We start from the raw sequence: 115,343 nt of genomic DNA, 5'->3' as shown, positions 1-115,343 counted from the left end.
CCGCGTGCAGCCACACGCCCGCATCGCTCGCGGCCTTCGCCATCGCCTCGTACGTCGGCCCTTCGAGCGGCTCGGCCTCGCGCCCGAACTCCTCGTAGGCGAAGGCGCCCGTGGTCCACAGCTCCGGCAGGACGACGAGATCGGCTCCGGCCTGTTTCCGGACCAGCTCCGTCACGCGTCGGCGGCGCGCTTCGACCGATTCGTCCTCGTTCACGGCAATCTGGATCACAGAGGCGCGCACACTACCACCGTCCTGGCATTCGAGCCGTTCACACGGGCCTACGATCGTCACACGAAAGCACTGCCGGGGTGCCTCACAGCAGCGTAACTTAGCTCGCAAGACGCCCGCCGACAGCCGCCACCTCCCACTGGCAACGCCGCCACCACCTGCCCGTGACCGAACCGCCGAGGGGTCCCGTTCCGTGAGTCTGCATCCCACCCTCCAGCCCTACGCCGACGCCTGGACCCACTCCATCGAAGCGATATCCGAGCTGCTGCAGCCGCTCCCGGAGGCCGAGTGGAACCGGCGGACGCCGTGCCCCGGGTGGTCGGTACGGGACGTGGTCTCCCACGTCATCGGTCTGGACTGCGAGATGCTCGGCGACCCCCGGCCCATCCACAGCCTCCCGCGCGACCTCTTCCACGTCACCAACGAGCACCAGCGCTACATGGAGATGCAGGTCGACGTCCGCCGCCACCACACGGCGCCGGAGATGACCTCCGAGCTGGAGTACGTGATCATCCGCCGCAACCGGCAGCTGCGCAACGAGTCGCGTGACCCGGGCACGAAGGTACGGGGGCCGCACGGCAGCGAGCTCACCCTGGAGGAGTCGATGCGGCGGCACGCGTTCGACGTGTGGGCGCACGAGCAGGACCTGCGCACGGCGCTCGGCCGCCCCGGCAACCTCGACTCCCCCGGTGCGCTGGTCGCCCGCGACGTGCTGCTCGGGGAGCTCCCGCGCGTGGTGGCCGAGGACGCGCAGGCACCGCGCAGCTCGGCGATCGTCTTCGACGTGCACGGACCCGTCGAGTTCCTGCGCACGATCCGTGTCGACATCCAGGGCCGCGGCACCCTGGAGACGGCCCCGGCCCTCGGCCCCGCCGCCACCCTCACCCTCGACTGGGAGACGTACGTCCGGCTGGCCTGCGGCCGCGTGACCCCGGAGTCGGTCTCCGACCGCCTGAAGACGGAGGGCGACCCGGAGCTGACGGCGGCGATCCTGAACAACTTCGCGGTGACGCGGTAGGCGCTGCGGACCCGCCCGGCCCCCGCACCGAACCCCCGGGGGGGGCGGAAAACCCCATGCCGCCGCCCCGCCGCGGCCCCTACCGTCCTGGACATGACCACCCCACCCCACCGCACCCGCCTCACCTTCCACGGCCCGCTGTCCGAGACCCGGGCGGACGCCCTCGTACGACGTCTCACCCGCCACCGGCCCTCCACCGTCCTGGACATCGGCTGCGGCTCGGGCGAGCTCATGCTGCGCGTCCTGGCCGCCGCGCCGGGGGCGACCGGCACCGGCGTCGACCTCGACGCCGGCGACCTGGCGCGCGGGCGGAAGGCCGCCGAAGAGCGGGGCCTGGCGTCCCGGGTCCGTTTTGTGGAGGAGTCCGCCACCGGGACCACCCGCGGTCCCGCCGGCCTCGTCCTGTGCGTGGGGTCGAGCCAGGCCCTCGGCGACCGGCTCCCCGAGGCGCTGGCCGAGCTGCGCCGACTCGTCACCGACCACGGCCGCGTCCTGCTCGGCGAGGGCTTCTGGGAACGCACGCCCACCCCCGACGAGCTGTCCCGCATGTGGCCGGACGCCGCCGCGACGGACCACCCCGACCTCGCCACGCTCATCGGGATGGCCGTCGACGCGGGGTTCCGGCCCGAGTGGACGGAGACCGCGAGCCTCGACGAATGGGAGGCGTTCGAGTCGGGGTATCTCGCGGACACCGAGGTGTGGCTCGCCGCGCACCCCCGTCACCCCCTCGCGGAGGAGACACGGCAGCGCGTCGACCGGCACCGCGCCCGGTGGCTCACCTACCGCGGCGTGCTCGGCCTCGCGTACCTCACCCTCGTACCCACCGCCTGACGGAGCGTCACGCCGGTACGTGCACCGTCTCCACCCGGCTCGCCACCAGCCGCTCCCGCTCCCGCCGCTGCGCCCGCCCGCGCAGCCGCAGGATCTGGGAGACGCCGACCGCCTGCAGCACGAACACCGCCGAGAAGGCCAGGGACCAGTCGTCGCCGGTGGCGTCCAGCAGGACGCCGATCGCGAGCAGCGTGGTCATGGAGGCCACGAAGCCGCCCATGTTGGTGATGCCGGAGGCGGTGCCCTGCCGTTCTGGTGGGTTGGCCGGGCGGGCGAAGTCGAAGCCGATCATCGATGCCGGTCCGCATGCCCCGAGCACCGTGCACAGCACGATGAGCAGCCACATCGGGGCGTGCGGGCCGGGGTGGGCGAGGGTGGCCGCCCACAGGGCCGCCGTCGTGCCGACCGTGCCGAGTGCGAGCGGCAGCCGGGCCCCGTGGTGCCGGGCGACGATCTGGCCGTAGACCAGGCCCACCACCATGTTCGACAGGACGACGAGGGTCAGCAGTTCACCGGCGACCGCCCGGGACAGCCCCTGCGCCTCGACGAGGAACGGCAGGCCCCACAGCAGCAGGAACACCATCGCCGGGAACTGGGTGGTGAAGTGCACCCAGAGGCCGAGCCGGGTCCCGGGCTCCCGCCAGGCGGCGGCGATCTGCCGCCGCACGTAGGCCGCGCCCTGGTGCGGGAGCGGCTCCGGTTCCTGGCCCTCCGGGTGGTCCTTGAGGAACAGCAGCACCAGGACGAGCACCACGGCCCCGGCGGCCGCGCTGCCCGCGAACGCCGCCGTCCAGCCGATGCCGTGCAGCAGCCGGGCCAGCACGAGCGTGGAGACGAGGTTGCCGGCCATGCCGACCAGTCCCGCGAACTGGGCGACCAGCGGCCCGCGCCGGGACGGGAACCAGCGGCTGCCCAGGCGCAGCACGCTGATGAACGTCAGCGCGTCACCGCAGCCGAGCAGCGCCCGGGAGGCGAGCGCCGTGCCGTAGGACGGGGAGAAGGCGAAGCCCAGCTGTCCGGCGGTGAACAGCACCGCGCCGAGCGCCAGCACCTTCTTGGTGCCGAGCCGGTCGACCAGCAGGCCGACGGGGATCTGCATGCCCGCGTAGACCAGCAGCTGGAGGATGGAGAAGGTGGACAGGGCCGAGGCGTTCACGTGGAAGCGGTCGGCGGCGTCGAGACCGGCCACGCCCAGGGACGTGCGGAAGATGACCGCGACGAAGTAGACCGAGACGCCGGTGCCCCACACGGCCAGCGCCCTGCGCCCGCCTGGGGGTGCCCCCTCTGGGGGAGGCTCACCGGGTATCGCGGTGGCGCTCATCGGACCTCCCCCCGGGCCAGGTGCGCGAACCAGCCGATGTGCCGCCGGACTAGACCGACGGCCGTCTCCGCGTCGTCGGAACGCAGCGCGTCGAGGATCTCCTCGTGCTCGGCGAGGGTCTTGGCGAGGCGGTCGGGGTGGGAGTGCATGATGGCGACGCCCATCCGGAGCTGACGGTCGCGCAGCTGGTCGTAGAGGCGGGAGAGGATCTCGTTGCCGCCGCTGCGGACGATCTCGGCGTGGAAGCAGCGGTCGGTGACGGCGGCGCCTGCGAAGTCCCCGGCGGCGGCCTGCTGCTTCTGCCGGGCCAGCAGCTCCTCCAGACGCTCCACGAGCCCGGCGGGGGCGGGTACGGCCTTGCGCGCCGCGTGCTCCTCGACGAGCAGCCGTGTCTCGATGACGTCGGCGATCTCCTGCGCGGAGACGGGCAGGACGAGGGCGCCCTTCTTCGGGTAGAGCCGGATGAGCCCTTCGGCCTCGAGCCGGAGCAGCGCCTCGCGGACCGGCGTGCGCGACACCCCGACGGCTTCGGCGAGTTCGCCCTCGGTGAGCAGGGAGCCGCCCTCGTAGCGGCGCTCCAGGACGCCCTGTTTGACGTGGCTGTAGACGCGGTCGGCGGCGGGCGGTTGCTTCACGGCCAGGGTCATGCGGACAGCATAGATACAACACGTACGCATGAAGGGATACGTCCAGTATGCGGACTTGAATGTCACACATCTGTGGCAAAGGGGGGGTCCGGCTCGGCAACAGCACAACCTAGTGTGCTAGTTACGAGTCAGATACGTGCGGCCCCCTTCCCCTCGTCCTCAACTCGGCCGCACCGTTGGGGCATTTCGACGTATTTGGGGTACTTGACTTGATAACCGGCATTAAGGGCACTCGTCTCCGCAGAGCCGCGGCCGTCGCCGTCACCTCCGGCGCCATGCTCGCGACCGGTGCCCTCACCGTCGCGCCGGCGCAGGCCGCCTCGGCGCCCTCCATCGCCGCCAAGGGCGGCTATGTGATGAACAACGCGACCGGCACGTCGCTCTACACCAAGGCGGCCGACACGCGCCGCTCGACCGGCTCGACCACCAAGATCATGACCGCTCTGGTGGTGCTGAAGCAGTCGAACCTGAACATGGACAGCAAGGTCACGATCCAGAAGGCGTACAGCGAATACATCGTCGACAACAACTACGCGTCCAACGCGAAGCTGATCGTCGGCGACAAGGTCACCGTCCGCCAGCTTCTGTACGGGCTGATGCTCCCGTCCGGGTGCGACGCCGCGTACGCGCTCGCCGACAAGTTCGGCTCGGGCTCGACGCGCTCGGCGCGCGTGAAGTCGTTCATCGGCAAGATGAACACCACCGCCAAGAACCTGGGTCTGAAGAACACCCACTTCGACTCGTTCGACGGCATCGGCCACGGCGCCAACTACTCCACGCCGCGCGACCTGACCAAGCTCGCCAGCTCGGCGATGAAGAACTCCACGTTCCGCACGATCGTCAAGACCAAGAAGTACACGGCCAAGACGACCACCAAGTCCGGCGGTACGCGGACGATGGCACCGTGGGAGAACACCAACCCGCTGCTCAGCAGCTACTCCGGCGCGATCGGTGTGAAGACCGGTTCGGGCCCGGAGGCGAAGTACTGCCTGGTCTTCGCCGCCACCCGCAACGGCAAGACGGTCATCGGCACGGTCCTCGCCTCGACCGGCCCTGACGCGCGCAAGGCGGACGCGACGAAGCTGCTCAACTACGGCTTCAGCAGGTAAGGCGCCACCGGCAGCACGGCCAAGGGGCTCCACCGCACACCGCGGCGGAGCCCCTTCGTCATACACCCGCCTTCGTCAGACGGCGGTCATGCCGCGTCATACGGAGGTCACGCCGCGGTGCGCTGTCGGCGCTCCAGCGCCCGTGCCGCCTTGCGCCGGACACCAGACAGCACGTTCACCGGGACGCCCGCACCGGCTCCGGGCTCCAGCTGCCAGCCCCGGATCCGCGCCGCGACCCGGACCAGCCGCTGGTCGTCCGGACGTACGTCGATGCTGAACAGCGACTCGTCGGGCGTACGGTCGTCGCCGCCCCAGCGGACCACGCCGTCGAGCTCGGCGAGGATGTCACGGATCACGGTCTCCTGCTGCGGGAAGAAGCCGCCCCGGGCGCCGCGCGGATAGAACCCGGGCCGGATCCGCACGGCAGTCCCGGACGCCAGATTGGACTCGGGCCGGCTCCTGGCCAGGCCGGCCGGCTCGCGCCATCCGGTGACGTCGCCCCGCCGCAGCGGATCCACCTCGTAGTGGAACCGGCGCACCAGGTGGACGAGGACCGCCTCCACGTCGCCCATGCGCACGGCGACGCCGGTGAGCGGGGTGCCGGGGACGGGGCGCGTGTAGACGGTGCCGCCGTCGTCGGCGGCGTTCTCCATCTCCCAGCCGTTGTGGGAGCGCGAGCCGGCCAGCACGCGCCGGGTCCGGTCCTGCGCGCTGCGCAGGGCGTCCCGCACACGGGCCGGGAGAGGGTGGTCCGCGTCGGCGTACGCGCGGGGCAGGAAACGGGACAGGGGCAGGGCGGCGACGCCCACGGCACCGCCGACCGCGGCGATGCGGCCGAGCAGGGCCCGGCGGGACAGGCTCCTGCGATGGGTGACGCCGGGCGCCGACGGTCTGCGGGGAACGCGGGGGAGGCTGAGCTTCAACGGAGTCTCTTCCTGAAGTTGGTCGCGCGCACGCGCTCAGGCGTTGCGGAAGATGCTGTTGTACTTCTCGAAGATCTGGTACACGGCCAGGCTCTGGTGTGTCTGGGAGTCCACGTCGGGGTCCCAGGCCCGGTACCGGCGCAGGAGTTCGGTGATCTCGAACTCGACGAGGTCGAGCCGCATGGATCGCGGGGTGGTGACGCGGTCGCCGGGAGGCAGCTGTCCGCCGGGCCTGCCGCGGGTGCCCCACAGGTGGATCAGCGCCGCGGTGCGCACGCTGAACGCGTCGTCCTTGTTCAGCCGCTGCCACACGGCCCACAGGTCGGCGTCCTTCGCCGGGTCACGGTGGTCGCCGGTGGCGAAGCCCCAGCCGATGCAGTGGTTCCAGGCCTGGATGGCGTCGGCCGCGCTGATCTCGCCGACGCCGGTGTGCGAGTCCTTGACCGTGCCGGAGCCGGTGAGGTGGTGGTCGGCGACCTGCTGGTCGGCGGCCTGGTCGGCGAGGTCGTAGTCGCGCAGGGCCCAGTAGACGGCTGTCTGGATCAGCGCCTTGCGCATCGAGTACGTCGTCGACAGCTCGGTGATCAGCCCGTCCTGCTCCTGGATCGCCGCCACGGCCTGCGCGTTGGTGTAGAGCCGCGCGTCGCCGCCGATGCCGCCGGTGTCCGGGCGGCCGATCGAACGCATGTAGCGGGAGAGGTCGGCCCGCAGCGCCGGCACCTGACGCGCGTCGAAGGCCACGTCCGGGACGGCGGGCCGCGGCCGGTCGAACGCGCCCTGCCCGGTGTCCCGCCCCGAGGCGATGTCGGCGTCGATCTCGACCTGCCCGTCCCCCGAGCCGAGGGTGCGCACCACGAACTGGTCGTAGGCCCAGTCCTCGGGAAGCGGGTGCCCGGCGTTGCCTTCGAAGCCCGAGGACATGTCGGCGACGAAACTCGCGGTCGAGTAGCCGGCCGCGCCGACCCGCGCGCACACGGCGCGGGAGCCGTAGATGCCGATCTCGTACGGGTGGCCGGAGTCCGCCATCGCCTCGTTGACGCCCTTGAAGTGGGGCAGGACGTTCGCGGTGATCTCGGCGTCGACCGCGTCGAAGTCGACGGCGAAGAAGATCCGGGTCCCGCGCCGGAAACCGTGGTCGCGGGCGGCGTTGACCGCCGCGTACCCGGCGGTCCGACCGGCGACGTAGTCGAAGTCGGAGGCATCGCTGTTGACGGTCTGGTAGATCGGGAAGCAGCGCAGGCCCTGCTGGGCGAAGGTGTCCAGCTCGCCCGGCTGGATGGCCTTCTCCGGCAGCGAGGTCGCACTCGGGTTGGTGAGGTAGCGGCCGACGTACGCGATCCCGGCCGCCTTGAGCGCCGCCGCCCGGGCGGGGGTGATCCGGGTGGCGGTGTCGCAGGCCTTGGCGGGACGGGACTGGTCCCCGAAGGAGGCCAGCAGGGAGGCGAAGGTGGCGAAGTCGCCCTCGCCCGTGGCCGGGAGCGCCGCGAAGGTCTGGAAGGCGCGGACGGCAGCGGCGAGGGCGGAGTCGAAGGTGTCGGTGAGGGCGGCGGGGCGTCGGCCCAGGACCATCCCCGCGGAGAACAGCTGGACGAAGACGCCCGTGTCCCCATGGGTCACGGGATGCGCCTTCAGACCCGACTGGGTGCCGGGCCCGAAGTTGCCGTTGGCGGTGCCGTCCGCCATGCCCAGCTCGTACTGCACGCCGAAGAGCAGCGCCTTGGCGGTGTCCCGGGTCACGATCCCGTCGCAGGCGATGACGAAGAAGTCCTGCCGGTTCACGTAGCGGCCGTTGAGCCACTGCTGGACGGCCCGGACCTGTCCGGTGCCCGGGGCGCCCGGGACGTAGGCGTCCATCGTCAGCAGCGCCTTGAAGACCTTGGGCGTCAAGACGGGGCCGGGGTACGCCTGTTCCACGCCCATGTCGGACTTGAGCCGGGTGACGGCGTCCTGCACCCGGGTGCCGTACGTGCCGTCGAGGTCGCCGCCGTCGTAGCCCTTGCAGTACAGGCCGGACTGGATGATGCGGCAGAAGTCGGGCGAGGGGACGGTGTCCGCGTCGAGCTTCGGGTACGTGGCGGTCAGGGTGTTGAGCGTGGTGGGGCCGAAGTTGTCGGAGAACGCCGTGATGCCCAGCTCGTACTGCAGGGCGCGGGTCAGGGCGTACAGGGTGGGCCAGTCGGCCACGCCGGTCTCCTGCACGGTCGTGCCGGTACGGCTGCCGTAGATGGAGTTCACGAATCTCTGGGCTTTGAGCACCATCGCGTCGCGCATGGGGGGTTCACTCGCTTTCGAGGGAGTGACCGCGCCCGTCGCAGCCCGGAACCGGACTCCCCCGGGACGCCGGGCGAGTGGTCGATCTCGTGGAGAGCTTGATCGTATGTCCGGATAAACCGCTTACTGTGCGGTACTTGGGTGGGTTCCAGGGGATTGTTGTGCTCATCCGCGAACCGCCGGTTCATCTTCCGTGCGGATGCCGGCGGCCCCCCGCCCGCAAGGGGACAGGGGGCCGCCGCAGTCGGCTCACGCCCAGGTGATCAGGCGCTTCGGCTGCTCAAGGATCGCCGCCACGTCGGCCAGGACCTTCGAGCCGAGCTCGCCGTCGACCAGGCGGTGGTCGAAGGACAGGGCCAGGGTGGTGACCTGACGGGGCTTCACCTTGCCCTTGTGGACCCACGGCTGCGGCTTGATCGCACCGACGGCGAGGATCGCGGACTCGCCCGGGTTGAGGATCGGCGTGCCCGTGTCGACGCCGAAGACGCCGACGTTGGTGATCGTGACCGTGCCGCCCTGCATGGCCGCCGGGGACGTCTTGCCGTCCCTTGCCGTCGCCACCAGCTCGCCCAGCGACTGCGCCAGCTGCGGCAGCGTCTGGGCGTGGGCGTCCTTGATGTTCGGCACGATCAGGCCGCGTGGGGTCGCGGCCGCGATGCCCAGGTTCACGTAGTGCTTGACCACGATCTCCTGGGCGGCCTCGTCCCAGGACGCGTTGACGTCCGGGTTGCGCCGGATCGCGACCAGCAGCGCCTTGGCGATCAGCAGCAGCGGGTTCACGCGCAGACCCGCGAACTCCTTGTCGGCCTTCAGCTCCTCGACCAGCTTCATCGTGCGCGTCACGTCGACCGTCACGAACTCCGTGACGTGCGGCGCGGTGAACGCCGAGCCGACCATCGCCGCCGCCGTCGCCTTGCGGACGCCCTTGACCGGGATACGGGTCTCCCGCGTGGTGTCGTACGACGCCGGGGCCTGGGCCACGGCGGGTGCGGGGGCGGGGGCGACCTGCGGCTCGGTGGCCGCCGGCGCAGCGGCGGCGACCGCCGCGTGCACGTCCTCGCGGGTGATGATGCCGTCCGGGCCGGTCGGGACGACCTTCGTCAGGTCGACGCCCAGGTCCTTGGCGAGCTTGCGGACGGGCGGCTTGGCCAGCGGGCGCTCCCCGCCGGCCGGGGCGGCCGGAGCCGCCGGGGCGGGTTCGGCCGGAGCGGGCGCGGCCGGGGCCGTCGGCGCGTGGCCGTTCAGCTCCGTCTGGACGGCCGTAGAGGCCTGCTGGACCGTGACCTCAGGGCCCTTGCGGGGGCGGCGGCGGGTGGACGAGGTCGCCACCCCGTACCCCACCAGGACCGGCTGGCGGCCCGAGCCCGCGGCCTTCGGCTCCTCGGCGGGTGCGGCCGCCTCGGGCCGCACGGCGGCGGGCTGCTCGGCGGCGGGCGCGGCGCTGCCGCCGCCCACGTCCACCGCGATGATCGCCGTGCCGACGTCCACCGTGGTGCCCTCCGGGAAGTGCAGGTCCCGGACCACTCCGTCGTACGGGATGGGCAGCTCGACGGCCGCCTTCGCCGTCTCGACCTCGCAGACCACCTGGCCGTCGGTGACCTCGTCGCCGGGCTGGACGTACCACTTGAGGATCTCGGCCTCGGTGAGTCCCTCGCCCACGTCGGGCATCTTGAACTCGCGCACGGACGCTTCCGTCATCGTCGTCACGACCCTCTCCTCAGTACGCCAGCGAGCGGTCGACGGCGTCCAGTACCCGGTCCAGGTTCGGCAGGTACTCCTCCTCCAGGCGGGCCGACGGGTACGGCGCGTGGTAGCCGCCGACCCGGAGCACCGGGGCCTCGAGGTGGTAGAAGCAGCGCTCGGTGATCCGCGCGGCGATCTCCGCGCCCGACCCGAAGAACACCGGCGCCTCGTGGACGACGACCAGGCGGCGGGTCTTCTCCACCGACGCCTGGATCGAGTCGAAGTCGAGGGGCGAGACCGAGCGCAGGTCCAGGACCTCCAGGTTCTTGCCCTCCTCGGCGGCCGCGTCCGCGACCTCCTGGCAGAGCTTCACCATCGGCCCGTAGGCGGCCAGGGTGAGGTCCGTGCCCTCGCGGACCACCTGGGCCTTGTGCAGCGGGCCCGGGATCGCCTCCGTGGCGACCTCGCCCTTGTCCCAGTAGCGGCGCTTGGGCTCGAAGAAGATCACCGGGTCGTCGCTCTGGATGGCCTGCTGCATCATCCAGTACGCGTCCGACGCGTTCGACGGGCTGACGATCTTCAGGCCGGCCACGTGCGCGAAGAGCGCCTCGGGGGACTCGGAGTGGTGTTCCACCGCGCCGATGCCGCCGCCGTACGGGATGCGCACGACGACCGGGAGCTTGACCTTGCCCAGGGAACGGGCGTGCATCTTCGCGAGCTGCGTGACGATCTGGTCGTACGCGGGGAAGACGAAGCCGTCGAACTGGATCTCCACCACCGGGCGGTATCCGCGCAGGGCCAGGCCGATCGCCGTGCCGACGATGCCCGACTCGGCGAGCGGGGTGTCGATGACGCGGCTCTCGCCGAAGTCCTTCTGCAGGCCGTCCGTCACCCGGAAGACGCCGCCGAGCTTGCCGACGTCCTCGCCCATGATCAGGACCTTGGGGTCGGACTCCAGGGCGCGGCGCAGCGACTCGTTGATCGCCTTGGCCAGTGCCATCTTGTCGGCCATCTCAGTTACCCCCCTCGTCGGCGAACGACGCCTGGTACGCGGCGAACTGGGCACGCTCCTCGTCCACGAGCGCGTGTCCGTCCGCGTAGGCGTTCTCGAAGATCGCGAAGTGGTCCGGGTCCGGCATGGCACGGACCGCCTCGCGCACTCGTTTGCCCAACGCCTCGGACTCGGCCTCCAGTTCCTGGAAGAATCCCTCGTCCGCGTGGTTTGACGCCTCCAGGTAGCGGCGCAGGCGCAGGATCGGGTCCTTGGCCTCCCAGGCCTGGCGCTCCTCGTCGCCCCGGTAGCGGGTCGGGTCGTCGGAGGTGGTGTGGGCGCCCATGCGGTAGGTGAACGCCTCGACGAGGGTGGGGCCCTCGCCGTTGCGGGCCCGCTCCAGGGCCCAGCGGGTGACCGCGAGGACCCCGAGCACGTCGTTGCCGTCGACCCGGACGCCCGGGAAGCCGAAGCCTTGGGCGCGCTGGTAGATCGGGACGCGGGACTGCTTCTCGGTGGGCTCGGAGATGGCCCACTGGTTGTTCTGGCAGAAGAACACGACCGGGGCGTTGTACACCGCGGAGAAGGTGAAGGACTCGGCCACGTCGCCCTGGCTGGAGGCGCCGTCGCCGAAGTAGGCGATCACCGCGCTGTCGGCACCGTCCTTGGCGACGCCCATCGCGTAGCCGGTGGCGTGCAGCGTCTGGGAGCCGATGACGATCGTGTACAGCTGGAAGTTGTTGCTGTTGGGGTCCCAGCCGCCGTTGTTCACACCGCGGAACATCCCGAGCAGGTTGGCCGGGTCGACGCCGCGGCACCAGGCCACGCCGTGCTCGCGGTAGGTCGGGAAGACGTAGTCGTCCTCCCGGGTGGCCCTGCCGGACCCGATCTGGGCGGCCTCCTGGCCGAGCAGGGACGCCCACAGGCCCAGCTCGCCCTGGCGCTGCAGGGAGGTGGCCTCGGCGTCGAAGCGGCGGGTGAGCACCATGTCGCGGTAGAGGCCGCGGAGCTCTTCCGGAGTGATACCGGCGACGTACTTGTCGTACTCGGCGTTCTTGACGCGCTTGCCCTCGGGCGTCAGCAGCTGCACGAGCTGGGGCTCGGTGCCCTTGGCGTCCTTCTTGGCAGGCGTGCGGGTGGTGCGCTTGGTGCCGGTGGTGCCGGCCTTGCTTCCGGCGCTGCGTCGCGGTGTGCGCGCGGCAGTGCTCTCCACGGTCACGTGTGCTCCTCCGTCGGTCCGGCCCCCGGGGTTGCCGGTAGGCCAGTGCGGCTCACCTGTTCTCGACCCACGGGGCACGGGGTGGGTGCCGCTCGGCCGGGTACAGGCGTTGCAGGTGCCCCGGCGAGCGCCCTGCAGAAAGCACGTTACCCAGTGCGCCACATTTCTGTGAAACCCCACCTGACCTGCGATTTTGCTTGGATTTCCAAGTAAATCGGAAAGGCGTGGAAGGGGCCCTGGTCACAGCCTTGCAGGAGGCCGGAGCAACCGCACGTTAACCCGGTGACCCAGGTCACGGGAAGAGTCCTCTTTTCGGCGTACCCGAAACGCCACGCGCGCGTGGGTCCCGTTCCCGGGTCCCACGCGCGCGTGGATCATGCCGTTGAGCAGCGGGATCAGCCTTCGCCGCCGCCCGCGCCGCCCACGATGCCCTCCGTGGTGCCGCCGCCCCCGTCGGCACCGCCGGTGTCGTCGGTCGGGGTACCCGGATCCGTGGGCTGCTCGTCCGTCGGCTCGCCGGTCGGATCCGCGCTGGTCGGCTGGCCCGTCGGCTCGCCGGTGGGCGAGGCGGGAGCACTCTGCGTCGGCGTGGGGGACGGCCTGTAGGTCGGCGTCCAGTTGCCGTTGCCCGAGCCGGTGCCGGTTCCGGTGTCCGTTTCGGTGTCGGTCGGCTGGCCGGTGTCGTCGTCGCTCGGCGTCTCGCTGGGCGTCTTCTTCTCTTTGGTCTGCGTGGCGGTCGGCTTCTGCTCCTTGCTCGGGCCGTCCTTGTCACCGCCGGTGTTCTGCAGCGCCAGGGCGACGCCCGCGGCGATGGCGATCACCGCGAGCACGGCGAGGATCCAGAGCTTGCCGCGGCCGCTGCCCTTGTTGCCGTGGCCCTCGAAGCCGCCGTCGTCCCCGCCGCCGTAGCCGCCGGGCAGGATCGGCGAGGGGATCTGCGCGGTGCCGGAGACGTCCCCGGGGTGCCCCATCACGGCCGTCGCACCGGCGAAGCCGCCCGAGGGGGTGTTCCGGCCGTCGTGCACGCCGACGGGGCCGGTGTTCCAGGTGCCGGTGTGGCCGCCCTGGTCGTAGAGCATCTGGAGCGCGTACTGGACCAGCCCGCGCATCTCCTCCGCCGTCTGGAAGCGGTCGTCGGGCTCCTTGGCGAGGGAGCGCATGACCATGCCGTCCAGCTCCGGCGGGCAGGCGTCGGAGACCTCGGACGGTGGGGTCGGGATGTCCTGCACGTGCTGGTAGACCACGGACAGCGGCGTCTCGCCGGTGAAGGGCGGGCGCAGCGCGAGGAGTTCGTAGAGCAGGCAGCCCGTCGCGTACAGGTCGGAGCGGTGGTCGACCGCCTTGCCGAGCGCCTGCTCGGGGGAGAGGTACTGCGGGGTGCCCATGACCATGCCGGTCTGCGTCATGGTCGTGGACGCGCCGTGCAGGGCGCGGGCGATGCCGAAGTCCATCACCTTCACGGCGCCGTTGTGCGTGATGATGACGTTGGCGGGCTTGATGTCGCGGTGCACGATGCCGTGCTGGTGCGAGTAGGCGAGCGCCTCCAGGACGCCCGAGACGATGATCAGCGCCTGCTCGGGGCCGGGCGCCTCCGCGTTCAGCAGCAGGTCGCGGATGGTGCGGCCCTCGACGATCTCCATGACGATGTACGGCACGGACTGGCCGCCGACGAAGTCCTCGCCGGAGTCGTACACGGCGACGATCGCGTGATGGTTGAGGCCGGCCACCGACTGGGCCTCGCGGGTGAAGCGCGCCTTGGAAACCGGGTCCTCGGCGAGGTCGGAGCGGAGCAGCTTGACCGCGACGGTGCGTCCGAGGCGGACGTCCTCGGCTGCGAACACCTCGGCCATGCCGCCCCGGCCGAGTCTGCGGGTCAGCCGGTACCGGCCGTCCCCGACCAGTCCGCCGTTCCCCCAGGACTCCGGCGCCTCCGACATGCCGCCGCCAGTGCCCTCGGGGTCGGACGGGCCCTGAGCGCGCTGCTGCTGTGCCATCAGTCCTCGCCGTCGTTTCTGCCCGCGGTGCGCGCGGTGTTGTTACGGTCTCCGTCGGCCACGCTACAGCCTCCGCGCAAGCCTCCGGCCCGGGAAGGGGCGCCGGAACCGGCACGAGACGGACCGGCCATGAAACCTTCACTCCTTACCGTCGTGCAAATTCCGTGTCCCGGCCGTACGCCCCCGGTAACGCTTCCGCGACGCTTCTTTCGCGTACGGTCACGGAACGGGCACCGAGCTTGACGTGTCGGTGCCCTGGGGCAGACTTGGCCGGGAATGGCGGTTTGGATCAACGACGGATCGACGGCTGATCTGCGGCGGATCAGCGAAGTCGGCGGCGCCTCAAGGGCTACGGGGGAAACGGGACATGAGCCAGGACGGCGCACAGGGCCAGTACGCGGGGCGGGCGCTCGCCGGCGGCCGCTATCAGCTGCGTGATCTCCTCGGCCAGGGCGGCATGGCCTCGGTGCACCTCGCGTACGACAGCGTGCTCGACCGGCAGGTCGCGATCAAGACACTTCACACGGATCTCGGACGGGAACAGGCCTTCCGCGAGCGCTTCCGCCGCGAGGCCCAGTCCGTGGCCAAGCTCACGCACACCAACATCGTGTCGGTCTTCGACACCGGCGAGGACACCCTCGACGGCATGACGACGCCGTACATCGTCATGGAGTACGTCGAGGGCCGCCCGCTCGGCTCGGTGCTCGACGAGGACGTGCGGCAGCAGGGCGCGATGCCCGCCGACAAGGCGCTGAAGATCACCGCCGACGTGCTGGCCGCGTTGGAGATCAGCCACGAGATGGGCCTGGTCCACCGCGACATCAAGCCCGGCAACGTGATGATGACCAAGCGCGCCGTGGTCAAGGTGATGGACTTCGGCATCGCACGCGCCATGCAGTCCGGCGTGACGTCGATGACGCAGACCGGCATGGTCGTCGGCACCCCGCAGTACCTCTCGCCGGAACAGGCCCTCGGCCGCGGTGTGGACGCCCGCTCCGACCTGTACTCGGTGGGCATCATGCTGTTCCAGCTGGTCACCGGGCGGCTGCCGTTCGAAGCGGACTCGCCGCTGGCCATCGCGTACGCACACGTCCAGGAGGAGCCGCCGGTTCCGTCCTCGGTCAACCGCTCCCTGCCCCCGGCCGTGGACGCGCTGATCGCCCGCGCGCTCAAGAAGAACCCGAACGAGCGCTTCCCCAGCGCCGAGGCCATGCGCGACGAGTGCCTGCGGGTGGCCGCGTCCTTCCAGGCCGCGCCGCCGAGCATCGTCCCGGGCACCCAGGCCCCCAGCGGCGCGGGCGTCGGCTCGGCCGTGTTCCCGCCGGTCGACCAGGCGACCCCGGCGCCCTCGGGCCAGGTGCAGACGCCGTACCAGCCGACCCCGCCCCCGAACCCGTACGGCACGCCCGCCCCGACGGGGCCGTCCCCGGCGTACGGCTACCCGCAGCAGGGCGGCTACCAGACGCCGTCCCCGGCGGGGTACTCCCCGCAGCCCGGCCCGTCGACCCCGCCGCCGTACAACCTGTCGCCCTCGACCGCGGCCGGCTCCTCCGGCGGCGGCCGGAACAACAAGCCGGTGATCATCGGTTCGGTCATCGTGTCCGTCGTCGCGGTCGGCGGCCTCGTCACGGCACTGCTGCTGAACGGCGGCAGCGAGGACGACAAGGGCGGCGGCACCGGCGCGAGCGCCTCGGCGTCGGCGGAGAAGAAGCCCGGCTACCGCGGCCCGGACACCTCGAAGACGATCGACACCGAGGAGTGCACGGAGCCGCGGGAGTCCTACAACGACCCCGACAAGATCCAGATCCCGGACTTCAAGTTCAAGAACATCAAGTCGGTCAAGGCCTGTCTGCAGGCGGCCGGCTGGGAAGTGAACGAGAAGAAGGTCGACGAGAACACCTACGGCGACGGCACGGTCATGAACCAGTTCCCGTCCGCCGACACCGACGTCGACCCCAAGGAGATGCCCGAGATCGAACTCAGCGTCTCCACGGGCAACCCGCCCTCCTGAGGTCCCCCGACACACGGAAGGGCCCGGCGGTTCGCCGGGCCCTTCGTTCTTTCCGTACGACTACAGGTAGGGGCCTCCGGACCGGCCGCCCGGGTGCTGCTCGTCGAGGCCGTCGCCGACTCCCGGCGGAAGGGCGCGGCGCATCTGCTCCAGCTGGGCACGCGCCGCCATCTGCTGGGCGAACAGCGTCGTCTGGATCCCGTGGAAGAGCCCCTCCAGCCACCCGACGAGCTGGGCCTGCGCGATCCGCAGCTCCGAGTCGCTGGGAGTCGTCTCGTCCGTGAAGGGCAGGGAGAGCCGCTCCAGCTCCTCGACCAGCTCGGGCGCCAGACCGTCCTCCAGCTCCTTCACCGAGCTGGCGTGGATGTCCTTGAGCCGGACCCGGCTGGCCTCGTCGAGGGGAGCCGCGCGTACTTCCTCCAGCAGCTGCTTGATCATGCTGCCGATCCGCATGACCTTCGCGGGCTGCTCCACCTGTTCCGTGACCGGGGTCTCGCGGGAGTCATCGTCTGCGCTGCCGCCACCGAGCGCCATGCCGTCCTGGCCCACGACCAGGATCTGCGGGTTCTCCGACGACCGTTCGTTCCTCGGCATCTCCATGTCGCCATTCTGTCGCACGCCTGCACCTCACCTCCGTGGTGCCCCCACAGGAGGCTGATCCACCGCGCTGGAGGAGACGAGTCGGTCACGCTTCGGGTTGCTCCGGCACAGGGCTTGCAGCGATTCCGTCCGTCGGCCGAACCCGGAGTGCCGGGAGCGCCGGGCGGTGTGAGGCTGACTGTCACGATATGACCGCACTTGCCGTTTCTGCCCTGCCGGGCACGGCGGGAGGGGGTCACCCCCGTGACTCCATGGCTACGCGCGCTGCGGGCGACGGGACTCGTCCTCGCCCTGGGGGCCGGCGCGGCCGTCTCACCCTTCGGATCCGCCCCGTCCCACGGGGCTGTCCGCCCGTACGACGAGGAGACGGGCCCGGCGGAGCCGGAGGAGGCGGGGTCCGGGGGCCCCGCCACCCCGTCGTCCGGGCCCGCCTCATCGCCCCCCTCCGCCCCGCCGGCTCCCTCGTCCCGGCCGGCGGCATCGCCCCGGACGGCTTCGTCGTCCCGGTCCGCCCCGCCACCCCGGGCGGCGTCACCGTCCCGGTCCGCCCCCTCACCCTTGGCCGCTCCGTCGGCGCGGGCGGCGTCGCGGGCAGCGTCCGTGGCGCCCTCCGCCGCCGGTGAGCCCTCACGGGCGGGGAGCAGGGCAGGAGAGGGCCGGGTGCGGCCGGGACGGCCGGAGGAGCCGGCGGAGGAGCCGGGTCTCTCCGACGCCACGGCCCTCCCCGAGGAGCCACCTCAGACCGACCCGGCTGCCCCGTCGGAACAGCCCGTACGGGAGGCCGCGACCACGGAGCGCCCCGTCGGCCAGGTCCTGCGCATCCTGCCCCTGGGCAGCGGCCTGGTCCTGATCGGCCTGGGACTGGCCCTGGCGTTCGTGGCGCTGCGGCTGCGGCGGGTGTGACGGGCTTACCGGTGTCAGGCGCCCTGCCCGGCGATCAGCAGCACCTTTCCGACATGGCCGCTCTCCTCCACCACCCGGTGCGCGGCGGCCGCGTCCCGCATCGGGATCTCACGGTCGACGACCGGACGCAGGTGGCCGCCCGCGAGCAGGGGCCAGACGTGTTCGCGTACGGCCGCGACGATGGCGGCCTTCTCCTCCCGGGGCCGGGCGCGCAGGGACGTGGCGCTGATGGCGGCGCGCTTGGCCAGCAGGGCGCCGATGTTCAGCTCACCCTTCACGCCGCCCTGCATGCCGATGATGGCGAGCCGGCCGTTGACGGCGAGGGCCTTGACGTTGCGCTCCAGGTACTTGGCGCCCATGTTGTCGAGGATGACGTCGGCACCGGCGCCGTCCGTCGCCTTCCTGACCTCCTCGACGAAGTCCTGCTCGCGGTAGTTGACCAGGATGTCGGCGCCCAGCTCGGCGCACCGCCGCAGCTTCTCCTCCGTACCGGCCGTCACGGCCACCCGCGCGCCGACGGCCTTGGCCAGCTGGATGGCCATCGTGCCGATGCCGCTGGAACCGCCGTGCACGAGGAGCGTCTCACCGGGCCGCAGATGGGCGACCATGAAGACGTTCGACCAGACGGTGCAGGCCACCTCGGGCAGGGCCGCGGCCTGCGTCAGGCCGACGCCCTCGGGCACGGGCAGCAGCTGCCCGGCCGGGACGGCCACCTTCTCGGCGTAGCCGCCGCCGGAGAGCAGCGCGCAGACCTCGTCGCCGACCTTCCAGCCGGAGACGCCGGTGCCGATCGCGGCCACCCGCCCGGAGCACTCCAGGCCGGGGTAGGGGGACGCGCCGGGCGGCGGGTCGTAGAAGCCCTGCCGCTGCAGGATGTCGGCCCGGTTGACGGCGCCGGCCGCCACCTCGACCAGGACCTCGCCCTCACCGGGCACGGGGTCCGGGACCTCGTCCCAGACCAGCGCCTCGGGCCCACCGGGTTCGGGAATCGTGATCGCATGCATGCAAGGGACCGTACCCCCAGGTCCCCGGACCGAGTCCGCCCCGTCCCGAGGTCGTCCCCGCCTCCGCCCCTGGACCGGTTCCGGCGAAAACCCATGTGCGTCACCGATGAGTTTGCGCGACGGTAAAGGTCTCACCATGCGTAGCCCAAGCACGCGGAAGGACCCGAAGCATGAGCACGCAGATGTCCGGCCTGGCGATCGAGACCGCGGGCCTGGTCAAAACGTTCGGCGAGACCAGGGCCGTCGACGGTGTCGACCTGTCCGTGCCCGCGGGCACGGTCTACGGCGTCCTCGGCCCGAACGGCGCCGGCAAGACCACGACCGTGAAGATGCTCGCCACACTCCTGCGGCCGGACGGCGGCGAAGCCCATGTCTTCGGTCACGACATCGTCCGCGAGGCGGACGAGGTGCGCGGCCGGGTCAGCCTCACCGGCCAGTACGCGTCGGTGGACGAGGACCTCACCGGCACCGAGAACCTGGTCCTGCTGGGCCGGCTGCTCGGCCACCACAAGAAGGCCGCCCGCGAGCGCGCCGCCCAGCTCCTGGAGGCCTTCGGGCTCACGGACGCGGCCGCGAAGCAGGTCAAGCACTACTCGGGCGGCATGCGGCGCCGCATCGACATCGCCGCGTCCATCCTCAACACCCCCGACCTGCTGTTCCTCGACGAGCCGACCACCGGCCTCGACCCGCGCAGCCGCAACCAGGTCTGGGACATCGTGCGTGCCGTCGTCGCCCAGGGCACCACCGTGCTGCTGACCACGCAGTACCTGGACGAGGCCGACCAGCTGGCGTCCCGGATCGCCGTCATCGACCGGGGCAAGGTGATCGCCGAGGGCACCAAGGGCGAGCTGAAGTCGTCCGTCGGCGCCGGGTCCGTCCATCTGCGCCTGCGGGATCCCGACCAGCGCGATCTCGCGGCCGACCTGCTGCGCCGCGCCCTCGACGCTCAGGTGCAGCCCGAGCCCGACCCGGTGGCCCTGACCGCCCGCCTCGGTACGGCGGCGGGTGACGACTCCGCGGCCGAGCAGTCCGCCCGCGCGCTGAGCGAGCTGGCCCGCGCCGGGATCACCGTCGACAACTTCTCGCTGGGCCAGCCCAGCCTGGACGAGGTGTTCCTCGCCCTCACCGGGCACGACACGCACGACTCCGCCCAGCACTCCGACGAACCGAAGGACGAGGTGGCGGCATGAGCACCGCGACGACCACCGAGAGCAAAGAGCTCGCCCCGGTCAGCGCCGAGTCCCTCGCCGCGCTGCTCGTCTCCAAGGAGCGGCCGCCGCGCCCCAGCGCGTGGTCGGCCTCGATGACCTTCGGCTGGCGGGCGATCCTCAAGATCAAGCACGTGCCGGAGCAGCTCTTCGACGTCACGGCGTTCCCGATCATGATGGTGCTGATGTACACGTACCTGTTCGGCGGGGCGCTGGCCGGCTCGCCGAAGGAGTACATCCAGTTCCTGCTGCCGGGCATCCTCGTGATGTCGGTCGTGATGATCACGATGTACACGGGTGTGTCCGTGAACACCGACATCGAGAAGGGCGTCTTCGACCGGTTCCGCAGCCTGCCGATCTGGCGGCCCTCGACGATGGTCGGCTATCTGCTCGGTGACGCCCTGCGGTACACGATCGCCTCGGTGGTGATGCTCACCGTCGGCATGATCCTCGGCTACCGGCCGGACGGCGGGGTCGCCGGTGTGCTCGCCGGCATCGCCCTGCTGGTGGCCTTCTCGTTCGCCTTCTCCTGGATCTGGACGATGTTCGGGCTGATGCTGCGCACCGAGAAGTCGGTGATGGGCGTCAGCATGATGGTGATCTTCCCGCTCACCTTCCTGTCCAACGTGTTCGTGGACCCGAAGACCATGCCGGGCTGGCTGCAGGCGTTCGTGAACAACAGCCCCATCACGCATCTGGCGTCGGCGGTGCGCGGCCTGATGGGCGGCGACTGGCCGGCCGACGAGGTCGCCTGGTCACTGGGCTGGGCGGCCCTGTTCGTGCTGGTCTTCGGGCCGGTCACGATGCGGCTGTACAACCGCAAGTAGCGGATGTCGAGGCATCGCCGGCCGTCCCGCACCGGGTGGTGCGCGACGGCCGGCGTGTTCTTGCCCTGCCCTCAGTTGTTCCGGGGCATCGGGGGCATGGGGCGGATGTCCGGCGCGACCTGGGTGGCCGGGGTCTTGCGCACGATCGTGATGAGACGGTCGGTCAGCTCCAGCCGCCCGACGGACGGATCGTCGTAGCCGAGGACCCGGTGACCGCGTATGACGCTCACCACCAGGTCGGCTACCTCCCGCGGTGTCTTGCCCACCTCGGCCTTCACCACCGGCCGTTCGACGATGTCGAGCCCGCTGCCCTGCTGGATGAGGTCCTCCATCACCATGCCCGCCGAGGGGCTCAGCACGGACAGGCCCAGCAGCCGGCCGGCGGCACTGGCGCTGGTCACGACCGCGTCGGCGCCCGACTGCTTGAGCAGCGGGGCGTTCTCCTCCTCCCGCACCGTGGCCACGATCTTCGCCCCGCGGTTGAGCTGGCGGGCCGTCAGCGCCACCAGGACGGCGGTGTCGTCGCGCTGGGTCGCGATGATGATCTGGCGCGCCTTGTGCACCTCGGCCTGCTTCAGCACCTCGCTGCGGGTGGCGTCCCCGACGATGCCCGCGTAGCCCTCGGCGGTCGCGGCGTCGATCACCTTGGAACTGGGGTCGACCACGACGACCTGCTCCTTCTTCAGGCCCGTCGCGCAGACGGTCCGGATCGCCGACCTGCCCTTCGTGCCGAAGCCGATGACGACGGTGTGATCGCGCAACGTGGACCTCCAGCGGGTCAGCCGCCACTCCTCCCGGGTGCGTTCGGTGAGGGCTTCGAGGGTGGTGCCGACCAGGATGATCAGGAACAGCACCCGCAGGGGCGTGATGACGAGGATGTTGGTGAGCCGAGCGCTTTCGCTCGCCGGGGTGATGTCACCGTAGCCGGTGGTGGAGAGGGTGACGGTCGCGTAGTAGAACGCGTCGAGGAGGCTGATGCCGCCGCCCGCGTTGTCGTTGTAGCCGTCGCGGTCGGCGTAGACGATCAGCGCGGTCAGGACGAGGACGAACAGCGCCATGGAAAGCCGCTTGGCGACCTGGCGGATCGGGTGCTCCACCACTTTCCTCGGGAGTTTCACCCGATAGGTCACCAGATGCTCGTCGGCCTGGCGGGCGATCGCGTCCTGGCCCGGAAGTTTCACGTGAAACACACCCCGATTCCTCCGGACGCCCAGGGCAGGTCGAGCAGTTCCGCCTCCTGTCCCGGGCGGGCACCGCCCGGCGTGACCACGGCCAGCGCGTCGGCCGCCGCGATACCGCGCAGCATGGCGGGGCCGTTGTAGTGCAGCGGCACGGCCTCGTCGCCGCGCAGGACGACCGGGACGAGCCGGGTGTCGTGCGGGTGCCCGTGCACGGCGTCCCGGAGCGGCATCGTGTACGGCTCGGGGGCCGGGCGCGCCGCGAGGGTCCGCAGCAGGGGCTCGGCGAGCGTCAGCAAGGCTGAGACGGCGGCGAGCGGGTTGCCCGGGAGGCCCACGAGGTGCTGCGTCTGCGTGATGCGGGCCAGCAGCATGGGGTGGCCCGGGCGCACCTTCACACCGTCCACGAGGAGTTCGGCGCCGATCCGGCGCAGCGTGGGGTGGACGTGGTCGACGGGGCCCGCCGCGGTGCCGCCGGTGGTGAGGATGACGTCCGCGCCGGACGCGGTGACGGCCTCGTGCAGGGCGTCGGCGTCGTCACGGATGCGCCGGACGGCGGTGACCTCGGCGCCTAGCGCCCGCAGCCAGGGCGGCAGCATCGGGCCGAGCGCGTCCCGGATCAGGCCGTCGTGCGGCAGGCCCTGGGTGAGCAGCTCGTCACCGAGGACCAGGACTTCGGCGCGGGCCCGGGGGACCGCGGTGACGCTGTCGTACCCGGCCGCCGCCGCGAGCCCGAGGACGGCCGGGGTGACGAGCGTGCCGACGGCAAGGAGCTGGTCGCCGGTACGGCACTCCTGGCCGCGCGGGCGGATGTCCTGGCCGGGGACGACGTCCCTGGTCGCGTACAGGCGGCCCTTGTCGTCGGTGCGGCCGTGCTCGCTGCGCAGGACCGCGGTGGTCTCCGGGGGGATGCGGGCGCCGGTGGCGATGGGGACGGCCTCGCCGTCGGTGAGGGAGCCGGGCCCTGCGTGCCCGGCGAGGACGCCCTCGTCCCGTACGTGCCAGGGGGCGGGGCCGCACACCGCCCAGCCGTCCATCGCGGAGGTGTCGAAGGAGGGCAGGTCGGTGAGGGCGTCCAGCGGGGCGGCGAGGGTCAGGCCGAGGGCGGTGTCGAGGGACGCGGAGACGGGGGCGCGGCGGGCGGCCCGGGCGGCGGCGCGGCCGGCGCGTTCGGCCATGGCCCGGGCCTCGGGCCAGGGCGTGGCGCGGTGACGGGCCTCGGGCCGGGTGGAGGCGTCCGGCTGCCGGGAGGTGTGAGCGCCGTCCGTTTCGCCGCGCGCCGCCGGGTCGGGCAGGTGAGGGTTGTCGCTGTTCCTCACGAGGGCGAGCACCTCCTCCACGTCGAGGTCCTCGGCGTCCTCACCGGCACGGGCGCCGTGCGGGGTCATCCGGCGTCCGGGCGGGTGTCGGGCGTGGCGTCGGGGGCCACGTCGCCCTGGGGCCCGTCGGCGGAGGGCGCGGCCTCGGAGGTGCTCTCCTGCGCCCAGCGCTCGGCGAGAGCCGCGGCTTTGCGGGCTGCCTCGGCGACCGCCTCGGGGTCTCCGCCCGCCTGCGCGGCCGCGTAGCCGACGAGGAAGGTGGTCAGCGGCGCCGCGGGCCGGGCCACCCCGTGGGCGGCGTCGCGGGCGAGGTCGAGCAGGCCGCGGGTGTCGACGTCGAGGTCGATCCCCAGTTCGTCCTTGACGGCGGAAATCCATTCATCCAACACGTGCCCATGCTCCCTGATACGTGCCCTGGCGGTGGCGATGTCGTCCCAGGTGTCGCAGTCGAAGGACGCGACGGGGTCCAGGACGCGGGTGAGGTCCAGCTCGGCGGTGAGGCGCCGCAGGGGGAGACCGGCGAGGGTGCCGTGCCGGTCGGTGAGGAGCGCGAGCTCCTCGCGCAGCCGCGACGCGCGGTAGGCGGCGACGAGCGGCTGGTCACGGCCTGTGGGGTCGGTCAGCAGCGCACCGTCGGAGCCGCTCTCCCGCAGTGCGGTCAGCAGACGGCCCACGGTCGGTTCTCGAAGGAACGGCAGGTCGGCGGAGAGCACGGCGACGTGCTCGGCCGTGGTGTGGCGGATCCCGGCGTCGAGTGCGGCGAGCGGGCCGCCGCCGGGCGGGTCCTCGCGGGCCCAGGTCACGGGCCGTGCGGTCGGCCGGGGCGCGGCGACGACGACGGTGGTGCGGGCGGTGGCACAGGCCGCGAGGACCCGGTCGAGCAGGGGCCGTCCGCCCACCCGCACACCGGGTTTGTCCGTGCCGCCCAGGCGCCGGGCGGCACCACCGGCGAGCACGACGGCGTCGTGTCCGGCGGGCTCCGTCCCCGGTGCGGGGACGGTTCCGGCGCCGGGTTCACCGGGGGGCTCGTAGGCGGTCATCCCCCGAGTATGCGTGCCCCCGCGATCACACGGAACGCGGGGGAAGAGACGCGATCACGCACGCCGGCTCGGACGAGGAAGAGGAATCACAGCGTCCGCAGCAGCACCGCCGGCTGTTCCACGCAGTCCGCGACGTAGCGCAGGAAACCGCCCGCCACGCCGCCGTCGCACACCCGGTGGTCGAAGGTGAGCGAGAGCTGGACGACCTGCCGCACCGCCAGCTCGCCCTCGTGCACCCACGGCTTGGGGACGATGCGGCCGACGCCGAGCATGGCGGCCTCGGGGTGGTTGATGATCGGGGTGGAGCCGTCGACGCCGAAGACGCCGTAGTTGTTCAGTGTGAAGGTCCCGCCGGTGAGTTCACCCGGCGTCAGCGTCCCCGTCCGGCCCGCCTCGGTCAGCCGGGCGAACTCGGCGGTCAGCGACTCGGCGTCACGCGCGTGCGCGTCCCGTACGACCGGGACGACCAGCCCCCGGTCGGTCTGCGCCGCGAACCCCAGGTGCACGTGGTCGAACCGGACGACCTCCCTGGCCTGCGCGTCGACCGTGGAGTTGAGCTCGGGGAAGCGGGCGAGGGCGGCGGTGCAGATCCGGGCCAGCAGGGCCAGGAGGGAGATCTTCGGCCCGCCGGCCGCGTTCATCGCCGCGCGCGCCCGCATGAGCTCCGTGGCGTCCGCGTCCACCCAGCAGGTGGCATCGGGGATCTCGCGGCGGCTGCGCGCCAGCTTGTCGGCGACGGCGCCCCGGATGCCCTTGAGGGGGGTGCGGATCTCACCGGTGAGCGGCGTGCGCGTGGCGCCGGGTGCCGCTGTCGCCGACGAGGCCACGGCGGGCTGGGGCACGGCTGCCTGCGGCACCGGCGGGTGCGGCTGCGCCGACGGTGCCGTCACGCCCTGCCCGGCTGCCCGCAGGGCGTACTCCACGTCCGCCCGCAGGATCAGCCCGTCGGGGCCGGACCCGGCCAGTTGCCGCAGGTCCAGGCCGTTCTGCCGGGCCAGTCGGCGCACCAGGGGTGAGATCACGGGGACCGGGCCGTCGCCCGGCCCGGCACTGCCGGCCTGCCCGTTCACGGCCGTCCCGGGGCCACCGGCGTGCGACCGCGCACCCCCCGGGGACACGGCGGCGTCCGCCCGCCCGTTCAGCGGCCCGGCGGCACCGTCCCGGCCGGCCCGCCCGGCTGTCGCGGACGCGCCGGACCGCGGCCGCTCCTGCCGTACCCTGCGGCGCCGCGCGGGCGCCTCGGAGGTGCCGTAGCCGACCAGGACGTTGCCCGACCCCCCGGAGCCGGTGTCGTCGGCGCCGGAGGCGGGCCGCTCCCCCACCGCCACGGTGATCAGCGGCGCCCCGACGGGCAGCTCCGTGCCCTCCTCACCGAAACGGGCCGTGACGACACCGCCGTAGGGGCAGGGCACCTCGACCATCGCCTTGGCCGTCTCGACCTCGACGACCGGCTGGTCGATCGCGACGACGTCGCCGACCTCGACCAGCCAGCGCACGATCTCCGCCTCGGTGAGCCCCTCACCGAGGTCGGGCAGCTTGAACTCGAGCACCTGTGCCATCAGCTCTCGGCCTCCCACTGCAGACGCCCCACGGCGTCCAGGATCCGGTCCACACCGGGCAGGTGGTGCCGCTCCAGCATCGGCGGCGGGTACGGGACGTCGAACCCGGCCACACGCAGCACCGGCGCCTCCAGGTGGTGGAAGCAGCGCTCCGTGACCCGGGCCGCGATCTCCCCGCCCGGGCCGCCGAAGGAACCCGACTCGTGGACGACGACCGCGCGGCCCGTGCGCCGCACCGAGGCGCTCACCGTCTCGTCGTCGAACGGCACCAGGGAGCGCAGGTCGACGACTTCGAGGTCCCAGCCCTCGGCCCGGGCCGCCTCGGCGGCCTCCATGCAGACCGGTACGGACGGCCCGTAGGTGATGAGCGTGGCGCTGCGCCCCGGGCGCCGCACCACGGCGCGGCCGATCGGCTCGACCGGTGCCGGCTCCTCGGGGTTCCAGGAGTCCTTCGACCAGTACAGCCGCTTCGGCTCCAGGAAGACGACCGGGTCGTCGGAGGCGATGGAGGCGCGCAGCAGTCCGTAGGCGTCGGCGACCGTCGCGGGCGTGACGACATGGAGCCCCGGAGTCGCCATGTAGTACGCCTCGGAGGAGTCGCTGTGGTGCTCGACGCCGCCGATGCCGCCGCCGTAGGGGACGCGGATGGTGATCGGCAGGGGCATCGCGCCGCGGGTGCGGTTGCGCATCCGGGCCACGTGCGAGATGAGCTGCTCGAACGCCGGGTAGGCGAACGCGTCGAACTGCATCTCCACGACCGGCCGGAGCCCGTACATGGCCATGCCGACCGCGGTGCCGAGGATGCCGGCCTCGGCGAGAGGGGTGTCGGTGCAGCGGTCCTCGCCGAACTCCTTCGCGAGTCCGTCGGTGACGCGGAAGACGCCGCCGAGGGTGCCGACGTCCTCGCCCATGACGTGCACGGCGGGGTCGGCGGCCATGGCGTCGCGCAGCGCGCGAGTGAGGGCCTGCGCCATGGTGGCCGGTTTGACGGCGACGGTGGTCATCGGTGCGCGCCCCCCTCGGACTCGGCCTCGGCCTCCAGCTCGGCCCGCAGCTGGTCCCGCTGTTCCAGCAGCTGGGACGTGGGCTCGGCGTAGACGTGATCGAACAGGTCCATCGGGTCGAGGACCGCGTCCTGGTTCATCTGCTCGCGCAGCGCCGCCGCCATGGTCTCGGCGTCCTGCCGGGCGGCCTCGATGCCGGCCTCGTCGAGCAGACCGCGCCCGGTCAGCTCGCGCTCCAGCAGCCGGATCGGGTCGTGCTCGCGCCAGGTCTCGACCTCGGCGTCGCCGCGGTAGCGGGTCGCGTCGTCGGCGTTGGTGTGGGCGTCGACGCGGTAGGTGATCGCCTCGACGAGGGTGGGTCCGCCGCCCGCGCGGGCGTGGCGTACGGCGTCGGAGAGCACCTCGTGCACGGCCGCGGCGTCGTTGCCGTCGACCAGACGGCCGGGCATGCCGTAGCCGACGGCCTTGTGCGCCAGCGACGGGGCCGCGGTCTGCTTGGCGAGCGGGACGGAGATCGCGAAGCCGTTGTTCTGCACGAAGAAGACGACCGGGGCCTGCCAGACGGCGGCGAAGTTCAGCGCCTCGTGGAAGTCGCCCTCACTGGTGCCGCCGTCGCCGACCATGGCCAGCGCGACCACGTCGTCGCCCTTGAGGCGGGCGGCGTGCGCGAGCCCGACGGCGTGCGGCAGCTGGGTGGCGAGCGGGGTGCACAGGGGGGCGACCCGGTGCTCGTGCGGGTCGTAGCCGGTGTGCCAGTCGCCGCGCAGCAGGGTGAGTGCCTCGACGGGGTCCACGCCCCGGGCCACCACGGCGAGCGTGTCGCGGTAGCTCGGGAAGAGCCAGTCGCGCTCCTGGAGGACCATGGCGGCGGCGACCTCACACGCCTCCTGGCCGGTGGTGGAGGGGTACACCGCGAGACGGCCCTGCTTGGTGAGGGCGGTGGCCTGTGCGTTGTAGCGACGGCCCTTCACCAGCTGCGCGTACAGCGTCCTCAGCAGCTCGGGGTCGGCCTTCGCGGCCGCCTCGGTGCCGAGGACGCGGTACGGCTCGGCGTCGGGCAGCAACGGCGCGGGATCCGTCCGGGGCTGCCAGGCGGGCGGCGGGGTCGGCTGGTACGCGCCCCGCTGCTCCATGACCGTCATGACGGCACCTCCTCGTGGGAGCGGCTCGAAGAGGCGCGTCGGCTGTGACCCGCCTCACCTACCGATTGTTCGGTCGACGGCACATTTTGGCTATGGGTGACCCCAGGCTGTGGACAAACGGTTCTCCACAGCCTGAGATGGACGCAGTACGTCCATCTGAGGGAGGTCGGCGCGGGTGGCAGCTGAACAAATGGCCGAAGGACAGGACGACAGCGGCGTGCTGCCGCCGCCACGGCCCCTGGACGCCATAGATCAGGACATCCTGCGCATGCTCCAGGCGGACGGCCGCGCCTCGATACGGTCGGTCGCCGAGCGGGTCCACGTGTCCCGGGCGAACGCCTACGCCCGCATCAACCGGCTCGTCGAGGACGGTGTCATCCGTGGCTTCGGCGCCCGCGTCGACCACCAGCGGGCAGGTCAGGGCACGTCCGCCTACATCACGCTGAAGATCGTCCAGAACTCCTGGCGCACGGTGCGCGAGGAGCTCAGACAACTTCCCGGCGCCTCCCACATCGCCCTGGTGGGCGGCGACTTCGACGTACTGCTGCTGGTCCACGTCTCCGACAACCGGTCCCTGCGCGAGCTGGTGCTGACCCGGCTCCAGGCGATCCCGCAGGTGCTCAGCACCCGCACCCTGCTGGTGTTCGAGGAGCAGGACCTGGAGCCGCAGGGCTGAGACGGCCCGGGCCGCGACCGTCAGCTCGCGGCCACCGCGACGCCGAGCAGCACCGCGAACGCCACCGGGAGCAGAGCGCAGCCGAGCCCGGTGCCGGCGGCCGCGATCCGCAGTCCGCGCAGTGACCGGCGGTGCGGCAGCACCCAGGCGAGCGCCAGAAGGCCGGCCGCCCAGAACAGCACGCCCGAGAACGCGCCGGGGCCGTCCTGGGCGGCGAACCAGCGGTACTCCAGCACGAGGAGCGGCAGGCCGGGCAGGGTGGCCGCGAGCGGTGCCCGCCACCAGGTCCGGTGGGCGGCGCGGGCGGGCGGTGCGTCAGGTCCGGGCATGCGCCCCACCCCATCACCGCAGGGCGGCCGCCACATCGTCAGGCGTACTCAGCCCACCGCGCGGGGGTACTCACGCGCAGGGCGCGGTCACCCGGCCTTGCGCAGGCCACGCGGGTACTCAGCCCGCCCCGCGCGCGGGACTCACGCGGGGAGGCGCAGATCTGCGAGGCCACGCGGCCCCTCGCGCGGTCAGACGCCGTCACGCGCCCTTGCGCAGGCCCGAGAAGGCCAGCTGCACCACCGCGTCGGCCACCTCGCGCTCGCTCATGCCGCGCCCGTCCGGCCGGTACCACTCGACGATCGAGTTGATCATGCCGAAGACCAGCCGGGTCACCAGCCGGACCTCTATGTCGGCCCGTACGTCCCCGTCCGCGGCGGCCGCCTTGAGCAGGTCGGCGACCCGGTGGTCGAAGTCGCGGCGCCGCTCCAGGGCCCACCGCTCGGTGTCGGTGTTGCCGCGCACCCGCAGCAGCAGGGTCACGTAGGGCAGCTCGGTGATCAGCACCTCGACCATGCGCCGGACGACGTACTCCAGCCGGTCCGAGGCGCGTCCCTCGCGCGCGTGCTCCTCGTCGAGGATCCCGAAGAGCCCGCCCAGGGCCCGGTCCACGGCCCGGCGCAGCAGCTCCTCCTTGCCGGTCACGTGGTGGTAGATCGACGACTTGGAGATGCCGGCCGCCTTGGAGAGGTGCTCCATGGAGGTGCCGTCGTAGCCACGCTCGTTGAACACCTGGACGGCGACGGACAGCAGGGTGTCCGGGGTGTAGGTGTCGCGCTTGGCGGTGGTCATGAGGCGGTGCCCTCCCGCTTGTCGGAGGCGTGGGCGTGTCGGTACAGCGCCAGGGAGGGCGCGTAGCGCCCCGAGGGGTCGCGCAGGTGCAGGTCGTCCAGCAGGGCGTAGGCCCAGGAGCGGCCGAGCCGGCGGCTCCACTCGAAGGGGCCGAGGGGGTAGTTGACGCCGAGGCGCATCGCGGTGTCGATGTCCTCCTCGGTGGCGACGCCCTTGGCGACCGCGTCGTGCGCCAGGTCGATGATCCGCGCCACCGTACGGGCGACGATCATGCCCGGCACGTCGCCGATGACGCTGACCTGCTTGCCGAGCGCCTGGAAGAGGCCGATGGCCTCGGCGAGGGTCTGCGGGGAGGTGTCCTGGGAGGCGGACAGGGCGATCCGGCCGGCCTCGCGGTAGTCGAGGGCGAGGTCGAAGTAGACGACGTCACGGAACTCCACCGAGGTCTGCCCGTCGGCGAGGGCGAGCTGCCCGCCGCTCGGCAGCACCAAGCGGCTGCCGCTGTCCTCGTCCTCCTCGCGGACCGGGATGCCGGCCTCGCGGATCAGCGCGAGCAGCTCCGCGGCCGGACCGAGGTCCCCCTCGGCGACGACGTACGCGGGCGGCTGCCGCTTCTCGGCGGTGTCGGGTTCGGGGCGTTCGGCGCCCTCTCCGTGGTCGTACCAGCCGTGGCCGGTCTTGCGGCCGAGCCGGCCGGACTCGACCAGGCGTCGCTGGGCGAGGGACGGCGTGAAGCGCACGTCCTGGAAGAAGGACTCCCACACCGACCGCGTGACCGACTCGTTGACGTCCTGGCCGATCAGGTCGGTCAGCTCGAAGGCACCCATCCGGAAGCCCCCCGACTCGCGCAGCACGGCGTCGATGGTGGCGGGGTCGGCGCCCTGCGACTCGTACACCGCGAAGGCCTCGGCGTAGAAGGGCCGGGCGATGCGGTTGACGATGAAGCCGGGGGTGTCCGCGCAGGCCACGGGCGTCTTGCCCCAGGCGCGGGCGGTTTCATAGGCGCGGGTGGCGTAGGTGACGTCGGTGGCGAAGCCGGAGACGACCTCGACCAGCGGCAGCAGCGGCGCGGGGTTGAAGAAGTGCAGTCCGACGAACCGGCCGGGAACGCGCAGGGCGCCGCCGATCGCGGTGACCGACAGCGACGAGGTGTTGGTGGCGAGCAGGCAGTCGTCGTCGACGATGCCCTCCAGCGCGCGGAACAGGTCCTGTTTGACGTCCAGCCGCTCCAGGACGGCCTCGACGACCAGGGCGCAGTCGGCGAGCTCGGGGAGATCCTCGGCGGGCAGCAGCCGGGCCCGGGCGGCGTCCCGGTCTGCGCCGGTGAGCCGCTCCTTCTCGACGAGCCGGTCCAGACGGGCACCGATGGCGTCGGCCGCCTCCCGGGCCCGTCCCGGGACGGTGTCGTACAGCCGTACCGGATGGCCCGCGACCAGCGCGACCTGGGCGATTCCCTGGCCCATGGTGCCGGTGCCGACGACGGCCACGGGGCTGCTGAGGTCGAGTGCTGTCATGTGCGCGATCCTCCCGCACGGGGTTTTCCACAGATGCGGCGGACCCCCTTGAACCGACCGATCGTTCGGTTACTCTAGCTCTGTCCGAGTGTTCCTGCCCAGGTTTCTGCCCAGGTCATGAACTCGACGAGGAGTTCTTGAGACGAGGAGTTGGTCACCCATGACCGCCGCACTCTCGGCGCACGAGCTGATCGCCCGGCACCGGTCCACCCTCGACCAGGCGCTGGAAGCGATCCGCACACGCGCCTACTGGTCCCCGCACCCCGAGCACCCCAAGGCCTACGGGGAGAACGGCAGCCTGGACATGGCGGCGGGCAAGGCCGCCTTCGACGCCCTGCTCGGCTCCCGCCTCGACCTCGGCCAGCCCGGCACGGACGACTGGGTGGGCGGCGAGACCTCCCCGTACGGCGTCGACCTGGGCGTGACGTACCCGCACGCGGACCTCGACGTGCTGCTGCCCGCCATGAAGGCCGGACAGCGGGCCTGGCGGGACGCGGGCGCGGAGCAGCGCGCGGTGGTCTGCCTGGAGATCCTCAAGCGCATCAGCGACCGGACGCACGAGTTCGCGCACGCGGTCATGCACACCTCCGGTCAGGCGTTCATGATGGCGTTCCAGGCGGGCGGCCCGCACGCCCAGGACCGGGGCCTGGAGGCGGTGGCCTACGCGTACGTGGAGCAGGTGCGCACCCCCGACAACGCCGAGTGGACCAAGCCGCAGGGCAAGCGCGACCCGCTGGCGATGAACAAGCAGTTCACACCGGTCCCGCGCGGCATCGCCCTGATGATCGGCTGCAACACCTTCCCGACGTGGAACGGCTACCCGGGCCTGTTCGCCTCCCTCGCCACCGGCAACGCGGTCCTGGTCAAGCCCCACCCGCGCGCGGTCCTGCCGCTCGCCCTCACCGTGCAGGTCGCCCGCGAGGTGCTCGCCGAGGCCGGCTTCGACCCGAACCTGGTCGCGCTGGCCGCCGAACGCCCCGGCGAGGGCATCGCCAAGACCCTCGCGCTGCGCCCCGAGATCCGCATCATCGACTACACGGGCTCGACCGAGTTCGGCGACTGGCTGGAGGCCAACGCCCGCCAGGCGCAGGTCTACACGGAGAAGGCCGGCGTCAACACCGTCGTCGTGCACTCCACGTCCGACTACAAGGGCATGCTCTCCAACCTGGCCTTCTCGCTGTCCCTGTACAGCGGCCAGATGTGCACGACCCCCCAGAACCTCCTCGTCCCCCGCGACGGCATCTCCACCGACCAGGGCCCCAAGACCTACGACGAGGTCGTCGCGGACCTCGCCAAGTCGGTGGACGGGCTGCTCGGCGACGACGCCCGGGCCAACGCACTGCTCGGCGCGATCGTCAACCCGGACGTGAAGGCCCGCCTGGAGGCCGCTTCGGGGCTCGGCGAGGTCGCCCTGGCCTCCCGGGAGATCACCAACCCGGACTTCCCTGGCGCCGTCGTCCGCACGCCGGTGATCGTCAAGCTGGACGGGGCCAAGCCGGACGACGAGGCCGCCTACATGAGCGAGTGCTTCGGGCCGGTGTCCTTCGCCGTCGCCGTCGACTCCGCCTCCGACGCGGTGGAGCTGCTGCGGCGGACCGTGCGGGAGAAGGGCGCGATGACCGTCGGCGCGTACACGACCGACCCGGACGTCGAGCAGGACGTGCAGGAGGCCTGTCTGGAGGAGGCAGCGCAGTTGTCGCTGAACCTCACGGGTGGGGTGTATGTGAACCAGACGGCCGCGTTCTCCGACTTCCACGGGTCCGGCGGCAACCCGGCGGCCAGCGCGGCGCTGTGTGACGGGGCGTTCGTGGCCAATCGGTTCCGGGTGGTCGAGGTGCGTCGGGACGCCTAGGAGCTCGGGGGTTCCCCTTCTCGCGCGAGTGCCGACCGTGGTGGGTTGCTCGGGCAGTTCCCCGCGCCCCTAAAGAGGCGCTTCAGAGCCCGCGCTCCAGTGGTACAGCGTCATCGCCACGCTCGTCGCCAGGTTGTAGCTGCTGACCTGGGGGCGCATCGGGAGGGACAGCAAATGGTCCGCGCGGGCCCGGAGTTCAGGCGACAGGCCCGTGCGCTCGGAGCCGAACGCGAGGACGGCGTCGTCCGGGAGCTTGACGCCCCGGATGTCGTCGCCCTCCGGGTCCAGGGCGAAAAGCGGGCCCGGCGGAAGTTCGCCGACGCCCAGCCGCTCCACCGTCGTCGCGAAGTGCAGGCCCGCCCCGCCGCGTACGACCGTCGGGTGCCAGGGGTCGACCGACCCGGTCGTCACCACGCCCGTGGCGCCGAAGCCGGCGGCCAGGCGGATCACCGCCCCCGCGTTGCCCAGGTTGCGCGGATTGTCGAGGACCACGACCGGAGTCCTGCGCGGCACGGCCGCCAGCTTCGCGAGGCTGGCGGAACGAGACGGCCGCACGGCCAGGGCGGCCACCGCCGTGGGGTGCGGGCGCGGCACGAACGACGCGTACGTCTCGTGCGGCACCTCGCTCAGCAGCCCGTCCAGAGCGTCCCGCACGTCCGGGGCCAGCTCGTCGGCGAGCGCGAGTGCGGCCGCCCGGTCGGCCGTCACCGCTACCGGCACCTCCGCGCCGAAACGCAGTGCGTGCTTGAGGGCGTGGAACCCGTCGAGCAGGACGGTGTCACCGGCGAGCCGGTGCCAGGCGGTCACGGGGTCGGTCATGCCCCGAAGCCTACGTGCGTGCTCTCGGGGCTCTCGGCCGCCCGTTGCCCGGGGACCGGCGCCCGGCCGCCGCGGCGCGGCAGCCGGTCACGGGCGCGTGCCACCCGGCCACCCAGGCGGCGCAGGAAACCCGTCGGCAGGAACACCGCGTCCGCCGCGATCATCGCCAGCGAGAAGAACGGCAGACCGAGGACCACGGCGATCACCGCGTGCTCGGTCATCATGACCGCCAGCAGGACGTTCTTCACCCGCCGGTTGAACAGCGTGAACGGGAAGGCGACCTGCACCAGGACCGTCCCGTAGGTCACCAGCATCACCATCGTGCCGCTGGCGGACAGCAGGTCCGCCAGCCCCGGCCACGGCGAGAAGTACTCCAGGTGGAGCGGGTAGTAGACCGCGGTGCCGTCCTGCCAGCGCGAGCCCTGGATCTTGTACCAGCCGGCCGTCGCGTAGATCAGGCACGCCTCCGCCATGATCACGAGCAGCGCGCCGTTGTGCACGACGTTCGCGACGACGTCCAGCATGATCCGCAGCTCACCGGTCCGGGCCCGGCGCCCCACCACCCACCACAGGCCCTGCACCGCCCAGACCATCCACAGCAGGGCCGGTATGAGCCAGTCGCCCTGCATCCGCCCGGCCAGGGTCACCCCGACCAGGACGAACCCGAGCACGCCCCACAGCGCCGGGCCGGTCCGGTCGTAGGCCCGCTCGCCCCGCTCACGGGCCGCCCGCTCCCGCGCGGCCCGCCGGGAGTCCAGCGACCACACCTGGGCGCAGCGCGTGAACACCAGGTAGACCGACATCAGGTGCAGCACGTTGTCGCCGCCGTCGCCCATGAAGACGCTGCGGTTCTGCAGCGACAGCACACCCACCATGAACAGCACCGACATGGTGCGGGTGCGCCACCCCAGCGTCAGCAGGGCGCCGGAGAGGACCGCGAGCGCGTAGACGATCTCGAACCAGACCCGGCCGTCCGACCACATCAGGACGGTGAAGGAGCCGTTGGACGCGACCAGCTGCTGGGCGAGATCCCAGCTCCAGGGGCCGTCGGGGCCGTACAGCTCGTGCCGGTGGGGAAGTTCACGGAGCAGGAACAGCAGCCAGGTGACGCCGAAGCCGATGCGGATGACGGCCGTCTGGTAAGGGCCGAGGGCGGCCTCGGTGACGCGGGCTATGGCGCCCGAGACGGCCAGCGAGAAGCGGTTCACCGCACCCCTCCCTCGGCCTCGTCCCGCGCCACCCGCCACCACGGCAGCTCCCGGTAGGACGGTGTCGTGGAAACCTTCTCCCGACTCCACGCGGGCGGCGGCACATTGCTCGTGCGGGAGCGCACCTGCACCCGTTCGATGACACCGGCGCCCCCGGTCGCGGCCCGCACCGCGTCGTCGTGAAGGCGCAGCACCATGATCCGGCGCAGATACGACTCCGAGAGCGCTCCGCGCAGGCCCACCGGGCGGTTCTCGCCGTCGTGCGTCGCGACGTAGAAGTCCCAGGCCCGCCGCAGCTCGTTCTGCTGGGTGTGGCTGGGCAGCAGGTTGCCGTCGATGGCCTTGCCGTCCTCGGCGGACAGGTCGTACCAGCCGGTGACCGACGTCATGCCGTCCGGACCGCGGACCCCGGCGCGCACCTGGATCGAGATGTTCTGCTGGAGCGGGTTCGGCGCGAAGAGCTTCCAGTTCTGCTCGAACTCCGGGTAGATCCAGTCGTCGACGGCCTCGCCGTGCGCCCGGGTGACCGTGTTCACCGGCGCGACGTGCAGGAACGTCATCCCCAGGTGCACACACACCCCGATGGCGACGACCGCGAGTGCCAGGGCGACACCGACCTGGTGACGGAGGGAGAGCGCGGCGATGCCGGTGCGGGGTTCACCGGGCTGGTCCACCGGTATCTCCTGCTCCGCGGGCGGGACCGGACGGCTCGGCGCACCGGGGCCGTGCCGGGCGTTCGAGCCCTCGTCGTACGCGTCCATTCCGCCCCGTTCCACGATCCCGGTCCGTCGTTCCGTCCGCCCGGCAGCGAGGGCGTCCCGCCGCCCGCGCGGCACTGCGGGGCATCGGCACCGGCACGGTACTCAGCAGACCCACCCGCGCACAGCCCCTGACCGCCCCTGTCACCGTGGCCGTCGCCACACCGGGGAGGCCGACCGTACGGCGAGTGTGACACCCTACGGCGCCCGCCCGTACACCCATTCCCTTCTTCTAGAACCTGTTCTATCTTGACGCCTCGTCAGCTCGACGGGATCGCCGGAAGGACGGGCACCGTGGACTTCACCTTCACCGAGGAGCAGCAGGCGGCGGCCGAGGCGGCGAAGGGCGTCTTCGCCGGGGTCGCCCCCGACGCCGTGCCCAGCCCGGCCCTCACCCCGGGCGCCGTCGCCGAGACCTGCGACCGCGCCCTGTGGGCCCGGCTCGCCGACGCCGACCTGCTGAGCCTGCTGCTCGACGCGCGGTACGGCGGGGCCGGCCTGGACGCCATCGCGCTCTGCCTGGTGCTGCGGGAGTCGGCACGGGTCCTGGCCAGGGTCCCCCTGCTGGAGAACAGCGCCGCGGCCGCGACCGTCCAGGCCTACGGCGGTGAGGAGGCGAAGGCGGAGCTGCTCGCCCGGGCCGGCCGGGGCGAGACCGTGCTGACCGTCGCCGCGCACGGCCGCACCGGCCACGACCCGGCCGAACGGTCCGTGACCGCCCGCCAGGACGGCGGGACCTGGGTGCTGGACGGCGTGCAGACGGCGATTCCGTGGGCCTACGACGCCGACGTCACGCTCGTCCCCGCGCACACCGGGACCGGCCGGACCGTGCTCGCCCTGGTGCCGCGCGGGCACGAGGGAGCCGACCTCGCCGAGCAGTTCTCCACCAGCGGCGAGCGGCTCGGCGAGCTGCGGCTGACCTCGGCACGGCTCGCGGCCCGGAACGTGATCGACACCGACGGGGCGTGGGAGTGGCTGCGGGACCTGCTGGCCACCGGGACGTGCGCGCTGGCGCTCGGACTCGGGGAGCGCGTCCTGCGGATGACCGCGGAGTACACGGGCGAGCGGGAGCAGTTCGGGTTCCCGATCGCGACCTTCCAGGCCGTCGCCGTGCAGGCCGCCGACCGTTACATCGACCTGCGTGCGATGGAGGCAACGCTGTGGCAGGCCGCGTGGCGGATCGCCTCGGGGGCCCCGGGCCCGCTGCCCGCGGCCGGTGACGTGGCCGTCGCCAAGATCTGGGCGGCGGAGGGCGTCCGCCGGGTCGTGCAGACCGCGCAGCATCTGCACGGCGGGTTCGGCGCCGACGTGGACTACCCCCTGCACCGCTACCACGCCTGGGCCAAGCACCTGGAACTCTCACTCGGCCCGGCCGCGGCACACGAGGAGGCCCTGGGCGACCTCCTGGCCGCCCACCCACCGGCATGACCCACCGGACGGGCCCTGTGCGGGAGCCCCTAGAGCACGAACCCCTGCTGCCCGTCGTCCGTCACCACGGGACGGCCCGCCGCCTCCCACACCTGCATGCCGCCGTCGACGTTCACGGCGTCCACGCCCTGCTGGGCCAGGTACATCGTGACCTGGGCGGACCGGCCGCCCGAACGGCAGATCACATGGACCCGGCCGTCCTGCGGGGCGGCCTCGGTCAGCTCGCCGTACCGGGCGACGAACTCGCTGATCGGGATGTGCAGCGCCCCTGCGGCGTGGCCGGCCTTCCACTCGTCGTCCTCCCGGACGTCCAGCAGGAAGTCACCGTCCTTGAGGTCCGCGACCGCGACCGTGGGCACACCAGCTCCAAAACTCATGTACCCGACGCTACCGGAACCGGCCGGAACGCCGGCCGGGGCACGGCTCAGCCCCGGCCCTGGCCCTGGCCTTCTCCGCCGTCGAGCAGCGCGGCCAGTTCCGCCTCCCGCTCGGCGACCTGGGCGAGGAGGCCCTGCCCGATCTCGTCCAGGAGCCGGTCCGGGTCGTCCGGGGCCAGCTGCAGCATGTGGCCGATGGCACTGTCCTCCAGCTCCCCGGCCAGCAGCCCGAGCAGCTCCTTGCGCTGGGCGAGCCACTCGAGGCGGGCGTAGAGCTCCTCGGCGCGGCTGGGGCCCCGCTTCAGCTCGGGTCCCTCGGCCCACTCCGCGGCGAGCTCGCGCAGCTCCGTCTCGTCGCCCCGGGCGTAGGCGGCGTTGACCCGCGTGATGAACTCCTCGCGCCGCGCGCGCTCCTTCTCCTCCTGTGCCAGGTCCGGGTGGGCCTTGCGGGCGAGGTCGCGGTAGAGCTTGCGGGCCTCCTCACTGGGGCGCACCCGCTGCGGGGGCCGGACCGGCTGGTCCGTGAGCATCGCCGTGGCCTCGGGGAACAGACCGCTGCCGTCCATCCAGCCGTGCAGCAGCTCCTCGACACCGGGGATGGGCGCGAGCCGCGCCCTGGCCTCCTGCGCCCGCTGCCGGTCCGCCGGGTCGCCGCTGCGGGCGGCTCTGGCCTCCAGGATCCGGGCGTCCAGCTCCTCGAGCCGGGCGTACAGCGGGCCGAGTTTCTGTTCGTGCAGCCGGGAAAAGTTCTCGACCTCGACGCGGAAGGTCTCCACCGCGATCTCGTACTCGATCAACGCCTGCTCGGCGGCCCGCACGGCCCGCTCCAGCCGCGCCTCGGGCCGTGCGGCGTCGCCACCATCCTGCTCAGCTTCCGGGGTCGTCACCCGACCAGCCTAGGTGACGCAGCGGCCGGGTCCGGCTCCAACCGCTCACCCCTGCCGCCTACACCCCCATCTCCGCCGCGACCTTCCCCGCCCGCACCCCCGCCAGCAGCTCCGCGTGATCCGCCTCGGTCCGGTCCGCGTAGGCCACGGCGAAGGCCGCCATCGCCTCGTCCAGCTCGTCGTTCTTCCCGCAGTACCCGGCGATGAGCCGCGGATCGGCGCTGTGCGCGTGCGCCCGCGCGAGGAGGGCACCGGTCATACGGCCGTAGTCGTCCAGCTGGTCGGTGGCCAGGGCGGCCGGATCGACGCTGCCCTTGCGGTTGCGGAACTGGCGGACCTGGAAGGGCAACCCGTCGACCGTCGTCCAGCCCAGCAGGTTGTCGCTCACGACCTGCATCCGCTTCTGGCCCAGCACGACCCGCCGCCCCTCGTGGCCGGCCTCCGGCGTCTCGAAGCCGGCCGTCGCCAGGTGCGGCACCAGCGCCGACGTCCGCGCCTCCTTGACCTGCAGCACCAGCGGCTCGCCCCGGTGGTCCAGGAGCAGCACGACGTAGGACCGGGTGCCGACGCTGCCCGTGCCGACGACGCGGAAGGCGACGTCATGCACCGCGTGCCGGGCGAGGAGGGGAAGGCGGTCCTCCTGGAGGGTGCCGACGTATTCCTCCAGCGACGCGGCCACCGCCGCGGCCTGGGCGTCCGGGACGCGGCGCAGCACCGGTGGGGCATCCACGAACCGGCGTCCGCCGTCCTCCGTGGCCTCGGTCGACTTGGCCGCGAAGCGGCCGCTGGTGTTGTGGCGGGCCTTCTCGGAGACCCGCTCCAGCGTGCCGAGCAGGTCATGGGCGTCGGTGTGGGAGACGAGCTCCTCGTCGGCGATGGCGTTCCACGCGTCCAGCACCGGCAGCCTGGCCAGCAGCCGCATGGTCCTGCGATAGGCACCGGCGGCGTCGTAGGCCGCCTTGCGGCACTGGTCCTCGTCGGCGCCGGCCACCCGGCCCGCGAGCACCAGGGAGGCAGCGAGCCGTTTGAGGTCCCACTCCCAGGGGCCGGGCACCGTCTCGTCGAAGTCGTTCAGGTCGATGACCAGGCCGCCGCGCGCGTCGCCGTACAGGCCGAAATTGGCCGCGTGGGCGTCGCCGCAGAGCTGGGCCCGGATCCCGGTCATGGGTGTGCGCGCGAGGTCGTACGCCATGAGTCCCGCCGAGCCGCGCAGGAACGCGAACGGGGTGGCGGCCATGCGGCCGACCCGTATCGGGGTCAGCTCCGGCAGCCGCCCGCGGCCCGACTCCTCGACGGCGCTCACCGCGTCGGGCCGGGACGGGTCCAGGTCGAGGGAGGCGTGTGAGCTGCGCGGGGTCCGCTTGCGCAGGGCCTTGCCGTCGTCCTTGGGCGACCCGGCGGCCGGCCACTCGGCGAAGCCGCGCACCCGGGGCAGCCTGCGCGGCGCCCCGGACCTCGCCGCCGTCCCGCTCTCGCCGTGAACTCCACTGCCGGTCATCCCGACCGCCTTCCCCGTACGCGCACGAACATCAGCTCGTGCCGACCGTACAACCGGTGGCCGAAACGCGTCAGACCCTGTGGACAACTCCACCGCTGTGGACACCCCCGCCTGGCCCGTACGGCGGTGTCTACGCCCCCGAGGACACGGGGGCCGGGGCGGGCACCGAGTCCTGCGCCGGCCCGGCCGCCTCCTCCGAGAGGATCCGCGCCAGCAGCCGCTCGGCCCGCTCCTCCGAGACGTCGAGCCTGGCCAGCACCGCCGGCACGGTGATACTGGGGAGGAAGTGCTCGAACAGCACGACGACCCGGCGCTCCAGATCCTCCCGCTGGCAGCGCAGCTGTGACAGCAGCTGCACCCCGGAGAAGCTGCCGACCAGCAGCTCCGCCGTCTCCGCCACGTCGACGTGCGGGAGCAGCTCACCGTGCGCCTTCGCCTCGGCCAGCTGCTGCGTGTTCTGGTCGATCCACATCCGGAAGGCCGGCGTGCGGTCCAGGTCCATGGCCCCCTGGTCGAGGGCGAGCCCCACACTGGCCCGCACCAGCGGGTCGACCCTCAGCCGGCGGGCCATCACCAGACCGGAGTCGACCAGTTCCTGAAGCTTGCTGGCCTGCGGCGGGAGCGTGATCGCGAGCTGCTCCTCGAACACCCCCACCGCCAGCTCCTCCTTGGAGCCGAAGTGGAAGTACAGCGCACCCTTGGTGACGCCGGCCCGGACCAGGATCTCGCCGATGGTCGCCGAGGTGTAGCCGCGTTCGTCGAAGACGGCCGCGGCCGCTTCCAGGATGGTCCGCCGGGTGCGGATCGCGCGCTCCTGTCGCGCCATCGGATGCCTCCTGATCCTTGTCGATCCCTGTGAAGTAGCTGTGTGGCGAGGGCGCGAGAGCCTGGTCAAGGGCTTGGCCGGCCCTTTGAAAAAAACCGGCTTGTCCGTATCTTAGTCGAGCGTCGATCGCGGCCAGGCAGCCGATCCGGGGGTTCTCATGCCGCAGACAGGGCCTTTGAGCGCACTCACGGAGGAGCAGACCGGAGGCCGGGGCCGTCCGGCGAACGAAGGCTCCACGACCGTCGAGAACCCGCCACGGACCCCCGCGCCCCGGTCGGTCGCCCCACCGCGCCCCGCCGCCGAGGCACCCGCACCACCGGCCGCCACCGCCGAAGCCCATGCGTCCGAGGCCACGGACACGGACGCGGACAGGGAAACCGAGCAGCCCTCGGCATCGGCGGACGTCGCCGGCGTACTCCCGCCGCCCTCCCCCGTCACCGGCCGCCTCGCCTCCCGCTCCCACACCACCGCCGTCGTCACCCAGGAACTCGCCCATCGCACCACTGACAGGGACGTCTTCCCCACCCGGTGGACCCGAATCTCCGGCAACCGCTTCCGCTTCATCGCCGACTGGCCGGCCGACCACCCCTTCTTCGGCCCCGTGGACGACCGCCACCAGGACCCGATGGTCGTGGGCGAAACGTTGCGGCAGGCTTCGATGGTGCTGGCGCACGCCGAGTTCGGCGCCCCGGCCGACACGCACTTCGTCATGCGGGACATGACGGTCCACGTCGACCCGGCCGCGCTGCTGCTGGCGGACGCCGCCGAACCGGTCGAGTTCGACGTCGTGTGTTCCGAGGTCCGCCGCCGCGGCCGCGGTCTGCACAGCATGCGGACCACGATGGAGTTCCGCCGCGCGGGACGGCTCGTCGCCCACGGCACCGGAAGCACCGGCTGCACCTCACCGCGCGCCTACCGCCGTCTGCGGGCGGACAGGTCGAACGCCGTGGACCGGCCCGTCCCCCTCCTGGCGGGCATAGCGCCGCACACCGCGGGCCGCACCCGCGCCGAGGACGTCGTCCTCGCTCCCGGCGACCGCCCGGGCGTCTGGAATCTGCGCGTCGACACCGGCCACCCGGTCCTCTTCCCGCGTCCCAACGACCACGTCCCCGGCATGGTCCTGTTCGAGGCGGCCCGCCAGGCCGCGACCGCCGCGTCCGGCCTGCACCCCTTCCTGCCGAACAGGATGACGGCCGGCTTCACCCGGTACACCGAACTGCACAGCCCCTGCCGCGTCGAGACCGCGGTACTCGATGACGGCTCCGGGGAGGTGACCGTAAGGGTGTCGGGGCGGCAGGACGGCGAGTCCGTCTTCACCGCCTCCCTGACCTCCGCCCGGCCCGCGCGGGTACCGTCCCAGCCGTGACGCTCACCATCCTGATCACGGGCTCGAGCGGCTTCGTCGGCGGCCGGGTCGCGACCACGGCTCGGCGGCAACCGGGCACCGACGTACGTCTGTTGTCCCGGCACGCACCTCAGGGGCCCGAGTACGTGCACGGCGACCTGTGCGCCCCGCCCTCCCTGCGCGGCGTCTGCGCCGGGGTCGACGTCCTGGTCCACTGCGCCACGCGGGTCGACGGCGACGCCGAAACGACCGAGGCGGTCAACGACCACGGCACCCGGGCCCTGGTCGAGGAGGCCGTGCGCGCCGGAGTGCGCCGGATCCTGTACGTCAGTACCGCCGCCGTGCACGGCCGGGGCCCGTTCCGCGGCGTACGCCCCGGCGAGGTCCCGATCGCGCCCGCGTCACCCACCAGCCGCACCCGGGCCGCCGCCGAGCGGTACGTCCTCGACGCGGGCGGCCTGGTGCTGCGCCCTCACCTCGTGTACGGCGAGGGTGATCGCTGGGTGATACCCGGCCTGGTGTGGCTGATGAACGAACTGTCGGCCACCCTGACCGGCTGCACGGCCCTCCAGTCGATGATCGACGTCGGCACCCTGGGCCGTGCGGTGGTGGCCGCCGCGCTCTCCCCGGCACCCGGCGGCGGTGTGCACTACGTGAACCACCCCGAGCCGGTGCCGGTCGCGGACTTGCTGGCGTTCATCTCCCGGGAACTGGGGGAGCCGGGCGGCGGCCCGGCCCTGGACGTCGCCGCCGCCCTCGACCGGGCCGCCGGGTCACCCCTCGCCCTTCACCATCTCGGCATGCTCACGACCGACCACTGGTTCGTGGACGACACGTTCTGGAAGGCCTTCGACTGCTCGCCCGGCGAGGGGTTCGCGGCCGGCTTCACCCGCGCGGCGCCCTGGTACCGCGCGTTCCTCCAGGGGCGGAAGGTCTCCTGATCACTCCGCCTCCACCGCACCCGCCGCCTCCTCCGGGCGCGGGCCGGGCCCCCGGCCGTGCAGGAGCACCGGCAGTTCCTCGTGACCGGTGGAGATGATGGACCGCAGCCGCTTCGGCGGCTGCGACGGGTCGGCCAGGGCCAGCCGCGGGAAGCGCGCGAACAGCGACGTCAGGGCCACGGTCGCCTCGGCCATCGCCAGGGGCCGGCCCAGACAGTGGTGCACGCCGTGGCCGAAGGACACGTGGTCACGGCTGGTGCCGCGGGTGATGTCGAACCGGTCGGCGTCGGGCCCGTGCCGCTCGGGATCGCGCCCGGCACCGGCGAAGGACACCACGAGCGGGTCGCCCTCGGGGATGGTCAGGCCCGGCTCGATCTCGATGTCCCGCACGGCGTAGCGCAGACCGGACATGGCACCCGGCGCCTCGAAGCGCAGCGACTCCTCCAGGGCGTCCTCCCAGGTCGCGCGCCCGGAACGGACGAGGCCCAGCTGATCGGGGTGGGCGAGCAGGCTGTGCACGGTGTTGTCGATGAGATTGACGGTCGTCTCGAAACCGGCTGTGAGCAGCAGGATCAGGTTGTCCATCAACTCCTGTTCGCTGAAGCTGCCTTCGTCGCGCGCGGCGATGAGCGCCGTCGTCAGGTCGTCGGCCGGGTGCTCGCGTTTGTGCTGGAGGAACGCGGTCAGCGTGCCGTAGAGGTCGACGGCGTTGGCCTGGGCGTCCTCCAGGGAGATGGCGGTGTCGAAGAAGCGGTTGATGATCCGGTAGAGGTCCGCTCGCGGGCCGTCCTCGCCGGGCGGTACGCCGAAGAGCTCGCACACCACCTCGTGCGGGATCGGCGCCGCGAACGCGGCCCGCAGGTCGACGACTTCTCCCTCGGGGACGCGCTCCAGTGCGTCCAGCGTCCGGTCGACGATCTCCTGGACGCGGGGCATGAGCGCGTCGACGCGGCGCTTGGTGAACGCGGCGGCCATCGGCTTGCGCAGCCGGCTGTGGTCGGAGCCGTAGGCGGTGACCATGTTGCGCACCGAGACCCAGATGGCGAGCGGCCAGGTGCGGGAGATGTCCCCGTTGATCCAGGCCGGCCAGTGCCGGAAGGCGTCCTTGCTCGTCTCGGGGCCGGCCAGCAGCCGCTTGTTCAGCTCCAGGCCGGTGATCCACCACGCCCTGACGCCGCCGGGGAGTTCGACCTCCACGGCCGGGCCCCGGGCACGGATCCGGCTTATCTCGCCGTAGAGGTCCTGACCGGACGGGTCGATCGACAGGAAGGGGCAGGCCTGCGGTTCTGCCATGGCTCATCGCTCCTCGGTCCAGAGGTTGGGGGACCATCGTGCGATCAGCGGACCGGAAAAACTCGGCATCCGGTGTGTTTCCGCTGGACCTCCCCGCCCCCGTCCAGAACCGGTACCGTGCCGCGGACGCAGATGTCGTCAGCCCTCGGCCGGGGCGGAATCCGTCAGTCCTCGGCCCAGCACGCAGAACTCGTTGCCCTCCGGGTCGGCCAGGACGGCCCAGGGGACGTCGTCGCCCTGCCCCACGTCGGCCCGCCTCGCGCCGAGGCCCTCGAGCCGGGCGACCTCCTTGGCCTGGTCCCCGACCGGATCGGGCCTGACGTCGAGGTGGACACGGCTGGTGACGACCCGGTCCTCCGGCGTGCGCCGGAACTCCAGGTACGGCCCGACGCCCTCGGCGGAGCGGAGCAGGGCGCGCTCGTCGGTCAGTTCATGGACGGTCCAGTCGATCGCCTCGCCCCAGAACCGGGCCATGTCCCGTGGGTCGGCGCAGTCGACGACCACGGCGGCGATGGGTCCGGTGTCCCGGTAGAGCTCCCGCGGCTCCAGGACGCTGAACACGTTGCCCTCCGGGTCGGCCAGCATCGTCCACGGCACGTCGCCCCGCCCCGGGTCGACGGGCGTCGCCCCGAGGTTCTTCAAGCGTGCGACCAGCTCCGCCTGATGGGCGTCGGAGCCGGTGGCGAGTTCGAGGTGGACGCGGTAGCGCACCGTCTCCGGGTCCGGGACACGGACGAGATCGACGCAGACGGCGGACGGGTCCGGCCAGTCGAAGCCCACCGGTTCCAGGTTGGTGACCCCGGGAGCCTCACTGGACATGCCCCAGCCGAGCGCGTCCGCCCAGAACCGGCCGAGCGCCGAGTCGTCCCGGGCCTTGAAGTTCACCTGAACCAGTTGCAGCGTCATGTGTGCACCCTAGGCGCGACCCTGTCGTCCCGTCAGGCCCGCAGATAGGCCAGCACGGCCAGCACCCGGCGGTGGGTGGTGTCGGCCGGCGGCAGGTCCAGCTTGGTGAGGATGCCGGAGACGTGCTTGCCCACGGCCGCCTCGGAGACCACCAGTTCGCGGGCGATGGCGCTGTTGGACCGGCCCTCCGCGATCAGCGCCAGCACCTCCCGCTCGCGCGGGGTGAGCCGCTCCAGCGGATCGCGGCGGCGGCGCAGCAACTGCCGTACGACCTCGGGATCGACGACCGTGCCGCCGTCGGCGACCTCACCGAGTGCCTCGACGAACTCCTCGACCTGGCCGACGCGGTCCTTGAGCAGGTAGCCGACGCCCGTGCCGTCGCCGGAGTCCAGCAGCTCGGCGGCGTACCGGCGCTGCACGTACTGACTGAGGACCAGCACGGGCAGTGCGGGCCGCTCCTGGCGCAGGCGTACGGCCGCGTGCAGGCCCTCGTCCTGGAATCCGGGCGGCATCCGCACGTCCGTCACGACCACGTCCGGCTCGTGCTCCCCGACGGCGGCGACCAGCGCCTGCGCGTCCCCCACGGCCGCGACGACCCGGTGCCCGCAGCGCTCCAGCAGTCCCACGAGCCCGTCCCGCAGCAGCACGCTGTCCTCCGCCAGGACGACACGCAGCGGCCGCTCAACTCGCAGACTCACAAGGGATCTCCACACGCAGCAGGGTCGGTCCGCCGGGCGGACTGGACAGGGAGAGTCTGCCATCGAGCACCGACACCCGGTCGGCGAGCCCGGTCAGCCCGCTGCCCTGACCGGCCCGCGCCCCACCGCGCCCGTCGTCGCGTATCCGCAGCAGCAGCCGCCCGTCGCGGTGCTCCCCGCTGATCTCCGCCCGGTCGGCCCCGCTGTGCCTGCCCACGTTGGCGAGCGCCTCGCACACCACGAAGTACGCGGCGGCCTCGACGGCCGGGGAGAGCCGTCCGGGCAGCTCCAGGTCGACGTCCACGGGCACGGCCGAACGGTCCGCCGCGTCGGCGACGGCCGCTTCGAGCCCGTAGTCGGCGAGGACCTTGGGGTGGATGCCGTGGATGAGTTCGCGCAGCTCCGCCAGGGCCGTGCCCGCCTCCTGGTGCGCCTTGGCGAGCTGGTCGGCCAGCGGACCGGCCGGGGCGTCCAGGCGCGCCAGCCCGAGCGTCATCGTCAGGGCGACGAGCCGCTGCTGCGCCCCGTCGTGCAGATCGCGCTCGATCCGCCGCCGCTCCGCCTCGAAGGCGTCCACCAACCGCACCCGGGAACGGGCCAGTTCGACCACCCGGGCTCCCAGGTCGGCCTCCCGCGGCGCGATCAGCAGCCGGGTCAGCCCGGCTCGGGCCCCGGCCACCACGCCCAGCAGCCAGGCGCCCACCGCGAGCAGGACCAGCCCGAGGACCGCGCACCCCACGGCGGCCGGCCAGGTGGTGATCAGCCACACCTTGAGGACCTTCGCCTCGCCGAAGCGCGCCACGAGCAGCGGAGTCGCCACCACGGAGAGCGGCCCCGACAGGAAGACGGCGAACGCGAGGGCGTCGACCGGCCACAACAGCCCCGCGAACAGCAGGGCGTGACCCAGCTCCCGCCAGGTGGCCCGCTCCCGCAGCCGCGTCGACAGCCAGGCGCGCAGCCCCGGCTCCCGGGGCGCCACGTGCGGATCCGGCGCCGGCTCCGCGTCGACCAGCCGCAGCCGGTACCGCTCCAGGGCCGCCACCGGAAGACCGGAAAGGGCCGTCCCGAGCAGCAACGGCAGCCCCACCAGCGCGAGTGCGAGCACCCCGCCGGCCGCCGCCGAGAGCACGATCCCCACCAGCACGACCACACCGGTGAGCGCGCCGGTGAGCAGATAGCCGGCCGACCGCCACGGCCATGCCGACAGCAGATAAGCGGGGCGGGACATGGCCTGCCACACGTTCCGAGGGTGCATGGGGATCACCGTAGAAGCCGCCCCGCGCCGCGGCGAGGGGACCAGACGGAGGCCGCGGGGTAGGCCTGGCCCTACCCCGGGTCTAGGCCCTGCCGCACTGCGCCGGCCCGCCCCCGCGCGGTTTCGTGGAGATCCACACCGACACCGGGGGGAACCCATGACACACGACGCCGTCCGGCTGGACTCCGTCACCAGGAGATACGGATCGCTGACCGCACTCGACGGGGTCTCCCTGTCGTTCCCGGCCGGGAGTTTCACCGCCGTCATGGGCCCCTCCGGCTCCGGCAAGTCCACGCTGCTCCAGTGCGCGGCCGGGCTGGACCGGCCCACCTCCGGATCGGTCGCCGTGGGCGGCACCGAACTGACCGGGCTCGGCGAACGACGGCTGACCCTGCTGCGGCGCGAACGCGTCGGGTTCGTCTTCCAGGCGTTCAACCTGCTGCCCTCACTGACCGCCGAACAGAACGTGGCCCTGCCCCTGCGCCTGGCCGGCCGCCGCGTCCCCACGGCCCTGGTGCGCCAAGCCCTCGCCCAGGTCGGTCTCGCCGACCGGGCCCGGCACCGGCCGGCCCAGCTCTCCGGCGGCCAGCAGCAACGCGTCGCCCTGGCCCGCGCGTTGATCACCCGCCCCGACGTGCTGTTCGGCGACGAACCGACCGGGGCCCTGGACACCCGGACCGGCCGCGAGGTGCTCGGTCTGCTGCGCGGCATGGTCGACCGCGAGGGCCAGACGGTCGTCATGGTCACCCACGACCCGGTGGCCGCCGCGTACGCCGACCGTGTGATCTTCCTCGTCGACGGCCGCGTGAGCGGGGAGTTGACGGGCGCCGACGCCGATTCCATCGCCACCCGCATGACCCGCCTGGAGGCCGCGCCGTGCTGAGCGTCACCCTGCGCACCCTGCGCGCCCGCTGGGCCACCTTCACCGGCAGCTTCGTCGCCCTCTGCCTGGGCGTGGCACTGCTCACCGTCATGGGCCTGGCCCTGGCCTCGACGGCCACCGCCCCGGAGCGCGGCCCCGAACGCTTCGCCGCCGCGCCGGTCGTGGTCAAGGGGCAGGACACCCTGCGCGTCCCCACCCCGGCCGGCATCCGGGAGTCGCGGCTGGCGCACCCTCGTCCCGTGCCGGCCGCGACCGTCGCGCGGCTGCGGAGGCTGGGCCCGGTCGTCGAGGACCGCTCGTTCCCCGTACGCGCCCCGGGCGCTCCCACCGGCCTGGTGGGCCACCCCTGGTCCACCGCCGCGTTCGCCCCGTACGACCTCACCGGCGGCCGGGCCCCCCGCACGGCCGGCGAGATCGCCGTCACCGGCGACTGGGCCCGCCCGGGCCGGCACATCCACACCGACGCGGGCACCGTACGCGTCGTCGGCACGCTGACCTCCCGCGGCTTCGAGAACGCCGTGTTCTTCACGGACACCCGCGCCGCACAACTGCAGCCGTCCACCGTCCAGTTGGTCGTGAAAGCCGACCCGGCGCCCGTACGCGCGGCGGTGGGCGACAGCGCCCAGGTGCTCACCGGCACGGCACGCCGCCTCGCCGACGCCGACCCGGACCGGGACCGTGAGGCGCTCACGGCGATGAACTCCCTGTTCGGCACCGCCGGCGGCGTCACCGCCTTCGTGTCCGTCTTCGTCGTGGCGTCGACCTTCGCCTTCGCGGTCGCCCAGCGCCGCAGGGAGTTCGCCCTGCTGCGCACCGCCGGGGCCGGTCCGGCCCAGCTCCGCCGGGCCGTCCTCGCCGAGGCCCTCACCGTCGGCACCCTCGCCTCGGCCGCGGGCTGCGCGCTGGGCTCCTACGGGGCACCGCTGCTGGCGGCCAGAGTCGTCGAAGAGCATCTCGCCCCGGCCTGGTTCACCATCGGTGAGCACACCTGGCCCTACCACGCGGCCTTCTGGACGGGCCTGCTCGTCGCCCTGGGCGGAGCCACCTCGGCCTCCTGGCGGGCCGGCCGCACCGCCCCCACCGAGGCCCTGCGCGAGACGGCCGCCGACAGCGGGCCGCTCACCCGGGGACGCCTGCTCTGCGGCATCGTCCTCCTGCTCGCGGCCGCCGTGACCCTGGTCCTGTCCCTCACCACCGACCCGTCCGACCTGCTCCACCGCAAGACGTACATCATCCGCCCCATGCTGCTGATCACCGCGGCCGCCCTGCTCGCGCCCCTGGTGCTGCGGCCCCTGACCCGCCTGCTGACCTGCACACCCACGGCGGTGGGCATGCTGGTGCGCGAGAACACGGCCACCGCGGTACGCCGCACCGCCGCCCTCGCGGCCCCCGTCCTGGTCACCGTCGCACTCGCCGGTTCACTCCTCGGCGCCACCGCGACGCTGAGCCACGCGAAGTCCACCGAGACGAGCGAGCGCACCACCGCCGCCTTCGTCGTCACCCCGGCCGCCGGACAGGACTTCGACGCCACCGCCCTGAACAGGCTGCGTGCCGTACCGGGCGCGCGGATCTCGGCGACGTCGTCGACGGCCGTCCACGTCCTGGAGGACGGCGTGGCCCTGATCCGCTCCGAGGCCCGCGCCGCGACCCCCGCCGACCTGGCGGCCACCAGCCGCCTGCCGATCGGCGCGGGCCGCACGAGCGACCTCGACGACGACTCGATCATCGTCAACGAGGAGTGGCGACGGCACCGGGTCGGCGACCGGGTCCGGGTATGGCTCGGCGACGGAACACCCCGCACCCTCCGCATCGCCGCGGTGATGCCGACCGGCACGGGCGGCAACGGCGTCTACGTCACCCCGCGCAACGCCCCGGGCGCCACGGTCGACCGCGTGGACGTGGCACTCGAGGACGGCGCCGCCCCCGCCGCCGTGGCCGCCGCCCTGCGCGAGGCGGCCGGTCCGGGAGGCGGGCGGGTCCTCACCCGGGACGAGTGGATCGACGCCACCCGGCCGGAAACCAACCGCACCACCCGCCTCGGCGTCTTCCTGGTCCTCGGCATCGCCCTGCTCTACACGGGCATCTCCGTGGCCAACACCACGGTCATGGCGGCCTCCGACCGGGTCCGCGACCTGGCCGTGCTGCGGCTGACCGGGGCCACCCGCCGGCAGGTGCTGCGGCTGACCGCGGCCGAGGCCCTGACGGCCACCGCGGCCGGTGCGCTCCTCGGCCTGCTGGTCACGGGCGTCAACCTGGCCGGCATGTGGGGCGCCCTCGGCCTGCTGTCGGTGCGCCCCACCCTCACCCTCCCGTGGCAGGCGCTCGGCGCGACGGCGACCGCCTGCGCCCTGCTGGCCGTGTCCTGCGCGACGGTCCCCGCCGCCCTCACCCTGCGCCGCCGCCCGGCGGACCTCACGGGGACGCGCGAGTAGCCCGCCCCGCCCGCGAGAGTCGATCTCATCATGAGACCAAAAAGGGGACGGCCTTCTACAGTGAACCCATGAGACGGACCTCGTTCAGCACCTGGCCCTGCTCCATCGCCCGCACCGCGGACATCCTGGGCGACGCCTGGACCCTCCTGGTGCTGCGCGAGGTCTTCTACGGCGAATCCCGCTTCGACGGCTTCATCGCCACCCTGGGCATCGCCCGCAACACCCTCACCGACCGGCTGCGGCGCCTGGAGGCCGAGGGCCTGCTGCGGCGGCACGTCTACCAGAGGGACCCGGTCCGCCACGAGTACCTGCCGACGGACAAGGGCCGCGACTTCTTCGGCGTCCTCGCCGCGATCAACGCCTGGGGCGACCGCTGGCTGGCCGGCGAGGAGGGCGCCCCGGTGATCCTGCACCACCAGCCGTGCTCCCACGACACCGAGGCCGAAGTCGTCTGCTCCGCCTGCGGCGAGCCCCTGCACCAGCGGGACATGAGCGCCCGCACCGGCCCCGGCTACCCGCCCCGCCTCCTCGACGACCCGGTCGTACGGGAACGCTTCGCCCCGGGGCGAACCCTGGGGGACGGCCGGGCCGACCAGGCCTGAGAGCTTCCTCACACGACCCGAACCGGACGGCCCGCCCCGGCCCGAGACAACCGTCACATCCGCAGACACGAAGAACGGGCGGCATCTGATCGATGCCGCCCGTTCTCAACGGTGCGCGAGGGGGGAGTTGAACCCCCACGCCCTTGCGGGCACTGGAACCTGAATCCAGCGCGTCTGCCTATTCCGCCACCCGCGCATTGGGTGTGTCCTGGGCGTCTGCCCCTTTGGGGCCGGCGCCTTCCGACACCCAGAACATTAGCACGCTGGAAGGGGTGGGTTCACATCCCTTATCCCCGCAGGCAGAACCCCTGCCGAACCATCGATGCCCCTGCCACGTATCAACGCGAACCTGTTCACGTATCAACCTCGTACCGGTACCCGCCGTCTCCGCAGGAGGGGGCGGGGTCCACAGCCGGGTGCGGGACACTGGTCTTCGGCCGCCTCTACGATCCTTGTCAGGCATACCGGAGGCGGATACGCGCAGCAGTAACACCGGAGGAGTTCGAGGAGGAGCTCCACAGGGAACTTCGTCATGCGTCGACACCCGTCGGCGGTGCTGACAGGGGGAACCAGCCGATCGAGCCGCGCGTGGATACGATCAGTAAGCAGTACCAGCCAAGCGGCCCGCAGGGCAGTACACAGGACGGCAGCTACGGAGGAGGTGCCTCATGGGAGTCCTGAAGAAATTCGAGCAGCGTCTCGAAGGTCTGGTCAACGGCACCTTCGCCAAGGTGTTCAAGTCCGAGGTCCAGCCCGTGGAGATCGCCGGAGCGCTCCAGCGCGAGTGCGACAACAACGCCACGATCTGGAACCGCGACCGCACGGTCGTACCCAACGACTTCATCGTCGAACTGAGCACACCCGACTTCGAGCGGCTCAGCCCCTACTCCGGCCAGCTCGGCGACGAGCTCGCCGGCATGGTCCGCGACTACGCCAAGCAGCAGCGCTACACCTTCATGGGCCCGATCAAGGTGCACCTGGAGAAGGCGGACGACCTCGACACCGGCCTGTACCGGGTGCGCAGCCGTACGCTCGCCTCCTCCAGCAGCCAGCAGGGCGGCCCGCAAGGCGGCGGCGCGCCCGCCGCCCCGCAGGGCTCACGCCCCGGTGGCTACGGCTACCCGCCGTCCGCCTCGCCCGCCGGTGCCCCGCCCATGCCCGCCGCACCGCCGCCCGGCGGCTACGGCTACCCGCCCGCCGCGAGCGGCCAGCGGCCCCCGGCCGCCGGCGGACGTACCCGCCACTGGATCGAGATCAACGGCACCCGCCATCAGATCTCCCGCGCCACGCTCGTGCTGGGCCGCAGCACCGACGCCGACGTGCGGATCGACGACCCCGGCGTCTCCCGCCGGCACTGCGAGATCCGGACCGGAACGCCCTCGACGATCCAGGATCTCGGATCCACCAACGGCATCGTGGTGGACGGGCAGCACACCACCCGCGCTACGCTCCGCGACGGCTCGCGGATCGTCGTGGGCAGCACCACCATCATTTACCGGCAAGCCGAAGGGTGAAGCGGGGGCAATGTCAGAGCTGACCCTCACGGTCATGCGGCTGGGTTTCCTGGCCGTACTGTGGCTGTTCGTGATCGTGGCCGTGCAGGTCATCCGCAGCGACCTTTTCGGTACGCGTGTCACCCAGCGCGGCGGACGCCGCGAAGCGGGCCGCCAGCAGCAGCAGGCCGCCGCCCGCCAGGCACCTCCGCAGCAGCGCCAGCAGCCCGCCGGCGGCCGGCGCGGCCGCAACGCCCCCACCAAGCTGGTCGTGACCGAAGGCACCCTCACCGGCACCACGGTCGCCCTCCAGGGCCAGACCATCACCCTGGGCCGCGCGCACGACTCGACGATCGTGCTGGACGACGACTACGCCTCCAGCCGCCATGCCAGGATCTACCCGGACCGCGACGGCCAGTGGATCGTCGAGGACCTCGGCTCCACCAACGGCACGTACCTGGACCGGTCCCGGCTGACGACTCCCACACCGATTGCGCTGGGCGCGCCGATCCGCATCGGCAAGACCGTCATCGAGCTGCGGAAGTAGTGCTACATCATGGATAGGCGCGAGCGGAGCGAGCACGCAGTGGCGGGCCCCACCCCGGCCCCCCGCGCGCTCCCGACCGGAGGGTGGGCAGTGTGGCTCGACACGACCGGCTGTACCCGGAGCCGACAGGCGAGGTGCGCATGAGTCTGTCACTGCGCTTCGCGGCCGGATCGCACAAGGGCATGATCCGGGAGGGCAACGAGGACTCCGGATACGCCGGCCCGCGCCTGCTCGCCATCGCCGACGGCATGGGCGGCGCGGCGGCCGGTGAGGTCGCCTCCTCCGAGGCCATCTCCACCATCGTCGCCCTCGACGACGACGTCCCCGGCTCCGACATCCTCACCTCGCTCGGCACGGCGGTACAGCGCGCCAACGACCAGCTGCGCTCCATGGTCGAGGACGACCCCCAGCTGGAAGGCATGGGGACGACCCTGACCGCCCTGCTGTGGACGGGCCAGCGCCTCGGCATGGTCCACGTCGGCGACTCCCGCGCCTACCTGCTCCGCGACGGCGTCCTCACCCAGATCACCCAGGACCACACCTGGGTACAGCGCCTGGTCGACGAGGGCCGTATCACCGAGGAGGAGGCCACCACGCACCCGCAGCGCTCGCTGCTGATGCGCGCCCTGGGATCCGGAGACCACGTCGAGCCGGACCTGTCCATCCGCGAGGTGCGCGCCGGCGACCGCTACCTGATCTGCTCCGACGGCCTGTCCGGCGTGGTCTCCCACCAGACCCTCGAGGACACCCTCGCCAGCTACCAGGGCCCCCAGGAGACCGTCCAGAACCTGATCGAGCTGGCGCTGCGCGGCGGCGGCCCCGACAACATCACGGTCATCATCGCCGACGTCCTCGACCTCGACACCGGTGACACCCTCGCGGGGCAGCTGTCCGACACCCCCGTCGTGGTCGGCGCCGTCGCCGAGAACCAGCACCAGCTGCACGACAACGGCATCATGCAGACCCCCGCGGGCCGCGCCTCCGGACTCGGCCGCCACGGCCGCGGCACCGGAGGCGGCGAGTTCGGCCCGCCCGGCTCCGGCGACACCACCGGCTACATCCCCGCCGACGGCTTCGACTACGGCGACGACGACTTCACCAAGCCCCGCAGGAAGGGCCGCTGGCTGAAGAGATCCCTCTACGGCACCCTCGCCCTGGCCCTCGTCGGCGGCGGACTCTACGGCGGATACCGCTGGACGCAGACGCAGTACTACGTCGGCACCCAGAACGAACACGTCGCGCTGTACCGGGGCATCAGCCAGGACCTGGCCTGGGTCTCCCTCTCGGACGTCGAGAAGGACCACCCCGAGATCGAACTCAAGTACCTGCCGCCCTACCAGCAGAAGCAGGTCAAGGAGACCATCCCCGAGGGCGGGCTCAAGAACGCCCAGGCGAAGATCCAGGAACTGTCGGTGCAGGCCTCCGCGTGCAAGAAGGAGGCGCAGCGGCGCGAAGCCGAGAGCCAGAACAACTCCAAGACCGGCGAAGGCGAGGCCGGGGGCACCACGGGAACCACTCCCGCCTCCTTCACGTCCAAGGCCACACCGACGCCGAACCCGTCCAGCCCGTCGGGTTCACCGTCGGCCCCGGAGAAGTCCACGCCCCCGACCACGACCGCACCCACCCCCAGCCCCGGCCCCAGCCTCTCGGAGGAAGAGCAGAAGGTCGTCTCGCTGTGCGGTAAGCAGTAGCCGTGAGAGGCCCTGTCACACCATGAGCGGTACGAATACGTCGCACTCGCCGACGCACCACACGTCCACGATCGGCGCCATCGGCGCGCCGAGCCGACGCAACACCGAGCTCGCGCTGCTGGTGTTCGCCGTCGTCATCCCGGTGTTCGCCTACGCCAACGTCGGCCTGGCCCTTCACGACTCGGTGCCGCCGGGCCTGCTGAGCTACGGGCTCGGGCTCGGACTGCTCGCGGGCGTCGGCCACCTCGCCGTACGGAAGTTCGCGCCGTACGCCGACCCGCTGATGCTGCCACTGGCGACGCTGCTCAACGGGCTCGGACTGGTCATCATCTGGCGCCTGGACCAGTCGGAGAAGCTGCAGGCGAGCAAGCAGTTCGTCGAGGCGGCTCCCCGGCAGCTGCTGTACTCCGCGATGGGCGTCGCCCTGCTGGTGGGCGTACTGGTCTTCCTGAAGGACCACCGCGTCCTGCAGCGCTACACGTACATCTCCATGGCCGGCGCGCTGTTGCTGCTGGTCCTGCCGCTCGTGCCCGGACTCGGCGCGAACATCTACGGCGCCAAGATCTGGATCAAGATCCCCGGCCTCGGCACGCTCCAGCCCGGCGAGTTCGCGAAGATCGCCCTCGCGGTGTTCTTCGCCGGCTACCTCATGGTCAAGAGAGACGCACTGGCCCTGGCCAGCCGCCGCTTCATGGGCCTGTACCTGCCGCGCGGACGCGACCTGGGCCCGATCCTCGTCGTCTGGGTCATCTCGATCCTCATCCTGGTCTTCGAGACCGACCTCGGCACGTCCCTGCTGTTCTTCGGGATGTTCGTCATCATGCTGTACGTCGCCACCGAGCGGACCAGCTGGATCGTCTTCGGTCTGCTGATGTCCGCGGTCGGCGCCGTCGGCGTCGCGAGCTTCGAGCCGCACATCCAGACGCGTGTGCAGGCCTGGCTCAACCCGATGCTCGAATACAAACTGAGCCGGCAGGGCGAGCTGGGCCACACCGAGCAGTCCATGCAGGCCCTGTGGGCCTTCGGCTCCGGCGGCACCCTCGGTACCGGCCTCGGACAGGGCAACTCCGACCTCATCGGCTTCGCCGCCAACTCCGACTTCATCCTCGCCACCTTCGGCGAGGAGCTGGGCCTGGCGGGCGTCATGGCGATCCTGCTGCTCTACGGGCTGATCGTCGAGCGGGGCGTGCGCACCGCCCTCGCGGCCCGCGACCCGTTCGGCAAGCTGCTGGCCGTCGGCCTGTCGGGCGCCTTCGCCCTCCAGGTCTTCGTCGTGGCCGGCGGTGTGATGGGCCTCATCCCGCTGACCGGTATGACGCTGCCCTTCGTCGCCTACGGCGGTTCCTCCGTGATCGCCAACTGGGCACTCATCGGCATCCTGTTGCGCATCAGCGACACCGCCCGCCGCCCGGCGCCCGCTCCCGCCGCCAACCCCGACGCCGAGATGACCCAGGTGGTCCGCCCGTCATGAACAAGCCCCTGCGCCGGATCGCGATCTTCTGCGGCCTGCTCGTTCTGGCACTGATGATCCGCGACAACTGGATCCAGTACGTCCAGGCGGACGAGCTCCGGACCGACAAGAACAACCGTCGCGTCACCATCGAGCGCTACGCCTCCCCCCGCGGCAACATCATCGTCGGCGGGGAGCCGATCACCGGCTCCGCCGAGTCGTCGGGCAGCGACTTCAAGTTCAAGCGCACCTACAAGAACGGCGCCATGTGGGCGCCGGTCACCGGTTACGCCTCGCAGGCCTTCGGTGCCACGCAGCTCGAGAGCATCGAGGACGGCATCCTCACCGGCAACGACGACCGGCTGTTCTTCCGCAACACCCTCGACATGCTCACGGGCAAGAAGCAGCAGGGCGGCAACGTCGTCACCACCCTGAACGCCGCCGCCCAGAAGGCCGCCTACAACGGCCTGAAGAGGCAGGGCGGCAAGGGCTCCGTCGTCGCCCTGGAGCCGTCCACGGGCAAGATCCTGGCCCTGGCCTCCTTCCCGTCGTACGACCCGTCGTCCTTCGCGGGGAACTCCACGACGACGGACACCGAGGCCTGGCAGAAGCTGCAGAAGAAGAACAACCCCGACGACCCGATGCTCAACCGGGCACTGCGCGAGACCTACCCGCCCGGCTCCACCTTCAAGGTCGTCACCGCTGCCGCCGCGCTGGAGGACGGCAAGTACACGTCCGCCGACGTCAAGACGAACTCGCCGGACCCGTGGGTCATGACGGGCACCAACACGAAGCTGCCCAACGAGGGCAACATCCCCTGCGAGAACGCGACGCTGCGGGTGGCCCTCCAGTACTCCTGCAACACCGTCTTCGGTAAGATCGGCGCCGACCTGGGCAACGACAAGATGCTGGACATGGCCAAGAAGTTCGGCTTCGACGAGGAGCAGTTCACGCCCGTCCGCGCCAACGCCTCGGTCTTCTCCGACGACATGAACCCCTCTCAGACCGCGCTGTCCTCGATCGGCCAGTTCAACACCGCCGCCACCCCGCTGCAGATGGCCATGGTCGCCTCGGCCGTCGCCAACGACGGCAAGCTGATGAAGCCGTACATGGTCGACGAGCTCCAGTCGCCCGGCCTCGACCCGATCGAGAAGACCGACCCCAAGGAACTGAGCCAGCCGCTGTCGCCGGAGAACGCCCAGATCCTCCAGTCGATGATGGAGACGGTCGTCGAAAAGGGCACGGGCTCGAACGCCAAGATCCCCGGCGTCAAGGTGGGCGGCAAGACCGGTACCGCCCAGCACGGCGTCGACAACAGCGAGAACCCCTACGCGTGGTTCATCTCCTACGCCAAGGGTGAGGACGGCAGCGCGCCGGTCGCCGTGGCCGTCGTCGTCGAGGACGACAACGCCGTCCGCGACGACATCTCCGGCGGCGGCCTCGCGGCACCGATCGCGAGGAACGTGATGGAGGCGGTCATCGACAGCAAGAAGTGACCCCGCTCACGCCTGCTTCACATCGGTGCACGTTGCGATACCGGTCCTGTATCGGCTGACGGGCTTGGCCAGGTCACACAAAGCGAGCCGGGTACGGTAGGCCCGGACGGCAGCCTCCGACCGTACAAGCATGCCGGTCGGGACCGACGGAGAGGGCTGGTAGGTAGCTATGGAAGAGCCGCGTCGCCTCGGCGGCCGGTACGAACTGGGCCAGGTGCTCGGGCGTGGTGGCATGGCGGAGGTCTACCTCGCGCATGACACCCGCCTCGGACGCACCGTGGCGGTGAAGACGCTGCGCGCGGATCTCGCGCGTGACCCTTCCTTCCAGGCCCGGTTCCGCCGGGAGGCCCAGTCGGCCGCCTCGCTCAACCATCCCGCGATCGTCGCGGTCTACGACACGGGCGAGGACTACATCGACAACGTGTCGATCCCGTACATCGTCATGGAGTACGTGGACGGCTCGACCCTGCGTGAGCTGCTGCACTCCGGCCGCAAGCTGCTGCCGGAGCGTGCCATGGAGATGACCATCGGCATCCTCCAGGCCCTGGAGTACTCCCACCGCGCCGGCATCGTCCACCGCGACATCAAACCGGCGAACGTCATGCTGACGCGCAACGGCCAGGTCAAGGTCATGGACTTCGGCATCGCCCGCGCCATGGGCGACTCCGGCATGACCATGACGCAGACCTCGGCGGTCATCGGCACCGCCCAGTACCTCTCCCCGGAACAGGCCAAGGGCGAGCAGGTCGACGCCCGCTCCGACCTGTACTCCACCGGCTGTCTGCTCTACGAGCTGCTGACCGTCCGCCCGCCCTTCGTCGGCGACTCCCCGGTGGCCGTGGCCTACCAGCACGTCCGCGAGGAGCCGCAGTCGCCGAGCGTCTTCGACCCCGAGATCACGCCCGAGATGGACGCGATCGTGCTGAAGGCGCTCGTCAAGGACCCGGACTACCGCTACCAGTCGGCCGACGAGATGCGCGCCGACATCGAAGCCTGCCTCGACGGCCAGCCGGTCGCCGCCACGGCCGCGATGGGCGCGGTGGGCTACGGCGGCTACCCCGACGACCAGCCGACGACGGCCCTGCGCGCGGACTCCGGCGCCGGCGCCACGTCCATGCTGCCCCCCATGAACCCCGACGACGGCGGCTACGGCTACGACGACCGCCCCGACCGGCGCCGCGGGCAGCAGCGCAAGTCCAACACCTCCACGATCCTGCTGGTGGTGGCGGGCATCCTCGTCCTGGTCGGGGCGATCCTGATCGGCCGATGGGCGGTCAGCGGCGACGGCGTGAGCAACGACAAGGTCGACACTCCCAACTTCGTCGGCGAGACCAAGAAGAGCGCCGAGCAACTGGCCGAGAACGGCGACGTCGAAGTGACCTTCTCCAGCAAGCCCTGCGCCGCCCAGCCCAAGGGCAACGTTTGCTCCCAGGACCCGAAGGCCGGGGTGAAGGTCGACAAGGGCGACACCATCTCCCTGGTGGTCTCCACGGGCGCGCCGAAGGTGGCTGTGCCGAGCGTCGTCGGGGACAGCCTGCAGGACGCCAAGGCGACACTGGAGGCCGACAAGTACGACTTCCAGGTGGAAACGAAGACGAAGGAGTCCACCGAGGACCCCGGCACCGTCCTGGAACAGAACCCCGACCTGGGCGAGGAGGTGGAGAAGGGATCCACCATCACCCTCACCATCGCCAAGGAAAAGGCGAAGTCCACCGTCCCGGACGTCCTCGGCCGGGACTGCAACGCCGCCAAGCAGCAGATGCAGGCCAGCAACCTGGTCGGCAACTGCACCGAGGTGGAGACCGATGACGACAGCCAGGTCGGGAAGGTCATCCAGACCACCCCGCAGGCCGGCACGTCGGTCGACCCGAACTCGTCGGTCAACATCCAGATCGGCAAGAAGAAGCAACAGCAGAAGGTCAAGGTCCCGCAGGTCGTCGGCCAGACGGTCGCCCAGGCCAAGCAGACCCTCGCCCAGCAAGGCTTCACCAACATCCAGTTCGCGAACGGCAGCGACCAGAGCGACAACGCCCTCGTCGCCGGCCAGAACCCCGGCCCCAACCAGGAGGTCGACGACCCGGCAGGGACGACGATCACCCTCCAGACCGTCGGATTCGGCCAGGACAACGGCGGCAACAACAACGGCGGCGGCGGAAACGGCGGCATCTTCGGCGGCCTCAACGGCAGCAACGAGGACGACTGACCCCGCAACCCCACCGTCACATCACAGAGCCCCCGGCCTCACAGAGGCCGGGGGCTCTGCCCTTCACGGCCGAAGACATCCCCGAAAAGGCATGCGCCCGTCGATCGTGTCTTCATATGTCCCGACTCGTTCACCGGGTGGGGTGGGGCATCGGTACTTCACCCCGGTCATACGAGCCGGAGGACAGAACATGATCAACGAAACCGCCTTGCTGGAATCACCGACCCTGCGCGGCAGCGTCCTCGACCGCACGGACGTGCTCGACAGGGTCAAGGCCCTGTCGCTGCTGCCGGACGGGATGCACGTGACGACCGCGATGGTGGCGTCGTACTTCGACGTCGGTCTCGAAGCCATCAAGTCACTCATCAAGGACCACCGAACCGAACTGGAATCCAGTGGCTACCGCCTGCTGACCGGCGAAGAACTGAGGTCCTTCAAGAACCTCAGTGGAATCCAGTCACGCACCCGCTCCCTGGCCCTCTTCCCCCGACGCGCCGTCCTCAACATCGCCATGCTGCTCCGCGACAGCGACGTCGCACGTCAGGTGCGTGTGTACCTCCTCGACATGGAGTACCTGGCGCGCACACAGCCTGTGGAAAACCCTGCCCCGGCCGACACCGCCTCCCTCGACGCCCGCATCGACCAGCGCATCACCCACATCCTGGGGAGGACCGTCGTCCCCCTGTTCAACACCCTGATCGAAACGTCGGGCGAGCACCGACAAGAGCTCACCGCCCTCCGGGCAGGCGTCCAGCGCATCGAGAAACGGCTCCGGCAGCACCACAACCGACTGCAACGACTGGAAGCCCCCCGAGAGGGCCGTCCCCTCGCCGGAGTCATGGCCGCCATGGACGCCATGAACGGGCGCGAATTCGAGGAACACGTCGCCCAGCTCCTGCGCCGCGACGGCTGCACCAGCGTCGTCGTGCAAGGCGGTGGCAGGGACCGGGGCATCGACATCACCGCGCTCACGGCCGACGGGCGGCGCATCGTCGTCCAGTGCAAGAGGTTCGCGCCCCACCTCTCCATCACCAGCCCCGAAATCCAGAAGTTCCTCGGGGCGGCCAAGGTCCTGCACGACTCCGAGGTGGCCCTGTTCGTCGCGACCTGCCCCTTCACCCGCGACGCCCTCAACATCGCAGCCGAGAGCGGCATCACAGCCGTACACCGCGGGCTGCTGGAGGAATGGAGCGCCGGGGCGGTCCTGACCGTCCTGGAATGACGAACCGACCGCGCAGAGGCCCGAAGCCGCAAGAGAAAGTTGCGGCTTCGGGCCTCCGTCATGCTAGCGGCCGGCCGCCCCGAAGGAGCGCGATCAGCCCAGCTCCGCCGGCGGTGTCCGGTCCGCGTCCACCTTCTCCACCCGCTCCAGCTCCCCCCACACCACGTACCGGTACGTGCTCGTGTACACCGGAGTGCACGTCGTCAGCGTGATGTAGTGGCCCGGCTTCTTCTTACCGGACTCCTCCGGAACCTGTGAGAGGACCTTGACGTTGAACTTCGAGGTCTCCGGAAGGATGTCGAAGACCTTGTAGACGTACCACTTGTCCTTCGTCTCGAAGACGATCGGGTCGCCCTTCTCGATCTTGTCGATGTTGTGGAACTTGGCGCCATGGCCGTCACGGTGGGCGGCGAGCGAGAAATTGCCGTCCTTGCCCGACATCGGCAGGGTCGCCTTCACCGGATCGATGTAATAACCGGCGACACCGTCATTGAGAATCTTGCTCGACGTGCCCTTCTCGACCAGGACCTCGCCATTGCGCATCGCCGGCACGTGCAGGAAACCGATGCCGTTCTTGGTGTCCAGCGCACCGGGACCGCCCCGTCCATGGGCCCAGTCCTCACGGACCTTGTCGGCCTGCTTGCCGGCCGCCCGGTCGGCGACCACATTCGTCCACCACAGCGAGTAGACGACGAACAGGCCGAGGACCAGGCCCGTCGTGATGAGGAGTTCCCCGAAGAAACTGACCGCCATGGCGATCGGGCCGGGCCTGCGACGTGCCGCAGGCGGCCGGGACGCCCCGCCGGTGTGCTTCTCGTGGTCCGTGTCGGTGGTCGCTGCCACTGGTCATCTGCCCTTAACTGACGAGCGCATCCGGCTTGCCCTTGCTGCGCGGCCGTTCCTCGACCATCTTGCCCCAGACGATCATCCGGTACTTGCTGGTGAACTCCGGCGTGCACGTGGTCAGCGTGATGTAACGGCCGGGCTTGGTGAAGCCGGACCCCGTGGGCACGGGATTCAGCACACTCGTGTTGCTCGGCGGCGTCACCGGAAGGATCGACGCCATCTTGTAGACGAAGTACTCGTCCTGCGTCTCCACGACGATCGGATCGCCCGGAGCGAGCTTGTTGATGTACCGGAACGGCTCTCCGTGCGTGTTGCGATGGCCCGCGAGCCCGAAGTTGCCACTCTTGTCGCCGGGCATCGCCGTCTTCAGCGCACCCTCCGCGTAGTGGCCGACCATCCCCCGGTCCAGCACACCCTTGCTGCTGGTGCCCTCAGCGATCGGCACCACCACATCCAGCTTCGGAATGTGCAGGATCGCGAAACCCTGCCCCGGCTCGAAGGCCCCCGGATTGCGCTTGCCGCTCGCCCAGTCGTTCTGAAGACTGCTCGCCTCCTGGCCCGCCTCGGCATGCGCCCGCACATTCGTCCACCACAGCTGATACGTGACGAACAACAGCATCAGCACGCCGGTCGTGATGAACACCTCGCCGATGGCCCGGCTCGCGACGACCGCCGGGCCGGGCTTACGCGCCCGCGCCTGCCGCCGCGCCTCGACCCGCGACAGCGGCGCCCGCGCCCGGCTCCCGGAACCGGCGACACCGCCCTCGTGGGCGACCGCCGGAGTCTCCGCCGCACCTCCATGGCGCCCGTGACGGCGCTTGGCGGCCTTTCTCCGGGCCGCTCGGCCGCCAGGAGCGGATCCGTCCAGCCGAGTACCGGAAGAAGCCGGAGAACCCGCTGTGGGACCGCCGCCCTCTGGGGGACCCGGAATCCGCAGCGCCACCGTCTCCTCGTCGACGGGCGGCAGATACGGATCCTCCGAGACCGGCTCGTACGCCGCGTACTGCCCCGGATGCCGCGGATGTTGCGCACCGGACCGCGGCTGCGCTCCCGGCCCCGCCGGATTCGGCTCCTGCTGCGAAGACGCCCCGTAGCCCACACCCGACCAGTCCTCGAACGCACCCGACACCCCGTACGACTGCTGCCCGTACGAGGTGTCGGACTCGCGCTCGGGGCGCAGCGCGGTCACGCCGTGGCCCTGCCCACCACCGGGGCGAGCCCGGCCGACCTCTCCACCGCGCCCTGGTCCCCGCACTCCACAAGCCAGTTCGCCAGCATCCGGTGCCCGTGCTCGGTCAGCACCGACTCGGGATGGAACTGCACTCCCTCCACCGGCAGTTCGCGGTGCCTGAGGCCCATCACGATGCCGTCGTGCGTACGCGCCGTGACCTCCAGCTCGGCCGGAACCGTCGCCGGCTCGGCGGCCAGCGAGTGGTAGCGCGTCGCCGTGAAGGGGGAGGGCAGACCCGCGAAGACACCACCTCCGCCGTGCTCGACCAGCGACGTCTTGCCGTGCAGCAGCTCGGGCGCGCGGTCCACCACACCCCCGTACGCCACCTGCATCGACTGCATGCCCAGGCACACGCCGAAGACCGGGACACCCGTGCCGGCACAGTGCCGGACCATGTCCACGCACACACCGGCCTGCTCCGGCGTGCCGGGGCCCGGAGAGAGCAGGACCCCGTCGAAACCGTCCTGAGCGTGCGCGGTCGACACCTCGTCGTTGCGCAGGACCTCGCACTCGGCGCCCAGCTGGTACAGGTACTGGACCAGGTTGAAGACGAAGCTGTCGTAGTTGTCGACGACGAGAATGCGCGCGCTCACTGGTTGTCCACCGTCACATCGTTGAAGGGCAGCAGCGGTTCCGCCCACGGGAAGACGTACTGGAAAAGGACGTAGACCACGGCCACGACCAGGACGAGTGAGATCACTGCCTTCACCCACGAGTTTCCCGGCAGATGCCGCCAGATCCAGCCGTACATGCCGTCCCTTCCGTCGTACCACGGCACCAGACCCACGCCGTACAGCAACCAGACTAACGGCGCAGCGCCTCTGGTTTCCCGGCCTCCACAGGCTGAGTGGAGTCCAGGTGCGCCCAGACGATCAACCGATGGCTGTGTCCCCATTCCGGTTCGCACGTGGTCAGCGTCAGATACCGCCCCGACCGCGTGTACCCGGATGTACGTGGGACAGGGTCGATCACCTCGATGTCGGACGGCACTGTTTTGTACGGGCCTTTGTCGATCCGATACGTGAACCAGGTCGTACCGTCGGTCAGCACCACCGCGTCCCCCCGCCTGAGCTCGGGAAAGTCCTTGAACGGGTCCCCGTGGGTACGGCGGTGACCGGCGACCGCGAAGTTCCCCCTCTGCCCGAGCTGCGCGGTCTCGGCATAGTGGCCCAGCCCCTTCTTCAAGGTGGCGGTGGCGGTGCCCTCGAGCACGGGCTTGTTCCACGTGAAACCAAGCCGCGGAATGTACATGATCGCGAAAGGCCTGCCCTTGGCATACGGCGCGGGCCTCACAGGGCCCGCAGGAGTGCCGCCGGCCGGCGGCCGGGGCTTCGACCACTCCTTGCGGAGCAGGTCGATCTGGTCGTCCATGACACCGTCGGCCCGCACACCGGTCCAGAAGAGCACGTAGACGACGAACAGCACGATCACACTGCCCACCGTGATGCAGAGTTCGCTGACGGTCCTGACGATCACGCGCACCGGCAGCTCCCCCGGCCTGGCCGCTACTCCACGGGCTTCGCGTAGTGCAGATCCACTGTGCCCGAGTAGCCGGGCAGAGTCACCGGGCCGTTCTCCTCGACTTTCCAGCCGAGCCCGTAGACGTTGACGTAGACCATGTAGTTCTGGATGGCCGGAGAGGCCGCCAGCGCCTTCTGCAGCGCACTCGGGTCACCCACCGCAGTGATCTTGTACGGCGGCGAGTAGACACGGCCCTGAAGGATCAGGGTGTTGCCCACGCAGCGCACCGCACTGGTCGAGATCAGCCGCTGATCCATGACCTTGATGCCCTTGGCCCCGCCCTTCCACAGCGCGTTCACCACGGCCTGAAGGTCCTGCTGGTGAATGACCAGGTAGTCCGGCTGGGGCTCGGGATAGCCGGGGAGCTTGGCGGTGGCGTCCGGCGGAGCGTCGTTGAGAGTCACCGTGAGCGAGTCGCCCGTGAGCTTCTGCGTACCCGCGCGCTTCTCCAGCGCGGTCAGCTTGTCGTCCTCCGCCTTGGTACTGCCGTCGTCGCGCTCGGCCAGCGCCTCTATCTCCTGACGCAGGGTGCCGTTGGTCTCGTCCAGCGCACCGTTCTCGCGGCTGCGCTCATGGATGAGATCGGACAACTTCAGCAGAGAGGTGTCCGTGCGGATGTTGGTGCCCTTGGCCGTGTTGAAGCTGGTGAAGAAAAGGAGCCCCGCGAGAGCGAACACGGCCGCCGTGAGGATGCGCACGGGCCGGAAACGGCTTGCGCGCCCAGGGGTGGATCCCGTCCCGGGGGAGTCGGCAGAATTGCTCAACGTACCCTTATCTCCTTCGGCGCGGCGGAAGCACTACGCTAACGGACGCCCGGGGGAGCAATCGGAGTCCCCTCACGCTGCCCCGAGACCGACCCAGTTACCTGCGCGGCCACGCAGCGCATCGACAGGAGAGACCCTCGTGCCGAAGTCACGTATCCGCAAGAAGGCCGACTACACGCCGCCGCCTGCCAAGCAGACGACCGCCATCAAGCTCAGCAACCGTGCCTGGGTCGCGCCCGTCATGCTGGCCATGTTCCTCATCGGCCTGGCCTGGATCGTCGTCTTCTACGTCACCGACGGAACCCTGCCCATCGACTCGCTGGGCAACTGGAACATCGTGGTGGGCTTCGGCTTCATCGCCGCCGGATTCGGTGTCTCGACCCAGTGGAAGTAGCGTTCACCGCACGGTGAACGCAGCTCTGCCCAGGGGTGTTCGTTGAGTTATCCACAGCAGTTTTCCACATGGGGATAATGAAGACGATCTGTGGATAACCCGTTGGGTGTTGACGCCGGTATGACGGAAGTACCGGCACTCGAAAACTTGTTCGCCCCCTGCCTGACCTGCGTGTACGCGGGTCTGCGGCAGGGGGCACATGTGTTCCCACACCGTATGCACAAGATCCGCCACCCGCTGTGGACAACGCCTGCTCAGGCGAGCTGCGCCGTCCTCAGAAGGGTCATGAGCACGACCACCCCCAGGACCAGGGCGCAGGTGCCGTACTGCACGATCGCGCGGTGCTCGCGGGGAGCGTGGACCATGGCGTATCCGACGACGACACCGGCTACCAGGCCCCCGATGTGGGCCTGCCAGGAGATGTTGAAGCCGGGGCTGAAAGTGAAGATCAGGTTGATCACGAGCAGCGCGATGATCGGCCGCATGTCGTAGTTGAGCCGGCGCATCAGTACGGCTGTCGCGCCGAAGAGGCCGAAGATCGCGCCCGAGGCACCGAGGGTCGCCGTGGTCGGGGAGGTCAGCAGGTACGCCAGGGCGCTGCCGGCGAGGCCGGAGATGAGGTAGAGCGCCAGGTAGCGGGCGCGGCCGAGGGCCGCTTCGAGCGGGCCGCCGAGCCACCACAGGCTGAGCATGTTGAACGCGATGTGCCAGATCTCCTGGTGCGTGAACATCGACGTCACCATGCGGTACCACTCGCCGCCCGCCACGCCCTGTGTGGGTGTGAAGGGCGCCGGTGGCCAGGCACCGAGCAGGACGATGTCGTTGAGCAGTGACTCGTGGACCTGGACGGCGATGAACACGGCCAGGTTGATGCCGATGAGGATCTTGGTCAGGAGCCGGGGGTCGGCGGCGATGGAGCCGCCCGCGATCGTGCGGGGCATGGCGGCCGTGGGTGAGTGGCCGGTGCCGGAGCCGGTGCGGACGCACTCGGGGCACTGGAAGCCGACGGAGGCGTTGACCATGCACTCGGGGCAGATGGGGCGCTCGCAGCGTGTGCAGCGGATGCCGGTCTCGCGGTCCGGGTGGCGGTAGCACATGGGGACGCTGTGGGCGTCCTGCGGGCTGCCCGCAGCCTGGTCGTCCATGGTCTCCCCTTGGTCGTGTGAGAAAAGCCCGCCCCGCTCATCCTTACGGATGAGCGGGGCGATTGGTTCCCCGCGGGAGCCTGCGCGTGGTGCCTGGTGGGAGGCTCGCGTGGTGTCCCGGTGGGAGCCTTTCTTCGCTCAGCGGGTCTCGATGACGACCGACTCGATGATCACGTCGTTGAGCGGGCGGTCGGTGCGCGGGTTCGTCTGGGTCGTGGCGATGGTGTCGACGACCTTCTGGCTCGCCGCGTCGGTGACCTCGCCGAAGATGGTGTGCTTGCGGTTCAGCCACGCCGTCGGGGAGACGGTGATGAAGAACTGCGAGCCGTTGGTGCCCGGTCCGGCATTGGCCATCGCCAGCAGGTAGGGCTTGTCGAAGCGCAGGTCCGGGTGGAACTCGTCTTCGAACTGGTAGCCGGGACCGCCGGTGCCGTTGCCCAGCGGGTCACCGCCCTGGATCATGAATCCACTGATCACCCGGTGGAAGACCGTGCCGTCGTAGAGCCTGTCCGTGGACTTCGCACCCGTCTGCGGGTGGGTCCACTCCCGCTCGCCCTGGGCGAGCTCGACGAAGTTCTTGACCGTCTTGGGCGCGTGGTTCGGCAGGAGCCGGACTTCGATGTCGCCGTGATTGGTCTTCAGGGTGGCGTAGAGCTGCTCGGCCACGATCTGCCTTCCGTTGTCTTTCCGTGACTCCCCGATCCTCGCATGGACGGGCCTCCGCGTCGCCCGACCTCGGTGCAGCGGGGGGAAACCCTCGGCGGGCGGGCGGAGAAAACCGGTCGAGCCGTGCCGGGGCGGGGGCGCTCGGCGGCGATCCGTGGCATTGTCGACGACAAGCTCCTGTTGTCTCCCATTCGTCCGCTATCGCACGTGATCGGCTTTGGATGCCGGTTCGCGTGACCCGGATGCCCTTCCGCGCGTGCCCGGTCGTGCGTCGGGAGGCATGATCCGTAAAAGGGTGGAAAGTCGAAATACCGTACGCCACCGAGGAGGAGGAACCCGTGACCCGCATCGACAGCGTGCGCGCCGCGACTGGTTCGGCGAAGGACAGCGTGCTGCACGCCGCGGAAGTGGTGGCGCCCTACGCCGACACGGCCAAGGACAGGGCCGCGCACTACGCACACGAGGCACGCGTACGGCTAGCGCCCAAGGTGACGCAGGCCGCAGGGCAGGCGCGCGTCCAGTACGGCACCCATGTGCAGCCGTACCTGGAGCAGGCCCGCACGCATGTGCCGCCGAAGGTCGACCAGGCCGCCCAGGAAGCCGCCGAGCGTACTCGCAAGGCTGCCCGCCAGGCGGCGGAGTACTCGCGACCGAGGATCGAGCAGGCGGTGGCTGCGGCCGTGCCTGTCACGACCGAGGCCGCGGCCCGGAGTGTGGCCGCTCTGTCCGCGCTGCGTGGACAGGTCTCGCCCAAGGAGATCCAGAAGCTGGTCCGCAAGCACGAGCGGCGGGCCAAGGCCGGTAAGGCCGCGAAGACGCTGGTGATCCTGGGTGTGGTCGCGGGCGGTGCGTTCGCCGCGTGGAAGTGGTGGGACAAGCAGGCCAATCCGGACTGGCTGGTGGAGCCGCCGGCCGCGACGGAGGTCCCTGAGTCGGGGCGCCTGTCGTCCGTGGACGGCACCGGCCCGTCGGTCCTGGACCCGGAGGTCGAAGCCAAGCAGGCCGAGGACGAGGCCTCCCGCCGCGACGACCGTTCCTGAGGGCGCCGGGCCGTTTCACGTGAAACACGCGCTCCCCGCATCCGCACGGACACGCAAAAACGCCCTCCGATTCCACGTTTCCGCAGTTCGGAGGGCATTTTTAGAGTGGAGCCTAGGGGAGTCGAACCCCTGACATCTGCCATGCAAAGACAGCGCTCTACCAACTGAGCTAAGGCCCCTTAAGGGGACGTCCGACCGGAGAAACCGTGTCCCGGCGGGCGTCGGAGACCAGAGTACCGGGTCACCCCCGTGGTTCCGCAAAAAGATTGGGGGTCCCCGTCGTCGACCACTCTCCGTAAGATGCTCGGCGTGGTTCGCTACCGCGAACCGCCGTACATGGGGAAGCGATGGGGAGACGCAATGGACGCCGCACAGCAGGAAGCGACCGCAAGAGCGCGGGAACTGCAGCGGAACTGGTACGGGGAGCCGCTGGGGGCGCTCTTCCGTAGGCTCATCGACGATCTTGGTCTCAACCAGGCTCGTCTCGCGGGGGTTCTGGGACTGTCCGCACCGATGCTGTCGCAGCTGATGAGCGGTCAGCGCGCGAAGATCGGCAATCCCGCCGTGGTGCAGCGGGTTCAGCTGCTGCAGGACCTGGCGGGGCAGGTCGCGGACGGCAGCGTGAGCGCGGGGGAGGCCACCGAGCGGATGGAGGAGATCAAGAAGTCACAGGGGGGCTCGGTGCTGAGCAACACCACGCAGACGACGAGCAGTTCGGGGGCGCCCACGGTCAAGCGCGTCGTGCGTGAGATCCAGTCGCTGCTGCGGTCGGTCGCGGCGGCGGGCGACATCATCGACGCCGCCGACACCCTCGCCCCGACCCATCCGGAGCTGGCAGAGTTCCTCCGGGTCTACGGTGCCGGCCGCACCTCGGACGCGGTCTCGCACTACCAGTCCCACCAGAGCTGATCCCACCACCCGGTTGCCGAAGGGGGTTCGGCAGCGGGTGCGGGTGAGGTGACGGGGGACGGGTCGCGGTACGGACGGGCACGAGGGGGCGTGCTCCGTACGGGGGACCGGTCGACGCGAGGGGGACGTATCACTCATCGGGGGAACCGGGGGCTCGGGGGGCAGCGAAGGGCTCGGGGGAGCCGTTTCGCCCGCCGGGGAGTCGTAGGACTCGCCGAAGGGGAAGCAAGGGGGAAAGCCGCAGGGGGAGGAGCGACGTACAGCCATGGGTGAGGTCTTCGCCGGCCGGTACGAATTGGTCGACCCGATCGGACGCGGAGGGGTCGGTGCCGTCTGGCGTGCCTGGGACCACCGCCGCCGCCGCTATGTGGCCGCCAAGGTCCTGCTCCAGAGCGATGCGCACTCACTGCTGCGCTTCGTACGGGAGCAGGCCCTGCGGATCGACCACCCGCATGTACTCGCCCCGACCAGCTGGGCCGCCGACGACGACAAGGTCCTGTTCACCATGGACCTGGTCGCGGGCGGATCACTCGCACACCTCGTCGGGGACTACGGCCCCCTCCCGCCGGCGTTCGTCTGCACCCTGCTCGACCAGTTGCTGTCGGGCCTGTCCGCGGTGCACGCGGAGGGCGTCGTCCATCGTGACGTGAAACCCGCCAATGTGCTGCTGGAGGCCACCGGCACGGGCCGGCCGCGGCTGCGGCTGTCCGACTTCGGCATCGCGATGCGGCTGGGTGAGCCCCGTCTGACGGAGACCAACCTCGTGGTGGGGACCCCTGGTTATCTCGCACCCGAGCAGATGATGGGTGCCGAACCGGATTTTCCCGCCGACCTGTTCGCCGTAGGACTGGTCGCGCTGTATCTGCTGGAGGGCGCCAAGCCGGACAGCAAGGCACTCATCCAGTACTTCGCCGAGCACGGGACGCCCGGCGCACCCAAGGGCATCCCCGAGCCGCTGTGGCAGGTGGTGGCCATGCTGCTCCAGCCGGATCCCGAGGCGCGGTTCCGTACGGCCACGGGGGCGCGCAAGGCACTCGCCGCCGCCGCGGAGCTGCTTCCGGAGCCCGGACCGGACGACGAGCTGATCGAGATCTTCGACCAACTGGGCCCGCTGCCCGGGGGGTTCGCGCCCGAGGGGCCACTGGAGAGAGCGAAGGGGCTGGGGCCGGGGGAGGCGCCGTCCGAGCACTCCGGGACGAGCGGGGAACGTTCTCGGCCCGGGCGGGACGACGGCGGACCGTCGGCCCCGGACGGACAGCACTCCGAGCCCCAGCGGCACCACGCGGAGCCGGTGCCGTCCGACCCGCGCCACACCGCCGGGCCGGCCCGGCCGCCCTCCATGTCGGACACCGGCAGCTTCCATCTGCCGCCGCCACAGCCCACCGTCACCTCATCCTCCGCGGCCGGACCGTCCCAGCCCTCCCCGGTCCACGCCCCGCACCAGCCGGTGTCCGTCTCCCCTTCCGACCCCACGCACCGCCTGTCGTCCGCACAGCCACTCCCCCCGGTGTACTCCGGCCCTCCGCTGCCCCCTGCGGAGCACTACCGAACGGACGCCTCCACAGCCTCGTACACCACCCCGACACCGAGCGCCCCGCCGGGCGGTCAGGCGCCGTCACGGCATCGGGCACACCGGCCCTCCCGCCCGGGGCCCCCGGCCAAGGTGACGGTCCCGCTGCTGCTCCTCGCGCTGGCCTGCTACGCCGTGGGCTTCTGGGCGCTGACCCGCATCTGAGCGAGCGGCTGCGCCGGCCGCGTCAAGGTGATCGGGGTGGGCTGATGCCCGTCTGAGCGGTCAGGCAGCAATGCCCCCGCTTCATGGGCGATCGGGCAGCAGAGGGTCCGGGGCCCGCCGTGCTTCCCTTGCGCTTACGCGGCAGTCCTGCGCCGGGCCAGAAGGCTCCACACCCCGAGCCCCACGAGCAGTGCGCTCCCGGTGCCGATGCCGCCCACGGCGAGTGCCCTCATGGCGGTGTCACCGCTCGCGGCCACGCCCTCCACGGCCGCTTCCCGGTCCTGCTCCGAGACCTCGAAGACGCCCTCGGGCACGGACTCCCCCGCGTACTCGGGGCCGCCGCGCGGCTCCCCGCTCACCGTCACCCGCAGCGTCATCTTGAACGGCCCGTCGCCGAAGGTGTCGGCGACGCCCTCCGAGAGGTGGGCGACGAGGTAGTAGGAGCCGGCGAAGCGCATCGCGCTCACCTGCGAGGTGGCGGAGTAGCGGTTGGCGTGGCCGACCGGTGGCAGGGGAGGCAGGCTCCCGGACCTCTGGCCGCCGGTGTAGCCGACGCCGACGTCGGCGACGTCGCCGCGCGCGGGGTTGTAGAGGGTCAGGTCCAGCGCGTCGGCCGTGTAGCCGGTGGCGCCGGTTTCCGAGCTGCCGAGGTCCGCGGTGACGGAGAGCTGCTGTCCCCAGTCGACCGGTACCGCGTAGAAGAGGGTCTGGCCGGGCCGGATGTCGTCACGCCAGACTCCCTGGCCGAGGGGGGTCGCCCCGGTGAAGCCCGCGCCGCCCTCGCGGTGCCGGGCATCGCCCTGGAGCGGCTGGGGCGTGGCGGAGTTCCACACCTCGGGTGCGCCAGTGGCCCCGGTCCTGGCCGTCCTCGGTTCCGTCATGGCGACGAGTTCCAGGTCCCACGCGTCCGGTGAGGAGCCCTCGCCCTGTGGATCGACGCGTTCGACGGACACGTAGTACGCGCCGGGTTTTCTGCACAGCGGCCGGTTGGGCGAGATCTCGCGCATGCCCCAGGCCGCGACGGGGTGGGGGCTGCGAGCGGCCCCGAAGTTGGTGTTGTCGTCGGAGCAGGTGTTGCCCTCGGCGTCCTGCACGGTCACCTTGACCCCGTCGATGACGGAGACGGTGCTGTCGGGGGAGGGGACGGCGGTGACGGAGACGTACGCGTTGGACGTGGCGTCGAGGTCGAGGCGGTAGTTGACCTTGCCGTGGCCCGGCAGGGAGCTCTTGTAGACCTCGCCGGGCTTCAGGGGTGCGGCGTCCCCGGTACTCCTCGCTCCCTGGACGCGCAGCGCGCCGTCAGCGAAGGCGTACGGGCTCGGCGTGCCGGAGGCCTGATCCGTGGCAGCGGAGGCCTGTCCCGGCACCATGGCCGCTGTCGTCCCCAGGACCACGGCCGCTGCGCCGACGCGCACGGCCACAGCCGGACGGTCGCGCCACGTCCCCGCGCACCGCCTCCACGCCGTACGGCACCGTCCCCTCACGCGCCACCCCTCACCGTCGCCCGGACCGCTCACTGTCCACGGGCCGCTCACTGTCCACGGACCGCCATGCCGTGATCTGTGGCCCATCCTGCCGCGCCGGGCGGCTTCACGACCGGCCCTCGGCACACAAAACCCCGACCGCGAAGCGGCCGGGGTGTGCTCGGTCTGGGTTGTCGTGACTCACGAACCCGTGGGAACGGAGTCAGTCGCCTCCGTCCACAGATCCTGCTCGGCGCGATCCGCCTGGATCTGGCGGTACACGAGGAGCCCGCCGATGGCGGCCAGTGCGACCAGGAGAAGCTTCTTCACCGCGCGACCTCGTCTTTCCTTGACGTAGGGGACCTCTGGCGCCCGACTATACACACCGGCCGATACCGATCGGTGACCTGAGTCGGCACTCAACTCCCCTCCCGGGAACAGGGATAGAAGCGGAGTGCACCGCTCCGATCGGAAGGTGATCACACCCCGACGGACGGCCACTTTGCCCCTTCTTCGTCACTCTTCACACCTTTTCGCCCTCCTTGGGCCCATCCGGGTGGTGTTCATCGGAACATCGACGCGCCACGGGCGGAGGTCCACCACTTCCCGACCCACATACACATGATGAGGAAAGTACGCAAATCGCCCGACCCGAAAGTGAGGGGCCATGGCCCGGAACAAGGTCATGAAGCTGTGGACCACCATCGTCACCGCCTTCCTCGCGCTGTGCACGACACTCGGACTCATCACCACGACCGCTGCGGCGGCCGTACCGCAGACCGAGCAGAAGAGCAACAGCAACCGCGCGAGCATCCCGCAGCAGCGGACGGCGGCATCGACGACGTTTTCCCGGTCCTCTCCAAGGGCTCTGCCCCCCACGATGAAGCAGCGCATCCGCGCCGAGGCCCACGGCAAGACCCCCCGCTGCCGGCACCGCTCACCCGCGGACACGGCGACGTCCCCCGGCACCGACTGCAACGACGAGGACCCCGACCCCGGGGCGAACCGTCTGACGCCTCTCCAGCGCTGAATCCCCGGAACAACACCCAAGCGATCTGCGTACCAGGCCCGGCAGCTCGGCAGAGCGGCCGGGCTTACGCATGTCCTGACTCCGGGCCCCTGGTGTCAGGACATGCCCAGTGGCCGCCCGGCTCGGCGCCGCACCCCGCTGCGCACGGCCCGAGGGTGCACCCGAGGTGGCTGATGCGATCCTCCGGCACAGCCGGACCAACTTGACCATGGGCATTTCGGCCGACGCCGGCCAGGAAAGTCAAAGACCCCCAGCCGCTACCGACTGGGGGTCTTTTCGCTGGTGGGGCTAACAGGATTTGAACCTGTGGCCTCATCCTTATCAGGGATGCGCTCTAACCAACTGAGCTATAGCCCCGCCGCGCTTTGCGGGATGTGTCCCGCGCGCTGACTCCTGAAGATTAGCGCACGACATGGGAAGTCCCAAAATCGGTTGTCGGGCCACCGTCAGGGCGACGACGGAGGTGCCGTCACTCGTCCTCCGCGAGCGTCAGCTCCACGCCGCCCACGAAGCCCGCGGACAGGTTGTAGATGAACGCGCCGAGCGTCGCGAGGGCGGTCGCCAGGACCACGTCGATGACCGCGATGACCGACGTGAACATCAGGACGTTGGGCAGCGACAGGAAGGCCTGCAGGTCGAAGCCGTTGGACTCGTTCGACCCTGTGGCCTCGGAGATCGTGCCGCCGACCGTCGAGAAGACGCCCATCGCGTCCATGACCATCCACAGCACGGCGGCCGCGACGATCGTGCAGATGCCCAGGGCGATGGAGAGCAGGAAGCTCACCTTCATCACCGACCATGGATCGGCCTTCGCCACCCGCAGCCGCGCCTTGCGGACGCGCGGAGTGGTACCCACCCCCGTGCGGGGACGCCGCGCGGCAGCGGGACCGGCTCCGGCCTCCGCCTGCTGCGCCGGGTAGGCCTGCGGCGGGTGGTACGGCCCGGCCTGCTGCTTCGTCTGCCGCTCCCCGGGCAGGGGCGAGGCCGTGCCCGGCTCCTGCGCGGCCGGCTGCGGCTGCGCGCCGGAGGCGGACGAACCCGCACCGCCCTTGGCCTGCTTGGTCTGCGGACCTCGGGTGTCCGTCACAGTTCCCCCCTGTGATCCCTGCGCGTCGGGCGACGGCTCGTCCTTGGCCGGGGACTTGATCGCCTTCAGGTTGGTCGTGTGCGGGTCCGCCGCACGCGCGGCGGAGCCACGGCCGCCGTCGTCCGCTTCCGTACCCCTCGGGGTTCCGGCCGGTCCGGCGCCCGTGGCTCCGCTCACGCTGACTCACTCCTCGTGCCTACTCGGCCGAGGGCGCCTCACCCTCGTCCGTGCCGGTGGTCACGGCGTCCTCGGCGGTTTCGTCGACGACCACATCGCCGTCGACCTCCTCCGCCTCGCGCCCCGCCTCGGCGTTGCGAGCGATGCCCACGACGGCATCGCGCTTGCCCAGATTGATCAGTTGGACGCCCATGGTGTCACGGCCGGTTTCCCTGATCTCGTTGACCCGCGTACGAATCACACCGCCCGACAGCGTGATGGCGAGGATCTCGTCGGTCTCCTCGACCACCAGCGCGCCGACGAGGGACCCACGGTCCTCGACGATCTTGGCGGCCTTGATGCCGAGGCCGCCGCGACCCTGGACGCGGTACTCGTCGACGTTGGTCCGCTTCGCGTACCCGCCGTCTGTGGCAGTGAACACGAACGTACCGGGTCGAACAACATTCATCGAGAGCAGCTCGTCGCCTTCGCGGAAGCTCATGCCCTTGACGCCCGAGGTGGCACGGCCCATGGGCCGCAGGGTTTCGTCCGACGCGGTGAACCTGATCGACTGCGCCTTCTTGCTGATCAGAAGCAGATCGTCGTCCGACGAGACCAGTTCGGCACCGATCAGTTCGTCGTCCGAACCGTCCTGACCCTCGCGAAGGTTGATGGCGATCACACCGCCGGAACGGGGCGAATCGTAATCCTTCAGAGGCGTCTTCTTCACAAGTCCGGCCTTGGTGGCGAGCACGAGGTAGGGAACCGCCTCGTAGTCGCGGATCGCCAGGATCTCGGCGATCGCCTCGTCCGGCTGGAAGGCGAGCAGGTTCGCGACGTGCTGACCGCGCGCGTCCCGGCCGGCGTCCGGCAGCTCGTAGCCCTTGACCCGGTAGACGCGGCCCTTGTTGGTGAAGAACAGCAGCCAGTGGTGCGTGGTGGACACGAAGAAGTGGTCGACGATGTCGTCTTCCTTGAGCTTCGCGCCGCGCACGCCCTTGCCGCCGCGCTTCTGGGCGCGGTAGTCGTCGGTCTTGGTGCGCTTGATGTAGCCGCCCCGGGTGACCGTGACGACGATGTCCTCCTCGGCGATCAGGTCCTCGATGGACATGTCGCCCTCGTAGGGGATGAGCGTCGTCTTGCGGTCGTCGCCGTACTTCTCGACGATCGCGGCCAGCTCGGCGCTGACGATGCCGCGCTGGCGGGCCGGGGAGGCCAGGATCTCGTTGTACTCGTTGATCTTCGCCTGGAGCTCGTCGTGCTCCTGGACGATCTTCTGGCGCTCCAGGGCGGCCAGTCGGCGCAGCTGCATCTCGAGAATGGCGTTGGCCTGGATCTCGTCGATCTCCAGCAGGCTCATCAGGCCGCCGCGGGCGATCTCGACGGTGTCGCTGCGCCGGATCAGCGCGATGACCTCGTCGATGGCGTCCAGGGCCTTCAGCAGACCGCGCAGGATGTGCGCCCGCTCCTCGGCCTTGCGCAGCCGGAAGCGCGTACGGCGGACGATGACCTCGATCTGGTGCGTCACCCAGTGGCGGATGAACGCGTCCAGCGACAGCGTGCGCGGTACGCCGTCCACCAGCGCCAGCATGTTGGCGCCGAAGTTCGTCTGCAGGTCGGTGTGCTTGTAGAGGTTGTTCAGCACGACCTTGGCGACCGCGTCCCGCTTCAGCACGATGACCAGGCGCTGGCCCGTGCGCGAGGAGGTCTCGTCACGGACGTCCGCGATGCCGCCGATCTTGCCGTCCTTGACCAGGTCGGCGATCTTCTGGGCGAGGTTGTCCGGGTTGACCTGGTAGGGCAGCTCGGTGACCACCAGGCACTGGCGGTTCTGGATCTCCTCGACCTCGACGACCGCGCGCATCGTGATGGAGCCGCGGCCGGTGCGGTACGCCTCCTCGATGCCCCGGCGGCCGACGACGAGCGCGCCGGTCGGGAAGTCCGGGCCCTTGATGCGCTCGATGAGCGCGTCCAGCAGCTCCTCGTGGGAGGCCTCGGGGTTCTCCAGGTACCACTGGGCGCCGGCGGCGACCTCGCGCAGGTTGTGCGGCGGGATGTTGGTCGCCATGCCGACCGCGATACCGGCCGAGCCGTTGATCAGCAGGTTCGGGAAGCGGGCCGGCAGGACGGTCGGCTCCTGGGAGCGGCCGTCGTAGTTGTCCGTGAAGTCGACGGTCTCCTCGTCGATGTCGCGGACCATCTCCATCGACAGCGGCGCCATCTTGCACTCGGTGTACCGCATGGCCGCGGCCGGGTCGTTGCCCGGGGAGCCGAAGTTGCCGTTGGAGTCGACGAGCGGCATGCGCATCGACCAGGGCTGGGCGAGGCGCACGAGGGCGTCGTAGATGGAGGAGTCGCCGTGCGGGTGGTAGTTGCCCATGACGTCGCCGACGACGCGGGCGCACTTGTAGAAGCCGCGCTCGGGGCGGTAACCGCCGTCGTACATGGCGTACAGCACACGGCGGTGGACGGGCTTGAGGCCGTCGCGGACGTCCGGCAGCGCACGCGAGACGATGACGGACATCGCGTAGTCGAGGTACGAGCGCTGCATCTCCGTCTCGAGCCCGACGGGCTCGACGCGCATGGCCAAGGCGTCACCCTCGGGCGTCGTCACGGGAGTGTTCTCGTCGGTCATTGCTGGTGAAAATCCTTCCGGGTGCGGTCAGCTGAGACCGACTCAGATGTCGAGGAAGCGGACGTCCTTGGCGTTGCGCTGGATGAACGCGCGGCGGGCCTCGACGTCTTCGCCCATGAGGACCGAGAACAGGTCGTCGGCCTGGGCGGCGTCGTCCAGGGTGACCTGGCCGAGAACGCGGTGCTCCTGGTCCATGGTCGTGATGCGCAGCTCCTCGGCGTTCATCTCACCGAGACCCTTGAACCGCTGGACCGAGTCTTCGCGGATGCGCTTGCCGGCGTTGCGGCCCATCTCGATCAGGGCGTCGCGCTCGCGGTCGGAGTAGGCGTACTCGAAGTCGTCCTTGCCCCACTTGATCTTGTAGAGCGGCGGGCGGGAGAGGTACACGTGCCCGGCCTCGACCAAGGGCCGCATGAAGCGGAACAGGAAGGTCAGCAGCAGGGTGTTGATGTGCTGGCCGTCGACGTCGGCGTCCGCCATCAGGATGATCTTGTGATAGCGGAGCTTCTCGATGTCGAAGTCCTCGTGCACACCCGTGCCGAACGCGGAGATCATCGCCTGGATCTCCTGGTTCTGCAGGATGCGGTCGATGCGCGCCTTCTCGACGTTGAGGATCTTGCCGCGGATCGGGAGGATCGCCTGGTACTGCGGGTTGCGGCCGGACTTGGCCGAGCCGCCGGCGGAGTCACCCTCGACGATGAAGATCTCGCACTTCTGCGGGTCGTTCGACTGGCAGTCGGAGAGCTTGCCCGGCAGGGACGCCGTCTCCAGCAGACCCTTGCGGCGGGTGAGGTCGCGGGCCTTGCGGGCCGCCACGCGCGCGGTGGCCGCCGCGATGCCCTTGCGGATGATGTCCGCGGCCTCGTTGGGGTTGCGGTCCAGCCAGTCCGTGAGGTGCTCGTAGACGACCCGCTGCACGAAGGTCTTGACCTCGGTGTTGCCCAGCTTGGTCTTCGTCTGGCCCTCGAACTGGGGCTCGCTCAGCTTGACCGAGATGATCGCCGTCAGACCCTCGCGGATGTCGTCACCCGTGAGGTTGTCGTCCTTCTCGCGCAGCAGCCGCTTGTCGCGCGCGTACTTGTTGATCAGCGAGGTCAGCGCGGCGCGGAAACCCTCTTCGTGCGTACCGCCCTCGTGCGTGTGGATGATGTTGGCGAACGAGTACACGCCCTCGCTGTAGCCGCCGTTCCACTGCATCGCGAGTTCGAGGGACAGGCTCCGGTCCTTGTCCTCCGCCTCGAGGTCGATGACGGTGGGGTGCACCAGGTCTCCCTTGCGGGAGTTGAGGTACTTCACGAAGTCGACGATGCCGCCCTCGTAGTGGTACGAGACGCTCTTGACCTCGTGCTTCTCGTCCTCGCCCGCCTCGTCCGCGCCGGCCGTGGCCTTCGCCGACTCGCGCTCGTCGGTGAGGTTGATTCGCAGACCCTTGTTGAGGAACGCCATCTCCTGGAAGCGCCGCGACAGCGTCTCGAAGGAGTAGTCGGTGGTCTCGAAGATGTCCGGGTCGGCCCAGAAGGTGACCGAGGTGCCGTGCTCGTCCGTGGCCTCGTGCTGGGCGAGCGGGGCCGTCGGGACGCCCAACTTGTAGTCCTGGGTCCAGCGGTAGCCGTCGGTCTTGATCTCGACGGACACCTTGGTAGACAGGGCGTTCACCACGGAGACACCCACACCGTGCAGACCGCCGGAGACCGCGTAGCCGCCGCCGCCGAACTTTCCGCCCGCGTGCAGCACCGTCAGCACGACCTCGACGGCCGGCTTGCCCTCGGACGGGACGATGCCGACCGGGATGCCACGGCCGTTGTCGACGACGCGCACGCCGCCGTCGGAGAGGATCGTGACGTCGATCGTGTCCGCGTGACCGGCCAGGGCCTCGTCGACGGAGTTGTCGACGACCTCCTGCACCAGGTGGTGCAGGCCGCGCTCACCGGTCGAGCCGATGTACATGCCGGGTCGCTTGCGGACGGCGTCCAGACCCTCGAGGACGGTGATGGCACTGGCGTCGTACGAGGCGGTGACCTCGCTGTGGGAGGTGATCGCCTCGCTGCTCACGCCTTCGTCGGTGGACGGGATGTTCTCGTTGGGGTTGCCGGAATCGGCCACGAAGCGCCCTTTCTGGCACAGCACGAGCCAGGCTCGTCGGCGGGTTGCCGGAGCGGCTGCGGCATGTTGCGTTGGTAAGCCTTGATCAGCGTTGCTCAGCTTGTCCCGGACGGTCCCCAGCGAGTGGGGCGGGATTGCTTCCAGTCTACCGGTAGCACTGACACTGATGGGGGTTTGCCGGTACCTGAGTCCGCATGTGCCGCCCTCGACGGGTCTTGCCCGACTCCCGATATGCGGAAGGGGGCTCCAAGAGGCTCACGGCGGCACTCAGCGCTTCCGGCCGTCAACCCTTGGCTACTTCGGAGTCAGGTCATGATTCGCAACCGTGTGCGGACACGCGACAGGGGGGCTTCCGGTACCCCGAGAGAGCCACCGAAAGCCCTTGATGTGATGTCAGTCACGTACTGTCGACAGGTGGGAAACCGGTGCCGATCAGCCGTAGGTGTCGCCCGGACCGGTACTGCCGGGAGCGCGCAACGGGCCGTAACCGCGAGCGGGTCCGCCGGGGCCCTGCACCTTGATCAGCTTCACCCGGCCGTGGCCCAGATCCTCGTTCAGACGCGCGACCAGTGTGGGCGCGAGCAGCCGGAGGTTCGTCGCCCAGGCCGTCGAGTCGCAGCGCACGATCAGCACCCGCTCGTCCTCGTCGTACTTCTCCGGCACACAGTGCTTGGCCACGTCCTCGCCCACGATCTGAGGCCAGCGGCCCATCACACCGCCCACGGCGGCCGGCGCTTCCCAGCCCCGTTCGGTGATCAGCCGGTTGATCGCGGAGCCGAGCGCCATGGGGTCGCGTCCGTCCGCGCGCGCGCCGGAGCGCAGACCGCCGCGGCGCGCCTGCTTCTTCTGCTGCGCCGCGTCCCCCCGCGCGCGTGCGGCTTCCTTGGCCGCACGCAGCGCCACCCGCGCGAGGTCGACACCGGAGGGCTCGGGGGGCCGGGAGGACCCGGATGCGTCCCCGGATGTGTTCTCCGTCATACCCGCTCCACCGCCCCCTCGGAGACGGCGAACCGCGCCCCGGACAGCACATGCGGTACGTCGTCGTCGACCGCGGCCGTCACCAGGACCTGCTCGCCCTCCGCGACCAGTTCGGCCAGACGCTCACGGCGACGGGTGTCCAGCTCGGCGAAGACGTCGTCGAGCACCAGCACCGGCTCGTTGCCCTCCGCTCTGAGCAGGTCGTACGAGGCCAGGCGCAACGCCAGCGCATAGGACCAGGACTCGCCGTGGGAGGCGTAGCCCTTGGCCGGGAGCTGGCCGAGCTTGAGCTGCAGATCGTCCCGGTGCGGGCCGACCAGGGTGACACCGCGCTCGATCTCCTGCTTGCGGGCCTCGGCGAGCGCCGCCATCAGCTGCTCGAAGAGGTCCTCACGGGTGTGCGCCTCGCCGGGCGCGGACGGCTTGTACTCCAGCGCGATCGGGCCGCCGCCGGGCGCGAGTTGCTCGTAGGCCTTGTCGGCCAGCGGCTGGATCGTCGCGATCAGATCCAGCCGCTGGGCGAGCAACTCGGCCCCCGCGCGCGCGAGATGCTGGTCCCACACGTCCAGCGTGGACATGTCCATCGTGCGGCCGCCGTGCCTGCGGGCCAGCGCGGCCGACTTCAGCAGGGTGTTGCGCTGCTTGAGGACCCGGTCGTAGTCGGAGCGGACCCCGGCCATCCGCGGGGACCGCGCGGTGATCAGCTCGTCGAGGAGACGGCGCCGCTCACCGGGGTCACCCTTGACCAGCGCGAGATCCTCGGGCGCGAACAGCACGGTCCGCACGATCCCCAGCACGTCACGCGGCCTGACCTGCGAGGACCTGTTGACACGGGCACGGTTGGCGCGCCCCGGATTGAGCTCCAGCTCGACCAGCTGCTGCCGTTCGCCCTGCCGGACCTGGGCCCGGATGATCGCGCGCTCGGCGCCCATGCGGACCAGGGGGGCGTCGGAGGAGACCCGGTGGCTGCCGAGGGTGGCGAGATAGCCGACGGCCTCGACGAGGTTGGTCTTGCCCTGTCCGTTCGGCCCGACGAAGGCCGTCACCCCGGGGTCGAGCGGGACCTCGACCCGGGGGTAGGAGCGGAAGTCGGCCAGCGACAGATGCGTGACGTGCATGGTCGTTTCGCCGACCTCCCCGGACGGTTGTGGACTGCCATGCAGCCCTGTGGACTACTACTTCTCGTCTGAGCTACTTCTTCTCGACCGCGTGACCGCCGAACTGGTTCCGCAGCGCCGCGATCATCTTCATCTGGGGCGAGTCCTCCTGGCGGGAGGCGAACCGCGCGAACAGCGACGCGGTGATCGCCGGCAGCGGCACCGCGTTGTCGATGGCGGCCTCCACGGTCCAGCGTCCCTCGCCGGAGTCCTGCGCATAACCCCGCAGCTCGTCCAGGTGCTCGTCCTCGTCGAGCGCGTCGACCGCGAGGTCGAGCAGCCAGGAGCGGATGACCGTGCCCTCCTGCCAGGAGCGGAAGACCTCCCGGACGTCGGTCACGGAGTCGACCTTCTCCAGGAGCTCCCAGCCCTCGGCGTAAGCCTGCATCATCGCGTACTCGATGCCGTTGTGGACCATCTTCGCGAAGTGGCCCGCACCGACCTTGCCGGCGTGCACCGAGCCGGAGTCGCCCTCCGGCTTGAGGGCGTCGAAGACCGGCTGCACCTTGGCGACGTTCTCCTTGTCGCCGCCGTACATCAGCGCGTAGCCGTTCGCCAGGCCCCAGACGCCGCCGGAGACACCGCAGTCGACGAAACCGATGCCCTTGGCCGCCAGCTCCTCGGCGTGCTTGACGTCGTCGGTCCAGCGGGAGTTACCGCCGTCCACGACGACGTCGCCCGGCTCCAGCAGCTCCGCGAGCCGGTCGATCGTGGTCTGCGTGGCCTCGCCCGCGGGGACCATCACCCAGATCACGCGCGGCCCGCTGAGCTTGCCCACAAGCTCTTCCAGGCTGTGGACATCGGCGAGGTCCGGGTTGCGGTCGTATCCGAGGACGGTGTGACCTGCGCGGCGGATCCGCTCGCGCATGTTGCCGCCCATCTTGCCGAGGCCGACGAGACCGAGCTCCATCAGTTGTTTTCCTTAGGTTCTGCGACGTGGCGTGGCGGCACGGACGTACCGCCAGGCACTTTCGTACCCACGTCCGACCCTAAACCCGGACGCTCGCGCACATCTGTGGGCATACGCGCTCAGTCGTACGCCCTCACCTGCGGGTTTGCCGTCAACCTGTGTCCTCAGCCTGTGGACGGCCGCCGGTGATCCCCGGCCTGACTCCGGGCCGCGGGGGCAGGTCAGCCGCTGAGGCGGACCGGCATGATCAGGTACTTGTAGGCGTCGTCCGCCTCGGCGTCCACCGCCGGCTTGCCGCTGAGCAGCGCGGGCTTGGTGGACGTCGTGAACGACAGCTGGGCCACCGGGGAGTCGATGGCGCTCAGGCCGTCCAGCAGGAACGTCGGGTTGAAGGCGATCGAGATGTCGTCGCCCTCGAGCTGTGCGTCCACCCTTTCCACAGCCTGTGCGTCGTCGCTGGAACCGGCTTCCAGGATGAGCACGCCCTGCTCGAAGCTGAGCCGCACCGGGGTGTTGCGCTCGGCGACCAGGGCCACGCGCTTGACAGCCTCCACGAAGGGGGCGGTCTCGATGACGGCGACGCTGTTGAACTCCGTCGGGAACAGCGTGCGGTACTTCGGGAGGTCGCCCTCGAGCAGGCGGGTCGTCGTCCGGCGGCCGGCGCCCTCGAAGCCGATCAGGCCCTCGCCGGAGCCCGAGCCGGACAGCGCCAGGATCACCTGGTCGCCACTGGTCAGAGCCTTGGCGGTGTCCAGGAGCGTCTTGGCGGGCACCAGGGCGACCGCGGAGGCCTCCGGGTTCTCCGGCTTCCACAGGAACTCGCGGACCGCGAAGCGGTAGCGGTCGGTGGACGCCAGCGTGACGGTGTCGCCCTCGATCTCGATGCGCACACCGGTGAGGACGGGCAGCGTGTCGTCACGGCCGGCCGCGATGGCGACCTGGGCGGCGGCCGAGGCGAAGACCTCGCCGGGGACCGTGCCCGTCGCGTTCGGCATCTGGGGCAGGGCCGGGTACTCCTCCACAGGCAGGGTGTGGAGTGTGAACCGGGACGAGCCGCAGACCACGGTCGCCCGTACACCGTCTGTGGAGATCTCCACCGGGCGGTTGGGCAGCGCGCGGCAGATGTCGGCGAGCAGGCGGCCGGAGACCAGGACCGTGCCCTCCTCCTCGACCTCGGCCTCCACGGAGACCCGCGCGGAGACCTCGTAGTCGAAGCCGGACAGGCTCAGCTGGCCTTCCTCGGCCTTCAGCAGGAGGCCGGCGAGGACAGGCGCCGGCGGACGGGCCGGGAGGCTGCGTGCCGCCCAGGCCACTGCCTCCGCGAGTACGTCGCGTTCCACCCGGATCTTCACTGTTGCCGCCTCCTGCTGTTGCCGGCGCTTCTCGCTCTGCCTGGCCCTCGTCGTCTGTCTCGGTGCCGTAGGTCCCTGAGAGGGGGAGGACACCGGGGACCAGTCTGACGCACGGCACTGACAGTAGGTGCCTCTCGGGGTCAAGTCGTGACGAGGGGCGGTCGGGCACCGAAGAGCGAGTTGTGCACAGGGCCCCCTTCGAAACGGATTCCCAGCTCTCTCTAGTCGGGAGTAGTAGTAGGGCCTGTGGATACCGTGGATAACCCTGTTTTCCCAGCTCAGGGCGCGAATTTTGTCCACCGGGCCTGTGGGTGGAGGCAGTGGACAACCGGGTGCATCTGTGGAGAACAGAAAGTTCTGCACACGCCGTGCACAGGGGGAGGCGAGTTCTCCCCAGCGCCATCCCCAGCTTTACCCACCTTTCCCACAGCCCAACCCGGCACCTTTGTGTGACGCCTTTCACTCGACCCGGTGAGGAGGCGCGTCGTGTTGCCGAACAGTGGACAGGCATGTGGAGAAGCAGCCGATCGCTGGGGACAACCTCCCCCAGCCTGTGGGCAGCCGGTGGACAACTCGGTGCACAGCCTGTGGATCATCTCGTCGTCCACAGTCTGTGGAGATCCTTCGTCCACCAATCCACAAGCACCTGAGCTGGTCTGATGGTCTTTCGACAAGAGCCTCTGTGGACACGATCTGGACAACTCCCCGGTCCCCAGGATGTGGACGGCAGAAAGTCGCCGAATCTGTGGAGGGAGGCCGTAACCCGGCGCCTAATCGAACAGCGGGTTGCGGGCGGGTGGCTGGGGGCAGAGGCCGGAGCTTCGCACCAGCCGGGTTTTTGCGGGCGTGGAGGGGCTCAGGAGTCCTGGGAGGGGCTGCTGCCGCGCCCGTCCGTGCCGCCCCAGCGGATCCCGGGTGTGAGACGCCCGGAGGATCCCGGGTATGAGAAAGGCGCCCCATGGAGCCTCAGGGGCGCCTTCCGCGGCGTACCGCCGTCGCCGTCAGCCGTTCTTGATGCGGTTGGTCAGCTCCGTGACCTGGTTGTAGATGGAGCGACGCTCGGCCATCAGATTGCGGATCTTGCGGTCCGCGTGCATGACCGTGGTGTGGTCGCGACCGCCGAACAGCGCGCCGATCTTGGGCAGTGAGAGGTCCGTCAGCTCACGGCACAGATACATGGCGATCTGCCGGGCGGTGACGAGGGCGCGGCCGCGGGAGGTGCCGCACAGGTCCTCGACGGTCAGCCCGAAGTAGTCGGCCGTCGCGCCCATGATGGCCGTCGAGGTGATCTCGGGGGCCGAGTCCTCGCCCCCGGGGATGAGGTCCTTCAGGACGATCTCCGTCAGCCCCAGGTCCACCGGCTGCCGGTTGAGCGAGGCGAACGCCGTGACGCGGATCAGCGCACCTTCCAGCTCGCGGATGTTCCGCGAGATCCGGGACGCGATGAACTCCAGGACCTCCGGCGGTGCGTTGAGCTGCTCCTGTACGGCCTTCTTGCGGAGGATCGCGATCCGCGTCTCCAGCTCGGGCGGCTGGACGTCCGTGATCAGTCCCCACTCGAAACGGTTCCGCAGCCGGTCCTCCAGGGTCACCAGCTGCTTCGGCGGCCGGTCGGAGGACAGCACGATCTGCTTGTTGGCGTTGTGCAGCGTGTTGAAGGTGTGGAAGAACTCCTCCTGCGTCGACTCCTTGTCCGCGAGGAACTGGATGTCGTCGACCAGCAGGATGTCCATCTCCCGGTACCGCTTGCGGAAGCTGTCGCCCTTGCCGTCGCGGATGGAGTTGATGAACTCGTTGGTGAACTCCTCCGAGCTCACGTACCGCACGCGCGTGCCCGGGTAGAGGCTGCGTGCGTAGTGCCCGATCGCGTGCAGCAGGTGGGTCTTGCCGAGTCCGGACTCCCCGTAGATGAACAAGGGGTTGTACGCCTTCGCCGGTGCCTCGGCCACAGCGACCGCGGCCGCGTGCGCGAAGCGGTTGGAGGCGCCGATGACGAAGGTGTCGAAGAGGTACTTCGGGTTCAGGCGGGCGGTCGGTTCACCCGGGCCGGTCGCCGGTGCCGGCTGCGCGGCCAGGGGGCCGGGCGCGCCGGTCGTCGGCAGGTTCGGGCCGACCGGTCCGCCCCGGTGCACGTGGCCCGAACCGGCGGGCGGGTCGGGCAGCTCCCGGCGCACCGCGTCGCGCTGGTCGTACTCGCCGCGTGGCGTGTCGTATTCGGAGCGCGGCTGCTCGTAGGAGGGGCGCTCCATGGGCTGCGGGCGGTAGTCCTGGGACGGGGAGCCGTAGGAGTCCTGGGCCGGCGGGCCGTAGGAGTCCTTGGACCCCTTGGATCCGTACGCGTCCTGGGAGCCGGAGCCGGAGCCGTAGGGGGCCTGGGGGGTGTACGAGTCCTGGTGGCCGTACGAATCCTGGCCCGGTGTCGCGTACGGGTCGCGCTCCGATGTCGCGTACGGGTCGCGCTCCGGGAAGCCGAGGCGCTGCTGCTGCCAGCCGTAGTCCTCCTGCTGCGAAGGCCGCGGCCAAGCGCCGGGCTCGGGGCGCTGGTACTCGGACGGATAGGCGGGGCGGGCGGTCGGAAGCTGGTCTGCGCGCGTAGGCGGAAGCTGGTCGCCCGCAGGTCCGGGCGCCTGGTCGGCGCGGTGGCGGCCGTAACCCTCGTATCCGTCGCGGTCCTGGCGGTCGTATCCGTCGCGCTCGGGGCGGTCGTAGCCGTCGCGGTCCTGGCGTGCGGAGGGGAGCTCGGGCTCCTCGTAGCGCTGCTGGGAGCGGGCCGGGGGCGCCGCTGGGGCGGGTGGCTCGCCCGCGGAGTCGTCGACGGTGATCGCGATCCGGATCGGGCGACCGCACTCGCGGCTCAGCGTCTCGCTGACGATCGGTGCCAGCCGGCCCTCCAGTACGCCTTTCGCGAATTCGTTCGGTACGGCGAGCAGGGCGGTGTCCGCGACCAGCGCGAGCGGCTGACAGCGCCGGATCCAGTGCTCGTCCTTCACTTCGACACCCTGGCCGCGGCCCTCCCCGAGGAGCTGCTCCAATACGCGTGGCCACACTGCGGCAAGATCGGCAGGTACGTCAGCCACAGGGCACGCTCTCTCGCAGGTCCCACGAACGTGTGGTTCTGGGACGGGTCGGGATTGTCATCCGGGTGGGTGCCACGGGGGCAAAACCACCGGGGCAGGGACAAGGGAACGAATCGGAGTCCGCCACGGTAGTCAGGGCGGCCGGTACGGTTCAAGTTGTTGTCCCCAGCCTGTGGACAAGTGTCTCCCGGCGACTCCCGGTTTGACCGGATGGCGTAGCCGCGCGTACCGTAACCAGGTCGAGTTGTCGATGGCTGCTGCCGCCTGCCTCCGATGGGCACAGATCATTTGGGTGATCGGTCAGCGGTGCACTCGGGCGTAACTGCGAGCTACTCGTGGGCGCACGGTGACAGCCAGGACGGCACCCCGCAACCACCGATTCTTTCTGGAGCCCCCGAGTGAGCAAGCGCACCTTCCAGCCGAACAACCGTCGTCGCGCGAAGACCCACGGCTTCCGGCTGCGTATGCGTACCCGTGCCGGCCGCGCGATTCTCGCGTCCCGCCGTAGCAAGGGTCGCGCCCGCCTGTCCGCCTGATCCCGATCAGGTCATGACGTCGTGCTGCCCACCGAGAACCGGCTGAGGCGGCGCGAGGACTTCGCGACCGCGGTACGGCGAGGCCGTCGGGCAGGACGCCCGCACCTCGTCGTCCACCTTCGAAGCGGTGCCACGGACCCGCATGCGCCTGGGGAGAGCGCTCCCCCGACGCGTGCGGGTTTCGTCGTGAGCAAAGCCGTGGGTGGCGCGGTCGTGCGCAACAAAGTGAAGCGCAGGCTTCGCCACCTGATGCGCGAGCGAGTCGCCCAGCTGCCCCCCGGTAGCCTGGTAGTCGTACGAGCGCTGCCCGGATCGGGCGACGCCGACCATGCACAGCTGGCCCGAGACCTGGACGCCGCTCTCCAGCGGTTGCTGGGAGGGGGCGCGCGATGAAGTACCCGCTGCTGGCTCTGATCAAGCTCTACCAGTGGACGATCAGTCCACTGCTCGGGCCGGTCTGCAAGTACTACCCGTCGTGCTCCCACTACGGCTTCACGGCCATCGACCGGCATGGTGCCATCAAGGGAACGGCACTCACGGCCTGGCGCATCCTGCGGTGCAATCCGTGGTCGCTGGGCGGTGTGGACCATGTCCCGCCGCGCAAGCGCCCGCGGTGGCACGAAATGCTGCGCAACGCGTGGCATGCACGCAAGGGCGGGCCCTCCGCCGTCGGACCGGCCACCGAGGGACGGACTTCTCCCACCAGTCCGTCGAGTCCCTCGAGCCCGGCCGCAGAGACACCGTCCCATGCCCAAGGAGCATGATTAGTGGACACGATTGCCAGCCTCTTCAGCTTTATCACCACACCCGTCTCCTGGGTCATCGTCCAGTTCCACTCGGTGTACGGCGCCCTGTTCGGCCCTGACACCGGTTGGGCCTGGGGCCTGTCGATCGTGTCGCTGGTGATCCTGATCCGCATCTGCCTGATCCCGCTCTTCGTGAAGCAGATCAAGGCGACCCGGGCCATGCAGACGCTGCAGCCCGAGATGAAGAAGATCCAGGAGCGCTACAAGAACGACAAGCAGCGTCAGTCCGAAGAGATGATGAAGCTGTACAAGGAGACGGGCACCAACCCGCTCTCCTCGTGCCTTCCCATCCTGGCGCAGTCCCCGTTCTTCTTCGCCCTGTACCACGTGCTCAACGCCATCGCCTCGGGCGACACCATCGGCGTGATCAACCAGAGCCTGCTGCAGAGCGCGCAGAAGGCCCACATCGTCGGTGCGCCGCTGGCGGCGAAGTTCACCGACAGCGCGTCGAAGGTGGAAGCGCTCGGCGCTTCCCTGACCGATGTCCGTGTGGTCACCGCCGTCATGATCGTCCTGATGTCGGCGTCGCAGTTCTTCACCCAGCGCCAGCTGATGACGAAGAACGTCGACACCACGGTGAAGACCCCGTTCATGCAGCAGCAGAAGATGCTGATGTACGTCTTCCCGGTCATGTTCGCCGTCTTCGGCATCAACTTCCCGGTCGGTGTCCTCGTCTACTGGCTGACCACCAACGTGTGGACCATGGGCCAGCAGATGTACGTCATCCACAACAACCCGACCCCGGGTTCCAAGGCTCAGGCCTCGTACCTCGACCGCCTGACCAAGCACGTCACGCAGCACGAGAAGGTGGGTCGGCGCCGCGACCGCGCCATCGTGAAGGCGATCGTCGCCAAGGGCCGGGACCGCAACGAGTTCGAGCGCAAGTTCATCAACGGTCTGAGCAAGGCCGGCCTCGCCGCCCAGGCCGACGGCACCGTGATCAAGAGCGACACCGCGGCCGCGGCCCAGGCCGAGGACGGCACGCCGACCACCGCCGCCGGCACTCCCAAGCGTCAGCAGCCCAAGCGGCAGAGCAAGTCGCAGCGGCAGCACGGCGGCGTGGTCGGCCCGAAGGCGGCCGGTGAGAACGAGCCGAAGACATCGCTCACCAAGTCCGACGCGCCGGAGGACACCAAGCCCGCCGCCGCTGCCAAGAAGGGCGGCGCGAAGCCCGCCGGCGGCACCCGCAGCAAGGCCCAGTCCGGACAGCGCAAGGGCCCGCAGCGGCCCAAGTCCCCGTCCAAGAAGTAAGAAGGAGTCCATCCCGTGACGGAAGGCACCACCTCCGCCGCTGCCGAGGGTGCAGACACCCTGACTCGCCTGGAGCAGGAAGGCGAGATCGCGGCGGACTACCTGGAGGGTCTGCTCGACATCGCCGACCTCGACGGCGATATCGACATGGACGTCGAGGCCGACCGCGCCTCCGTTTCGATCATCAGTGACACGGGCGGCCGCGATCTGCAGAAGCTCGTCGGCCGTGACGGCGAGGTGCTGGAAGCGCTCCAGGAGCTCACCCGTCTGGCTGTGCACCGGGAGACCGGCGACCGCAGTCGCCTGATGCTCGACATCGCGGGGTACCGCGCACAGAAGCGCTCCGAGCTGTCCGAGCTGGGTGCCAAGGCCGCGGCGGAGGCCAAGAGCAGCGGTGAGGCCGTCAAGCTGAAGCCGATGACGCCCTTCGAGCGCAAGGTCGTGCACGACGCGGTCAAGGCCGCGGGGCTGCGCAGCGAGTCCGAGGGCGAGGAGCCGCAGCGCTTCGTCGTCGTGCTGCCTGCCTGATCGGCCCCTACGTTTCCCGGCCCCGTCTGTTGCGCAGGCGGGGCCGAACTTTGTCAGCCTGATAGTTCTGGTGGTTCTGGTGTCGGCGCCGGGTGCGCTGATGCGGTACGGAAGGACGGTCCCCCGTGACGGAGGCAGCGGAGCTTCCCCCCGCGCCCGAGCAGGCGCGCGAGGTGTTCGGTGATCGCTTCGCGGATGCGGTGCGGTACGCCGAGCTGCTCGCAGATGCGGGCGTGCAGCGCGGTCTCATCGGCCCGCGAGAGGTGCCCCGGCTGTGGGAGCGGCACCTGCTGAACTGCGCGGTGCTCTCGGAGGTCGTGCCTGATGGCGTGACCGTGTGCGATGTCGGCTCCGGCGCCGGGCTCCCCGGCATTCCGCTGGCTCTGGTCCGCACCGACCTGAAGATCACGCTCCTGGAGCCGCTGCTCCGGCGTACCAACTTCCTCACCGAAGTCGTGGAGCTGCTGGGCCTCGACCATGTGACGGTCATGCGCGGCCGGGCCGAAGAGGTCATGGGGAAGATCCAGCCTGTCCACGTCGTGACGGCCCGAGCCGTCGCGCCGCTCGACCGGCTCGCCACCTGGGGCATTCCGCTGTTGCGACCGTACGGGGAGATGCTCGCACTCAAGGGCGACACCGCCGAGGAGGAGCTGAAGAGCGCATCGGCGGCGCTGAGCAAGCTGGGTGCGGTGGAGACGTCCATCCTGCATGTGGGTGAGGGCGTGGTCGATCCGACCTCCACTGTCGTGCGGGTCGAGGTCGGGGAGAGCCCTGGCGGTGTGCGTTTCGCTGCGAAGCGCGCGAAGGCGGCTCGCACCGGGCGGACGCGGCGTCGGCGCTGAGCGGATCCGTCCATGGGGCTGGTCCGTCACTGCGACGCTGATCCGTCCTGAGGAAGAGACGTACTCCACACAAGCTGCCAAACCCATGCATGCCGGAGTGTCGCGACAGTCCGGCCGCGGCTGCTGTGCATCGTGTTTCACGTGAAACGTCGCTCACTGCTGCACGGCATCATCAGTCGTGGCCGCGCTGCGGCCGAACCCCGCGACCGAAAGCCTCTTGGTTCACTCGATGAGGGACCTGAGGTATCCACAGAGGTGGATTTCTCCACAGAACGCCAGGCCTCACTGGTTCGCGACCCCGAAGACATGGGAGGCTCTGTTCATTGCGAGCCTGAAGTCGAGGAGAGTGAATCCTTGCGGTCCGACGCCAACATCGCGGGACCGATGACCGATCCGGTCCCCGGTCCCCGTACCGAGTCGATGGGGGCGGATGTTTCACGTGAAACACCGCCTCCGATGGACGACACTCCCATCGGTCGTGCTGCCCAACTGGCGGTGGAGGCTCTGGGGCGTGCCGGCGAAGGCCTGCCACGGCCCGAGCAGACGCGCATCATCGTGGTCGCCAATCAGAAGGGCGGTGTGGGGAAGACGACGACTACCGTCAACCTGGCCGCATCGCTGGCGCTGCACGGAGGCCGGGTCCTGGTGGTCGACCTCGACCCACAGGGCAATGCGTCAACCGCTCTGGGTATCGATCATCACGCCGAAGTCCCTTCCATCTACGACGTGTTGGTCGACAGCAAGCCACTCTCCGAGGTCGTCCAGCCGGTCCCCGATGTCGAGGGACTCTTCTGCGCCCCGGCCACCATCGATCTCGCCGGTGCGGAGATCGAGCTCGTGTCCCTCGTGGCACGGGAGAGCAGGCTGCAGCGCGCGATCCAGGCGTACGAACAGCCGCTGGACTACATCCTCATCGACTGCCCGCCCTCGCTCGGTCTTCTGACGGTCAACGCCCTCGTGGCGGGCCAGGAGGTTCTGATCCCCATCCAGTGCGAGTACTACGCGCTGGAAGGCCTTGGGCAGTTGCTGCGCAACGTCGACCTGGTGCGGGGGCACCTCAACCCCGCCCTGCATGTATCGACCATCCTGCTCACCATGTACGACGGCCGGACGCGCCTCGCGTCCCAGGTCGCGGATGAGGTGCGCACCCACTTCGGTGACGAGGTACTGCGGACGAGCATCCCCCGCTCCGTCCGTATCTCGGAGGCCCCGAGTTATGGGCAGACGGTATTGACCTACGATCCTGGATCGAGTGGTGCCCTCTCCTATCTTGAGGCGGCACGAGAGATCGCGCTCAAGGGCGTCGGCATCAGCTATGACGCGACGCACGCCCATATCGGCGCACAGCAGAACGACCCGAGCATGGTGGAGGGCATTCAGTGAGCGAGCGACGGAGGGGGCTGGGCCGTGGTCTCGGCGCACTGATCCCTGCCGCACCGACGGAGAAGTCGGTGGCCCAGGCTGCCGCGGGGAACGCTGTGTCCGCGTCCCCTGCGGCAGTGCCTGCGCTGCCGAACGACCGTGGGGTGGCTGCGGCGAAGGTGGCGACGCTGCCGTCTGTTTCACGTGAAACGGAGGAGCCGCCCCAGTCGACTGCTCCTACCGCGCCTGCGGCACCCATCGGTGCACACTTCGCCGAGATCCCGCTCGACTCCATCTCGCCGAACCCGCGTCAGCCACGTGACGTCTTCGACGAGGACGCGCTGTCCGAGCTCATCACTTCGATCAAGGAAGTGGGGCTCCTCCAGCCGGTCGTCGTACGGCAGGTAGGGCCCGACCGCTACGAGCTCATCATGGGTGAGCGCCGCTGGCGGGCGTGTCGTGAAGCGGGGCTGGAGGCGATCCCGGCCATCGTGCGTGCCACGGAGGACGAGAAGCTCCTCCTGGACGCCCTGCTGGAGAACCTGCACCGTGCCCAGCTGAACCCTCTGGAAGAGGCGGCAGCCTATGACCAGTTGTTGAGGGACTTCAACTGCACGCATGACCAGCTGGCGGACCGCATCGGCCGATCCCGTCCTCAGGTCTCCAACACCCTGCGTCTTCTGAAGCTCTCCCCGGCCGTGCAGCGCAGGGTCGCCGCCGGGGTGCTTTCCGCCGGCCACGCGCGGGCCCTGCTCTCCGTCGAGGACTCGGAGGAGCAGGACCGGCTCGCACACCGCATCGTGGCCGAGGGTCTCTCCGTGCGTGCCGTCGAGGAGATCGTGACCCTGATGGGGTCGCGACCCCAGAAGGCTCAGAAGCCCAAGGGCCCTCGTGCCGGTGCGCGGGTCTCTCCCGCGCTGTCCGACCTCGCCACGCGGCTGTCCGACCGCTTCGAAACACGGGTGAAGGTCGACCTGGGCCAGAAGAAGGGCAAGATCACCGTCGAGTTCGCGTCGATGGAGGACCTTGAGCGGATCCTCGGCTCACTCGCTCCTGGTGAAGGTCCAGTCCTGCAGAAGAGTCTCCTCGACGGTGAGTCCGAGGAGAACGAGTCCTGAGCCTCCGGCAGGGAACCTCCGCGGTGCGGGAGACGGAGCGGGCCATGTCCGGTGTGTGCCGGAACATGGCCCGCTCTGTTCCTTTCTGGCGGTATCGATGGAATCGCATCGTGGATACGATGCGTTGGGTACGGCGCAACCACCTGGCAGCACCTCTGAGAGGGAGGCAGGGGCCATGCGAACCATGAGGCGCACCGGATTGGTGAGCGCCGGTTTGGGGCTGGGGGCGGTCGGTGGGTTCATCGGCAGTCTCCTCAGGGAACGGAGTGCTCTGACAGCCGCCCGCGACGCGGCGGCGGGCGAAGGAAGCGAGGATCAGCCTTCATGGGCCGCCGGCTCGTACCGCTCACGCTGGACAACCTCCAGGACCTTCCCAAGCGTTGTCGATCCTGTGTCTTCTGGGAACTCGACCCCGTCAGCGGTGAGGCCGCGGTAGAAGCGGGCACGTCCGCTTCGGAGAAGGAAGCCTGGATCTCGGCGGTCCTGCTGGACTGGGGCTCCTGCGGGCGGGTCGTGTATGTCGACGACGTTCCCGTGGGCTTCGTGCTCTACGCCCCGCCCGCCTACGTTCCTCGCTCCACGGCGTTTCCCACGAGTCCTGTCTCGCCTGATGCGGTGCAGTTGATGACCGCGTTCATCGTTCCCGGTTATCAGGGGCAGGGACTCGGGCGGGTGATGGTGCAGACGGTCGCCAAGGATCTTCTGCGGCGCGGCTTCAAGGCGATCGAGGCCTTCGGGGATGCGCGCTGGAAGGAGCCTGCCTGCGTCCTGCCTGCCGACCATCTTCTGGCTGTGGGCTTCAAGACGGTCCGCCAGCACCCCACCCATCCCCGGCTGCGGCTGGAACTGAGGTCCACGCTTTCCTGGAAGGAAGACGTCGAGATGGCACTGGACCGGCTCCTGGGAGCGGTGCAGAAAGAGCCGGCGCTGCGACCGCTGTAGTGCCGTCAGACGAATGGGCCAGCCCGTACGGGCCGGCCCATTCGTGTTTCACGTGAAACATGCGCCGTCGGTGCGACGGCTCAGCCGATTCACTCGGCGATGAACTCCTCGAGGTCGCGAACGATCGCGGCCTTCGGCTTCGCGCCCACGATGGTCTTGGCGACCTCGCCACCCTGGTAGACGTTCAGGGTCGGAATGGACATGACGCCGTACTTGGCGGCCGTACCCGGGTTCTCGTCGATGTTCAGCTTGACGATCTCGATCTTGTCACCGTACTCGGAGGCGATCGCCTCAAGGGACGGGGCGATCTGGCGGCACGGACCGCACCAGGCGGCCCAGAAGTCCACCAGAACAGGCTTGTCGCTCTTGAGGACGTCCTGCTCGAAGGAGTCGTCGGTCACGTTCTTCAGGGTGCCGGCCACGGCGGGCTCCTTAACTGGTTGGTGCGTGGGGCGGGTGGGGGGAGGTCAGACAGAGGTCTTCTCGGGCTCCGGCTGCTCCTCGTCCGCCAGGGCGGCGAGGTAGCGCTCGGCGTCGAGAGCTGCGGAGCAGCCGGTCCCGGCTGCGGTGATCGCCTGACGGTAGGTGTGGTCGACCACGTCGCCGGCGGCGAAGACACCGGTCAGGTTCGTGCGCGTCGACGGCGCCTGCACCTTCAGGTACCCCTCTTCGTCCAGGTCGAGCTGACCCTTGAAGAGTTCGGTGCGCGGGTCGTGGCCGATGGCGATGAACAGTCCGGTGACCGGCAGGTCCGAGAGCTCACCGGTCTTGAGGTTGCGCAGCTTCAGACCCGAGAGCTTCGGGTCGCCCTGAATCTCGGCGACCTCGCTGTCCCAGACGAAGGAGATCTTCGGGTCGGCGAAGGCGCGCTCCTGCATGGCCTTGGAGGCGCGCAGGGTGTCCCGGCGGTGGACGATGGTCACGGACTTGGCGAAGCGCGAGAGGAAGGTTGCCTCCTCCATCGCGGTGTCGCCGCCACCGATCACGGCGATGTCCTGGTCCTTGAAGAAGAACCCGTCACAGGTGGCGCACCAGGACACGCCGCGGCCGGAGAGGGCGTCCTCGTTCGGCAGGCCGAGCTTGCGGTGCTGCGAGCCGGTGGCGACGATGACGGCCTTCGCCCGGTGCACGGTGCCTGCCGTGTCCGTGACGGTCTTGATCTCACCGCTCAGGTCGACGGTCACGATGTCGTCCGGGACCAGTTCGGCTCCGAAGCGCTCCGACTGGGCGCGCATGTTGTCCATGAGCTCGGGGCCCATGATGCCGTCCTGGAAGCCCGGGAAGTTCTCGACGTCGGTGGTGTTCATGAGCGCACCACCAGCGGTGACGGCGCCCTCGAACACCAGGGGCTTCAGCGACGCGCGCGCGGTGTAGAGCGCCGCCGTGTAGCCGGCGGGCCCGGAGCCGATGATGATCACGTTACGGACGTCGCTCACGGCTTGATTCCTCGTCTCTGGACTGCGTCGGTCGAGCGGTGGGAGTTCTCTATGACCTCTCACCCCACCCAACGGATCCTAAGGGGCGCGCATTCCCACTGTGTCCGGGCACACGGAGATGCGGCGCCCTGTGGGGACGCCGAGGGCACAGACGACGGTGTGGACGAGCGCTCGCTCAGGCGGAGGGGTAGGTGCGCTTCAGAAGGACCTCGCCGGTCGCGGTGGATGCCGCGTGCTCGACACACGTCGCGTCGACGATGTAGGCGGTGACCAGAGTGGCGTCGGACGCGTCGGGAAGCAGCACGAGCATGGCCTTCTTCCCTTGATAGATGCCGTTCTCTGAGGCCAGTGCCGGATCATCGCGCCCGATGCCGTCGCGGACGCAGCTGGGCACCACGGGTGCCCTGAAAACCTTGTTCTGGTTGGAGTCGGGGGCCGTCGCCGCGCCGTAGGGGGTGCGGGAGCCGCCACTCTTGGCCTTGTCCTGGGCCAGGAGTTCGGTGACCTGCTTCTGGAGCTTGCCTTCGGAGAAGGTGTCCGCGGCGGTGGTCTGTCGTCCGCCTGCCGACTCCTGAGGGGTGTCGCCGAGGGACGACAGCAGGACCGAGCCCAGTCCCAGGGCGGCCACCGTGAAGACGGTCCCGAGGACGGCGACCCTGCGGCGTCCCATGCGGGTGCGGCCCTTGCGACCCGGACCGGTGGTGGAGGAGCGCGGGCGGCCGGCGGGCCGGTCGGCGGGTGTCGATGTTTCACGTGAAACATGCGCACCGCTGTCGTCCCCGGGGGCATCGGCAGCGCCGGGGCGGGGCGCACGCACCGACTCAGGGCTTTCCTCGGGCTCCGTACCGTTGGCGTTCAGCAGGGCCTCGGCGGCGAGAGCGGCATCGATGCGGCCCGCCACGTCGGCGGGCATCCGCGGCGGGCCCGGCAGCGTGCCGAGCAGCCCGCGGATCTCCTCGAGGGAGGAGTACACGTCCGCGCAGAGCTCGCACGCGTCGAGGTGCCCGCGCAGATCGGTGGTCCGGGCCGGTGGGAGGAGCCCTTCGGCGAGGTCGGAGATCTCCGCGACGTCCGGGTGCCCGGCCATGTCTGTCGTCGACGTCACGCTCGTCCACCTCCGCCCTTCACAGCAGCTGAGTCGGTCGGTCCTGTGTCCGGGGTTCCCGTCTGGTGCGGCCCCGCTGCGGGTGGGACGGCTGTCCCTTGCGTCCGGTTCCGTTCTCCGCCCGGGTTCTTGCCCCCGCCGCTGTCCGGCCGCAGGTGGGTGAGCAGTGGCAGAAGTCTGGCCCTTCCGCGCGCGCATCTGCTCTTCACCGTGCCGGTGGGCACTTCCAGCATCCGGGCCGCCTCCGCGACCGGGTAGCCCTGCATGTCCACCAGGACGAGCGCGGCCCGCTGGTCGGCCGGCAGGGTCCCCAGGGCTTCGATGAGCTGCCGGTGGAGATCGTTGCGCTCGGCGGGCGCCGAAGCCGACTCGTGTGGCTCCAGCAGCTGCTCCAGGCGCTCGGTGTCGTCCACGGGGGAGGTCTTCCGGGAGGCCGCTTTACGGGCACGGTCCAGGCAGGCGTTCACCGTGATCCTGTGCAGCCACGTCGTGACGGCCGACTGGCCCCGGAAGGTGTGGGCGGCCCGATAGGCGGACACGAGGGCGTCCTGTACGGCGTCAGCGGCCTCCTCGCGGTCACCGAGCGTCCGCAGGGCGACGGCCCAGAGGCGGTCGCGATGACGGCGCACGATCTCACCGAAGGCGTCGGGGTCGCCTTCGACGTGCCGTGCGAGGAGATCCTGATCGCTCACTCCGTCAAAGCCGGTGCTGTCTGCCATCGGCCTCCTTCCTCGAGGCAGATGCCGTCAGCTGGTCACCTTGATGTTCGCCACTCTGCCGCGCCATTTGCCGTCGTCCGACTGCATAGGCAGCTTCGTCAGCCACACGAGGAGGTATCGGCTCTTGAGCGACTTGCCGGGCTTGAGCTGGACAGTCGTGCCTGAACCTTCCGCGACCTTGAGGTAGGCGTCGAGGGACGTCGGCTGCGAGCCTGCGGTCGAGCTCGCAGCGCGGAGCTCGACCGAGGTGTCCCCCACGAACTTGACGGTCACCTTCCCGACCTGCTGCGTCTTGCCGAGGTTGAGGATTATGCCGACGCCCGACTTGAGACGGCCGAAGTCCGAAGTCTCGTAGTAGCTCGTCTGCCAGTACGAACTGGGATCGTCGTCGACGACGTTGTGTACGTCTTCCGGGTTCTCGGATCCGTCCGAGCCGAGCGGGTCGAAGTCGCGAGTTCCCTCGATGGCGACAGGCTTGCCGCCCACCGGCTTCTTAGGGCTCTTGTCGTTCCCGTCGTTCGTCCGTGTCTGGCCCGGGTCCTCCTTCTTGCCGCCCTGGTCCATCAGCGCGTCTGCCAGCTGCCAGCTGCCGAGGCCCAGTGCGGCGATCAGGAGCGCGGAGACGGTCCACTTCAGTGCCTTGCCCGCGCGGCTCTGGAGCGGGGGCGGCGGTGCCGGGATCGGCTGGGTGACGCCGGGACGCGGGGCCTGACGGCCGTACGTGCCCTGCTGGTACGTCGTGCGCTGGTACTCGGGCGGGGCCGTGAACGCCGGCTCCGGCGGGCGGATGCGGGGCATCTCGCCGATCGCCTTCACCAGCTCCTCCGGCGTGGTGCACGGCGACTCGTGCCGGGACGCGGTCGCGCCGTCGTTGACGAGCGCGCGCATGGAGAGCTCGGACAGGCCGCGGTGCACACCGGCCCGCACCTGGTCGGGCGCGATCAGACCGATGTCCTTGGGCAGGCCCGACAGGCCGTAGGCGTCGCTCTCGTACGGCCAGCGCTGCGTGAGCGCCGCGTACAGCAGGGCGCCGATGGCCTCGGTGTCCGTGCGCTGCGGGGTGTCGGACGAGACGCCGCGCAGGGCGGCGTTCACGGCGAGGCCGCGGATGCGCCACTGGCCGGTCGAGGCGCGCAACACGGCGTTGGGATTCAGCCGCAGATGGGCGAGGCCCTCGCGGTGGGCGGCCGCCATGGCGGAGGAAACCTGACTGACCATCTGGTAGGCGTCGTAGGGCTCCAGGGGACCGGAGGCGAGGAGCGTGGTCAGCTCCGTCGCGTCGGGAAGCCACTCGTGGACGACGTAGACGACGTCGTTCTCCTCCACCGCGTCCAGCACCTGGACGAAGCGCGGGTCACCCAGCAGGGCGGAGGAGCGGGCGGCCGCCAGGACGGAGCGGGCCCGCGCGTGGTCGGCGGGCAGGATGTGCACCCCGACGGCACGGCGGAGCTTCTCGTCCACGGCACGCCAACTGCTGAAACCGTCCAGACGGGTGATGCATTCCTCGAGGCGGTAGCGTCTGGCGAGTTTGTGACCACTGTGCAGTTCGGGAGGCGAGGTCGTTCCGGCACCGTCGGTCCTGGTGCTCTCCTGTACCTCGTCGCTGTCCGTGTCCCGCTCCCGGTTCTTGGCCACCCCGTCGGCCGTGGACTGGTCCGCCTGTGCGGTCAGCGACGCCTCGTCGCTGTTGTCTGCCACGTCGACGGCAGCCGTACTCCGTTCCGCCACCGTCGTTCCTGCCTCCCCATCCATTACGCGCCGGCCGGCGTCCCGTGTCCGCCGTACGACGCCGAAACCAATTGTGCCCACAGTCCGCCGCTATGCACGACACACGGTGGCTGACGATGGTTGTGCGCCTACCCCCCGACTCAGCGTCCCAGGCGCCCGCGCACCATGCCGACCAGGGAGTTGAGCTCCTCGATGCGCATACGGCGGGCGGAGACGAAGAAGATCCCGAGCAGCACGGCGCCGCCTGCCAGGACCGCGACGAGGGAGCCGGCCGGGCCCTGGCCGAGCGTGTGGCCGATGCCGTAGCAGGCTGCGCCGCTGAGCAGGGCGGCCGGGACCGAGGCGATGCACAGCCGGGCGTAAGTCCGCAGGACTCGGGCGCCGTCGAGGTCCCCACCGAGGCGCTTGCGCAGCCGTTGCCAGGCGACGCCGACGCCGATCGCGTAGGCCAGGCCGTAGGAGGCGGCCATGCCGACCACGGCCCAGCGGGAGGGGATGACGAAGAAGCAGACAGCCGAGGCACCGGCGTTGACCGCGGCCACGATGACCGTGTTGTAGAAGGGGGTTCGGGTGTCCTCGTAGGCGTAGAAGGCACGCAGGACCACGTACTGCACGGAGTACGGGATCAGACCGAGGCCGAACGCCATCAGCATGAAGCCCATGTTGGTGGCTTCGCTGGTGCCCGAGGAACCGAACATCAGCGTGCACATGGGGATGCCGAGGGAGAGGAAGCCGAACGCGATCGGCACGATCGCGACCGCCGTGGTGCGCAGGCCCTGGGAGATGTCGTCGCGGACGGCTCCCCCGTCGCCCTCCGCCGCCGAACGCGACAGCCGCGGCAGCAGGGCGGCCATGAGGGAGACCGTGATGATGGCCTGCGGCAGGCCCCAGATGAGCTGTGCGTTGGCGTAGGCGGAGAAGCCGGTGCCGTCCACCGGCGAGGCCTTGCCCGCCGCCGTGGAGAGCTGGATGACGATCATGGCGCCGGCCTGGTTCGCGAGGACGAACAACACCGTCCACTTGGCGAGCGTGACGGCCTTGCCGAGGCCCTGGCCCTTCCAGTCGAAGCGCAGCCGCAGCCGGAAGCCGGTCTCGCGCAGGTACGGGATCATCGCGAGCGCCTGGACCACGAGGCCGAGGAGGACGCCGATGCCGAGCAGGCGCTGGCCCTCCGGCGGGATGTTCGCTGCCTTCATCCCGGAGTCGGCCGCGGTGCCGTAGACGTAGATGAACATGCCCAGCGTCACGATGATGACGATGTTGTTCAGGACCGGGGTCCACATCATCGCGCCGAACTTGCCGCGGGCGTTGAGGATCTGGCCCATGACCACGTGGATGCCCATGAAGAAGATCGTGGGCAGGAAGTACTGGGCGAAGGTGACGGCGACCCGGTTCGCCGCCGGATCGCTGGCGACCGGGTCGGACAGCACGCGGATCAGGAACGGCGCGCCGACGACCGCGAGCGCCGTGAGCGCGCCGAGCGTCACGACGACCAGGGTGAGCAGACGGTTGGCGTACGCTTCGCCGCCGTCGTCGTCCTCCTTCATGGCCCGCACGAGTTGCGGCACGAAGACGGAGTTGAGACCACCGCCGACGGTGAGGATGTAGATCATCGTGGGCAGCTGGTAGGCGACCTGGAAGGTGTCACCGAGGAGGCCGACGCCCAGCGCCGACACGATCAGCGCGGAACGGATGAAGCCGGTGAGGCGGGAGACCATCGTGCCCGCGGCCATCACGGCGCTGGACTTCATCAGTCCCGCCGCGCGGCCGCTCTTCTTCGGCGCGGGCGCGGCGTCGGGCTCAGGTTCCTGTGCCTCGTCCACGAGGGGCGGTACCGCCACGGTCTGGTCAGCGGCCGGGTACGGGCTTTGTGGTGCGTAGGGGCTCTGTGCCGTCTGCCCCGGGGCCGGGGAAGGGCCGGGGACGGACGGCGAGTCGTAGGACGGGTGACCGCTGCTGTGCTGCTGGTCGCGGAAGAGATGCGCGAACGCGTCCGGTTCCTGGCGCGGCTCGCCCGCCTGGGAGACGAGGTCGTCCACGCCCACGAACTGGGTGGTGCGGGGGTCGTCGCCGTACGGCAGGTGCCGCGTCGGGCCCTCCGGCTCCGGGGCGGGCGTCTGTGCCCACACCTGCGGGTCGGGCGCGTACGGCGACGGCGCGGGCGGCCCGTACAGATTCTGCTGCGGCTGGTACGTGCCGGGGGCGGGCGGCGGGTGCGCGGCGCGGTCGTAGAGCGCCTCGTCGACCGGGTCCTGCGCGCGGTAGGGGTCCTGGGCGTAGGCGTCCTGGAGGTAGATGTCCGCGGGCGGCTGCGGCACCCGGCCGTGCTCGGGCGGTGAGCCCTCGGGGCCGCCCGCATCGGGGTAGCCCGGGCTGCCCGCGGCATGGCCGCGGTCACCGTCGTACGGCGCGTTCATGGTTACCCCACCTCATCGTCCCGGGCCCACCGGCCACGATTTCTCAACGGTCCACTCTCTCACCCGTGCCGGACGGGCCGGCGCTTTCCGCTGCGGTGTCCGGGGCCGGGTCACTCGGCTGCTGGGGGGCGTCCGGCCGCGCGCCGGCGCCGGACTCCTCCTCGAGACGTGTGCCGGATGTCTCCGGGTTCCGCGAAGCGTCGGCCCGGTCCTGCGGCTCTCCGGCCTCGTCGTCCGTCTCCGTGGTCTCGTCTTCGGCGGCCTCGTCCTCGGCGGCCTCACGGGCGGCGGCGCGCTTGCGCTGGGTGTACATGCGGAAGCCCGCCAGCACCAGGAGCAGGACACCACCGCCGATGACCAGCATCACCGTGGGCGTGACTTCGGTGACCCGGACGTCGAAGGTGACCGGGGCGCCGTACCTCTGGCCGTCCTCCGTGTACAGCTGGGCGACGACCTCTCCCTGGCCGTTCGCGTTGGCCGACGTGGTGAACTTCACCGACTGGGCGTGGCCGCCGTTGACGGTGACGGGCTGCTCCTCGTACGCGTGGCCGTTGATCTTGAGGCGCGTGGGGTTCGTCGACGTGAGTCGCAGTTTCAGGTGCTCGACGCCTTGGACCAGGTTGTTCTGCACGGTCACGGGGATCGTGGCGCTGCGGCCGGAGAGCTTGGTCTCCGACTTCTGGATCAGCTTGACCCCGTCGATGAGTCCGTTGAGGTACGACTCGATTCCGTCGCGGTACCCCACCGCCGCGACCCCCCGGCCGCGCCACGACGTGGACATCTCGCGGTTCATGGCCCGCCCGAACGGGGTCACCACGCGGGCCTGGCGAGTGAGGATCACCTGGAACTTGTCGAGCTTGCCCTGCGTCCTGGCGATCTGTTCGAAGGCGGCCCGCGGCAGCTCCTGCTTGCGCAACGAGGAGGGGTACGCGGAGGCCGACGGCACCTTCGTGTTGGCGGACGGGTCCGGCTTGGCCTTGGCGGCGGCCGTGAGGTCCTGCGACTCGGACCAGTTCCCGACCTGGAGGGCCCCCATTGCCTGCGCCATGGCCTGCGCCTGGCTCACGGACGGCATGCGCTGCGGGGCGACGACCACGCTGCGCTGCTTGCCGGTCTGCAGGCCGAGCGTCAGGCTCTGGGCCAGGAAACGCTGCACGGCGAGGGTGGAGGCGGAGGCCTTGGTCAGATCGCCCTGGAACGCGGTGGACATCCGGGAGTCCGCGACGACGGCCGTGGTGCCGCCACCGATCGGCCGGGCGGCGGACGGCGTGTACGACAGGTTGTCCTGGAGGCTGTCGCTGCGGGTGATCACCTTGTCGGCGCCCGCGGATGTGGCGACCTTCACGATCGACGGGTCGACGGCGCCGTCCACCGGCCACGCGAAGTCCGTGGACGGTTTCACGTGGAGGATCGTGTTCACCGTGTCGTCGGCGACGTCGGTGGCCTCCTTGAGGTGGTTCAGTGAGCCGGTGACGCTCGTGCCGTTGTGGGCGAGGGAGGCCAGGTCCGGGTCACCGAACGGCAGGGCGGCGATCTCTTCGCCCGTCACCGCCTGCTGGAGCTCGGCCAGCCAGTGCTTGGCGAGCTCCTGGTTCTTTCCGGGGGTGGTGCTGCCGTCGGCATCGCGGACCTCGTAGCTTCGTGTCATCGCGTCGACGGACGCCAGCAGGTCCGGGTCGATCACCCAGGTGACGTCGAGGCCCTTGCCCAGCGACACCATCTGGTCGAGGCGGCCGCCCGGGGCGATCTCCTTGGCCAGCTCTTCGTCACGGAAGACGGGCGTCTGCTGTTCGTTCGACCCCGTCTCGGCTGCCATGTGGGCGCCGGAGATGAGTGGCCACAGGAACGTGGTCTTCGTCCTGGTCTCCGCCTCCTCCGGCTGCCATGGCAGGAACGTGCGCTGAACGCCCAGAACCTGGTCCCAGGGCTGTGCCGCGGTCTCCCCGGAGAGCGCCACGGCCAGCTGGTAGACGCCGTCCCGGCCGAGGTCCAGCTTGTCGGCCGGTACCGAGATGCTGAAGGGCTCCGCGACGCCGGGGGTGAGCGTGGCGAACTTCTCGGTGTACTTGCCGCCGATCTCTTCGCCGGAGGGCCCCTGGAGGGCGCTGCTCTTCTTGGCCAGGGTGTCGATCGCCGAACGGGTGCCGAGCGGGGGGCCCACCTGCAGGTTGACGTGGGCGCCGGTCACCGTCTGCTTGCCGTTGTTGGTGACCGTGCCCGACACGGTCACCGTGTCCCCCTCGGAGGGGGTGCTGGGGCTGAGCGAATTGATCGCGACCGACACCGAGCCGGTGCCGGCGGCCGCCTGCGAGAACTCCTGTCCGGCCGCCTTTGCCGTCGTCGCGGTGGGCAACTGGAGGAGTCCGGCCAGCAGCGGCGCGCCTGCGAGCAGTGCCCCTGTGCGCCGCAGCCAGCGGCGGGCAGGTGAGGCACTGGCCCTCTGGAAGTCTGCCGCCTCGGCCACGCGCTCGTCCGTCCCTCGTCGTCGTCAGTGGTCGTCGGAATGTGCGTCCACGCATGGTAACGATGCCCGCTGAGGGGAAGTGCCGCGGTCCGCTCCACAAGATCGCGAACGAGCACCGCACAGTCCTGTATGGAGCTCTATGGGGGAGGACGCTTCATTACAGGCCAAAAGTTCTACTTGTGCGTGTAAAGCGGACGGGCTCCCATGCTCGCGCACGCGGTATAGGAGGAGCTCGCGGCGGTCCGGGCCACGTACCCTCTTCTGTTGTGCCGAACGCCAACGAAGAAACGTCCAGTGTCCTGAGCCAGGTGCAGCACCGCGCGGTGAGTGAACTGCTGCGGGTCGCCCCGGTCGCCGACGACCTCGCCCGCCGCTTCCAGGAGGCCGGGTTCTCGCTTGCCCTGGTCGGCGGGTCGGTACGGGACGCGCTGCTGGGCCGGCTCGGCAACGACCTGGATTTCACGACGGACGCGCGCCCGGAGGACGTCCTCAAGATCGTTCGCCCCTGGGCGGACGCCGTGTGGGAGGTCGGGATCGCCTTCGGCACGGTGGGCGCCCACAAGGGCGGCTACCAGATCGAGGTGACCACGTACCGCTCCGAGGCCTACGACCGCACTTCACGCAAGCCCGAGGTGTCGTACGGGGACTCCATCGAGGAGGATCTCGTCCGCCGCGACTTCACCGTGAACGCGATGGCGGTGGCGCTGCCGGAGAAGGAGTTCGTCGATCCGCACGGTGGGCTCGAAGATCTCGCGGCGCGGGTGCTGCGCACTCCGGGGACCCCGGAGGAGTCGTTCTCGGACGATCCGCTGCGGATGATGAGGGCCGCGCGCTTCGCGGCTCAGCTCGACTTCGAGGTCGCCCCCGAGGTCGTCACGGCGATGACGGAGATGGCCGGGCGCATCGAGATCGTCTCCGCCGAGCGGGTGCGGGACGAGCTGAACAAGCTGCTCCTCTCCGGACAGCCGCGCAAGGGCCTGACGCTTCTCGTCGAGACGGGCCTGGCCGAACGTGTCGTGCCCGAGCTGCCGGCCCTGCGCCTGGAGCGTGACGAGCACCACCGCCACAAGGACGTGTACGACCACTCGCTGATCGTCCTGGAGCAGGCGATGGCGCTGGAGGACGACGGTCCCGACCTGACCCTTCGGCTGGCCGCGCTGTTGCACGACATCGGCAAGCCCCGCACGCGCCGCTTCGAGAAGGACGGCCGGGTCTCGTTCCACCACCATGAGGTGGTCGGGGCGAAGATGACCAAGAAGCGCATGACGGCTCTGAAGTACTCCAACGAACTGGTGAAGGACGTCTCACGCCTGGTCGAACTCCACCTGCGCTTCCACGGCTACGGCACCGGCGAATGGACGGATTCCGCGGTCCGGCGCTACGTCCGTGATGCCGGCCCGCTCCTCGACCGGCTCCACAAGCTGACCCGCTCGGACTGCACCACCCGAAACAAGCGCAAGGCTGCGGCCCTGTCCCGCGCCTACGACGGGCTCGAGGAGCGGATCGCCAAGCTGCAGGAGCAGGAGGAGCTGGACTCGATCCGTCCGGACCTCGACGGCAACCAGATCATGGAGATTCTCGGTGTGGGGCCCGGGCCGGTCATCGGCCGCGCGTACCAGCACATGCTGGAGCTGCGCCTGGAGCACGGGCCGATGGAACCTGATGCCGCGGTGGCCGCGCTCAAGGAGTGGTGGGCCGGCCAGGAGAGCTGAGGTGACAGAACGGGGTCATGTTTCACGTGAAACATGACCCCGCAGTCGTAGGCCCAGGCGGGCGCAGGGGCGGTGTTTCACGTGAAACACCGCCCCTGCGCCTGTGGTGCTACTTGACCGACTTCAGGCAGAGGACGACATCGTGGTTGTCGCCCGACTGGTAGTACGCGATCTCCGCTTCCTTGACGGTCCCGCACTTGCTGCCGTTGCTGGTGTTGTCGAACTTCTCGATGACTTCGTACTGGGCATCACTGGATGAGCAGTCGACCGTCGACAGGTCCGGCTGCGACTGCGAGCCCTTGTTGTGCATGCAGCTGCCCACAGATGTGGTCTCCGCGTCGGTCTTGCCCATCTGCCACTTGACCACGCCGATGATGATGGCGACGACGATGATCCCGACGACACGCAGCAGCTTCTTGCTGAAGCGCCGGGCAGGGGTCGGCGGAGGAACCGGAGCCCCGCCCTGGGGCGGAAAGCCGGGCTGCCCGGGCTGCTGCGGGTAGCCGCCCTGGGGCGGGAACGGAGCCGGGGGCGCAGCCCCGGGCTGGCCCTGCGCGAACGGATTGCCCTGGGGCGGCGGAGTAGTCACTTGGGGGTCCCCCTAGAACATGATGAGTGACGCGAACATGTCGCGAGATAAGACCCACGTAAAGTAGCGCTCTCCGCTGACAACGCAGGAGCCAGAAGTGGCTCTGTGTCATTGATGTGACACTTACTGGCGCCCAAACCGGGCCATACTCACAGCTACTGCCGCGTAGATAACGGCGATCGTGATCACCAGGGGCACGGATCGGCCGTCCGGCGGCAGCATGAGGGCCGCGACGGCGGCCGCGCCGACGAAGAAGACGTTGAAGAGAACGTCGTAGACCGAGAAGATCCGGCCACGGAACCCGTCCTCCACCGAGGACTGGACGATGGTGTCGGTGGCGATCTTCGCGCCCTGAGTGGTCAGCCCCAGAACGAAGGCGGCGGCCAGCAGAGGGGCGGTGGCGAACGGCAACCCGAGGGCGGGCTCCAGCAGCGCCGCGGCTCCCGCACACACGACGATCCACCGGCCCGGCCCCAGCCGTCCCGCGGTCCAGGGCGTCACCACCGCCGCCGCGAAGAACCCTGCCCCGGAGACGCCCAACGCCAGTCCCAGCAGGGCAAGTCCGTCGTCCGTGGTCGAAGTGAGGGCGTACCGGCACAACATCAGCAGCATGACCAGCAGAGCGCCGTAGCAGAACCGCATCAACGACATCGCCGCGAGTGCCCAGGCGGCCTCCCGGCGCTGTGGAGCGGCCAGATGGCGTACCCCGTCGGCCAGTTCGCGGGCGGTGCCCGTGAGAGCCGTCCCGATCTGCTCGCGCGGCAAGGGCCGGTCGGGGCCGAGGAGCCCCCGCGCCATGCTCAGCGACGCCAGGGCCGCGCACAGATAGAGCCCCGCGCCCACGAGCACCACCGCGGCGTCGGAGTCCGCCACCGCAAGGCGTACGACGAAGGCGAGTCCGCCGCCGGCGGTCGCCGCCAGCGTTCCAGCAGTCGGGGAGAGGGAGTTGGCGATGACCAGGCGATCGGCGTCGACGACCCGCGGCAGGGCGGCGGACAGCCCTGACAGGACGAAGCGGTTGACGGCGGTGACGCAGAGAGCCGAGACGTAGAAGAGCCAGTCCGGAGCCGGACTGAGGATCAGCACGGCCGTTGCGCAGGCCAGCGCGGCGCGCAACACACTCCCGTACAGCAGGACCTGACGGCGCCGCCAGCGGTCCAGCAGGACACCGGCGAAGGGGCCGACGAGGGAGTACGGAAGCAACAGCACGGCCATCGCGGAGGCGACCGCGGCCGCCGAGGTCTGCTTCTCCGGGGAGAAGACCACATACGCGGCGAGCGCGACCTGATAGACACCGTCGGCGCCCTGGGACAGCAGACGCACGGCGAGCAGGCGCCGGAAACCCTGGAAGCGCAACAGGACGCGCAGGTCACGGACGACGGCCATGGAGTCCAGCCTCACATACGGGGAGGGTCCCCGGGTCGTACGACCCGGGGACCCTCACAGCCCTGGCAGGAGCGACTGTTGCGCGCGTCAGCGCTCGACCTCGCCCTTGATGAACTTCTCGACGTTCTCGCGGGCCTCGTCGTCGAAGTACTGCACGGGCGGGGACTTCATGAAGTAGCTCGACGCGGAGAGCACGGGGCCGCCGATGCCGCGGTCCTTGGCGATCTTCGCGGCGCGCAGGGCGTCGATGATGACGCCGGCGGAGTTCGGGGAGTCCCAGACCTCGAGCTTGTACTCCAGGTTCAGCGGGACGTCACCGAAGGCGCGGCCCTCGAGGCGGACGTAGGCCCACTTGCGGTCGTCCAGCCAGGCCACGTAGTCGGACGGACCGATGTGGACGTTGCCCTCGCCCAGTTCGCGGTCGCGGATCTGGGAGGTGACGGCCTGCGTCTTGGAGATCTTCTTCGACTCGAGGCGGTCGCGCTCGAGCATGTTCTTGAAGTCCATGTTGCCGCCGACGTTCAGCTGCATCGTGCGGTCCAGGACGACGCCCCGGTCCTCGAACAGCTTCGCCATCACTCGGTGCGTGATGGTGGCACCCACCTGGGACTTGATGTCGTCGCCGACGATCGGGACGCCCGCCTCGGTGAACTTGTCCGCCCACTCCTTGGTGCCGGCGATGAAGACCGGAAGGGCGTTGACGAAGGCGACCTTGGCGTCGATGGCGCACTGGGCGTAGAACTTCGCCGCGTCCTCGGAGCCGACGGGCAGGTAGCAGACGAGGACGTCGACCTGCCGGTCCTTGAGGACCTGGACGACGTCGACCGGCTCCTCGGCGGACTCCTCGATGGTCTCGCGGTAGTACTTGCCGAGGCCGTCGAGGGTGTGGCCGCGCTGCACCGTGACGCCCGTGCTGGGCACGTCGCAGATCTTGATGGTGTTGTTCTCGGAGGCGCCGATGGCGTCCGCCAGGTCGAGACCGACCTTCTTGGCGTCCACGTCGAAGGCGGCGACGAACTCGACGTCGCGCACGTGGTAGTCGCCGAACTGGACGTGCATCAGGCCCGGCACCTTGGACGCCGGGTCGGCGTCCTTGTAGTACTCGACTCCCTGCACCAGCGATGCGGCGCAGTTGCCCACACCGACGATGGCTACGCGAACCGAACCCATTCCGGTTGCTCCCTGTGTGTACGAGTGAGGCCCTGAGTGGGCTCTCACGTGGCGGTGTCGCCGGGCGCATCCGGCCGGGGGTCGTCCCCCGGCCGGGGCAGGACGCCCGACGCTCCAGATGTGGTGTCACGCGAAGCGGGCTCTCCGGTGGCCGGACCCTTGAGGTCCCGCCCCGCCCGCTCGCTCTCGATGAGCTCGTTCAGCCAGCGCACCTCGCGCTCCACGGACTCCATCCCGTGGCGCTGAAGCTCGAGCGTGTAGTCGTCGAGACGCTCCCGGGTCCGGGCCAGGGAAGCGCTCATCTTCTCCAGCCGCTCCTCCAGCCGGCTGCGGCGGCCCTCCAGCACGCGCATACGGACATCGCGTGAGGTTTGCCCGAAGAAGGCGAAACGGGCTGCGAAGGTTTCGTCCTCGTACGCGTCCGGCCCGGTCTGCGAGAGCAGCTGCTCGAAGTGCTCCTTACCCTCCGCCGTCAGCCGGTAGACGATCTTGGCGCGGCGCCCCGTGAGGGGGGCGGCGAGGGTGTCCTCGGCGGTGCTGTTGCCCGTTTCCTCGATCAACCAGCCGTTTGCGACCAGCGTCTTGAGGCAGGGGTAGAGCGTCCCGTAGCTGAACGCACGGAACACGCCCAGCGAGGTGTTGAGCCGTTTGCGCAGCTCATACCCGTGCATCGGAGATTCGCGGAGCAGTCCGAGTACGGCGAACTCAAGGATCCCGGAACGCCGGCTCATCGTCGCCTCCTCTCGCCGCGGTGCGCGTGTATCAGTCCGATGTGTCGGGCCGATGTGTCGAGCTGATGTATCGAGTCGATACATCACGACGATAGAACGGCCTTCCGGATGCGACAAGAGGGGGGTGGGTGAACGGGATCACATCACCGATTCATCCGACGCGAGTTGCCTGATTTGAGGTGAACTTCGGGGCTCGACAGGTTTTGGCGGTGCGTAGTCTGTGCGCCATGCACATCACCGGGAACCGAGTGACGCCTGAGAGCGTCGTCGTCTTCGGTGTAGTACGGGTGCATGCGGGACCGATGAATGCGGAGCCGACCGCATCCGTACTTCGGGGGGACCGGAAACAAGCCGCCGTTTCCAGGCGCGCAGGGGTGCGCCTGCCCGAGGAGTAGTCGTTCGATGAGCGAGCACCGTCGCAAACCGCCGCAGCCGCAGGGAGGCGGACGTGCCGCGGCCCGACGCGGTCAGTCCGGCTCGGCCTCCGGCCGACGCGCGGCACCGCGAGGCGCCACCGGGTCTCCGTCCGACTCCTATGGGTCGTACGACTCGGGGGGCGAAGAGCGTCAGTACGGCGGCCGGGCCGAGGCCCGTCGTGCGGCGCAGAGAAGTACGGGTGGCAGCCGCCGCAGAGCGGCCGAGCCGGCCCGTGGCGGCCGGCGTGCCGGTCCTGGTGGGCCGAACGGCCCCGGACGGGGCAGAGGACGCGTGGCCGCCGTCCCCGACAAGAAGCGGCTGATCGACTATCCGCGAGCCGGCAAGTACGGCTGGCAGCGCTGGATGCCGTCCTGGAAACTCGTCAGCGGACTGTGCATCGCCTTCTTCGGCAGTCTGGTGGCCGTGGCGGGCATCGGCTACGCCATGGTGGGCGTCCCCAACGAGGAGAACGCTGCGGCGCGGTCGCAGAACAACGTCTACCTCTGGTCCGACGGCACCCAGATGGTCGCGGCGGGCAGCGGTCAGAACCGGCAGAACGTCCCGCTCGCGAGGATCCCCAAGGAAATGGGGTGGGCGGTGATCTCGGCCGAGAACAAGACCTTCTACCAGGACTCCGGTGTCGACCCCATGGGCATCGCCCGGGCCCTGGCGAACATGGCCCGGGGCGGCGACACGCAGGGTGGTTCGACGATCACCCAGCAGTTCGTCAAGAACACCTACCTGAGCCAGGAGCAGACGGTCAGCCGTAAGTTCAAGGAGATGTTCATCTCGATCAAGGTGGGCACGAAGCTCTCCAAGGACGACATCCTCCAGGGATACCTGAACACCTCGTACTACGGCCGTGGCGCGTACGGCATCCAGGCCGCCGCCCAGGCCTACTACGGCAAGGAGGCCAAGGACCTCACGCCGAGTGAGTGCGCCTTCCTCGCCGCCCTGCTCAAGGGCCCGACGTACTACGACCCGGCGGGCAACGAGAGCATCGACACGAACGCGAGCAAGGACAAGAACGAGAAGCGGTCCAGGGACCGTTGGGCCTGGATCCTCGAGCAGATGCACAACGACAAGAGGATCACGGACGAGCAGTACCAGGAGGCGATCAAGAAGTACCCCATGCCCGACCCCCGCAAGGCCTCCAAGGGCATGACCGGCCAGATCGGGTATCTGGCGGAAACGGCCAAGAAGTACGTCCTGAACCACTCGAACATCTCCGAGAAGCAGTTCGACCTGGGCGGGTACCAGATCAAGACGACCTTCAAGAAGGCCAACGTCGAGGCATTGGCGAAGGCCGTCAAGAAGGTCGAGAAGGAGAAGCTCGACCCGGAGAACCGTGAGCTGGACAAGCACGTCCAGTTCGGCGCGGCGTCGGTGAAGCCGAACGACGGCGCGATCGTGGCGCTCTACGGTGGCGCGGGGTACGAGAACGGCCACTTCAACAACAACGCGGACACCGCGGGTGTCCCCGTCGGTTCGACGTGGAAGCCGTTCGTGCTGGCCGCCGCGATGGAGCACGGCACGTACCGGAGCAACGGCCCGCTCTCGCCGCTGAGCAAGTACAACGGCAACGACCACCTCAAGGTCAAGAACAACGACGGAAGCTACGTCCTGAAGAAGGACAACACTCCGTTCTTCCAGGAGAACGAGAGCGACTACCCCTGGGGCTACATCTCCCTGCGCAAGGCGATGGAGCAGTCCGTCAACACGCCGTTCGTGCAGCTCGGCATGGACGTGGGGATGAAGAACGTGGCCGAGCTGGCCGAGAAGTCCGGCATCCTGAACAGCAGCTTCGCCGACCTCAACGCCTCATTCGCGCTCGGTACATCGACGCCCAGCGCGATCCGCATGGCCGACGCCTACGCGACCTTCGCCGCAGCGGGCAAGCAGGCCGCCCCGTACTCGGTGACCAGCGTCAAGTTCAACGGTCAGGAGGTGGACGGCTTCAAACCTCCAAGGATCACGCGGGCGATGTCCGAGCAGGTGGCCAACAACGTCACGAACGTTCTGGAGAACGTCATCCAGAACGGTACGGGTAAGAACGCGCTCTCCCTGGGCCGAACGGCGGCCGGCAAGACCGGTACCACAGACGAGAACAAGTCGGCCTGGTTCGTCGGCTACACCCAGCAGCTGTCGACCTCGGTCGCGATGTTCCGTGAGGACCCCAAGAGCGCCAGGCTGCTCTCCATGAACGGCACGGCGGGTGAGAAGTCCATCCACGGTGGTGACGTCCCCACGCTGGTGTGGACCGAGTACATGAAGGCCGCGCTGAAGGGCGAGCCCGACCTCGGCTTCCCGGAGGCTGACAAGATCGGCAAGGTCCAGGACGAGGCGGGCGCTCCGACGCCGACGCCGACGCCCACCGTGGAGCCCAGCGAGACCGTGACCGAGTCGCCGAGCCCCACGCCGACCGAGAGCTCCTCTCCGTCTCCGTCTCCGAGCGACACCTGCGGGTTCTTCGGGTGTGAGGAAGACGGTGGCGCGCAGAACGGCGGCACGGACAATGGAGGCACAGACGGAGGGGTCTCCCCCGAGCCCACGCCAACGGATACGAATGTGGATGGCGGCAACAGCAGAGGCAACGCCAACGGAGGCATCTTCGGGGGCCCCGAGGGATAGCGGGCGCACGCCACGATGAGAGGGCGCGATACGACCGAGTCGTATCGCGCCCTCTCGTTTTTTCCGGACTCGGAAAACCTGTGAACAACACTGATGCCAGGACGGGTGAATATCACCTGTCCTGGCATCAGGTCAAAAGAGGAGCGGGCTACCGCTGAGGTTCAGGAAGGGTCTTTCGACCCTCCGCTAACCCACTTGGTGCAGTGGTCGATCCGCCTGTCCCCCTCGAACACGGCGGCCTGGATCCCCACGTCAAAGATGTTTCCGCCCTGGGAGACATGGCTGGGGAACTCCTTGTAGGTTCCCCAGCCGTCGTAATTGTGGTGCCATCCGAAGTACTTGTGAGTGTCGGCGTACATAACGACGAGGCGAATCCGCACGTGGTGATTGTCAGGGGCCTCGTCATACAGCTTCATCGTGAGGCTGGGAATGCTTCGGTCGCCTGACTTCCATCCGCTGGTGGAAACGGATCCACTCGCTCCGGCTGGGCTCGTATAGCAAGTCGCATAGGCCTGTGCAGCTGCCTGGGACGGACTGGTCGTGAATCCGATGAGCAGTGCCGACGCGGTGGTGGCGAGAGCGAGTTTTGTCCTGTTTTTCATTTATCCCCCTTGCATGGCATGAATGCCTTGCGTTCGAAAGTAGCAGCACCTAAAAATTCCTTCAAGTTAAATAAAACTGACAATTTGGGTGCTATGTGAGTCTTTTGTCCAGGGCAGGTCGAGGTGGCGGTCAGGACGGTCCGGTGCCGCCGCCGGACCCGTACGGCAGGATGTGCGGCATGCCCAGTGCAGAATCGACGCAAGCGAGCGTCCATGAGCGGGAGCCGGTGCGGCCGACCAAGGAGGACGAGGTCGCCGCGGCCGGCAGCGAGCTGATCGGCGGCCCGCTCGGGCGGCGTGCCCTGCTCGGGTCGTCCTGGTGGACGCCCGTGCGGGTGATCGCGCTGGTGGCCATCGGTATGTTCGCCCTCGGCCTGGTCCAGAAGGCACCCTGCTACAACGGCGCCTGGTTCTTCGGCGCCAGCTCCCAGTACACGCACGCGTGCTACTCGGACATCCCGCACCTGTATCAGGGGCGCGGTTTCGCCGATGGACTCGTGCCGTACTTCGACCGGCTCCCCGGTGACATGCAGTACCTGGAGTACCCGGTGCTCACCGGCGTCTTCATGGAGGTCGCCTCCTGGCTCACGCCCGGCAGTGGCGCCATCCAGGACCAGGAGCAGTGGTACTGGATGGTCAACGCCGGAATGCTCATGGTGTGCGCGGCCGTCATCGCCGTCTGCGTGACCCGCACCCACGCCCGGCGCCCCTGGGACGGCCTGCTCGTCGCCCTGGCGCCTGCCGCCGCGCTGACGGCGACCATCAACTGGGACCTCCTCGCGGTCGCTCTGACGGCCGCGGCGATGCTGATGTGGTCACGGGGGCGCTCCCTCGCCTTCGGTGTCCTGCTGGGGCTTGCCACGGCCGCCAAGCTCTATCCCTTCCTGCTCCTCGGGCCGCTGATGGTGCTGTGCTGGCGTGCGGGCCGGTGGCGCGAGTTCGGGACGGCTCTGGGCGGAGCGATCGCCGCCTGGGTCGTCGTGAACGGACCGGTGATGCTCTTCGCGTTCGAGGGCTGGTCGAAGTTCTACACGTTCAGCCAGGAAAGGGGCGTCGACTTCGGGTCCTTCTGGCTGATCATGGCTCAGAACTCGGACGACCCGCTCAGCACGGAGACCGTCAACACACTGGCGACGCTGCTGATGCTGGTGTGCTGTGCGGCCGTCGCGGCCCTCGCGCTGACCGCCCCGCGCCGCCCGCGG

The 115,343-nt window shown here is 70.2% G+C and carries 100 protein-coding genes and 3 tRNA genes (2 of these 103 only partly in view); 39 read left to right on the top strand and 64 right to left on the bottom strand.

Annotation, left to right across the window (positions count from 1 at the left end):
• Window positions 1–241 carry the 5' end (the start) of a carbon-nitrogen family hydrolase gene (locus ADK65_RS13460; RefSeq protein ID WP_053670253.1) on the bottom strand. Its footprint begins 557 nt before the window's first position, so only the first 241 of its 798 coding nucleotides appear in the window; the start codon lies at window positions 239–241; its stop codon lies beyond the left edge, outside the window.
• A 181-nt stretch (window positions 242–422) separates the two neighbouring features.
• Between ADK65_RS13460 and ADK65_RS13455 the strand changes: the two genes are divergently transcribed.
• Both ADK65_RS13455 and ADK65_RS13450 read left to right on the top strand, forming a co-directional pair.
• On the top strand, window positions 423–1,247 hold the full coding sequence (locus ADK65_RS13455) for a maleylpyruvate isomerase family mycothiol-dependent enzyme (protein ID WP_053670251.1): 825 nt from the start codon (window positions 423–425) through the stop codon (window positions 1,245–1,247).
• Between the two features lie 93 nt (window positions 1,248–1,340).
• The gene (locus ADK65_RS13450) at window positions 1,341–2,078 is read left to right on the top strand and encodes an SAM-dependent methyltransferase (protein ID WP_053670249.1); all 738 of its coding nucleotides are present in this window, start codon (window positions 1,341–1,343) and stop codon (window positions 2,076–2,078) included.
• 7 nt (window positions 2,079–2,085) lie between these two features.
• Here ADK65_RS13450 and ADK65_RS13445 read toward each other — a convergent pair whose 3' ends face one another.
• Together ADK65_RS13445 and ADK65_RS13440 are read right to left on the bottom strand one after the other, a co-directional pair.
• Window positions 2,086–3,399, bottom strand: coding sequence for an MFS transporter (locus tag ADK65_RS13445; protein WP_078955944.1), 1,314 nt, complete (start codon window positions 3,397–3,399; stop codon window positions 2,086–2,088).
• Complete coding sequence (locus tag ADK65_RS13440; protein WP_053670247.1) at window positions 3,396–4,046, bottom strand: GntR family transcriptional regulator; 651 nt, start codon at window positions 4,044–4,046, stop codon at window positions 3,396–3,398. The genes ADK65_RS13445 and ADK65_RS13440 overlap by 4 nt, the downstream gene beginning before the upstream one ends.
• A 209-nt stretch (window positions 4,047–4,255) precedes the next feature.
• Between ADK65_RS13440 and ADK65_RS13435 the strand changes: the two genes are divergently transcribed.
• Entirely contained in the window at window positions 4,256–5,155 is a 900-nt protein-coding gene (locus tag ADK65_RS13435) for a D-alanyl-D-alanine carboxypeptidase family protein (protein WP_053670245.1), read from the top strand.
• Between the two features lie 107 nt (window positions 5,156–5,262).
• Here the strand turns inward: ADK65_RS13435 and ADK65_RS13430 are convergent, their stop codons facing one another.
• The 6 genes from ADK65_RS13430 to ADK65_RS13405 all read right to left on the bottom strand — a co-directional run bounded on the left by ADK65_RS13430 (window position 5,263) and on the right by ADK65_RS13405 (window position 14,236).
• Window positions 5,263–6,078 carry a hypothetical protein gene (locus tag ADK65_RS13430; protein WP_234352866.1) on the bottom strand — a complete coding sequence of 272 codons (816 nt, stop codon included), beginning with the start codon at window positions 6,076–6,078 and terminating at the stop codon, window positions 5,263–5,265.
• 36 nt (window positions 6,079–6,114) lie between these two features.
• Complete coding sequence (locus ADK65_RS13425) at window positions 6,115–8,349, bottom strand: glycoside hydrolase domain-containing protein (RefSeq protein ID WP_053670244.1); 2,235 nt, start codon at window positions 8,347–8,349, stop codon at window positions 6,115–6,117.
• A 249-nt stretch (window positions 8,350–8,598) separates the two neighbouring features.
• Window positions 8,599–10,056: a dihydrolipoamide acetyltransferase family protein gene (locus tag ADK65_RS13420; RefSeq protein ID WP_053670242.1), complete on the bottom strand. Its 1,458-nt coding sequence runs from the start codon at window positions 10,054–10,056 to the stop codon at window positions 8,599–8,601.
• Between the two features lie 10 nt (window positions 10,057–10,066).
• Window positions 10,067–11,044: an alpha-ketoacid dehydrogenase subunit beta gene (locus ADK65_RS13415; RefSeq protein ID WP_053670241.1), complete on the bottom strand. Its 978-nt coding sequence runs from the start codon at window positions 11,042–11,044 to the stop codon at window positions 10,067–10,069.
• Window position 11,045: 1 nt separating this feature from the next.
• Entirely contained in the window at window positions 11,046–12,242 is a 1,197-nt protein-coding gene (pdhA, locus tag ADK65_RS13410; RefSeq protein WP_053670239.1) for a pyruvate dehydrogenase (acetyl-transferring) E1 component subunit alpha, read from the bottom strand.
• Between the two features lie 395 nt (window positions 12,243–12,637).
• Complete coding sequence (locus ADK65_RS13405; RefSeq protein WP_053670237.1) at window positions 12,638–14,236, bottom strand: protein kinase domain-containing protein; 1,599 nt, start codon at window positions 14,234–14,236, stop codon at window positions 12,638–12,640.
• 367 nt (window positions 14,237–14,603) lie between these two features.
• On the opposite strand from ADK65_RS13405, the gene ADK65_RS13400 reads away from it, so the two are divergent.
• A complete protein-coding gene (locus tag ADK65_RS13400) occupies window positions 14,604–16,247 on the top strand; it encodes a protein kinase domain-containing protein (RefSeq protein WP_053670235.1) in 1,644 nt (547 codons plus the stop codon).
• Window positions 16,248–16,307: 60 nt separating this feature from the next.
• On the opposite strand, the gene ADK65_RS13395 is transcribed toward ADK65_RS13400, so the two are convergent.
• The gene (locus ADK65_RS13395) at window positions 16,308–16,847 is read right to left on the bottom strand and encodes a bacterial proteasome activator family protein (RefSeq protein WP_053670234.1); all 540 of its coding nucleotides are present in this window, start codon (window positions 16,845–16,847) and stop codon (window positions 16,308–16,310) included.
• A gap of 660 nt (window positions 16,848–17,507) precedes the next feature.
• On the opposite strand from ADK65_RS13395, the gene ADK65_RS39235 reads away from it, so the two are divergent.
• Entirely contained in the window at window positions 17,508–17,750 is a 243-nt protein-coding gene (locus ADK65_RS39235) for a hypothetical protein (RefSeq protein WP_234352865.1), read from the top strand.
• 14 nt (window positions 17,751–17,764) lie between these two features.
• On the opposite strand, the gene ADK65_RS13385 is transcribed toward ADK65_RS39235, so the two are convergent.
• Entirely contained in the window at window positions 17,765–18,754 is a 990-nt protein-coding gene (locus ADK65_RS13385; RefSeq protein ID WP_053670230.1) for an NAD(P)H-quinone oxidoreductase, read from the bottom strand.
• Between the two features lie 170 nt (window positions 18,755–18,924).
• Here ADK65_RS13385 and ADK65_RS13380 point away from each other — a divergent pair, with 170 nt between their 5' ends.
• On the top strand, window positions 18,925–19,944 hold the full coding sequence (locus ADK65_RS13380) for an ATP-binding cassette domain-containing protein (protein WP_053670228.1): 1,020 nt from the start codon (window positions 18,925–18,927) through the stop codon (window positions 19,942–19,944).
• Complete coding sequence (locus tag ADK65_RS13375) at window positions 19,941–20,789, top strand: ABC transporter permease (protein ID WP_053670226.1); 849 nt, start codon at window positions 19,941–19,943, stop codon at window positions 20,787–20,789. Before ADK65_RS13380 ends, ADK65_RS13375 begins: the two co-directional genes overlap by 4 nt.
• 71 nt (window positions 20,790–20,860) lie before the next feature.
• Here ADK65_RS13375 and ADK65_RS13370 read toward each other — a convergent pair whose 3' ends face one another.
• From ADK65_RS13370 to pdhA (ADK65_RS13345), 6 genes are all read right to left on the bottom strand, one after another.
• A complete protein-coding gene (locus ADK65_RS13370) occupies window positions 20,861–21,970 on the bottom strand; it encodes a potassium channel family protein (RefSeq protein ID WP_053670224.1) in 1,110 nt (369 codons plus the stop codon).
• A complete protein-coding gene (locus ADK65_RS13365; RefSeq protein WP_053670222.1) occupies window positions 21,967–23,355 on the bottom strand; it encodes a molybdopterin molybdotransferase MoeA in 1,389 nt (462 codons plus the stop codon). Before ADK65_RS13365 ends, ADK65_RS13370 begins: the two co-directional genes overlap by 4 nt.
• A complete protein-coding gene (locus ADK65_RS13360) occupies window positions 23,352–24,326 on the bottom strand; it encodes an NTP transferase domain-containing protein (protein ID WP_053670221.1) in 975 nt (324 codons plus the stop codon). The genes ADK65_RS13365 and ADK65_RS13360 overlap by 4 nt, the downstream gene beginning before the upstream one ends.
• Before the next feature lie 86 nt (window positions 24,327–24,412).
• Window positions 24,413–25,885 (bottom strand): dihydrolipoamide acetyltransferase family protein, encoded by a 1,473-nt coding sequence (locus ADK65_RS13355; RefSeq protein WP_053670219.1) that lies wholly within the window; start codon window positions 25,883–25,885, stop codon window positions 24,413–24,415.
• Window positions 25,885–26,889: an alpha-ketoacid dehydrogenase subunit beta gene (locus ADK65_RS13350; RefSeq protein WP_053670217.1), complete on the bottom strand. Its 1,005-nt coding sequence runs from the start codon at window positions 26,887–26,889 to the stop codon at window positions 25,885–25,887. Before ADK65_RS13350 ends, ADK65_RS13355 begins: the two co-directional genes overlap by 1 nt.
• Window positions 26,886–28,031: a pyruvate dehydrogenase (acetyl-transferring) E1 component subunit alpha gene (pdhA, locus tag ADK65_RS13345; RefSeq protein WP_053670215.1), complete on the bottom strand. Its 1,146-nt coding sequence runs from the start codon at window positions 28,029–28,031 to the stop codon at window positions 26,886–26,888. Before pdhA (ADK65_RS13345) ends, ADK65_RS13350 begins: the two co-directional genes overlap by 4 nt.
• Before the next feature lie 190 nt (window positions 28,032–28,221).
• On the opposite strand from pdhA (ADK65_RS13345), the gene ADK65_RS13340 reads away from it, so the two are divergent.
• Window positions 28,222–28,707, top strand: coding sequence for an Lrp/AsnC family transcriptional regulator (locus tag ADK65_RS13340; RefSeq protein ID WP_053670213.1), 486 nt, complete (start codon window positions 28,222–28,224; stop codon window positions 28,705–28,707).
• Between the two features lie 20 nt (window positions 28,708–28,727).
• Here the strand turns inward: ADK65_RS13340 and ADK65_RS13335 are convergent, their stop codons facing one another.
• The 3 genes from ADK65_RS13335 to ADK65_RS13325 form a co-directional block, all read right to left on the bottom strand.
• On the bottom strand, window positions 28,728–29,036 hold the full coding sequence (locus ADK65_RS13335; protein WP_053670211.1) for a hypothetical protein: 309 nt from the start codon (window positions 29,034–29,036) through the stop codon (window positions 28,728–28,730).
• Between the two features lie 199 nt (window positions 29,037–29,235).
• Window positions 29,236–29,826, bottom strand: a complete 591-nt coding sequence (locus tag ADK65_RS13330) for a TetR/AcrR family transcriptional regulator (protein WP_053670209.1) — start codon at window positions 29,824–29,826, stop codon at window positions 29,236–29,238.
• Window positions 29,823–31,340: a 3-hydroxyacyl-CoA dehydrogenase gene (locus tag ADK65_RS13325; RefSeq protein WP_053670208.1), complete on the bottom strand. Its 1,518-nt coding sequence runs from the start codon at window positions 31,338–31,340 to the stop codon at window positions 29,823–29,825. The genes ADK65_RS13330 and ADK65_RS13325 overlap by 4 nt, the downstream gene beginning before the upstream one ends.
• 160 nt (window positions 31,341–31,500) lie before the next feature.
• On the opposite strand from ADK65_RS13325, the gene paaN reads away from it, so the two are divergent.
• The gene (paaN, locus tag ADK65_RS13320) at window positions 31,501–33,192 is read left to right on the top strand and encodes a phenylacetic acid degradation protein PaaN (protein ID WP_053670206.1); all 1,692 of its coding nucleotides are present in this window, start codon (window positions 31,501–31,503) and stop codon (window positions 33,190–33,192) included.
• 69 nt (window positions 33,193–33,261) lie between these two features.
• Here the strand turns inward: paaN and ADK65_RS13315 are convergent, their stop codons facing one another.
• The 3 genes from ADK65_RS13315 to ADK65_RS13305 are packed head-to-tail and all read right to left on the bottom strand — an operon-like array spanning window position 33,262 to window position 35,980.
• Window positions 33,262–34,011, bottom strand: coding sequence for a TrmH family RNA methyltransferase (locus ADK65_RS13315; RefSeq protein ID WP_053670204.1), 750 nt, complete (start codon window positions 34,009–34,011; stop codon window positions 33,262–33,264).
• Window positions 34,008–35,219 carry an HTTM domain-containing protein gene (locus tag ADK65_RS13310; protein WP_053670202.1) on the bottom strand — a complete coding sequence of 404 codons (1,212 nt, stop codon included), beginning with the start codon at window positions 35,217–35,219 and terminating at the stop codon, window positions 34,008–34,010. The genes ADK65_RS13315 and ADK65_RS13310 overlap by 4 nt, the downstream gene beginning before the upstream one ends.
• A complete protein-coding gene (locus ADK65_RS13305; RefSeq protein WP_053670200.1) occupies window positions 35,216–35,980 on the bottom strand; it encodes a DUF5819 family protein in 765 nt (254 codons plus the stop codon). The genes ADK65_RS13310 and ADK65_RS13305 overlap by 4 nt, the downstream gene beginning before the upstream one ends.
• Before the next feature lie 291 nt (window positions 35,981–36,271).
• Here ADK65_RS13305 and ADK65_RS13300 point away from each other — a divergent pair, with 291 nt between their 5' ends.
• Window positions 36,272–37,405 (top strand): acyl-CoA dehydrogenase family protein, encoded by a 1,134-nt coding sequence (locus tag ADK65_RS13300; RefSeq protein WP_053670198.1) that lies wholly within the window; start codon window positions 36,272–36,274, stop codon window positions 37,403–37,405.
• Window positions 37,406–37,434: 29 nt separating this feature from the next.
• Here the strand turns inward: ADK65_RS13300 and ADK65_RS13295 are convergent, their stop codons facing one another.
• From ADK65_RS13295 to ADK65_RS13280, 4 genes are all read right to left on the bottom strand, one after another.
• On the bottom strand, window positions 37,435–37,764 hold the full coding sequence (locus ADK65_RS13295; protein WP_053670196.1) for a rhodanese-like domain-containing protein: 330 nt from the start codon (window positions 37,762–37,764) through the stop codon (window positions 37,435–37,437).
• Between the two features lie 65 nt (window positions 37,765–37,829).
• The gene (locus tag ADK65_RS13290; protein ID WP_053670194.1) at window positions 37,830–38,669 is read right to left on the bottom strand and encodes a hypothetical protein; all 840 of its coding nucleotides are present in this window, start codon (window positions 38,667–38,669) and stop codon (window positions 37,830–37,832) included.
• Between the two features lie 58 nt (window positions 38,670–38,727).
• Complete coding sequence (locus ADK65_RS13285) at window positions 38,728–40,167, bottom strand: DUF2252 domain-containing protein (RefSeq protein WP_053670193.1); 1,440 nt, start codon at window positions 40,165–40,167, stop codon at window positions 38,728–38,730.
• A gap of 130 nt (window positions 40,168–40,297) precedes the next feature.
• The gene (locus ADK65_RS13280; RefSeq protein WP_053670192.1) at window positions 40,298–40,993 is read right to left on the bottom strand and encodes a ScbR family autoregulator-binding transcription factor; all 696 of its coding nucleotides are present in this window, start codon (window positions 40,991–40,993) and stop codon (window positions 40,298–40,300) included.
• Window positions 40,994–41,168: 175 nt separating this feature from the next.
• On the opposite strand from ADK65_RS13280, the gene ADK65_RS13275 reads away from it, so the two are divergent.
• Complete coding sequence (locus ADK65_RS13275; RefSeq protein ID WP_234352864.1) at window positions 41,169–42,359, top strand: ScbA/BarX family gamma-butyrolactone biosynthesis protein; 1,191 nt, start codon at window positions 41,169–41,171, stop codon at window positions 42,357–42,359.
• Entirely contained in the window at window positions 42,356–43,279 is a 924-nt protein-coding gene (locus ADK65_RS13270) for an NAD-dependent epimerase/dehydratase family protein (protein ID WP_053670190.1), read from the top strand. Before ADK65_RS13275 ends, ADK65_RS13270 begins: the two co-directional genes overlap by 4 nt.
• Here the strand turns inward: ADK65_RS13270 and ADK65_RS13265 are convergent, their stop codons facing one another.
• The 4 genes from ADK65_RS13265 to ADK65_RS13250 all read right to left on the bottom strand — a co-directional run bounded on the left by ADK65_RS13265 (window position 43,280) and on the right by ADK65_RS13250 (window position 47,404).
• Window positions 43,280–44,572, bottom strand: a complete 1,293-nt coding sequence (locus ADK65_RS13265) for a cytochrome P450 family protein (RefSeq protein WP_053670188.1) — start codon at window positions 44,570–44,572, stop codon at window positions 43,280–43,282.
• A gap of 138 nt (window positions 44,573–44,710) precedes the next feature.
• Window positions 44,711–45,478: a VOC family protein gene (locus ADK65_RS13260; protein ID WP_053670186.1), complete on the bottom strand. Its 768-nt coding sequence runs from the start codon at window positions 45,476–45,478 to the stop codon at window positions 44,711–44,713.
• Between the two features lie 32 nt (window positions 45,479–45,510).
• On the bottom strand, window positions 45,511–46,170 hold the full coding sequence (locus ADK65_RS13255) for a response regulator (RefSeq protein ID WP_053670496.1): 660 nt from the start codon (window positions 46,168–46,170) through the stop codon (window positions 45,511–45,513).
• Entirely contained in the window at window positions 46,160–47,404 is a 1,245-nt protein-coding gene (locus ADK65_RS13250) for a sensor histidine kinase (RefSeq protein WP_053670184.1), read from the bottom strand. The genes ADK65_RS13255 and ADK65_RS13250 overlap by 11 nt, the downstream gene beginning before the upstream one ends.
• 184 nt (window positions 47,405–47,588) lie before the next feature.
• Between ADK65_RS13250 and ADK65_RS13245 the strand changes: the two genes are divergently transcribed.
• The 3 genes from ADK65_RS13245 to ADK65_RS13235 all read left to right on the top strand — a co-directional run bounded on the left by ADK65_RS13245 (window position 47,589) and on the right by ADK65_RS13235 (window position 51,348).
• Window positions 47,589–48,314, top strand: a complete 726-nt coding sequence (locus tag ADK65_RS13245) for an ABC transporter ATP-binding protein (protein WP_053670182.1) — start codon at window positions 47,589–47,591, stop codon at window positions 48,312–48,314.
• Window positions 48,308–50,746 carry an ABC transporter permease gene (locus ADK65_RS13240; RefSeq protein ID WP_053670180.1) on the top strand — a complete coding sequence of 813 codons (2,439 nt, stop codon included), beginning with the start codon at window positions 48,308–48,310 and terminating at the stop codon, window positions 50,744–50,746. Before ADK65_RS13245 ends, ADK65_RS13240 begins: the two co-directional genes overlap by 7 nt.
• Window positions 50,747–50,814: 68 nt before the next feature.
• Window positions 50,815–51,348: a winged helix-turn-helix transcriptional regulator gene (locus ADK65_RS13235; protein WP_053670178.1), complete on the top strand. Its 534-nt coding sequence runs from the start codon at window positions 50,815–50,817 to the stop codon at window positions 51,346–51,348.
• Window positions 51,349–51,460: 112 nt separating this feature from the next.
• Here the strand turns inward: ADK65_RS13235 and ADK65_RS13230 are convergent.
• A tRNA-Leu gene (locus ADK65_RS13230) sits at window positions 51,461–51,544 on the bottom strand.
• Between the two features lie 472 nt (window positions 51,545–52,016).
• Between ADK65_RS13230 and ADK65_RS13225 the strand changes: the two genes are divergently transcribed.
• The 7 genes from ADK65_RS13225 (at window position 52,017) to ADK65_RS13195 (ending at window position 61,450) form a co-directional block, all read left to right on the top strand.
• Window positions 52,017–52,862, top strand: coding sequence for an FhaA domain-containing protein (locus tag ADK65_RS13225; RefSeq protein WP_053670177.1), 846 nt, complete (start codon window positions 52,017–52,019; stop codon window positions 52,860–52,862).
• Between the two features lie 10 nt (window positions 52,863–52,872).
• Entirely contained in the window at window positions 52,873–53,388 is a 516-nt protein-coding gene (locus ADK65_RS13220) for an FHA domain-containing protein FhaB/FipA (protein ID WP_053670176.1), read from the top strand.
• A gap of 140 nt (window positions 53,389–53,528) precedes the next feature.
• Entirely contained in the window at window positions 53,529–55,079 is a 1,551-nt protein-coding gene (locus tag ADK65_RS13215) for a Stp1/IreP family PP2C-type Ser/Thr phosphatase (RefSeq protein WP_053670495.1), read from the top strand.
• Between the two features lie 22 nt (window positions 55,080–55,101).
• Entirely contained in the window at window positions 55,102–56,550 is a 1,449-nt protein-coding gene (locus ADK65_RS13210; RefSeq protein ID WP_053670175.1) for an FtsW/RodA/SpoVE family cell cycle protein, read from the top strand.
• A complete protein-coding gene (locus ADK65_RS13205; protein WP_053670174.1) occupies window positions 56,547–58,025 on the top strand; it encodes a peptidoglycan D,D-transpeptidase FtsI family protein in 1,479 nt (492 codons plus the stop codon). Before ADK65_RS13210 ends, ADK65_RS13205 begins: the two co-directional genes overlap by 4 nt.
• Before the next feature lie 169 nt (window positions 58,026–58,194).
• Window positions 58,195–60,228 carry a Stk1 family PASTA domain-containing Ser/Thr kinase gene (gene pknB / locus ADK65_RS13200; RefSeq protein WP_053670173.1) on the top strand — a complete coding sequence of 678 codons (2,034 nt, stop codon included), beginning with the start codon at window positions 58,195–58,197 and terminating at the stop codon, window positions 60,226–60,228.
• A 190-nt stretch (window positions 60,229–60,418) separates the two neighbouring features.
• The gene (locus ADK65_RS13195) at window positions 60,419–61,450 is read left to right on the top strand and encodes a restriction endonuclease (RefSeq protein WP_053670172.1); all 1,032 of its coding nucleotides are present in this window, start codon (window positions 60,419–60,421) and stop codon (window positions 61,448–61,450) included.
• 93 nt (window positions 61,451–61,543) lie between these two features.
• On the opposite strand, the gene ADK65_RS13190 is transcribed toward ADK65_RS13195, so the two are convergent.
• The 6 genes from ADK65_RS13190 to ADK65_RS13165 are packed head-to-tail and all read right to left on the bottom strand — an operon-like array spanning window position 61,544 to window position 65,812.
• Window positions 61,544–62,293, bottom strand: a complete 750-nt coding sequence (locus ADK65_RS13190; protein ID WP_053670171.1) for a class E sortase — start codon at window positions 62,291–62,293, stop codon at window positions 61,544–61,546.
• A 13-nt stretch (window positions 62,294–62,306) separates the two neighbouring features.
• Window positions 62,307–63,485 (bottom strand): class E sortase, encoded by a 1,179-nt coding sequence (locus ADK65_RS13185; RefSeq protein ID WP_053670170.1) that lies wholly within the window; start codon window positions 63,483–63,485, stop codon window positions 62,307–62,309.
• Entirely contained in the window at window positions 63,482–64,120 is a 639-nt protein-coding gene (locus ADK65_RS13180; RefSeq protein ID WP_053670169.1) for an aminodeoxychorismate/anthranilate synthase component II, read from the bottom strand. Before ADK65_RS13180 ends, ADK65_RS13185 begins: the two co-directional genes overlap by 4 nt.
• Window positions 64,117–64,314 carry a hypothetical protein gene (locus ADK65_RS13175; RefSeq protein ID WP_199825635.1) on the bottom strand — a complete coding sequence of 66 codons (198 nt, stop codon included), beginning with the start codon at window positions 64,312–64,314 and terminating at the stop codon, window positions 64,117–64,119. The genes ADK65_RS13180 and ADK65_RS13175 overlap by 4 nt, the downstream gene beginning before the upstream one ends.
• Before the next feature lie 17 nt (window positions 64,315–64,331).
• Window positions 64,332–65,009: a class E sortase gene (locus tag ADK65_RS13170; RefSeq protein WP_053670167.1), complete on the bottom strand. Its 678-nt coding sequence runs from the start codon at window positions 65,007–65,009 to the stop codon at window positions 64,332–64,334.
• A 23-nt stretch (window positions 65,010–65,032) separates the two neighbouring features.
• Window positions 65,033–65,812, bottom strand: coding sequence for a DUF881 domain-containing protein (locus tag ADK65_RS13165; protein ID WP_053670166.1), 780 nt, complete (start codon window positions 65,810–65,812; stop codon window positions 65,033–65,035).
• 139 nt (window positions 65,813–65,951) lie between these two features.
• Between ADK65_RS13165 and crgA the strand changes: the two genes are divergently transcribed.
• Window positions 65,952–66,206 carry a cell division protein CrgA gene (crgA, locus tag ADK65_RS13160; protein WP_031137573.1) on the top strand — a complete coding sequence of 85 codons (255 nt, stop codon included), beginning with the start codon at window positions 65,952–65,954 and terminating at the stop codon, window positions 66,204–66,206.
• Window positions 66,207–66,460: 254 nt separating this feature from the next.
• On the opposite strand, the gene ADK65_RS13155 is transcribed toward crgA, so the two are convergent.
• Window positions 66,461–67,351 (bottom strand): rhomboid family intramembrane serine protease, encoded by an 891-nt coding sequence (locus tag ADK65_RS13155; RefSeq protein WP_053670165.1) that lies wholly within the window; start codon window positions 67,349–67,351, stop codon window positions 66,461–66,463.
• Window positions 67,352–67,489: 138 nt separating this feature from the next.
• Window positions 67,490–68,017 (bottom strand): peptidylprolyl isomerase, encoded by a 528-nt coding sequence (locus ADK65_RS13150; protein ID WP_053670164.1) that lies wholly within the window; start codon window positions 68,015–68,017, stop codon window positions 67,490–67,492.
• Between the two features lie 338 nt (window positions 68,018–68,355).
• Between ADK65_RS13150 and ADK65_RS13145 the strand changes: the two genes are divergently transcribed.
• Window positions 68,356–69,057: a DUF5324 family protein gene (locus tag ADK65_RS13145; protein ID WP_053670163.1), complete on the top strand. Its 702-nt coding sequence runs from the start codon at window positions 68,356–68,358 to the stop codon at window positions 69,055–69,057.
• 106 nt (window positions 69,058–69,163) lie between these two features.
• On the opposite strand, the gene ADK65_RS13140 is transcribed toward ADK65_RS13145, so the two are convergent.
• A tRNA-Ala gene (locus ADK65_RS13140) sits at window positions 69,164–69,236 on the bottom strand.
• A gap of 181 nt (window positions 69,237–69,417) precedes the next feature.
• On the opposite strand from ADK65_RS13140, the gene ADK65_RS13135 reads away from it, so the two are divergent.
• The gene (locus ADK65_RS13135) at window positions 69,418–69,966 is read left to right on the top strand and encodes a helix-turn-helix domain-containing protein (RefSeq protein WP_053670162.1); all 549 of its coding nucleotides are present in this window, start codon (window positions 69,418–69,420) and stop codon (window positions 69,964–69,966) included.
• Between the two features lie 265 nt (window positions 69,967–70,231).
• Window positions 70,232–71,701 carry a serine/threonine-protein kinase gene (locus ADK65_RS13130; RefSeq protein ID WP_053670161.1) on the top strand — a complete coding sequence of 490 codons (1,470 nt, stop codon included), beginning with the start codon at window positions 70,232–70,234 and terminating at the stop codon, window positions 71,699–71,701.
• Window positions 71,702–71,835: 134 nt separating this feature from the next.
• On the opposite strand, the gene ADK65_RS13125 is transcribed toward ADK65_RS13130, so the two are convergent.
• Both ADK65_RS13125 and ADK65_RS39230 read right to left on the bottom strand, forming a co-directional pair.
• Complete coding sequence (locus tag ADK65_RS13125; protein ID WP_053670160.1) at window positions 71,836–73,122, bottom strand: hypothetical protein; 1,287 nt, start codon at window positions 73,120–73,122, stop codon at window positions 71,836–71,838.
• 243 nt (window positions 73,123–73,365) lie between these two features.
• On the bottom strand, window positions 73,366–73,494 hold the full coding sequence (locus ADK65_RS39230; protein ID WP_003999697.1) for a DLW-39 family protein: 129 nt from the start codon (window positions 73,492–73,494) through the stop codon (window positions 73,366–73,368).
• A 337-nt stretch (window positions 73,495–73,831) separates the two neighbouring features.
• Between ADK65_RS39230 and ADK65_RS13120 the strand changes: the two genes are divergently transcribed.
• Complete coding sequence (locus tag ADK65_RS13120; RefSeq protein ID WP_053670159.1) at window positions 73,832–74,194, top strand: DUF6344 domain-containing protein; 363 nt, start codon at window positions 73,832–73,834, stop codon at window positions 74,192–74,194.
• Window positions 74,195–74,474: 280 nt separating this feature from the next.
• Here ADK65_RS13120 and ADK65_RS13115 read toward each other — a convergent pair.
• From ADK65_RS13115 to dnaA, 9 genes are all read right to left on the bottom strand, one after another.
• Window positions 74,475–74,551, bottom strand: a tRNA-Ile gene (locus ADK65_RS13115).
• Between the two features lie 112 nt (window positions 74,552–74,663).
• Window positions 74,664–75,458: a DUF3566 domain-containing protein gene (locus tag ADK65_RS13110; RefSeq protein WP_053670158.1), complete on the bottom strand. Its 795-nt coding sequence runs from the start codon at window positions 75,456–75,458 to the stop codon at window positions 74,664–74,666.
• Window positions 75,459–75,477: 19 nt separating this feature from the next.
• Window positions 75,478–78,072 (bottom strand): DNA gyrase subunit A, encoded by a 2,595-nt coding sequence (gene gyrA / locus ADK65_RS13105; RefSeq protein ID WP_053670157.1) that lies wholly within the window; start codon window positions 78,070–78,072, stop codon window positions 75,478–75,480.
• 42 nt (window positions 78,073–78,114) lie between these two features.
• The gene (gene gyrB / locus ADK65_RS13100) at window positions 78,115–80,175 is read right to left on the bottom strand and encodes a DNA topoisomerase (ATP-hydrolyzing) subunit B (protein ID WP_199825618.1); all 2,061 of its coding nucleotides are present in this window, start codon (window positions 80,173–80,175) and stop codon (window positions 78,115–78,117) included.
• Window positions 80,176–80,607: 432 nt separating this feature from the next.
• Window positions 80,608–81,153, bottom strand: a complete 546-nt coding sequence (locus ADK65_RS13095) for a DUF721 domain-containing protein (RefSeq protein ID WP_053670155.1) — start codon at window positions 81,151–81,153, stop codon at window positions 80,608–80,610.
• Window positions 81,150–82,271, bottom strand: coding sequence for a DNA replication/repair protein RecF (recF, locus tag ADK65_RS13090; protein WP_053670154.1), 1,122 nt, complete (start codon window positions 82,269–82,271; stop codon window positions 81,150–81,152). The genes ADK65_RS13095 and recF overlap by 4 nt, the downstream gene beginning before the upstream one ends.
• A 73-nt stretch (window positions 82,272–82,344) precedes the next feature.
• Window positions 82,345–83,220 (bottom strand): phosphogluconate dehydrogenase (NAD(+)-dependent, decarboxylating), encoded by an 876-nt coding sequence (gnd, locus tag ADK65_RS13085; protein ID WP_053670153.1) that lies wholly within the window; start codon window positions 83,218–83,220, stop codon window positions 82,345–82,347.
• Between the two features lie 221 nt (window positions 83,221–83,441).
• Window positions 83,442–84,572, bottom strand: a complete 1,131-nt coding sequence (gene dnaN, locus ADK65_RS13080; protein ID WP_053670152.1) for a DNA polymerase III subunit beta — start codon at window positions 84,570–84,572, stop codon at window positions 83,442–83,444.
• Between the two features lie 1,001 nt (window positions 84,573–85,573).
• Window positions 85,574–87,649 carry a chromosomal replication initiator protein DnaA gene (gene dnaA / locus ADK65_RS13075; RefSeq protein WP_078955941.1) on the bottom strand — a complete coding sequence of 692 codons (2,076 nt, stop codon included), beginning with the start codon at window positions 87,647–87,649 and terminating at the stop codon, window positions 85,574–85,576.
• Between the two features lie 398 nt (window positions 87,650–88,047).
• On the opposite strand from dnaA, the gene rpmH reads away from it, so the two are divergent.
• The 9 genes from rpmH to ADK65_RS13035 all read left to right on the top strand — a co-directional run bounded on the left by rpmH (window position 88,048) and on the right by ADK65_RS13035 (window position 95,034).
• The gene (gene rpmH, locus ADK65_RS37060) at window positions 88,048–88,185 is read left to right on the top strand and encodes a 50S ribosomal protein L34 (RefSeq protein ID WP_003956500.1); all 138 of its coding nucleotides are present in this window, start codon (window positions 88,048–88,050) and stop codon (window positions 88,183–88,185) included.
• Window positions 88,186–88,206: 21 nt separating this feature from the next.
• On the top strand, window positions 88,207–88,578 hold the full coding sequence (gene rnpA, locus ADK65_RS37055; protein ID WP_078625383.1) for a ribonuclease P protein component: 372 nt from the start codon (window positions 88,207–88,209) through the stop codon (window positions 88,576–88,578).
• Window positions 88,575–88,949: a membrane protein insertion efficiency factor YidD gene (yidD, locus tag ADK65_RS13065; protein ID WP_053670149.1), complete on the top strand. Its 375-nt coding sequence runs from the start codon at window positions 88,575–88,577 to the stop codon at window positions 88,947–88,949. The genes rnpA and yidD overlap by 4 nt, the downstream gene beginning before the upstream one ends.
• Window positions 88,950–88,952: 3 nt before the next feature.
• On the top strand, window positions 88,953–90,242 hold the full coding sequence (gene yidC, locus ADK65_RS13060) for a membrane protein insertase YidC (RefSeq protein WP_053670148.1): 1,290 nt from the start codon (window positions 88,953–88,955) through the stop codon (window positions 90,240–90,242).
• 15 nt (window positions 90,243–90,257) lie between these two features.
• Window positions 90,258–90,770: a protein jag gene (locus ADK65_RS13055; RefSeq protein WP_053670147.1), complete on the top strand. Its 513-nt coding sequence runs from the start codon at window positions 90,258–90,260 to the stop codon at window positions 90,768–90,770.
• 125 nt (window positions 90,771–90,895) lie between these two features.
• Window positions 90,896–91,612 (top strand): 16S rRNA (guanine(527)-N(7))-methyltransferase RsmG, encoded by a 717-nt coding sequence (rsmG, locus tag ADK65_RS13050; RefSeq protein WP_053670146.1) that lies wholly within the window; start codon window positions 90,896–90,898, stop codon window positions 91,610–91,612.
• Window positions 91,613–91,918: 306 nt separating this feature from the next.
• On the top strand, window positions 91,919–92,995 hold the full coding sequence (locus ADK65_RS13045) for a ParA family protein (protein ID WP_078955964.1): 1,077 nt from the start codon (window positions 91,919–91,921) through the stop codon (window positions 92,993–92,995).
• Entirely contained in the window at window positions 92,992–94,092 is a 1,101-nt protein-coding gene (locus ADK65_RS13040; protein ID WP_053670144.1) for a ParB/RepB/Spo0J family partition protein, read from the top strand. Before ADK65_RS13045 ends, ADK65_RS13040 begins: the two co-directional genes overlap by 4 nt.
• A gap of 324 nt (window positions 94,093–94,416) precedes the next feature.
• Entirely contained in the window at window positions 94,417–95,034 is a 618-nt protein-coding gene (locus ADK65_RS13035; RefSeq protein ID WP_053670143.1) for a GNAT family N-acetyltransferase, read from the top strand.
• 89 nt (window positions 95,035–95,123) lie between these two features.
• On the opposite strand, the gene trxA is transcribed toward ADK65_RS13035, so the two are convergent.
• The 7 genes from trxA to ADK65_RS13000 form a co-directional block, all read right to left on the bottom strand.
• Window positions 95,124–95,456, bottom strand: a complete 333-nt coding sequence (gene trxA, locus ADK65_RS13030) for a thioredoxin (protein WP_030847066.1) — start codon at window positions 95,454–95,456, stop codon at window positions 95,124–95,126.
• 45 nt (window positions 95,457–95,501) lie between these two features.
• Window positions 95,502–96,470 carry a thioredoxin-disulfide reductase gene (gene trxB / locus ADK65_RS13025; protein ID WP_053670142.1) on the bottom strand — a complete coding sequence of 323 codons (969 nt, stop codon included), beginning with the start codon at window positions 96,468–96,470 and terminating at the stop codon, window positions 95,502–95,504.
• Between the two features lie 175 nt (window positions 96,471–96,645).
• Window positions 96,646–97,575, bottom strand: a complete 930-nt coding sequence (locus ADK65_RS13020) for an anti-sigma factor family protein (protein ID WP_053670141.1) — start codon at window positions 97,573–97,575, stop codon at window positions 96,646–96,648.
• Complete coding sequence (gene sigM / locus ADK65_RS13015) at window positions 97,572–98,294, bottom strand: RNA polymerase sigma factor SigM (protein WP_053670140.1); 723 nt, start codon at window positions 98,292–98,294, stop codon at window positions 97,572–97,574. The genes ADK65_RS13020 and sigM overlap by 4 nt, the downstream gene beginning before the upstream one ends.
• A gap of 27 nt (window positions 98,295–98,321) precedes the next feature.
• Window positions 98,322–100,022, bottom strand: coding sequence for a protein kinase family protein (locus tag ADK65_RS13010; RefSeq protein ID WP_053670139.1), 1,701 nt, complete (start codon window positions 100,020–100,022; stop codon window positions 98,322–98,324).
• Window positions 100,023–100,162: 140 nt separating this feature from the next.
• On the bottom strand, window positions 100,163–102,439 hold the full coding sequence (murJ, locus tag ADK65_RS13005) for a murein biosynthesis integral membrane protein MurJ (protein ID WP_053670138.1): 2,277 nt from the start codon (window positions 102,437–102,439) through the stop codon (window positions 100,163–100,165).
• 43 nt (window positions 102,440–102,482) lie between these two features.
• Window positions 102,483–104,903 (bottom strand): DUF6049 family protein, encoded by a 2,421-nt coding sequence (locus tag ADK65_RS13000; RefSeq protein WP_053670137.1) that lies wholly within the window; start codon window positions 104,901–104,903, stop codon window positions 102,483–102,485.
• A 266-nt stretch (window positions 104,904–105,169) separates the two neighbouring features.
• Here ADK65_RS13000 and ADK65_RS12995 point away from each other — a divergent pair, with 266 nt between their 5' ends.
• A complete protein-coding gene (locus ADK65_RS12995) occupies window positions 105,170–106,615 on the top strand; it encodes a CCA tRNA nucleotidyltransferase (protein ID WP_053670136.1) in 1,446 nt (481 codons plus the stop codon).
• Between the two features lie 109 nt (window positions 106,616–106,724).
• Here ADK65_RS12995 and ADK65_RS12990 read toward each other — a convergent pair whose 3' ends face one another.
• The 4 genes from ADK65_RS12990 to ADK65_RS12975 all read right to left on the bottom strand — a co-directional run bounded on the left by ADK65_RS12990 (window position 106,725) and on the right by ADK65_RS12975 (window position 110,491).
• Complete coding sequence (locus ADK65_RS12990; RefSeq protein ID WP_053670135.1) at window positions 106,725–107,204, bottom strand: LppU/SCO3897 family protein; 480 nt, start codon at window positions 107,202–107,204, stop codon at window positions 106,725–106,727.
• Between the two features lie 123 nt (window positions 107,205–107,327).
• A complete protein-coding gene (locus tag ADK65_RS12985; RefSeq protein ID WP_053670134.1) occupies window positions 107,328–108,590 on the bottom strand; it encodes an MFS transporter in 1,263 nt (420 codons plus the stop codon).
• Window positions 108,591–108,677: 87 nt separating this feature from the next.
• Window positions 108,678–109,760, bottom strand: a complete 1,083-nt coding sequence (locus ADK65_RS12980; RefSeq protein ID WP_053670133.1) for an inositol-3-phosphate synthase — start codon at window positions 109,758–109,760, stop codon at window positions 108,678–108,680.
• Window positions 109,761–109,804: 44 nt separating this feature from the next.
• Window positions 109,805–110,491, bottom strand: coding sequence for a PadR family transcriptional regulator (locus tag ADK65_RS12975; protein ID WP_053670132.1), 687 nt, complete (start codon window positions 110,489–110,491; stop codon window positions 109,805–109,807).
• Between the two features lie 402 nt (window positions 110,492–110,893).
• Between ADK65_RS12975 and ADK65_RS12970 the strand changes: the two genes are divergently transcribed.
• The gene (locus tag ADK65_RS12970; protein WP_420709014.1) at window positions 110,894–113,539 is read left to right on the top strand and encodes a transglycosylase domain-containing protein; all 2,646 of its coding nucleotides are present in this window, start codon (window positions 110,894–110,896) and stop codon (window positions 113,537–113,539) included.
• A gap of 161 nt (window positions 113,540–113,700) precedes the next feature.
• Here ADK65_RS12970 and ADK65_RS38540 read toward each other — a convergent pair whose 3' ends face one another.
• Complete coding sequence (locus ADK65_RS38540) at window positions 113,701–114,141, bottom strand: hypothetical protein (protein WP_159038776.1); 441 nt, start codon at window positions 114,139–114,141, stop codon at window positions 113,701–113,703.
• 170 nt (window positions 114,142–114,311) lie between these two features.
• Here ADK65_RS38540 and ADK65_RS12960 point away from each other — a divergent pair, with 170 nt between their 5' ends.
• Window positions 114,312–115,343: the 5' portion of a glycosyltransferase family 87 protein gene (locus tag ADK65_RS12960; protein WP_053670493.1), read on the top strand. Its footprint extends 483 nt past the window's final position; 1,032 of the gene's 1,515 nt are visible here — the first part of the coding sequence; its start codon is at window positions 114,312–114,314; its stop codon lies beyond the right edge, outside the window.

Origin of the sequence: Streptomyces sp. NRRL B-1140 (assembly GCF_001280065.1) — a bacterium.
Classification (GTDB): domain Bacteria; phylum Actinomycetota; class Actinomycetes; order Streptomycetales; family Streptomycetaceae; genus Streptomyces.
The sequence above is the reverse complement of the archived record's forward strand: the minus strand, read 5'-3'. Positions and strand labels throughout refer to the sequence as shown.

Coding starts and splice junctions, on each gene's coding strand:
- ADK65_RS13450 (WP_053670249.1), top strand. CDS start 1,341: ATGACCACCCCACCCCACCGCACCCGCCTCACCTTCCACGGCCCGCTG.
- ADK65_RS13445 (WP_078955944.1), bottom strand. CDS start 3,399: ATGAGCGCCACCGCGATACCCGGTGAGCCTCCCCCAGAGGGGGCACCC.
- ADK65_RS13440 (WP_053670247.1), bottom strand. CDS start 4,046: ATGACCCTGGCCGTGAAGCAACCGCCCGCCGCCGACCGCGTCTACAGC.
- ADK65_RS13425 (WP_053670244.1), bottom strand. CDS start 8,349: ATGCGCGACGCGATGGTGCTCAAAGCCCAGAGATTCGTGAACTCCATC.
- ADK65_RS13415 (WP_053670241.1), bottom strand. CDS start 11,044: ATGGCCGACAAGATGGCACTGGCCAAGGCGATCAACGAGTCGCTGCGC.
- ADK65_RS13405 (WP_053670237.1), bottom strand. CDS start 14,236: ATGGCACAGCAGCAGCGCGCTCAGGGCCCGTCCGACCCCGAGGGCACT.
- ADK65_RS13400 (WP_053670235.1), top strand. CDS start 14,604: ATGAGCCAGGACGGCGCACAGGGCCAGTACGCGGGGCGGGCGCTCGCC.
- ADK65_RS13395 (WP_053670234.1), bottom strand. CDS start 16,847: ATGGAGATGCCGAGGAACGAACGGTCGTCGGAGAACCCGCAGATCCTG.
- ADK65_RS13385 (WP_053670230.1), bottom strand. CDS start 18,754: ATGCATGCGATCACGATTCCCGAACCCGGTGGGCCCGAGGCGCTGGTC.
- ADK65_RS13380 (WP_053670228.1), top strand. CDS start 18,925: ATGAGCACGCAGATGTCCGGCCTGGCGATCGAGACCGCGGGCCTGGTC.
- ADK65_RS13375 (WP_053670226.1), top strand. CDS start 19,941: ATGAGCACCGCGACGACCACCGAGAGCAAAGAGCTCGCCCCGGTCAGC.
- ADK65_RS13365 (WP_053670222.1), bottom strand. CDS start 23,355: ATGACCCCGCACGGCGCCCGTGCCGGTGAGGACGCCGAGGACCTCGAC.
- ADK65_RS13360 (WP_053670221.1), bottom strand. CDS start 24,326: ATGACCGCCTACGAGCCCCCCGGTGAACCCGGCGCCGGAACCGTCCCC.
- ADK65_RS13355 (WP_053670219.1), bottom strand. CDS start 25,885: ATGGCACAGGTGCTCGAGTTCAAGCTGCCCGACCTCGGTGAGGGGCTC.
- ADK65_RS13350 (WP_053670217.1), bottom strand. CDS start 26,889: ATGACCACCGTCGCCGTCAAACCGGCCACCATGGCGCAGGCCCTCACT.
- pdhA (WP_053670215.1), bottom strand. CDS start 28,031: ATGACGGTCATGGAGCAGCGGGGCGCGTACCAGCCGACCCCGCCGCCC.
- ADK65_RS13340 (WP_053670213.1), top strand. CDS start 28,222: ATGGCCGAAGGACAGGACGACAGCGGCGTGCTGCCGCCGCCACGGCCC.
- ADK65_RS13335 (WP_053670211.1), bottom strand. CDS start 29,036: ATGCCCGGACCTGACGCACCGCCCGCCCGCGCCGCCCACCGGACCTGG.
- ADK65_RS13330 (WP_053670209.1), bottom strand. CDS start 29,826: ATGACCACCGCCAAGCGCGACACCTACACCCCGGACACCCTGCTGTCC.
- ADK65_RS13325 (WP_053670208.1), bottom strand. CDS start 31,340: ATGACAGCACTCGACCTCAGCAGCCCCGTGGCCGTCGTCGGCACCGGC.
- paaN (WP_053670206.1), top strand. CDS start 31,501: ATGACCGCCGCACTCTCGGCGCACGAGCTGATCGCCCGGCACCGGTCC.
- ADK65_RS13315 (WP_053670204.1), bottom strand. CDS start 34,011: ATGACCGACCCCGTGACCGCCTGGCACCGGCTCGCCGGTGACACCGTC.
- ADK65_RS13305 (WP_053670200.1), bottom strand. CDS start 35,980: ATGGACGCGTACGACGAGGGCTCGAACGCCCGGCACGGCCCCGGTGCG.
- ADK65_RS13285 (WP_053670193.1), bottom strand. CDS start 40,167: ATGACCGGCAGTGGAGTTCACGGCGAGAGCGGGACGGCGGCGAGGTCC.
- ADK65_RS13280 (WP_053670192.1), bottom strand. CDS start 40,993: ATGGCGCGACAGGAGCGCGCGATCCGCACCCGGCGGACCATCCTGGAA.
- ADK65_RS13265 (WP_053670188.1), bottom strand. CDS start 44,572: ATGGCAGAACCGCAGGCCTGCCCCTTCCTGTCGATCGACCCGTCCGGT.
- ADK65_RS13260 (WP_053670186.1), bottom strand. CDS start 45,478: ATGACGCTGCAACTGGTTCAGGTGAACTTCAAGGCCCGGGACGACTCG.
- ADK65_RS13250 (WP_053670184.1), bottom strand. CDS start 47,404: ATGTCCCGCCCCGCTTATCTGCTGTCGGCATGGCCGTGGCGGTCGGCC.
- ADK65_RS13245 (WP_053670182.1), top strand. CDS start 47,589: ATGACACACGACGCCGTCCGGCTGGACTCCGTCACCAGGAGATACGGA.
- ADK65_RS13235 (WP_053670178.1), top strand. CDS start 50,815: ATGAGACGGACCTCGTTCAGCACCTGGCCCTGCTCCATCGCCCGCACC.
- ADK65_RS13225 (WP_053670177.1), top strand. CDS start 52,017: ATGGGAGTCCTGAAGAAATTCGAGCAGCGTCTCGAAGGTCTGGTCAAC.
- ADK65_RS13220 (WP_053670176.1), top strand. CDS start 52,873: ATGTCAGAGCTGACCCTCACGGTCATGCGGCTGGGTTTCCTGGCCGTA.
- ADK65_RS13215 (WP_053670495.1), top strand. CDS start 53,529: ATGAGTCTGTCACTGCGCTTCGCGGCCGGATCGCACAAGGGCATGATC.
- ADK65_RS13210 (WP_053670175.1), top strand. CDS start 55,102: ATGAGCGGTACGAATACGTCGCACTCGCCGACGCACCACACGTCCACG.
- ADK65_RS13205 (WP_053670174.1), top strand. CDS start 56,547: ATGAACAAGCCCCTGCGCCGGATCGCGATCTTCTGCGGCCTGCTCGTT.
- pknB (WP_053670173.1), top strand. CDS start 58,195: ATGGAAGAGCCGCGTCGCCTCGGCGGCCGGTACGAACTGGGCCAGGTG.
- ADK65_RS13195 (WP_053670172.1), top strand. CDS start 60,419: ATGATCAACGAAACCGCCTTGCTGGAATCACCGACCCTGCGCGGCAGC.
- ADK65_RS13155 (WP_053670165.1), bottom strand. CDS start 67,351: ATGGACGACCAGGCTGCGGGCAGCCCGCAGGACGCCCACAGCGTCCCC.
- ADK65_RS13135 (WP_053670162.1), top strand. CDS start 69,418: ATGGACGCCGCACAGCAGGAAGCGACCGCAAGAGCGCGGGAACTGCAG.
- ADK65_RS13130 (WP_053670161.1), top strand. CDS start 70,232: ATGGGTGAGGTCTTCGCCGGCCGGTACGAATTGGTCGACCCGATCGGA.
- ADK65_RS13120 (WP_053670159.1), top strand. CDS start 73,832: ATGGCCCGGAACAAGGTCATGAAGCTGTGGACCACCATCGTCACCGCC.
- gyrA (WP_053670157.1), bottom strand. CDS start 78,072: ATGACCGACGAGAACACTCCCGTGACGACGCCCGAGGGTGACGCCTTG.
- ADK65_RS13095 (WP_053670155.1), bottom strand. CDS start 81,153: ATGACGGAGAACACATCCGGGGACGCATCCGGGTCCTCCCGGCCCCCC.
- recF (WP_053670154.1), bottom strand. CDS start 82,271: ATGCACGTCACGCATCTGTCGCTGGCCGACTTCCGCTCCTACCCCCGG.
- gnd (WP_053670153.1), bottom strand. CDS start 83,220: ATGGAGCTCGGTCTCGTCGGCCTCGGCAAGATGGGCGGCAACATGCGC.
- yidD (WP_053670149.1), top strand. CDS start 88,575: ATGAAGTACCCGCTGCTGGCTCTGATCAAGCTCTACCAGTGGACGATC.
- ADK65_RS13045 (WP_078955964.1), top strand. CDS start 91,919: ATGGGAGGCTCTGTTCATTGCGAGCCTGAAGTCGAGGAGAGTGAATCC.
- ADK65_RS13035 (WP_053670143.1), top strand. CDS start 94,417: ATGGGCCGCCGGCTCGTACCGCTCACGCTGGACAACCTCCAGGACCTT.
- sigM (WP_053670140.1), bottom strand. CDS start 98,294: ATGGCAGACAGCACCGGCTTTGACGGAGTGAGCGATCAGGATCTCCTC.
- murJ (WP_053670138.1), bottom strand. CDS start 102,439: ATGAACGCGCCGTACGACGGTGACCGCGGCCATGCCGCGGGCAGCCCG.
- ADK65_RS12985 (WP_053670134.1), bottom strand. CDS start 108,590: ATGGCCGTCGTCCGTGACCTGCGCGTCCTGTTGCGCTTCCAGGGTTTC.
- ADK65_RS12980 (WP_053670133.1), bottom strand. CDS start 109,760: ATGGGTTCGGTTCGCGTAGCCATCGTCGGTGTGGGCAACTGCGCCGCA.
- ADK65_RS12975 (WP_053670132.1), bottom strand. CDS start 110,491: ATGAGCCGGCGTTCCGGGATCCTTGAGTTCGCCGTACTCGGACTGCTC.
- ADK65_RS12970 (WP_420709014.1), top strand. CDS start 110,894: ATGAGCGAGCACCGTCGCAAACCGCCGCAGCCGCAGGGAGGCGGACGT.
- ADK65_RS38540 (WP_159038776.1), bottom strand. CDS start 114,141: ATGAAAAACAGGACAAAACTCGCTCTCGCCACCACCGCGTCGGCACTG.